We start from the raw sequence: 90,747 nt of genomic DNA, 5'->3' as shown, positions 1-90,747 counted from the left end.
CTTAGTGATCCGGTGGTTCTGTATGGAAGGGCCATCGCTCAACGGATAAAAGGTACTCCGGGGATAACAGGCTGATACCGCCCAAGAGTTCATATCGACGGCGGTGTTTGGCACCTCGATGTCGGCTCATCACATCCTGGGGCTGAAGCCGGTCCCAAGGGTATGGCTGTTCGCCATTTAAAGTGGTACGCGAGCTGGGTTTAGAACGTCGTGAGACAGTTCGGTCCCTATCTGCCGTGGACGTTTGAGATTTGAGAGGGGCTGCTCCTAGTACGAGAGGACCGGAGTGGACGAACCTCTGGTGTTCCGGTTGTCACGCCAGTGGCATTGCCGGGTAGCTATGTTCGGAAAAGATAACCGCTGAAAGCATCTAAGCGGGAAACTTGCCTCAAGATGAGATCTCACTGGGATCTTGAATCCCCTAAAGGGCCGTCGAAGACTACGACGTTGATAGGTTGGGTGTGTAAGCGCTGTGAGGCGTTGAGCTAACCAATACTAATTGCCCGTGAGGCTTGACCATATAACACCCAAGCAATTTGCTTAAGAAGCGAGTTGCGGTGTGTGAAGACGCACGAACCGAAAGTTTGCAGCACACAAACCTATTGCATACCCATTCGCTGGAACGTTGCCCAAACAACGGCTCAGCTACAGAATTTCTTGACGACCATAGAGCATTGGAACCACCTGATCCCATCCCGAACTCAGCAGTGAAACGATGCATCGCCGATGGTAGTGTGGGGTTTCCCCATGTGAGAGTAGGTCATCGTCAAGATTAAATTCCGAAACCCCAATTGCGAAAGCAGTTGGGGTTTTGTCTTTGCGCTGGCGAAAACTAGCAGAGCGGCCCGGTATCTACCGGGCCTGATCTGCTTCAGGCGGGTACCTGACCGGGCTGTAGGCGGGTGATCCACTTGCCGTGCTGCTCCGCATCCCTGAGCGCTTCAAGCTTTGCCGGCAGTTCGTTGAAGTCGAAGGGCAGCAGGGGCGAGGCCCTGAGCTGACCTTGTGCAACCTGCTGCAGCAAATAGGCACCCTGTTGCTGGTAGCGTTGCCAATCCGCCTCAACGCCGTGTACATGAAGACTGTTCAATGCCACTTCATGCAGGGAGACGGCTGTGCTGAAGGCTGGCAGCGGCGCTGTCTCCTGGCGATCCTGAATGCACACCAGGTGTCCGTTATAGCCCAGCAACTCGGCCAGGTTTGCCGCGTGCCTTGCGCTGACCGTATCGAAGATGGCCGACAGCCGACGGCTACCCAGGCGTGCTTGCAATTCGGATTGCCACTCTGGTCGGTGATAGTCGAAAACTCCAAGCACACCCTGCTCCAGCAGTTGTTCATGATGCTTGGGCGAGGCCGTGGCCCAGACCCGCATCCCCCTCTGTACCGCCATCTGTGCCAGTAACGAGCCCACGGCGCCGCCAGCACCCACCACCAGCACATCCCCCACGCCCGCCTGGGGCAGCTTGTCCAATGCTTGCAGGGCCGTCAGACCGGGGCAAGGCAAGGCCGCCGCCACAGCGTCATCCAGCTCATCAGGGAGGACAATGGCGGCCCTGGCATCGATCAGGCTGTATTCGGCGAAGCTGCCGTCAGCGCTCAACCCCTGGTGATAAGCCACCCGGGTTCCTGGTCGGATGCTCGCATCAGGGCCTGCTGTCACCACCACCCCGACACCGTCCACGCCCGGCACATGGCCGTCCCGCCAGTCGTCGTGGCCCCACTCGATCATTTTCCAATCCACCGGATTCAACGCAATCACGCTATTGGCGACCAGCAGTTGGTTGGCCGATGGTTGCGGCAGGGCTTTACGGATTGATCGCAGGCCAGGCAGGCCCGATCCCCGGGTCCAGCCCCAGGCCACGTATTCGGTTGGCATCTTCATTCTCCATCAGGTTTTCGAGACGCCCTTGCACCAGCTAGGCTGGCCAAGGGCACCTTGCAGTCTCCCCAGTGGGCAAGGCAGGAAAAACCCAATAATCGGAACAACACCCTTGATCACAGGTCAATAATGCCCCTGCGGCCAGCACCATTGATCAGCCATGGGAGAAATCCTGGCAAAGTCGGCGGCCGGTTTTTGGTATCGTGCAGCTCTTTTTTACGCACCCGATTTCACCCGCACGGATCAGCGCCGATCTCTATTTCACCGAGAAGCTGTAGCAATGCCCGAAGCGATTCCAATCAAGGACCACGAGAAAGAAACCCGCCTGGTCAACAAGCGGCTGCTGGCCTGCGCCGTGCTGGTGGCCGCCATCAGTTGCGCACTGGTCGCACGCATGTATTTCCTCCAGGTAGTGGAGTTCGATTACCACTCCACCGTTTCGCAGAACAACCGTGTACATGTGCTGCCCATCACCCCGACCCGTGGAGTGATCTATGACCGTAACGGGGTGGTCCTGGCAGACAACCGCCCCAGTTTCAACCTGACCATCACTCGCGAACGGGCCACCGACCTCAAGGGTGAACTGGATACCGTGGTCGAACTCCTGCACCTGCCGCCCGAAGACCGGACACTGTTCGACAAGGAAATGAAGCAGGCCCGCCACCCCTTCGTCCCCGTTACCTTGTTCTACCAGCTCACCGAGGAGCAGATCGCCGTATTGGCGGTTAACGAATACCGCCTGCCGGGAATGGATGTCGAAGCCCAGTTCGTCCGCCACTACCCCCTGGGGACGCATTTCGCCCATTCCATCGGTTACGTCGGGCGGATCAACGAGAAGGAGGCCAAGACCCTGGACTCCGTGGAATACCGTGGAACCCAGTCCATCGGCAAGACTGGTATCGAGAAGTTCTACGAGGCCGAGCTGCATGGCCATGTCGGTTACGAAGAGGTGGAGACCAACGCCCAGGGACGGATCATGAGGGTGCTCAAGCACACCGATCCGGTCCCTGGGAAAAGCATTGTCCTGAGCCTGGACGTGAAGCTCCAGGAAGCTGCCGAGCAGGCCCTGGGTGACCGTCGCGGCTCGGTGGTGGCCCTGGACCCCTCCACCGGCGAAGTGCTGGCCATGGTCAGCAATCCCAGCTTCGACCCCAACCTGTTCGTTACCGGCATCAGTTTCAAGGAATATGCCGCCCTGCACGACTCCATCGACCGGCCACTGTTCAACCGGGCGTTGCGCGGCCTCTATGCGCCGGGCTCGACCATCAAGCCGGAAGTGGCGATCGCCGGCCTGGATACCGGCGTGGTCACCCCCTCCAGCCGCGTCTTCGATCCGGGCTACTACCAGTTGCCGGACTACGACCACAAATACCGCAACTGGAACCGCAGCGGCGATGGCTGGGTGGACATGGACGCGGCGATCATGCGCTCCAACGACACCTACTTCTACGACCTGGCCCACAAGCTGGGCATCGATCGCCTGCACGACTACATGGCCATGTTCGGCCTCGGCGAAAAGGTCTCCCTGGACATGTTCGAGGAAGCCTCGGGGCTGATGCCGTCCCAGGCCTGGAAACGCGCCACCCGCCGCCAGGCGTGGTTCCCGGGAGAAACGCTGATCCTCGGCATTGGCCAGGGCTACATGCAGGTGACGCCGCTGCAGCTGGCCCAGGCCACGGCACTGATCGCCAACAAGGGAGTATGGAACCGGCCGCACCTGGCCAAGACCGTCGATGGCGTGGCCCCGGTGGACCCGCATCCGATGCCCAACATCCTGTTGAAGGACCCGCGCGAGTGGGACCAGGTCAACCATGGCATGCAGATGGTCATGCACGATCCTCGCGGCATTGCCCGCGCCGCTGCTGCCGGGGCCCAGTACCGGATTGCCGGCAAGAGCGGTACCGCCCAGGTGGTGGCGATCAAGCAGGGCGAGCGTTATGACCGCCTCAAGACCCGCGAGCGCAACCGCGACAATGCCCTGTTCGTCGGCTTCGCTCCGGCCGAGCATCCGCAGATCGTGATCTCGGTGATGATCGAGAACGGCGAGGCCGGTGGCCGGGTCGCCGGCCCCGTGGTGCGGCAGATCATGGACGCCTGGCTACTGGACCAGAACGGCCACCTCAAGCCGCAGTACGCCGCACCGGCCAAGGCTCCTGGCGATCCCCACGTCTGAGTCAGCGCAGCACCAGGCTGTCCGGCACCTGCTCGTGGATACTGAGCATGTGCTGGATGCTCTGGAGAAACAGCGCCTCGGCCTGGCTCATCTTCTGCTCACGGTTCCACAGCAGCTGGATATCGAAATCCACCACCCCATCCTCCGGCGGCAGCGGCCACAGCAAGCCCTGTTCGACGTCCCGGCGCACCAGGTGGATCGGCAGGCAGCCAATGCCGAAACCGGCGCAGATCAGCCGATGAATTTCCTCGAAACTGGTAGAAGAGGCGACGATCTTGCCGGTAAAGCCCTGCTGATCGCGAAACAGCGTCAGGGGTGACAGGTTGCCTCCCAGCTGGTCGCTGGTGAAGCTGACGAAGTTCTCCGTGGCCAGCTGTTGCAGGCTCAGGTTGGCCTGCCCGAACAGCCGATGGCGTGGGCCGCAGAAGTAGGCGTAGCGCTCCCGGAACAGCACACGCTGCTCCAGCCTGGGCTGCGGCAGCCGGCACAGGCCCACCCCCAGGGTCGCGGTCTTTTGCAGCAGCGAACTGATGATGTCCGGACTGCCCAGCACCTCCACCTCCAGCTCGATCTTCGGGTGCGCGGCATGGAAGTCCGCGAGGAACTCATCGTAGTGCCGGGCCTTCACCCCACTGACGGTGAGAATCCGGATCTTGCCCACCACGTCGTCCTGGCGGCTTTGTACCACGGTGCCCAGGCGCGAGATATCGCCATAGATATCGGTGGCGATGCGCAGCACCTCCTCGCCGGTCTCGGTGAGTTCGAAGCGCCGTCCGCTACGGACGATCAACAAGCAGTCGAGCTGCTCCTCGAGCCGCTTGAGGGCCTGGCTGACCGCCGACTGGGTGATGTGCAGGCGCGCGGCGGCGCGGCTCATGCTGCCTTCCTGGCCGATCACCAGGTAGGTGCGCAACAGGTTCCAGTCCAGGCGATCGTTGAGAAAACGCCGTCCGGCCCAGGAGCCGGTCACAGGATCGAGTGTCGACATGGGGCTCCTCTAAAAACGACCTGCCTCGCCTACGTTTTTAGAAGCGCCCATGGGGAGCTCTAGTAGTAGCAAGGCTAATAGTTAGGATAAGAATTCGAAAATTGACTAATCCTGGCACGGCGGCGATAAAGCCCACAAGCGCCATAGAGCGCCGCCTGACCAAGCCTTCAGCACCTGCCCATAACTACAAATACACAGGTCCTTGCATGCACAGCACCCCTCAGCCGCGACGCGCCGCGGCAGCGGCCTTCATCGGCACCACCATCGAGTTCTACGACTTCTACATCTACGCCACGGCCGCGGCCCTGGTGCTGGGACAGGTGTTCTTTCCCAGCAGCGACCCGGTGACCAGCACCCTGGCGGCGTTCGGCAGCTTTGCCGTGGGGTTCGTCGCCCGGCCGCTGGCGGGCATGGTCTTCGGCCACCTGGGTGATCGTCTCGGACGCAAGAAGATGCTCCTGGTGACCATGGCGCTGATGGGCCTGGCCACCACCGGCATCGGCCTGCTGCCCAGTTATGCCAGCGTCGGCATCTGGGCGCCCATCGGCCTGATCGTGTTGCGGTTGATCCAGGGTATTTCCGTCGGCGGCGAGTGGGGTGGGGCGGTGCTGATGGCCAGCGAACATGCTCCGGCCCGGCGCAAGACCTTCTACGCCTCCTTCGCCCAATTGGGCAGCCCGGCCGGCCTGTTGCTGGCATTGATCGCCTTTCGCCTGGTCACCAGCCTTGCCCCCGAGGACTTCCTCACCTGGGGCTGGCGCCTGCCGTTCCTGGCCAGTGGCGTGCTGATGATGGTGGGCCTGATGATCCGTAGCGGGGTGCATGAGTCGCCGGAATTCGCCAAGGCCCGGGATAACCAGGAGACAGCGCGTTACCCGGTGCTGGAGGTGATCCGCGACTGCTGGCGGCAGATCCTCCTGGCCGCGGCGGCGGTGACCATCGGTTCGGCCGGTTTCTTCTTCACCAACACTTTCATGATCACCTACGTCACCCAGTACCAGGGTATCCCCCGGGCCACCATCCTCGACTGCCTGTTCCTGGTCACCGTGATCCAGCTGCTGTCGCAACCGCTCTCGGCCCTGCTGGCCGAGCGCATCGGCGAAGGGCGCTTCCTGACCCTGGTGGCCCTGCTGTGCATGGTCACGCCGTACCCGATGTTCCTGCTGGTCGGTACCCAGAACATCCTCTTGATGACCCTCGGCATCGCCCTGGCGGTGGTGATCCTGTCGGCGCTGTATGCGGTGATCGCCGGCTACATGACCCAGGCGTTCCCGGTGCACCTGCGCTACTCAGGCATCTCCATCGCCTACCAACTCAGTTGCGCCCTGGCCGGCGGCACCACGCCGCTGCTGGGGACGCTGCTGGCCAGCAAGTTTTCCGGGCAATGGCTGCCCCTGGCGCTGTTCTTCAGCCTGCTGTCGGCGTTGTCGCTGATCGGCGTCTGCGGCTTGGCGCGCATGCGCGCCAAGCCGGTGGTCCAACCCGCTCCCCAAGAGGTGTATCCGTGAGCAAACCTGAACACATGAGTGCCGTCGAATGGCAAGCCCGTTGCGAACTGGCGGCGCTGTATCGCCTGGTGGCGCACTTTCGCATGACCGACCTGATCGACACCCACATCACCTTGCGCATCCCCGGGCCCGAGCACCACTTCCTGATCAACCGCTATGGGGTGATCTTTGACCGCATGCGTGCCAGCGACCTGGTGCGCATCGATCAGGAGGGGCGCATCGTCGATCCCCACTACAGCGGACACCGGGTCAACGCCGCGGGCTTCGTCATCCACTCGGCGATCCACATGGCCCGTCCCGACCTCAATTGCGTGATCCATACCCACACCGCCGCGGGCATGGCAGTGGCGGCCCAGCAGCAGGGCCTGCTGCCCATCAGCCAGCACGCGCTGAAGTTCTACGGCAAGCTGGCCTACCACACCTATGAAGGCATCGCCCTGTCCCTGGACGAGCGCCAGCGCCTGATCGCCGACCTGGGCCCGCACAAGGCCATGATCCTGCGCAACCACGGCCTGCTGGTGGGCGGTGCCAGCGTGGCCCACGCCTTCCACGAGATCCACTTCCTGGAGCGCGCCTGCCAGGCCCAGGTACAGGCCCTGGCCGGTGGCTCGGTGCTCAACTACCCCTCGCCACAGGTCTGTGCCCACACCGCCGAGCAGTTCGAGCGCGACGATGCCGACAACATCATCGAGCTGGCCTGGGACGCGGCCCTGACCCTGATCGAACACCAGCGCGAGTCCTACCTGTCATGAGCCCTGTGGTGCTGCTGTCCCGTGACCGACTGTTGCTGCAACAACTGCAGCAGGCCTTTGCCCGCAGTGCGCCGCAGGTGCAGGCATTACTGGCAGGCGACCCCGGGGCTGCCGAGGCACGGCTGGCGGCCTGCTGGTTCCCGCCGCCGGGCAGCCTGCGAGCCTTGCCGGCATTGCAGTTGATCCATTCGGTGGCGGCCGGCATCGATCACCTGGAACACGATCCAGGCTGCCCGCCATTGCCGGTGTGCCGGGTGGTGGACCCCGGACACCGCCAGGGCATGACCGAGTACGTGCGCTGGGCGGTGATCCACTACCACCGGGGCTTCGACCGGGTACTTGGGCAACAGGCCGGGCACTGCTGGGAGCGGCCGCTGCAAGTGCCGGCGCAGGACTTCAAGGTCGGGGTCATGGGCCTGGGTTCCCTGGGCGCAGCCATCGCCCAGGACCTCGCCGGCGCGGGCTACCAGGTGCGTGGCTGGGCCCGCAGCGCCAAGCAGTTGCCCCAGGTGCGGTGCTTTGCCGGCGCCGAGGCGCGGGATGGCTTCCTCGACGGCCTGGACCTGCTGGTCAACCTGCTGCCCCTGACGCCCGAGACCCGGGGCATCCTCGGTCATGCCACCTTCGCCCGGCTGGCGCCAGGGGCGGCGCTGGTCAATTGCGGGCGTGGCGGGCACCTGCGGATCGACGACCTGCAACAGGCCCTGGCCAGTGGCCAACTGCGCGGCGCCTTGCTGGATGTCTTCGACCAGGAGCCGCTGCCGGCGGAGCATCGGCTGTGGAGCCTGCCCGGGGTCACCGTCACCCCGCACATGGCCTCGGCCGCCTCCCACGATTGCATTGCCCGGCAAGTGGCGGAGAACCTGCGCCGCCTGGAGGCGGGCGAACCGCTGCTGAACCTGGCCGACCGCCGCCTGGGTTACTGAGCGTCCAGGCACGCCTGCAAGCGTTCGAGGAACAACGCCTCGGCGCGGCTCAGGCGCTGCTCGCGGTTCCACAGCAGGTGGATGTCGACATCGGCGATGCCCTCGTGGGGCGGTAGTCGCCACAGTAACCCGCTGTCGACATCGGCCGCCACCACATGCTCCGGCAGGCAGCCGATGCCGAACCCGGCGATCACCAGGCGGCGCACTTCTTCCAGGCTGGGGGAGGAGGCGACGATACGTCCGCTGAAGCCCTGCTGGTCGCGGAAGATGGTCAACGGCGAGAGCATGCCGCCGATCTGGTCGCTGGTGAAACTGACGAAGTTCTCCCGTTGCAGGTCGCCCTCGGCCACATCCGCGCGGCCGAACAGCGGGTGGTGCTTGCCACAGAAGAACGCATAGCGCTGGCGCAGGAACAAGCGTTGCTCCAGGCGCGGCTGCGGCCGGCGGTTGAGGCTCAGGCCCAGGGTCGCGGTCTTCTCCTGCAGGGCGCTGACGATGTCCGAGCTGCGCATCACGTCCACCTCCAGGTCGACCCGTGGGTGCTGGCGATGAAAGTCCGCCAGGAACTGGTCGAAGCGTTCGTTGCAGATGCGGCTGATGATCAGCAGCCGGACCTTGCCGATCACCTCGTCGGCGGGCTGCTCCAGCACGCTGCCGACCTGGGACACCTGGCCGTAGATCTCCCCGGCCAGGGCGAAGATCTGCTCGCCCACTTCGGTCAGGGCAAAGCGCGGGCCGCGGCGGGCGATCAACTGCCGGCCCAGTTGTTCCTCCAGGCGCTTGAGGGCCTGGCTCACCGCGGGCTGGGTCAGATGCAGGCGCGCCGCCGCACGGCTGATGCTCAGTTCCTGGCCGATCACCCGGAAGGTGCGCAGCAGGTTCCAGTCCAGGCGGTCGTTGAGCAAGCGGCGGGCATCGTGGTCGGACATGGCGAAGGCTCTGGGGCGGGCGAGGGCTTGATAATAAGCCAGGATAATAATCGAGATAACCAATAGAAAATTGACTGATTATCCCCGGCCGCGGATAAATCCACTCCACAACGGCGCCCGCAGAAGGCGCCTGCGCTGCACCGTCCTCCTGCCAGAACAACAATCAAGGGAGCCTGATCCATGTCCTCCGCCTCGCCTCAACCGCGCCGGGCCGCTGCCGCCGCGTTCATCGGCACCATGATCGAATGGTACGACTTCTACATCTACGCCACGGCCGCAGCGCTGGTATTCGGCGCCTTGTTCTTCCCCTCCAGCGACTCGCTGTTCAGCACCATGGCGGCCTTCGGCACCTTCGCCGTGGGCTTCTTCGCCCGGCCTCTGGGCGGCATCATTTTCGGCCATATCGGCGATCGCATCGGGCGCAAGAAGTCCCTGGTCATCACCTTGCTGATGATGGGCGTGGTCACGGTGTGCATCGGCCTGCTGCCGACCTACGCGCAGATCGGTGCCACGGCGCCGGTGCTGCTGATCCTGTTGCGCATCGTCCAGGGCATCGCCGTGGGGGGCGAGTGGGGCGGGGCGGTATTGATGGCCGGCGAGCATGCGCCCAAGGGCCGGCGCAACTTCTTCGCCTCTTTCGCACAACTGGGCAGCCCGGCCGGGTTGATCCTCTCGCTGCTGGCGTTCAGCGCCGTGACCCGCTTGCCCGAGGAAGCCCTGATGAGCTGGGGCTGGCGCCTGCCGTTCCTGGCCAGCGCGCTGTTGCTGGTGGTGGGCCTGGCGATTCGCCTGGGGGTCGAGGAGTCGCCGGAATTCCTCGCCAGCCGCGAGCGCGCCGCCAAGGCTGCCCGCCATGAGCAGGCGCCGGTACTGGAAGTCCTGCACAGCGCCTGGCGGCCGTTGCTGCTGTGCATCGGCGCCAACACCCTGGGGATCGCCGGGGTGTACTTCACCAACACCTTCATGATCGCCTACAGCACCCAGCAGCTGCAGATTCCCCGGTCGCTGATCCTCGAGTGCCTGTTCGTGGTGGCGATCATCCAGTTCTGCATCCAGCCCCTGGCCGCCTGGGTTGCCGAGAAGATCGGCGCCACGAGCTTCCTGTGCCTGGTGGCGATGCTGGCCATGGCCTCGCCATACCCAATGTTCGTGCTGGTGAGTTCGGCCCAGGCGCCGCTGATGATCCTCGGCATCGCCCTGGCGGTGGTGTGCATGGCGTCCTTCTATGCGGTGATCGCCGGCTACGTCAGCGGCATGTTCGAGACCCGGGTGCGCTACACCGCGATCTCCCTGGCCTATCAGGTCTGCGGCGCTGTGGCCGGTGGCCTGACACCCTTGATCGGCACCTGGCTGGCCCATCGTTTTCTCGGCCAATGGTGGCCGATGGCGCTGTTCTACAGCCTGATCGCCGCTGTATCGCTGCTGTGCGTGCTAGCCCTGGCCCGCCGGCACGCCGCTGCCCATCGCCTGGAAATGGCATCCCACGCCTGACTGTCTGGAGAACCTGAAGATGTTGAAGATCAATGGCGAACGCCTGTGGGCGAGCCTGATGGCCATGGCCGAGATCGGCGCCACCGCCCGTGGCGGTAGCTGCCGCCTGGCCTTGAGCGAAGAGGACAAGGCCGGTCGCGAACTGTTCGCCCACTGGTGCCGCGAAGCCGGGCTGAGCCTGAGCGTCGATCCCATCGGCAACCTGTTCGCCAGGCGCCCCGGAACCGACCCGCAGGCTGCGCCGGTGATGATCGGCAGCCACCTGGACACCCAGCCCGAAGGCGGCCGTTTCGACGGGGTCTACGGGGTGCTGGCGGGGCTGGAAGTGCTGCGCAGCCTGAACGACCAGGGCATTGCCACCTGCAAGCCGCTGGAGCTGGCGGTCTGGACCAACGAAGAGGGCGCGCGCTTCACCCCGGCGATGTTCGGCTCGGCGGTGTTCACCGGGGCCATGGCCTTGGAAGATGCGCTGGCGGTGCGCGACGCCGAGGGCATCAGTGTCGCCCAGGCTTTGCAGAACACCGGTTATGCCGGCCAGCGGCCCTTGGGCGGGGCGGTGGATGCCTACTTCGAAGCGCATATCGAGCAGGGACCGATCCTCGAAGACAACGCCAAGAGCATCGGTGTGGTCAGCGGTGGCCAGGCCATCCGCTGGCTCGACATCCAGGTCGAAGGCATGGCCGCCCACGCCGGAACCACGCCGATGCCATTGCGCAAGGACGCCCTGTATGGCGCGGCGCAGATGATCCTGGCGGTGGAGCGACTGGCCGCCGATTTCGCTCCCGAGGGCCTGACCACCGTGGGTGAGTTGAGCATCGCCAAATCCTCGCGCAACACCATTCCCGGCCTGCTGCAATTCACCGTCGACCTGCGCCATCACCAGGACGAGCAGATCGCCGCCATGGAGCAACAGGTCCAGCAGCGCCTGGAGGAGATCGCCCGGCAACGGGGGCTCAAGGTGCGCATCAGCCGCCACTGGGTCAGCCCGGCCACGCCGTTCGACGCCGACTGCGTGGCAGCGGTGCAGGAGGCAGTGGACGGCCTGGGCTACCCTCAGCAGTCCATCGTCAGCGGCGCCGGCCATGATGCGATCCTGCTGGCGCGTTACTGCCCGACCGCCATGGTGTTCATTCCCTGTGTCGGCGGCCTGAGCCACAACGAAGCCGAAGATGTCTTGCCCGAGGACGTGCGCCAGGGCGCCGATGTCCTGCTTAACGCCGTGCTGGCCCGTGCCGGCCGGGTCGCCTGAGGAGCCTTGCATGCGCAGTTTTTTCCACCCCGAACAATTGCTTCACCATCCCCGGAGCTATTTCTCCCGGGGCCAGATGCGCACGCCCCAGGAAGTGCCCGAGCGGGCGCGGCGCCTGGTGCAGGCGGTACACACCCTGGGTTTCGCCCTGGAGCAACCGCTGGATGCCGGCCTGCAACCCCTGCTAGCGGTGCATGGTGCGGCCTACCTGGAGTTCCTCGAACAGGCCCATCGGCGCTGGAAGGACATCCCCGAGGACTGGGGCGAGGAGGTCATGTCCAACATCTTCGTGCGTGAGCCCAATGCCCTGCGTGGTGTCCTGGCCCAGGCCGCGCGCTACCTGGCCGACGGCAGTTGCCCGGTGGGCGAGTGGACCTGGCGCTCGGCCTACTGGTCGGCCCAGAGCGCCATCGCCGGGGCCAGGGCGCTGCTCGATGGCGAACCGGCGGCCTACGCCCTGTGCCGCCCGCCGGGGCACCATGCGCGGGCCGAGGCCGCCGGTGGCTTCTGCTACCTGAACAACGCGGCCATCGCCGCCCAGGTGCTGCGGGAGCGATACAGCCGGGTCGCGGTGCTCGACACCGACATGCACCACGGCCAGGGCATCCAGGAAATCTTCTACGAGCGCAGCGACGTGCTGTATGTCTCGGTGCACGGCGACCCCACCAACTTCTACCCGGGCGTCGCCGGTTTTGCCGAGGAACGTGGCAGCGGCGCGGGCCAGGGCTACAACCTCAACCTGCCCATGGCCCACGGTGCCAGCGAAGAGGATTTCCTCGCGCGGCTGGAGCAGGCCCTGGCCGCGGTACGGGCGTTCGATGCCCAGGTGCTGGTGCTGTCCCTGGGCTTCGACATCTTCGAGCTGGACCCGCAAAGCAAGGTGGCGGTAACCCGTGCCGGCTTCGCCAGCCTGGGCCAGCGTATCCGCGGCCTGGGCCTGCCATGCCTGATCGTCCAGGAGGGTGGTTATCACCTGGAAAGCCTGGAAGACAACGCCCGGGCCTTCTTCGCCGACGCCGCTGCCTGGGCCTGCTGACCGGATCAGACGCTGGCTGTGTGTTTGCCAGGGGAGCGGCTGGACGGCACTCGCCCTCTGGCGCGAGCCTTTACCTTTCCCTGAGTGTTGGCATCTGCAACGGCCCGAGTGTCCCGCAACACCATCGCCGGTGCTGCGGGAGAGGGCTTGCCGAGGTGTCAGCTGGCGCTGCTGGAGTACACCCGCTGGCCGCCTTTCCAGGTCTCATGCACCTTGATGTCGCGGAGGCTGGTGGCTGGGACGTTTTCGTCCAGCGGGTCCTGCTCGAGGATCACGAAGTCGGCGAAGTTGCGCTCAGCCAGGGAGCCGGTCCAGGCTTCGGCATTGCACTGCCAGGCGGCATCGTAGGTGATGGCTTTCAGCGCTTGTTTACGCGTCAGGCACTCTTCGGGGTTGAGCACCGGTAACTGTTGCGGGTCCCGCACATAAGGCGTCTGTCCTGGGAGGCGCAGGCCTTCCATCTTGCGCGTTACCGCCTGCTCCATCGAGCGCAGCGGGCCCAGCGGCGTGACCGTGCAATCGCTGTGCAGGGAGATCCGCAGGTCCTTGCCCAGGGCCATCTGGCACAGGTCGAGCATGGTGTCGGCGCGATTCTCGAAGATTGCCTGCTGGAAGGCGTAGCCCCAGTAGCCGACATGCCCCACCAGGAAACTGGGCGACAGCCCCAGCTTGACCATGGTCTTGAGGCGATCTTCGCTGAGCAGCGAGCAGTGTTCGATGCGGTGGCGCTTGTTCAGGCCCACACCCTGCTCGAAGGCTTTCTGGTAGGCCTGCAGGGTGAAGTCGATGGCCCGGTCGCCATTGGCGTGGATCATCAGCGGCCAGCCCTTGGCGGCGACGGCCTGGACCAGGTCCTGGTAGGCGGCGGGGAGGTCTTGCGGATCTTGCTCGCCCTCATCGCAGAAGTTGAAGTTGCCCTTGGGGCGGGTACCGGCATTGCAGCAGTAATCGGCGGTCTGGTAACCGGTCAGCCCCTGGTTGGAGCCGTCCGAGACCAGTTTCACCGAGCCCTGGTACATGCGCTTGGCCTGTTCGCGGGTGGCCGGCTGATAGGCCGGTAGCTGGCCGATGCTCTTGGCCGTGCCGTTGCAGGCCGCGGCGTAGCCGATGCGCAGGGTCCGCGGATGGTTGAGGAAATAGGCATCCAGCAGCAGCTTGGAGATGGGGTCCATCATGGCGTCGTACAACAGGGTGATACCGCGCCGCGCGGCGGTGGCGAAGTAGTGGTCCAGGCGCTTGAAGATGTTGAGCATCTCCAGTTGCTGCTTGAGGGGAATGACCAGGATCGCCTTGAGCACATCCTCTTCCTGCACCGTGCCGTTAGTGACCGTGATCCCGGCCTTGGTGACCAGTTCGCTGGCGGCGCTGTTCAGGTAGGCGGTGTGCATCGAGGCGCTGACCAGCAGCATCGGGTGCAGCTTGTCGATGCTGTCCAGGTTGCCGACTTCTTCGTCGAAGCCGCAGCCCAGGGTGATGAGCTGGTTCTGGCCCCCGGGCACCACCTTGAACGGCATCAGCGCCGGGTCGACCATGTGCCCGAGGATCCAGGTCGAGTTGTCCTTGGGGAGCTGGGCCTGGATGGTGGTCTTCAGCCAGTTCCAGTCATAGACGGGACGCAGTCGCTGGTTCTGCCGCTCGTCGTGGTTGAAGGTTTTGCTGTCGGGGTCGGTATCCACGTCATTGACGATGGCGCCCAGGTTCAACCAGCCATCCATGGCACAGCTCTGCACGATATGGGCGTGGGGTTCCACCAGGCCGGGGAGCAGTGTCCTGCCGCCCAGGTCCTGGGTGGTGTAGGTGAGCTTCAAGTCCTGCATGCGCGCCTTGACCTCGGCCAGGGTGCCGACGGCCACCACATCGCCGGCATGGATGCCCAGGGCCTCGACCCGGTCGTCCATATTGCCCTCGCGCAGCGGATAGATGGTGCCATTGGTGAAGACGATGGATGCGCCGTCCGGCTCCTGCAGCGGGCCATGGGCTTCGCGGGGCAGCCCGGCCATGTAGCGGGCCGGGTCGAGGCTGTGCTTCAGCGCTTCCCAGACCGGGTTGTGGCATCCGCACTGGATGTAGTCGTGATCATTTCCATTTGATCCCATGATGCGTTCCTCAAGGTTCTTGGTGGTTTGAGGGGGAAAGGTTCATGAGCCAGGAGCACGGGCAGGTACGATCCGGCTCGCGCTGAGCGTAGCAGCCGTTCGCCGGGCGAGCTGGCCCATTGCCAGGAGCGGCCCGGTCCTGCGCCGGCCCGTGGCGGGGTTGGTTGGGGGGCGGATTGGCAAACGCAGGCAGCCCTCGAGGATTTCCAGGCGCGCCGCTAGATATGCAACCAGGCCAACGAACCCAGCAGCACGCTGGCCCCGGCCGTGCCATAGGCCAGGCGCGCCAGCCATTGCTTGCGGGTCAGCAGGGTGATGGCTGCCATCGAGATCGCGATCTGGATCGCCATCATCGCCTGGGCCCAGCGATGGTGCTGGTGCAAGGCGGCTTCGGACTGTTCATCCCAATCCTGGGCCTGGGCTTCCAGGGCTTCGGCCTTGAGGCGCACCGCTTCCTTTTCCTTCTGGTAGCGCTGGGCCTCGATGCCATAGTGCTTGGCATCCACTCCGGGAATATGAGTCGCCAGCTCCGCCAGGTTCTGCCGACTGGACTTGGCCTGGTAGTAGTTCCACTGGTTGGCCGCCTCGGTCTTCTTCATCGCTGCATTGTTCTTGTCCATCGCCGCCAGACTCTCGCTGGAGCCGGCCTGGTAGCTCAACAGGGCGCCAATGGTGGCCATGATCGCCGTCATCACCGCAATCTTGCTGGCGAAACCATCGCTGCGGGCATGGGCATGTTCGCTTACGTGTTCCAGGTGCTTTTCGTGGGGGCTGGGCACTTCGAATTCTTCGGTCATGGCGATCGATCAGGAAGTAGGGAGGGGGGAAGTATCAAATTGTAACTACGGTGCCGACGCCCGGTTGGTCTGGCGCAATGTTGTTCAGCCAGGCGACAGCCTGGCATTGCCGATGGTGAAAGCGTGCTGAGACGGGCAGCGGGGTGCTCGAAGGATAATGACCATTTTGCGATAACAGAAAGGAGATTCTCGTTAGACGGTCGTCAGATGCCTTCCTAAAGTAGGCCCATCGTCTCATCGAGTATCTTCCATGCCTATTTACCGGGGGCCCGCGCTGGCCCTGTGCATCTTCCTGGGCGCCTGTAGCGTCGGGCCACAGCGAGCCCCCAGTACCACCTTGAGCCTGCCTGCTGATCCATCCCCGGCGCGCGAGCCTGGGAGCGACCAATGGTGGCGCCTGTACCAGGACCCGGCATTGAATGCCGCCGTCGAGGAGGCACTTAGCCACAACCGCGACTTGCGGGCGGCGGCGGCCAACCTGTTGCAAGCCAGGGCCCTGTTGCGTGAAGCCGATACCCTGGACCAGCCGCAGACCCAGTTGTCGGCCAACGCCGGTTATGGCAGCACGGCGGACGACCAACTGGAAGCGGCCCTGGGCGACAACCGACGTATCCGCACCGGTACTCGCTACGGCATCGGCCTGGATGTGCAGTGGGAGATGGACCTGTTCGGTCGCTTGCATGGCCTGGAGCAAGCGGCCCGGGCCGATGCCGACGCCGCAAGGGCTGCCGAGGACGGCCTGCGGGTGGTGGTGGCCGCCGAGACCACCCGCGCCTGGCTGCAAGCCTGCAGCTACGGCCAGCGCCTGGATGTGGCGCGCCAGTCCCTGGCACTGGTGGAGCAGGGTCGTGACCTGACTGCCGAGCTGCATCGTTCCGGCGCCGCGCTGCCCCTGGACGTGGCCCGGGCCGAGGGGCTGGTGGGCCAGGTGCGCGCCGCCGTGCCGTCACTGGAAGCCGGGCGCCAGCGGGCCCTGGCCGAACTGGCGGTACTGTTGGGACGCCTGCCGGGTGATGTGCCGGCCCGGGCGCAAGCCTGTCGCCAGCCTCCGGCGCTGATTGCCAGCCTGCCGGGCGATGATGCCTTGGCCATGTTGCGTCGGCGGCCGGACGTGAGCCAGGCCGAACGTCGGCTGGCGGCGGCCACGGCGCGTATCGGCGTAGCCCGGGCCGAGCTCTATCCGCGTATCAGCCTGGGTGCCGGGATCGCCAGTTCGGCCCATCATCCTGACGGTTTCGACGAGCGCGACGCCTCGGTCTGGCGCCTGGGACCGTTGCTGTCCTGGAGCTTTCCCAATATCAGCGCAGTACGTGCCCGGATCGCCCAGGCCGATGCCCGTGAAAGCGCAGCGCTGGCGGAATTCGACCGCAGCATCCTGGTGGCGCTCAAGGAGCAGCGCCAGGCCCTGAGCGACTACCAGGCCGCCGGGCAGCGCCAGCAGGACCTGCAGCTGGCGGCCGAACGCAACCACGAGGCCCTGCGCCTGGCCGGCCTGGCCCGCGCCGCCGGAGCGTCCAGTGCCCTGGACTACCTCGATGCCCAGCGCACCGATGTGGCTTCCCGATCCGCGGCGGCGCGGGCCGACGGCCAACTGATCGACGCCCAGGTCCTGGTATTCAAGGCTTTCGGTGGCGGCTGGCGCAATGCCCCGCCGGTGATCCTGCCCACCGTGGACCGTGACAGCCACGCATCGTCCTTTCGCTCCTCCTCCTCTCAAGCCACTGGCGAGTCCCTGCAATGACCGATACCGCTTCTACTTCCGCTTCCCCTGTCCATGGCCTGACCCGACGCCGCCTGTTGCTGTACACCGGGCTGGTCCTGGGCCTGCTGCTGATCCTGGCCTGGAGCCTGTACTGGTGGTTCAACGGTCGTTTCCTGGTGGTGACCGACAATGCTTACCTGCGTGCCGATATCGTCACCATCGCGCCCAGGGTGGCCGGCTACCTGGCCAGCGTCGAGGTGCGTGACAACCAGCTACTCAAGGCCGGCGACCTGCTGGCCCGGATCGACGACAGCGATTACTCGGCACGGGTGGAGCAGGCCGAGGCCGTGCTGCGCGAAGCCCGTGCCGAATTGCGCACGGGGCAAGCCCGGTTGGCCAACCTGGGGGCGCGCCAGCAGCAACAGCAGAGCCTGATCGGCGAGGCCCAGGCACAAGTGAGCGCGGCCCAGGCCGAGTCGTTGCGCGCTGGCCAGGAAGGGCGCCGGCAACGGCACCTGGCCAGCCAGCAGGTCAGCAGTGTGCAGCAATTGGAAAGCGCCGATGCCCTGGCGCGCCAGGCCGACGCTGCGTTGGTCGCTGCCCGGGCCAGCCTGGCCGCGCGCCGCCAGCAAGTGGCGGTGCTCGATACCGAGCAGCAGAGTGCCCGGGCCCAGCTGGACAAGCTCGAAGCCGGCGTGGCCCGCAGCGAGGCCCAGTTGCGCCTGGCCCGTATCGACCTGGCCCGTACCGAGCTGCGCAGCCCCGTGGATGGGGTCGCCGGGCAACGCAGTCTGCGCGCAGGGCAGTATGTGGAAGTGGGGGCGCCGCTGCTGGCGGTCGTGCCCCAGGAGGCCTACGTAGTGGCCAACTACAAGGAGACCCAGGTCGACGGCATGCGCCCCGGGCAAGTCGCCCAGGTCGAGGTCGACGCCCTGGGTGGCCAACGGCTCAGCGGTCGGGTGGAGAGCTTCGCCCCGGCCTCTGGCGCGCAGTTCGCCCTGCTGCCACCGGACAACGCCACCGGCAACTTCACCAAGATCGTGCAACGCATGCCGGTGCGCATCCACCTGGACCCCGGGCAGCCGCGCCAGGCCGAGTTGCGCCCAGGCATGTCGGTGGTGGTGACCGTGGATACCCGCCATGACTAGTGCCGAGCGCTTGGCCGAGCCAGCGGCCGAGGCAGTGCCGGCGATCAGCCTGCGTACCTGGGTGGCGGTGTTGGGCAGCGTGGTTGGCTGCTTCATGGCCGGAATGAACGTGCACGTGACCAACGCCTCGCTGCCGGATGTGCGCGGCTCCCTGGGCGCTACGTTCGAGGAGGGCTCATGGATCACCACTGCCTACCTGGTGGCCGAGATCATCATCATCCCCATGACCGGCTGGCTGGTGTCGGTGTTCTCCATGCGCCGGGTGCTGATGGTCGGTACCGCCGGCTTCGTACTGTTCTCCATCGCCTGTTCCCTGGCGCCGAACATCCACAGCCTGATCCTGGCGCGGGTGCTGCAGGGAGCCTTTGGCGGCGTACTGATTCCGCTGTCGTTCCAACTGATCGTCACCGAGCTGCCGGCGGCCCGCCATCCCCTGGGCATGGCGCTGTTCGCAGTGGCCAACAACGTCGCCCAGGCGGCGGGCCCATCCCTGGGCGGCTGGCTCACGGATGCTTACTCCTGGCGCTGGATCTTCTACCTGCAAGTGCCACCGGGGTTGCTGCTGCTGGCAGCCATCGGCTGGTCGGTGCGCCCGCAGCCCATGGTCCTGGAGAAGTTGCGCCAGGGAGACTGGGGCGGCATCGCCAGCATGGCGGTGGGCCTGGCGGCCTTGCAGATCATGCTGGAGGAGGGCGGGCGCCATGATTGGCTGGCCTCGTCGTTCATCGTCAACTGCGCGGTGTTGGCCTGCGTCGGCCTGCTGGCCTTCACGGTCATCGAACTGCGTCGCCCGCAGCCACTGATCAACCTGCGGCTGCTGGCTCGCTACAACTTCGGCATCGCCAGCCTGATGCAATTCACCTTCGGTGCGGTGGTATTCGGCGTGGTGTTCCTGGTGCCCAACTACTTCGCCGAGATCCACGGCTACAACGCCCGGCAGATCGGCCTGATGATGATTCCCTACGGCCTGGTGCAGTTCGCCATGTCCTTCGCTACGCCGCACCTGATGCGCTGGACCAGCGCGCGAACGATCATCATCGCCGGCTTTGCCATTACCGGCATCGGTTGCCTGATGAACATGCACCTGAACCCCGATGCCTCGGTCAACGTCATCGTGCCGTCGCTGGTGATCCGTGGCATCGGTCAGTCGCTGGTGGTGGTGGCGCTGGGGGTGATGGCCATCCAGGGGTTGGAAAAAGACCAGGTGGGTTCGGCCTCGGGGCTGTTCTCCATGGTGCGCAACGTCGGTGGCGCCATTGGTATCGCCCTGTCCAGCCAGGTGGTGGTGGAGCGTGAGAAATTCCATGGTCAGCGCATTGGCGAGTCGGTGAGCCTGTTCGCCCAGGCCACCCAGGAGCGTCTGGTGGAGTGGGTGCGGATGCTCGCCCAGGTGCCGCTGGACTACGCCAGCGCGCTGCATTCGGCGGCGGCCGCGCCCTTGCGCCGACAGGCCCTGGAATTGATGAACCGGGTGTTGCATCGCGATGCCCTGCTCATGGCCTACAGCGATGCCTTCCTGCTGGCTGGGGCCGCGATGTTGCTGTGCGTACTGGCCGGATTGCTCCTGCGCCGGGCCTGAATGCTCAACGGTAGAACTCCGATGGCGGAGTGCCGAACTGGTGCTTGAAGGCGGCGGCGAAGGCACTCTGGCTGTCGTAGCCGTGTTGCAGGGCCACCTGCACCACGGGCATGCCCTGGGCCAGGCACTCCAGGGACATCAACAACCGCGCCTGCTGGCGCCAGCGGCCGAAGGTGATGCCGGTGTGGCGCTGGAACTGGCGGTGGAAGGTCTTGGCGCTCATGGCCAGGCGGTCGCTCCATTGCTCGGCGGTGCGGTTGTCCGCCGGATCTTCGGCCAGGGCCTGGCAGACCTGGAGCATGCGCGGTTCCTGGGGCCAGGGCAGGCTGAATGGCAACACTGGCAGCGAGCGCATTTCATCGAGTATCAGGCGCATCAGCCGGCCATCGCGGCTATCGGCCTGGTAGTGCTCATCGACCTGGGAGGCGGCCAGGATCAATTCGCGCAGCAACGGCGAGACCTCGATCACGCAGTCGTTCTCGGGTAGGTCGCTGATGGCGTCGACGTTGACGAACAGGCTGCGCATGCGCACAGCCCCGCGCATGCGCACCCGGTGCTCGACCCCGGCCTGCAGCCAGACTCCGCGGCTGGGCGGCACCACCCAGCGTCCGGATTGGGTATCGATCACCAACACGCCTTCGATGGCATAGGCCAGTTGCGAGCGGGGATGGCTGTGGGAGGGGATCACATGGCCGTTGGGATAATCCACGGCAATGCTGGTGACCGGTACCGCCAGGCTGTCGATGGACGAAACTACAAGCAGGTCGGACATGGATGCATCGCCTCCAGGCAGGACAAAGGGTGTCCATCATAAAGTGCAATGTCCATTTCGAGACAATGAAAGAGCACTTGCTGCCGTAGTCTCAGTTGCTGCCGATAATCCGCGATTTCAACGTAGGCCGCTAACAAGCGTATTGGCAGCAGAACGCCAGGCAAAAAAAAGCCCGCGATGAGCGGGCCAAATGGGATTCGTTAAGGAGTGGCTCTCAATCTAAGGCTGGTGAGGTGAAAGAGCTGTGAAAAAAAGGTCGCGTTTAAGAAAACGCGCATTGGTTTTTTCCTGAATCCCACAGATCTTTAGGAATTATCTGATGTGGCCAGTTGTGGCCTCCCACGTAACATGGCTCCCTGCTCGCCCAGCCAAAGGGGGGCTTCGGCTGAGATACCACTGCCGAAGTAATGGGCGAGCACCCTTTCTCCCCCCGACTCCTCGCTTGAATCGCCACTTCCTTTATTTCCGCCCTGCACTGCCAGTTCATCGCCTGTACGGCGTGCCTGCCAAATCGTGCAGTTCAGCGCCTGCGTTGCGGGTGCCCACCCGGCGTAACCGGACAGGCTGCTGAGGTGCGAGGTGCGAGGTGCGAGGTTGGCAGAGGGTGGGTCATTAGAGCCTGCGGTGGTGGCTGGCGCAGGCTCTGGCAGATTCCGGGCAGGTCCCTAGGCAGGCAGACCGAGCCGATGATGGATCTCCGACCACAGTTGCGGGTCGTCGAAGTCGCGGATAACCCGGTGGGCACCCGCCTCCAGCAAGGTCCGGGGGGGGTGGCTGGTGGCCAGGCCGAAGGTGGGGATACCGGCCCCGACCGCGGCTGTCAGCCCCGGGACCGAGTCTTCGAAGGCCAGGGCTGCACTGGCGCTGGCACGCAGGCATTCCAGGCCGCGAAGGTAGGGCAGGGGATCGGGCTTGGCCCGGGGTAGTTCTTCGGCCACCAGCACTTGATGCAGGCGTTGTTCAAGGCCCAGGGCCTTGAGCATGTGCTCGGCGTTGGCCCGTGGAGCGTTGGTCACCACGCAGGTAGCAATGCCGTGCTGCTCGGCGAAATCCAACAGGCGCAACAGTCCGGGCATCGGTTCCAGTTGTGCTGACAGTTGGCGAAAGCGCTGTTCCTTGCGCTCGGCAAAGGCCTCGTGCTCGTTCACGCTGCGTCCGGGGAACAGGTAGCGGCACATGTTGGCGTTGGCCTGGCCGCTGACATGGGCCATGAATTCCTCGTGGCCGAAGTCCCGGCCTTCTTCCTCCTGCAACAGTTGCTGCAGGGCCAACAGGTGCAGGGCATCGGTGTCGGCCAGGGTGCCGTCAAGGTCGAAGAGCAAAGCGTTGAGCATGGGAGACAGTTCCTGTCGGGCCCCATCCGGGCCGGTTGGCTGAATCGATCAAGCCCGCATCCTAGCAGGCTTGATCGCAGCCGTGGCCGCTCAACTAAGGGTCAACCCTCGGCCGGGCCGTCTTCGTCGGGCTGTGGGCAGTGCTCTTGTGGGTTGGTTGGCCACAGCACCTTGCCCTGGCCATCGAGCACTTGTTCGGCACCGCATTCGACCTGGGTCACCTGGAAGCTCGGGGTGCCGTCCATGCGGTACAGCGCCTTGATGGTGCGGGTCTGGTCGTCGCCGAGGCCTTCCACGGCATAACCGAAGATCGCGCCACGGGCTTCATCGATGACCAGCTCCTGCCACTTGCCGGGAATCAGGCGTTGGCCCTTCATGTCCAGCAGCGCTACGGTGGCCAGCGGCGAGGTGTCTTCGCTGGCCAGCAGGTAGTGACCGGTGCTGTCCAGGTGGATGTCCACGTATTGGCCTGGCTCCATCAGTACCTTGCCCGTGGCGTCCATCAGGCCGACGGTGGCGGTCTTGGTCGCCTCACCGAACAGGGTGACCGGCTTGGTCGGGCTGTCAGGCGTGCTGAAGGCGAACAGGTCGGGGGTAATTGCACCGATATTGGTGTAGGTCGGCTTGAACAGTTCGACACCCTTGTCCACATCGAAGATGCCGTAGGTCGCGGTGAACGCGCTTTGCAGGGTACCGATCTGGTTCAGGCCGGCCACCTGGGGGAACAGGCCGTAGGGACTGAAGCCTGCCGGTTCCGCCGAGTCGTATACCGGCTGCACTTTCCACTGGCCCTGCGGGTCGATCATGCCGATCTTGCCGCTTTCGCCATCGGCGCCCTTGGCCGTGACCAGCGCTCCTTGCTTGCCGAACACTTCGCAAGTGCTGAACTGAGCCTGGATCACCGTCTTGCCTTGCAAGTCCAGGTAGCCACAGGGGCTGTCGTATTTTTCCCTGAAGGCCACCCGGCTTTCGCCCGGCACGCCCAGCCAGTAGTACTGGGTACCGCCAACCAGCTGGGCCTGGGCATCGGCCAGGAACTTGCCCTGGTCGTTGCTGACCACCAGGTACCCGTTGGCGGCGCTGTCGATGTTGTCGAACGCGACTTTCTTTTGCTCGTGGGTCTTGAGGTTGAACGCCCACTTTTCCTCGCCGCGTTCGGCGGTCATCCACCAGCCGCGCTTGGCGAAGTCGTCGCGCACCACGCTGCTGTCATACAGCGCCTGGGTCAGTTCCTGGCCCTTGGCGTCCAGCAGGCCGCGTTTCTCGTTCAATTCATAGACGATGAAGTCGTTCTGGCCTCCGACGTACAGGTCATCGAAACGCGGCGGCTGGACTTCCTTGCCGCTCTGGTCGATGACGCCCACTTTGCCGTCCTTGCCGAAGCCGAAGTAGCCAGGGGTCAACAGACGCAGGTCATCGGTGAAATTGGCCAGCAGGATCTGCTTGCCGTCGGCACTGGCCAGGTTCCAGGTCCCGTCCTTGGCGAACAGGAAACTCTTGTCCAGGGGCAGGGTGACGACAGCCTCATAGTCGTTGTCGGCACCGACCAGCACCGAGCCGTTCTGGTCCAGCACTGCGCATTCGCCGTTGGCGCACACGGGAATCACCATGGCGGCGGGTGCCGGGGCAGGCGCGGCGGCCACGGTCTTGGGACTGGATTCTTCCTTGCATCCGGTCAGGGCCAGAGCAGACAACGAGAGGATCAGCGAGCCGAGACGGGCGCTGGCGCTTCTATCCATGAACGAAGGTTCCTTTGCAATAGGGGGGAATTGCACTGCCTGCGCAAGCGGCCAGGCAAAGCGGGGTGATTCTGCGGTGGCGACAGATAAATGCAAGATCCAATTGCAAAGAAAACCACCGGTACAGCCCACCGCGCCGTACAAGGCCCAGACGTTTTTCACGACATGGCGCGCGGGGCAACAGTCCAACGAGGCTGGAGACAGGCGTCTGCTACCGCCCCAGCACCGGGCAGCTCACATCACCTTCCTCACACTTCAGGTAGTTCTTGAAGTTCTCCACCCGGGCCTTGGTCAGTGCCGTCATGCATTGGCTATAGGCCAATGGGTAGAGGCTGCCACCTTCCACGCCCGAGGTAGCGTAGCCGCATTCGGCATCGCGAAATGCCACCCAGGCGCGCTGAGCGCTGACCAGCCGCTGCTTGCTGTGCGCCTGGTTCTTCAGGCCCTGGCTGATCTGTTGGTACAGGCTGTTCAGCTCCTTGTCCGCAGCCTTGTACTGGACGCTGGCGCACTGGTTCAGGGCGGCTTGGTCGGGAGCATCGCTGCATTCGTCGGCGTGGGCCAATGGCGCCAGCAGCAGGGGCGCAAGGGCCAGGATCAGGGTTGGGCGCATGGAGGGTCTCGCAATCGGTCAGTGGGAAGAATCGCCGTCTAGTCGCGGCCGGGTTGCCATTCGGGCCAGCTGTCCAGGCCTGCATGGGCCAGCCAGGGCACATCGTGGGAGGTCCAGATATGCATCTGCGGCATCTGCCCAGGATCATCGTCCAGGGTCGCTACCCGCAGGATCACATGGGGTTGTCCTGCACGTTCAGCTAGAAGGTGGGAACCGCAGACCGAGCAGAAGTGCCGCAGCTTGCCCGGGGACGATTGGTAGCTGCTCAGGTGTTCCTGGCCCCGCAGCCAGCGGAAGTGTTCGCGCATCACCCCGGCTGTGGAGGCAAAGGCAGCGGCGTGGGCCTTGCGGCAGGTCTGGCAATGGCAGTGGCCGATGGGCATGTCCAGGCGCTCGACCTGATATTGCACGGCCTTGCACAGGCAACTGCCGTGCAACGGCCGGGCGGGCGCTTGGCGTTGGGCCGCGGCCAGCAGGTCGTCGGCCATGGCCTGGATCTCCTGGCCCATGTGCAGCTTGGCCAGCCAGGGCCCGGGTATGCCCTGGATGCCGTAGAAGGCTCCGGCCAGTTGGCCGACGATGGCGGCGGTGGTGTCGGCATCGTCCCCCAGATTGGCCGCGGCCAGCACCGCATCGGCGTAGTTGTCGCTGTGCTGGAAGCACCACAGCGCCGCTTCCAGGGAGTCCACGCAGTAACCGTTGCCGCGAATCTCTTCGCGGCCCTTGCTCAGGTAGCTACCGCGCGCCAGGGTCGCCACCTTGGCTTGCTCGAACCGCATGTCCTCCACCACCTGCAGCTCCTGCTTGGAGGCGCCGGCCAGGGCCCTGGCGATCAGGCTGGCAAACAGCTGGCAGCATTCGATGGCTTCGGCGGCGCCATGGGTGGTGCGCGAGCTGTCGCCAGCGAACTGCCGGACCCGGGCCAGGTCAGGGTAGAAAAACAGCACCACGGGGGCCAGGCGCATCAGCGAACCGTTGCCGGCGGTATAGGGATCGCTGGAACCGGCGAAGGGCTGGCCATGTTCCTGATAGTCGGCCAGGGCCTGGCGCACGGTCATGCCGATGTCGAAGCATTCGCCGGTGGCGCTCAGATAACCCCACTGCCACCAGTTCAGGTAGCGGCCCATCTGGTCGGCGGCATCGAACCCGTTCTTGCGTAGCAGGCTTTCCCCCAGGCACAGGGCCATCGAGGTATCGTCGGTCCACTGGCCGGGCTTGAGGTTGAACGGTCCGCCACCTTGCAGGTCAGTAACGGGTGGGAAGCTTCCACGAGGCTTGAATTCGACGCTGGTACCGACGGCATCGCCGCAGGCCAGGCCCAGCAGGCTGCCGCGATAGCGGTCGAGGAGGGCGAGGGGCATAGCAGGTCCTTTGCAAAAGCGTTGGGTGGGTGACATTAGCATTTTTATCCATGGCCGCCGGGCCGGTCCGCAAGCAACTGACGGTTGCGCTCGACCCAGGGCGGTCTAGTGTTCATCACTGGAGGTGGCTTATGAATTCTTCAGATCGTATCGAACGCAAGATCCTGCTCCAGGCCAGTGCGGCGCAGGTCTGGGCCGCGCTGAGCGAGGCCGAGAGCTTCGGCCGCTGGTTCGGCGTGACACTCGCTGGCGAGCATTTCGCTCCGGGCCAGCGGACCCGTGGCGCCATCACTTACCCCGGTTACGAGCACCTGGTGCTGGAGGTGCAGGTGGAGCAGATGTTGCCCGAGGAGCTGTTCTCCTTCCGTTGGCACCCTTATGCCGTGGAGCCGGGCCACGACTACTCGAGCGAGCCCACCACCCTGGTGCGCTTCGAGCTGGACGAACACGCCGAAGGCACCTTGCTGCGGGTCAGCGAATCGGGGTTCGACGCCATTCCCGCCGAGCGCCGGCTCAAGGCCTTTCGCATGAACAGCCGCGGTTGGGACGAGCAGATGGGCAACATCGAGAACTACCTGCGCCAGCAATGATTGCCGGGCCACCAACCTTGCGCTGGTGCCCGGGCCGTTTGAAACTTGCAGCTTGTCGCTGACCGCTCGGAGCTGCTGTTGTGTTTGCAACCTACATTGAACGCTGGCGCCTGTTGGCCGATGGCGAACCCATCGTGACCCCCGGCAGTCGCCTGTTGCCGGTGCGCCTGGAGACGGGCGCACCGGCAATGCTGAAGATCGCCCTGGATGAAGACGAACAGGCCGGTAACCGGCTGATGGCCTGGTGGGGCGGTGAGGGCGCGGCGCGGGTACATGCCCAGCAAGACGTTGCGCTGCTGATGGAGCGGGCCATGGGGCCGGGTTCGCTGATGCGCATGGCCCTGGCCGGTGACCACGACGCGGTCAGCCAGATCGTCTGCGCCACCCTGGCGCGCCTGCATGCGCCACGGCCTGACCCCCGGCCACCCTTGCTGGCGCTGGACCACTGGTTCAAGGACCTGCATGAGGCGGCACGACAACAGGGCGGCCTGTTCGTCCAGAGCCTGGCCATGGCCGAGCACCTGCTCGCAACACCTCGGGATGAAGTGGTCCTGCATGGCGATGTACATCACGACAACGTATTGGATTTCGGCGAGCGTGGCTGGCTGGTAATCGACCCCAAGCGCGTGTACGGCGAGCGCACGTTCGACTTTGCCAACCTGATCTGCAACCCGGACCTGCCCAGTGCCACCGATCCCCTGCGTTTCGAGCGCCAGGTACGGGTGATCGCCTGCGCGGCCAATCTGGAACCCCGGCGGCTGGTGCAGTGGGTGCTGGCCTTCAGCGGCTTGTCCGCCGCCTGGTTTCTCCAGGACGATCATCAAGCGGGGGCCCGGCACCAGCTCAAGGTCGCGGCTTTGGCGGTTCAGGCCCTGGCGGGCTGATCTAGGGGATTGCGTAGGTGCGCTATAGCCAATTTCCTACACGCGCTGTATTTCAATGCGCCTTCTGCCTACCCAGGTACATGTTTAATATCTCTTCCCACAACTGCAGCGCAGGACGCGCTTCAGGATCACGGAAGATCGACCATTAGCACGGATGCTGCAGACAGGATGTCATGATGGTCTTGAAAGAAACCCGCTTCGGCGGGTTTTTTTTCGCCTGGGTTTTCATCGGGCCGGAGCCCGCAACGGCGAGGCTCCGGTCGGTCACCGGGTGACTTCGCTGTGCACCTTGTGCAGCGCCTGCTCCAGCAGCGGCAGGCTGATCGAACCCAGGGCCAGGCGCAGCGCCTGGGGTGTGTGGGTTGTGGTGGCGAAGGGATCTGCCGAGGTCACGGTTACCTTCTGCCGGGCCAGGGCCGCCACCACGCTGTCGGCCCGACGACCGTCCCCCAGCTTCAACCAGAGAAAGTAGGACGAAGGGTTGGCCAGGTAATCGCAACCCTGCAGCACCCGTGCTGCCAGGTGCTGGCGTTGGCGGGCGTCGTGGCGCTTCTGCTCTTCCAGGTTGTCCACCAGCCCCGATTCTATCCACAGGCAACCTAAGGTCACGGTCAGGGTCGGGGTGCTCCAGCTGGACACTCGAATCGCCCGTTCCAGGGCCGGGATCAACGCCGGGGGCGCGACGATGAAACCGATGCGCAGCCCCGAGGCGACGCTCTTGGACAAACCCGAGATGTACAAGGTGCGCTCCGGCGCCAGGGTCTGCAGTGGTGGCGGCGCCGGTTCAGCGAGAAAGGCATAGGCACCGTCCTCGATCAGCCAGAAGTCATGCTCGCGGGCCAGTTGCACCAGGCGCTGGCGCTGGGCCAGAGGCATCACCGTGCCCAGGGGGTTGTGCAGGGTGGGCATGCAGTACAGCGCGCGCACCGGCCGCCGGCGACACAGCTCTTCCAAGGCGTCGAGGTCGGTCAGGCCATCGATCTGCGGCAGGGGTTCCAGGTCCAGGCGGTGGACCAGGGCCAGGCTCTTGAGGCCCGGGTACGTCAGGGCGTCCACCGCCAGGACATCCCCGGGCCGCAGCAGCGCCAGCAGGCTGACCGCCAGCCCTTGCTGGGCGCCATTGACGATCAGCACCTGCTCGGCACCGACGCGGATCTCGCGATTGCGCAGGTGCCGGGCCGCGGTCTGGCGTTCATGCAGGCGCCCGCCCTGGGGAGCGGAATGCAGCAGGGCATCCAGGTCGCCGGAGGCGGCGATGGCCCGCAGGCCCTCACGCAGGTTCTGTTCCTGGCCGGGCAGGGCCGGGTAGTTGAAGGACAGGTCCACCTCGCAGTCCTTGGCCGGTTGCTGCTCCAGGCCCATCCCCCGGCACAGGCTGCTATCGCGTACGAAGGTCCCGCGCCCGGCCTCGCCCACCACCAGACCAATGGCTTCCAGCTCCTGGTAGACCCGCAAGGCGGTGGCCAGGGCTACCCGCTCCCTGGCCATCAGCGCCCGGACCGTGGGCAACTGGGTGCCGGGCGGCAACTGCCCGGCACGAATGCGCAGGGCGAAATCATCGACGATGGCCTTGTAGCGAGTGCGGCGCATTGCTGGACTCCCGGTGTATCTAGAACAGTTTTTTGTTTGTATCAGGAAGGGCTCCTAATCTACCGGCTTTCCCGCAGGAGCGCACAAGCATGCCGGACTGGACGAGCCTATCGATCTTCATCGGTGCCGTACTGTTGTTGCTGTTGTCACCGGGGCCGAACATGGCCTTCGTCCTCAGCCAGGGCATGGCCTATGGCTGGCGGGGAGGGGTCGCTTCGGGGCTGGGGATCGGGGTCGCGGATATCTGCCTGACCCTGCTCACCGCCACCGGCGTCACCACGCTGGTGGCCAGTTGGCCGCCGGCCCTGGACCTGATTCGTTATGCCGGGGTCGCCTACCTTTTGTGGCTGGCCTGGAAGGCCCTGGGCAGCAGGGCTGGCTTGAACCTTGCCGACACGCCCCGGGTGCCGCTGGCCACGGTGTTCGTCCGGGCCATGGGCAACAGCCTGCTCAACCCCAAGGCGCTGTTGTTCTTCATGGTCTTCTTGCCGCAGTTCGTCAGCCCCGGACAGGGCAGCATCGCCTGGCAATTGGTGGTCCTGGGCTTGGTCCTGACCCTGGTCAGCGGCGTCTTTCATACCTGCCTGGGAGTCTTTGGTGCCGCGCTGGGCCGTGGCCTGGCCGCTCGTACGGCAGGTGTTGCCAGGTTGCAGTCCTGGCTACTGGCGGCGGTGTTGCTGGCCCTGGCCTTGCGCCTGGCGCTGATGACCCAGCCGAGCTGATTTTTCCCCAATGGAGTCCGAGCATGTACATCGCCGCCTTTATCTACAAGCCCGGCCAGGCCGACGAAGAGTTCCAGCGTTTGAGCGCGATCATCGACGAAGTTGCCGCCAGCCTGCCGGGTTTCGTCGGTGCCCAGTCCTGGACCAACGCTGGCCAGGGCCTGGTCAACGCCAGCTACTACTGGGAGGACGAGGCATCGATCCAGGCTTTCGCCCGCGACCCCCGGCACCTTGCCGCCAAGCGCCAGTACCGGCGTTGGTACGCCGGTTACCAGGTGGTGATCTCCAGGGTCGAGCGGGTCTATGGCGATGGCGGCATTGACTCCTTGCTGGCCAGCGACCGCCACGGCCCGGTACGCCGCGCCTGAGGGTGCCGGATCAGCCGGCCTGCAACCTGGCGGCGGCGCGCAGGGTGATTTCCCGGCGCTTGTTCAGGGAGGCCGTGGTGGCCTGGCGGGCTTGTTGCACCAGGGGGGCGGGGGCGGTGTCCGGGCTGCCAGCGTCGAAGGGCGGGGCCGGGGCATATTCCAGATCCAGCTGCACCCGCTGCGCAGTCTGTGGGTCGAACAACTCGGCGGCCAGGGTCAGGGCGAAGTCGATGCCCGCGGTGATGCCGCCGCCGGTGAACAGGTTGCCATCGCGCACCACTCGTTCATGGACGGGAATGGCCCCCAGCAGCGCCAACAACTCGTGGTAGGCCCAGTGGGTGGTGGCCCGCTTGCCCTGTAGCAGGCCGGCGGCACCGAGCACCAGGGAACCGGTGCAGACCGAGGTCAGGTAACGCACTTGGGCGGCCTGCTGGCGGAGAAAATCCAGCACCTGTGGGTCTTCCATCAAGGCCCCGACGCCGGCCCCGCCCGGTACGCAGAGCACATCCAGCGGCGGGCAAGCGGCGAAGCCAGTGGTGGCTTGCAGCAGCATCCCGGCACTGGAGCTGATCGGCCCTGGCTCCTTCCACAGCAAATGCACTTGCGTATCCGGCAGCGCCGCCAGCACGTCATAGGGGCCAGTCAGGTCCAGTTGCTGGACGCCTGGGAACAACAGAAAACCGATCTGCACGGCCATTGCGAGCTCCTTGTATCGATGGGGTGGACGAGCTGACTCTAGCCTTCTAGGATTTGGCGCATACGCCAACCTGCCCTCGATTTACGCCAATCATGCCCAGCACCGCGAAAAACGTCTTTGTCCTGGCTTTTGCCAACGCCCAGTTGCTGGATGTCACCGGGCCCTTGCAGGTGTTCGCCTCAGCCAATGACCGGGCCCGCGAGCGGGGGCTGCCGTTGCCCTATAACCCCCGGGTGGTGGCAAGCCCCGGCGGGGCGACCCTCAGTTCGTCGGGCCTGGCGTTGTTGGCCGACCCCCTGCCGGGCCTGGAGCAGGCTTGCGATACCTTGATCGTGGCCGGTGGCGGCGGGGTCTACGCGGCTGCCCGTGACCCGCAACTGGTGGCCTGGATCGCGAGCCGGGCGGGGGCGGCACGGCGGGTGGCCTCGGTCTGTACCGGGGCTTTCCTGCTGGCGGCCAGCGGCTGGCTGGATGGCCGACGGGTGGTGACCCACTGGACTCGCTGCGAGCAACTGGCCGAGGCCTATCCGCAATTGCGGGTCGAGGCCAACCCGATCTTCATCAACGACGGCCCGGTCTGGACGTCGGCCGGGGTCACTGCCGGCATCGACCTGGCGCTGGCCCTGGTGGAGGCTGACCTGGGGCGCGAGGCAGCCCTGGAAGTGGCCCGGCAACTGGTGGTGTTCCTCAAGCGCCCGGGCGGGCAGGCGCAGTTCAGCGTGACCCTGGCGCTGCAGAACGGTGGCGGGCGTTTCGATGGGCTGCACGCCTGGATCGCCGAGAACCTCAACCGGGAACTGACGGTGCCGGTGCTGGCCGAGCAAGCGGCCATGAGCGAGCGCAGTTTCGTGCGCCACTACCGCACCGACACCGGCCAGACCCCGGCCCGGGCGATCGAGCTGATCCGGGTGGAAACCGCCCGCCGCTTGCTGGCCGACACTGGCTTGTCGATCAAGCGCATTGCCGTGCAGTGCGGTTTTGGCAGTGAGGAGACTCTGCGCCGCAGCGTGTTGCGGGCCCTGGGCGTGACGCCCCAGGCCTATCGCGAACGTTTCGCCGCCACCCAGGAATCCTCCTGAGCCACTCTCAGTCCTGGACCAGGTTCAGTTGACCGTCGACATAGTGCACTTCGCGGCCCATCCAGCTCGGATCCACCTGGGGCAGCACCGCCGAGGGCTTGCGCAGTTCCCGCAGCAGGGTCGAGCCATGGGACAGGCGCCCGCCCATGCGTGCGATCACTGCCCGCGCCTGCTGGTAGTGGGCATGCCGACCGGGGTCGAGGGTGTCCTCCAGGAGGATGTCCACCCCGAGGATGCCCTGGGCCTGGCCCGGGTAGATCATGAAGCCACTGGCCTGCTCGCTGCCTTCGCGGCCGTCCTGCCAGAAGCTGCCACCGCGACTGCGCACCTGTTCGTGGGGGGCGAACCAGTAGTCGCGATCGGCCTCGGGCAGTGCATGGTGCAGGCCCATGAAGAGGCGCATCAGGTTGTCCCGGTACCATTCGCGCACTTGCAGGTAGTAGCCGCGCATGCCCGGCAGGCCCAGGCGATGGGCCAGGGCGACGGCCGGGCTCCAGCTTGGGAACGCCTGCAATGGCAGCGGCGCGCATGCTGGGCGCGCAGTGCCGGGATCGGTTTCCCAGGGCAACCGATGGGGGCTGTGCTCCAGGTTGTCGTAGGCGGTGGGCGGGCGACCGAGCAGGGCGCCACCGCTGCTGGCCAGGGCCGTGGCGATGCACAGGTTGCCCTGGACCACGAACACGTAGAAGCGGCTGAACCAGTCCGCCAGTTCCTGGCCCGAGGCCCCGGCCTCGCGCAGTTGCGCCAGTTCCCGTTCGAAGCGCCGCAGGCCCGGTTCCAGGCTCAGCAGGTGGCTGCGGGCGATGAATTGCATGCGCAGCAGGCGTGGTAGCGAACGCAGCAGGCGCAGGGGCCGCAAGGGCAGGGCCGGGGCCGCGCCACCGACTTCGGCGGCATAACCGGAGGAGGGCAGGCCCCAATCCGCCAGGCGCGCCAGGAACAGGTCGTTGTTGATGTAGGAGGCGCCGCCGAACAGGGCGGTAAACGGCTCGTTGTTCTCCAGTACCCGGCTGTCCCAGCGGGCCATGATCGCCGGGATGCTGGCCGCTGCCCGGCGCTGGCCGTACTCGACGAAGCGGCTGGGTTGTGGTGGCAGGATCTCGGCGATGTTGGCCGCGGTCAGGTGCCGGCGCCAGCCGTAGTCGCTGATCGGGCGGTATTGCAGCAGCCACAGTTGCTGGCCATCCCAGGCCCACTCGATGTCGCCGGGGACGTAGTGGAAAACCTTCAGCACCCCTTGCAGAAAGTCCCACAAGGCCTTGGCAGACAGGCCGTGGCGGGTGGTGAAGGTGCCGCTTTCCCAAGCCTGGCCCAGGCGCGACAGCACCGCCCGCTCGGGGCTGGCCTGGCCATCGGCGAGGCTTTCCAGGTGGCCCTCGACCCATTCCAGTTCCACCGCCAGGTGGCGCACGAAGGCGATCCCCGACAGCACCGGCTGGACGAAACGCTGCACCACCACTTCCTCGACCCCGCTCCGGCGCAGTTCGCTGATGCGTTGCGCCACTTCGCTGGCGGCCACCCGCAGGTAGGTGGTGCTGAGCCCGGCGTTGGCCGAGTCGGCCTGGTCTTCGCCATAGCTGGAGGAACGCACGGCCCACAGGGCATCGGGCTGGCTGGCCAGCAGCGATGGCAGGCGCGGATCCTCGGCGCTGTCCAGGCTCAGGGCGGCCGGCACCGGCTGGCCGGCCCATTGTGCAAGATGCAGGCGCCCGCCCTTGGTGTGGGCGACGAAGCCATCGTTGGGCGCCTCGATCCAGGCGACGAACTCGGCCGGCGCATCGATCCACGGGTAGTGGCCCCAGCCCGGGCGCAGGCTGACCCGCAGGTCGGCGCGGGCCAGGATCGCGCTCCAGGCTGCGGCCTGGGCGCTGCCGAGCAGTTGGTCCTGATCACCCCAGACCAGCTCCACCGGGTCTTCGATCCATTCCAGCAGTGGCAGCGCGGTGTCGGCCCGCAATTGCTCCCACAGCGGCACGAAGGCCCGGCAGCGGGCATAACCTGCGCCCATGCGCCGGTACTGCTGGGGGCTCCAGCGCTGGCGCGAGAACTTGTGGGCGAACCAGGCCGGACGCTGGCCGAGCAAGCGGTGGATCAACAGCCGCACCGGCAGTGGCGACATCAACGCCGGCAGGCGCCGCTGCCAGAGGAAGGCCCCCACCGGCGACAGCAGCACGCTGCGGGAGAAGTGCCCGGGACGGCGCTGCAAGGCATGCAGCACCACCAGGGCGCTGATGCCCACGGCGACGATGGCGTTGCCCGGGGCGGTCAGCGCCAGCAGGGCCTCGGCGTACTGCCCCAGGTCGTCGCACGGTGGTTGTGGGTTGTCGCCGAACCCCGGCAGTTCCAGGGTTTGCACTCGATAACGGCGAAAGTGCGGTACGGCATCGTCCCACCAGTCGCTGGCGCTGCCGTTGCCCGCCAGCAAGTACAACAGGGGCTTGCTCATCGAGGCTCCTCGGTTCAGGCCAGATCGCGCAGGGCGCTGTCCAGGGTCGGGTAGCGGAAGCGGTAGCCGGCCTGCAACAGCCGCGCCGGCACCACCTTCTGGCCATCGAAGAACAGCTGGGCCATTTCCCCGGCCAGAGCCCGCACCGGCGCTGAGGGTACATGCAGCCATACCGGGCGCTTGAGCAACTGGCCGACGCTCTCGGCGAACTGCCCCTGGCTCACGGCATCCGGGGCCACCAGGTTGTAGGTGCCCTCCAGGGATTCGTCGCGCATGGCGCGGGCCATCACTTGCAGCACATCGTCGCGGTGCACCCAGCTCATGATCTGCCGGCCATCACCCATGCGTCCGCCAAAACCGAAGTAGAAGGGCATCAGCAGCGGCTTGAGGGCGCCGCCGGGGCCGAACACGATACCCAGGCGCAGCACCACCTGGCGTACGCCGAAGCGTTTGGCGGGCTCGGCCGAGGACTCCCAGCGGGCGCACAAATCCGCCATGAAGCCTTCGCCGCGCTCGGCGTCTTCATCCAGTTCCTGGCTGGCATCGCGCACCCCGTAGAAGCCGATGGCCGAGGCCTGGATCCACAGGGCCGGCTTGTGCTGGGCGTGTTGCAGCCAATTGAGCAGGCCTTCGGTGGTGCCGACCCGGCTGGCCAGCAGTTGTGCCTGGCGCTTGGCCGACCAGCGCGGCCCGGCCACCGGGGCGCCGGCCAGGTTGATGATCACGTCGAACGCTTCGCCATGGCCCAGCTTGTCCAAAGAGCGCAGGCAGCGGGCGCGACCGTCGAACAGGTAGGCGGCGCGCAAGGGGTCCCGGGCCAGCACGCTGACCGTATGGCCGGCGTCGAGCAACTGGTTGACCAGCGCTTCGCCGATGAAGCCGGTGCCGCCGGTGACCAGCACCCGCTTGCCTGCGCCGCCGGTGAACGGATTGATCGCCTGCCCCTGGCGTTGCAGGCGCAGGGCCGCCAGGCCATCGCGAATCCCCGAGGCGCTCACGCCCACGGCGAACAGGCTCAGGGCCCAGCCCTGCCAGCCCAGGTCGATAGGGGCCAGGGCGCTGGGCAAGCGCGACCATTCCAGCAGTTGCAGGCCGTACAAGGCGAAGAAGGCACCGGCGTTGATCGCCAGCACCGTGTGCATGATGCGCTCGATGGCCGGCAGCTTGCGGCTGCGGTCCTCGACCACGAAGTCCCACAGGGTCAGGCCGATCTCCAGGGCGAACAGCAGGGCGATCACCAAGGCCCAGATGCCCTGGAACGCCAGGTGGGCGATGCCCATGAACAGCACGCCGTAGAAGCACGAGCGCAGGGCATGGATGCTCAGTTCCTTGCGTGCGCTGTGGCGTTGCGGCAGGGCCACGGTGAGTTCGTGGTGGTAGAGGGTGTCCAGGGCGCCCAGCACCCCTTGGGCGAGCAGCAGGGCGACGGCCCACTGCAGGAACGGCAAGTCAGCCACGATGATGAAGTCCTTTTACGAAAGAGAGCGAGAGGTAAGGCGGTCGTGGCGGTACAGCCAGGCCAAAGGTGGCAGCAGCACCAGCAGGGCGAAGCTGTCGATCCACAGATGGGACGACATGCCCACCTGCCAGGACAGCCACATGTCCTGGGGCGCCCAGAGGACGATCCCGGCCATCAGCCAGGCCCAGGCCGCCGGCGCGCGCAGGCGATCGCCCAGGTACACCAGGGCCAGCAGGTACAGGGCGTAGCTTTGCAGGGTGGCGCCGAACAGGCCCAGCCACCAGACCTGCTGGGCCCGGGCCGGCGCCGGGGCGGCGGCGCCCCAGAAGGCTTGTTCGATAGTGGCCAGGTAGTCGTTGAACAGCGCCTGGTGGCCGGCCCAGGTCAGCAGCAGGCCGGCGAGCAAGTGGCCGGCGCCGGCGGCGTACAGCCAGAGCACCAGGCCCCGGCGCAGGCCAGGGCGTGAAGAAGAGGCGGCGGATAACATTCCATGTCCTGTGGGGGGATCGAGGTCGCGCAGTGTACCGATTTTTCCCCCGCCATGGCGTGCGCCAGTCGCGCTCTTCAAGCGTCTTGCAGCAGTTCCAACAGGGCCTCGAGGGTGGCTTGCGGCGCCTCCTGGGGCACGTTGTGGCCGACCCCGGGCAAGATCCGCCGTTCATAACCGCGGGTGAACTGCGGGCCGTCGGGGTCCGGCACCAGCGGCGCACCGACGCCATCGTCGGCGCCGCACAGGGCGATGGTCGGTACCTGGATCGGCGGCTGGGCCAGCAGCGCCTGCTCGATGGGTTCCAGCGCCGGATCGCCCGGGGCGTAGCCGAAGCGATGGCGATAGGAGTGGATCACCACCTCGACGAAATCCGGATTGTCCAAGGACGGCGCGCTCAACCCATAGAGCCCGGGCCCTTGTTGCCAGGTCGGCGACCACAGGCGCCACAGCAGCTTGCAGAACTCCTGGCGGTTGGCGCGCAGGCCGTCCACCCCGCGCTGGGTATTGAAGTAATACTGGTACCAGAGCTGCAGCTCGGTTTCCGGAGCCCGGGGCTCACAGGCCTTGGCGATGTTCTGGATGTTGTAGCCGTCGGCGCTCATCAGGCCGCGCACCCGGTGCGGCCAGAGGGCCGCGACGATGCACGCCGCGCGTCCGCCCCAGTCGTAGCCGGCCAGGGTGGCCGTGGGCAGTTGCAGGGCATCCATCAGCTCCAGCAGGTCCTGGGCCAGTGCCGCCTGTTGCCCGGAACGCATGATCCCCGGGTGGGTGAAGCGCGTCGGCCCATAGCCGCGCAGGTACGGCACGATCACTCGATAGCCGCGCTCGGCCAGGGGCGGGGCGATCTCGTCGTAGGCCCGTGGATCGTAGGGAAAACCGTGCAGCAGGATCACCGGCTCGCCACCACGCGGGCCGTGTTCCTCGTAGGCGATATGCAGGCTGGCAGTGGTGGCGTGATGCAGGGCGGCTGGGCTGGGCATGGCGACTCCGGAGTTCGGTGGCTCGCAACACCCTAGCGCAAAAATGGCTTGCAGGTGATCTACAGCGATTCGTACTGGCCCTCATCGTCCACGTAGAACACTTCGCTGAGGTACCAGCGCTGGTCACGGAAGATCAGCTGGTAGTGATAATCGGCGGCAAACCCCGTACCGGGCGTGATCGCCCGGGTTTTCACCAGCGCGCGATCACCGGTACGGCTGCTCGAGAGAACTTGCTCATAGCCCGTGCCGTGGCTGGCCGGGGAGGTGAAGGCAATCGGCTGGCCCTGGAAGCCCGGCAGGCAGAACTTGGCCAGCAACCGGGCGTACTCCTGCTGCGCCAGGTCGAGCGATTGCAGGGGCGCGTCCACCGGCTGGCGTGCGCTGGCGTTGTCGCTCCACTGCTGATAGTCGGCAATGAACTGGCGCACCAGAGCTTCGGGGGAGTCGCTGAACGAGGCGCACAGGGCGACGTTGCTGAACAGCAGGGCAAACAGGGCGACCAGTGTTTTCATCGGGGTGGTGTCACTCGTGGTGGTTTCGTGGCTCAGGCTTCATGCAGACCGTCGGCGTCGCGCCAGTAGAGCGTGGATTCGTACTGGAACGAGAGGATGAACAGCGCCTCGCTGTTCTGGGCAATGCTGTCCAGCAGTCGTCGCAGGTCATCCAGGGCGCTGTGGCCCTCGGGTTCGGGGCCCTTGATGCGCAAGTAGCAGCGCAGGCCGACGGCGAAGTCGCAGCCTTTGCGGTCTTCGGCGCGGATTTCGGGCTCCAGGTTCGAATCCTCGTTGTCAAGGCTCAGCCCTGATGGGAAGGTCGCCTGCAGGCCTCCGGACGCTGGGGCCATTTCGGCTCCCGCAAGACCCTCCAGCAGACGGCCGAGCAGCGCCGTGGTCAGGCGTTTGTCGGCTTCAAGGTGCAACTCCAGGCTCATGAGGGGGCTCCAGGGGAAAGTCGAGGGGCGGATTCTAGCGCGGTGTCGCTCGCCGCACCGGCTTCACTTGCAGGTCGGTGCTGTGGACACGCTGCTTGAAGGAGGAGCGCCATTTTTCACCTCAGGCCAAGGGCGCCGGCTGGCGCAGGCCGATGCAGTTGCCCCAGGGGTCCTGCACCTGGCAGATCCACTCGCCACCTTCGATGGCCATGGGGCCGCGATACAAGCGACCGCCCAGGGCCTCCAGGCGCTGCAGTTCACCGGATAGGTCGGCGACGCGCCAGTACACCACGCTGCCCGCCGGGCCCTGGCCGACCTTGGCGTCGCTGGGGACGATTTCCAGGGCCAGCTCGCCCAGTTGCAGGTGCCCGAAATCATCGGGCTCATGCCGCACCCGGCGGGCCTGGGGAAACGCCTGGGCGTACCAGTCAGTGGCGGCGCGCCAGTCGGCGGCGTGGATCATCACGGCGATGATCGGTGAGTCGGGCATGGGCACATCCATTGGGCCGGGGGAGGAGGGCGCCTGTGCTCACAGGCGGCGCTCAAGGTTGCCAGACCTCCTTGTCGCCGCTCAAGCGCCGGTCGAGGAAACAGGCCGCGCTGATCAGCGCCAGGTGGGTCAGGGCCTGGGGCGTATTGCCCAAGTGACGGCCGTGGGGGTCGAACTCCTCGGCGTACAGGCCCAGGGGGTTGGCATAACGCAGCAATTGCTCGAACTCCAGGTGCGCCTGCTCCAGGCGCCCGGCCCGGGCCAGGCATTCGACGTACCAGAACGAGCAGGCGGCGAACGCGCCCTCGGTACCGTCCAGGCCGTCGATCCGGCTGTCGTCGTTGCGGTAGCGATAGACCATGCCGTCGCGCACCAGGCTGTTCTCGATGGCCTCCAGGGTGGAGAGCCAGCGTGGATCACGGGCACCGACGAAGCGTACCAGCGGCATCAACAGCATCGAACCGTCCAGGGCGGTGCTGCCGATGCGCTGGACGAAGTGCCCGCGCTCTTCGTTCCAGAACTGGCTCCAGATGTCGTCGTAGATGGCCTGGCGGGCCTGGTCCCAGCGGGCGAAGGGCGCCGGCAGCGAGCGCTTGGAGGCCAGGCGGATGGCCCGGTCCACCGCCACCCAGCACATCAGCCGCGAATGCAGGAAATGATGCTGCTCGCCGCGCATCTCCCAGATTCCCACGTCCTTGTGCTGCCAGCCGGCGCACACCCGGTCCACCACCTGCACCGTGTGTTTCCAGCCCTCGTGGGAGATTCCTTCGCCGTACTTGTTCACCAGGTACACCGCATCCAGCAGCTCGCCGAAGATGTCCAGCTGCACTTGTTCGTAGGCCTGGTTGCCGATGCGCACCGGCTGTGCGCCGCCGTGGCCGGACAGGTGCGCAAGCTCCATTTCCGGCAGTTCCTGGCGCCCGTCGATGCCATACAGCACGTTGAGTTTCGTCGGCTTGCCATGGCAGTCGCTGACCCGCCCGCGCAGCCAGCGCATGTAGGCGTTGGCTTCCTCGACGTAGCCCAGGCGCATGAAGGCGTAGACGGTGAACGAAGCATCGCGGACCCAGGTGTAGCGGTAGTCCCAGTTGCGTATCCCGCCCGGGCTTTCCGGCAGGCCGAAGGTCGCCGCGGCGAGAATCGCGCCGTGGCGCCTGGAGGTCAGCAGCTTGAGCGCCAGGGCCGAGCGATTGACCATCTCGCGCCACCGCCCGCGGTAGTTGGAGCGCCCGATCCAGTCGCGCCAGAACCTCAGGGTGCGGCTCAGGTGCAGGTCGCCGGCGCCGCATTGCACCCGCGGATCGTCACTGCCGCCGAGGATGAACTCGGCGCTCTGGCCTTGTTCCAGCTCGAATTCGGCCACGGCCGCGTCCTGTTCCAACTGCAGTGGCCGGTCGCCCACCAGGCGCAGGCCGGGCTGGCCGGGGGCCTGGAAGCACACCGCGGCGCCGTCCATCCGCGCCTGGGTGCTGGCCCTGGCGTAATCCAGCCGTGGCGCGCAGTGCAGGTGCAGCCTGGCCCGGCCGCTGACCACCCGGACCCGGCGGATCAGCAGCGGCAACAGCTCGACGTCTTCATCGATGGCCAGCAGGTCGGTGACTTCCACCACCGCCTCGTTGCCCAGCCAGCGGGTCTGCAGGACGTTGCTGTCGGGCAGGTAGATCTGCTGGCGGCGGGCATTGGCCAGCGCCGGCGCCAGCTGGAAGATCCCGGCGCTGGGGCTGTCCAGCAGGGCGCAGAAGATCGTCGGGCTGTCGAATTCCGGCCAGCAGAAGAAGTCGATGCTGCCCTGGTCGTCCACCAGGGCGGCGCTGCGCATGTCGCCGATGATGCCGTGGGCGTCGATGGGACGCTGGGTCGCAGGATGCTGCTCAGCCATGGCCGCAAGACTCCGGGTTCAGGCCCATGCCACAGGCGATGAGCGGGGCGAAGGTCAGGCCAGGCGAGGACGCCCGGCTTCTGTTGAGCTGACCTGCGCAGCGCCCCGGGAGTTCACTCAGGGCTTGGTGCGTAATCCCCGCAACAGCAGTTCCAGGCCCTGCAGCGCTTGTTCCAGGCGTTGTCCGGGCGCTGTGTCGGCGGCGATCCACAGCGCGGTATCCACCAGGCTGCCATTGACCAGGCGGGCCAGGGCCTGGCTCGGCGCGGGGCTGATGATCCCGGCCTCGGCCAGGGCTTGCAGGCGCCGGCCCAGGGAGTCGATGCAGTGTTCCTGGGCCGGCAGGCGTTCGCCCAGGACGGCCCGGGCGTCCTGCAGGACGATGCGCCGGATTTCCGGCTCCTGGGCCATCTCCAGGTAGGCCCGGCAACGCCGGGTAAAACCCTCCCAGGGATCGCCGGCCTGGTCGCTGACCCGGTCCAGGCGGGCGTCCATCTCGCTGTCGATCTGCTCCACTACCGCGGCCAGCAGGCCTTGCTTGTCACCGAAGTGGTGATACAAGGCACCTCGGGTCAACCCGGCTTCAGCGGTCAGGTCGTCCATGGAAGTCTTGGCGTAGCCCAGGCGGGCAAAGGCCAGGCGGGCGCTGGCAATCAGCTTGGCGCGGGTGGCCTCGATCATTTCGGCGCGCGGGCGGCTGCTCATGAAAACAATTCTCCAACACATGATGGATTGACATACGCGGCGTATGTTTTCATGCTTTTTAACATACGCGGCGTATGTGTAGCTACTGCAAAGCCGCCCTGAGGACCCATAAGGAGTCGTTGTACATGGCAAACCCCTACCGCGAGTTGTTCAAGGCCCCCGGCAGCCGGGCGTTCGTGCTGGCCGGGATGATCGCGCGCATGCCGATCTCCATGACCGGCATCGGCCTGATCACCATGCTGGCGCAGTTGCACGGCGGCTACGCCCTGGCCGGTTCGGTGGCGGCCACCTTCGCCCTGGCCACGGCATTCTGTGCGCCCCAGGTCTCGCGCCTGGTGGACCGCTTCGGCCAGGGCCGGGTTTTGCCTGTGGCGGCCGGGCTGGGTGGCGGCGCCTTGCTGGCGCTGTTGCTGTGCACCCGCTTGCAGGCCCCGCACTGGACCTTGTTCCTCTTTGCCGCCCTCGCCGGTTGCATGCCCAGCATGTCGGCCATGGTCCGGGCCCGCTGGACCGAACTGTACCGAGGGCAGCCGCAGTTGCAGACCGCCTACGCCCTGGAGTCGGTGCTGGACGAGGTGTGCTTCATCGTCGGCCCGCCGATCTCGGTCGGCCTCAGCGTCGGCCTGTTTCCCGAGGCCGGACCGCTGGTGGCGCTGCTGATGCTGGCGCTGGGGGTAGGGCTGTTCGTGGTGCAGAAATCCACCGAGCCGCCGGTCCATCCCCATGACGAAGAGCATTCGGGGTCGATCATCCGTTCCGGGCAGATCCGCATGTTGCTGTTGCTGATGACGGCCATGGGCACCATTGTCGGCGTGGTGGACGTGGTCAGCGTTGCGTTTGCCCAGCAACAGGGGCAACCGGCGGCGGCGAGCATCGTGCTGTCGATGTACGCCACCGGTTCGTGCCTGGCGGGTATCGCCTTCGGGGCCTTGAAACTGTCCACGCCATTGCCCCGCTTGTTCATGTACAGCGGCATCGCCACGGCCGTCACCACCTTGCCGTTGTTGCTGGCCGGCAACGTCCTCGGCCTGTCGCTGGCGGTGTTCGTCGCCGGGCTGTTCTTCTCCCCGACCCTGATCGTGGCCATGGCCCTGGTGGAGCGTATCGTGCCGCCGGCCAAGCTCACCGAGGGTTTGACCTGGCTGGTCACCGGCCTGGGTATTGGCGTGGCCTTGGGGGCGGCGGGTTCCGGCGCCCTGGTGGATCACTTCGGTGCCCGCAGCGGTTTCTGGCTGGCCCTGGCCGGTGGAGGGGTGGTGTTGGGCGCGGCGCTGCAAAGCTATCGGCGTTTGCGTTGAGGGCAATCGGGACTAATTTGTCTCGGGCGTATCGCGTTTTGCTTGTGCAGCCCCTGGAAAAAGGTCCCGAGCCACCGAGGTGAATCACCCCCGGTTTGGGCTGGCCCAATCGGTTTTCAGGGGCGTGCCGAGCGATCATTTGTCGAGGGATAACCGTGACCCAGTTGAACCTGCTGTGCCTGCCGTATTCCGGAGCCAGTGCCATGGTCTATAGCCGCTGGCGGCGCAAATTGCCGGAGTGGCTGCACCTGTCGCCGGTAGAGCTACCCGGGCGTGGCGCCCGCTTCGCCGAACCCTTTCACACCGACATGCGTGAGCTGGCCGGGCAATTGGCCCTGGAAATCCGGGACACTTTGCGTGCGCCCTATGCCTTGTTCGGCCACAGCCTGGGGGCCTTGCTGGCCTGTGAACTGGCCCATGCCCTGCGGGCCCTGGGTTGCCCGGAACCGGTGGCGCTGTTCGCTTCGGGAACCGCAGCACCGACCTTGCGCACCGAATACGACCGAGGTTTTGCCGAACCCAAGACCGATGCGCAACTGATCGAGCAATTGCGCACCCTCAACGGCACCAGTGAGGAAGTGCTGGCCAACCGGGAGTTGATGAACCTGACGTTACCGATCCTGCGGGCCGACTTCCTGTTGTGCGGGCGCTTCCGTCCACTGCAACGCCCGCTGCTCAATTGCCCGGTGCACGTGCTGGGCGGCAGGGCCGATCGCGCCACCACCGAACAGTTGATCGGCTGGAGCAAGGAGACCCATGGCGGGTTCTCGGTGGACATGCTCGCCGGTGGGCATTTCTTCATCCATGAACATGAGGCCAGGGTGCTGAGCCTGATCAAGGGGCACCTTGAGGTGCATCGGCGCCGCCACCAGCCACAAGTCGCCATGTCCCTGTAGCCGCTAAGGGCTACAGGCGGTTCAAGCGTCGCAGGGCGTGGCCCTGCGACGCGGATCAACCCAGCGAAGTGCCCATGCGCCAATAACCCATCAGGGTCAGGTTGCGCCGCTCCTGGCCGCGCTCGTTGATCAGATGGCGGCGGATCTTCATCACCGTGGCCGATTCGCCGGCGACCCAGGCATAGAACTGGTTGTCCGCTGGCGCTGCGGTTTCCCAAGGACGTTCCTGTTCGTCGCGCCCGGCATTCTTGACCGGTCGTCTTCCAGCGCTGGGTGGTGGCAGCTCGGCCAGCTCCCGAGCGGCATGGATCAAGGGTTCGCCATGCTGGGCGTCGAGCAGGTCGCGAGGCAGCCAGTTCAACCGGGTTAGCGGGTGGCAGCCCAGCTCGATGCAGTCATGTTCGTGGGGTACCTCGATGAACACCTGCACATCCGGGTAGTCCGGGTATTGCTTGAGTTCTTCGAGAATCCCGGCAATGGCAGGCAGGGCGGTTTCGTCACCCATCAGCAAAACCTTGCGGATGCCGCTCGGTGGAATCCATTCATAGCCGCCGGGGTCGCCACTGAAGGCCTTGTTCGGCACCACCATTTGCAAGCGGTCGCCTGGCCGGGCACAAGTGGCCCAGCTCGAAGCCGGCCCATTGATCCCATGCAGCACGAAGTCCACATCCAGCTCCGCCGGTTGCAGGCGCAGCGCTCGGATGGTGTAGGTGCGCATCGGTGGTTGCTGCTCGCTCGGCAGCTTGCGCCGCACGGCATGCCAGTCGCCCTCCACCGGCAATTGCGGGGGGCTACCGTCGGCCGCGGGAAACAGCAGCTTGATGCGCTGGTCCGGGGCCAGGGTGCGGGCCTGGGCGATGTCATCGCCGCTGAATACCAGGCGCACCAGGGAGGGGCTGAGGGCAATGCGCTGCTTGAGTTCGACGTTGATCACCCGGTAGCCCTTGGGTTTTGGTCGGTCGATACCGGTCAGTTTGCGCAAGCCTTGGGCGAGGATGTCGGTCAGCGATTGGGCGGAAGACATGAGCATTACCTGCTGCTGGAAGGATTGAAGAAGAAACGAAGGATTACTGGGTGGATTTACCGCCGCCGCTGACCCTCCAGTGGCCTGTAGAGGCATGCGCATTGGTCGTTTGGGCGGTGCGCGGAGTTAATTTTTCCGGGGCTTCATCCGTTCCGTAGGGATGACTGGGCTAGTGCCCGATACCCAACAAGTAAGTACGGATGACTCCCGATGAATGCAGAAGACTCCTTGAAGCTCGCCCGCAGATTCATTGAACTGCCGCTGGAAAAGCGTCGGCTGTTCTTGAAGGCGCTGGACAAGGAAGGTGTCGATTTCTCTCTGCTGCCTATTCCTGCGGAGGTCGCTGTACCTGGCCGCCAGGCGCTGTCCTATGCGCAGCAGCGCATGTGGTTCCTTTGGCAGCTCGATCCGCAGAGTGCCGCCTACAACCTGCCGAACGCTGTCCGCCTGCGAGGGCCTTTAGATCGCGGGCTGCTGGCCCGGGCCTTCGATTGGTTGCTGGACCGCCACGAGAGTCTGCGCACGGTGTTTCGTCTGGAAGAAGACGAGCCTCGGCAAGTCATCCTGGAGGCCCGGGTGGCTATCGACCACCAGGATCTGTGTGGGCTCGCTCCCGAGCAGCGCGAGGCTGAAGTACAGCTGCGGGCCGATGCCGAGGCTCGCCGGCCTTTCGATCTGCAGCAAGGGCCGTTGCTACGGGTTTGTGTGTTGGAGTTGGGCGCGCAGGAGCATGTCATGCTCCTGACCTTGCACCACATCGTTGCTGATGGTTGGTCGATGGGGGTGCTGATCGAGGAATTCCTGCGTGCCTACGATGCTTTGGTCGAGGGTGAATCCCTTGATGTCCAGGCCTTGCCGATCCAGTACCGCGACTATGCCTTGTGGCAGCGCAGCTGGCTGGAGGCGGGAGAGCAGGAGCGGCAGTTGGAGTACTGGCGGGCGAAGCTTGGGGACGAGCATCCGGTTCTGCAACTGCCGACCGATCATCCGCGCCAGGCCCATTCCAGCCGTCAGGGGCGCCGTCTGGACCTCGACCTGGACCCTTCCCTGGCCCAGCAGTTGGGGGGCTTGGCCCGCAAGCAGGGAGTGACGCTGTTTGCCGTATTGTTGGCTGGGTTCAAGCTGCTGCTGTCTCGATACAGCGGTCAGCAGGATATCCGTGTCGGTGTGCCGATCGCCAACCGCACGCGCCAGGAAGCCGAAGGCTTGATCGGCTTTTTCGTCAATACCCAGGTGTTGCGTACGGAGTTGAGCCCGCAGGTGACGGTCGAGCAATTGCTGGCCGATATCCGCGAGACCACCCTGGGTGCGCAGGCTCATCAGGAGTTGCCTTTCGAACGCCTGGTGGAGGCGTTGCAGCTGGAGCGCAGCCTGAGCCACAGCCCCTTGTTCCAAGTGCTTTACAACCATCAGCCGCAAGTTACCGAACTGGCCGCCTTGCGCAGTCGTTCGGGGCTGGAGGTACAGGCACTGCCACGCAACGAGCGAACCGTACAATTCGACCTGACGCTGGATACCTTCGAGCGTGGTGGTCGCCTGCAAGCGGCTTTTACCTACGACTGCCAGCTCTTCGAGCAGTCGACCATCGAGCGCATGGCGGGGCATTGGCAGAACCTGCTGTGGGCGATGGTGCGCGAGCCGCACTCGGCGATTGCCGAGCTGACGCTACTCGATGCCGGCCAGGTCCGCGAAACCCTGGATCGGGGCGCCGGAATGGTCCAGTCATTCAGCGCCGATTCGGTGCTCGACCTGTTCAGTGAGCAGGTTCGTTTGCAGCCCGATGCGCCGGCCCTGGTATTCGGTGAGCGCGTATTGACCTACCGCGAGCTGGAACAGCAAGCCGATCGACTGGCCGTGGCTCTCCTGGCGCGTGGAGTGGGGCCGGAGGTGCCGGTGGGCATCGCCGTGGAGCGCTCGCTGGAAATGGTGGTCGGTTTGCTGGCGGTACTCAAGGCCGGTGGTGCCTATGTGCCGCTGGACCCGCAATATCCCGAACAACGCCTGGGCCATATGCTCGAGGACAGTGGCGTGCGTCTGTTGTTGAGCGAGTCCCGGGTCCAGGATCGTTTGCCCGTGGCGAGCCAGGTCGGTGTCCTGTTGCTGGACCGCCCGGATAACTGGGCCCCGATTGTCGGCCATTCGGCCACGCTACCGCGGGTCGAGGCGGCGAACCTGGCGTACTCGATCTACACCTCAGGTTCCACTGGCACGGCCAAGGGGGTCAGCATTTCCCATGGAGCCCTGGCCAACTACGTGCAGGCGATCATCCAGCGCCTGCCCCTGGGGGCTGCGCGCAATATGGCGGTGGTCTCGACCATTGCCGCCGACCTGGGGCATACCACGTTGTTCGGCGCCCTGTGCTCCGGTAGTTGCCTGCATATCATCGATCTGGATACCGGCTTGGATGCCGAGGCCTTTTCGGCCTATCTGCATGTGCAGCAGATCGACGTGTTGAAGATCGTCCCTTCGCATCTGCTGGCGCTGATGGGGTGCGAGCAGCCGGCGCGTTCCTTGCCAAGGCAGTGCCTGGTACTGGGAGGGGAGGCTTGCCCCACCGGGCTGGTAGCGAGAATCAAGGCATTGGCACCAGAATGCGCGGTGTTCAACCACTACGGCCCGACGGAAACCACGGTGGGCGCCCTGACCATGGCCGCTGACGTGGTGGATGATGCGCGGGCTGTGGTGCCCCTGGGATTGCCCCTGGCCAACGTGCGTGCCCATGTACTGGATGCATCGTTACAACCGGTGGCCGCTGGCACTCCTGCCGAGCTCTACGTGGGCGGAGCTGGGCTGGCGCGTGGCTATCATCGCCGGGCGGCATTGACTGCCGAGCGCTTTGTCCCTGACCCCTTCAGCGATGGCCAACGCCTGTACCGGACCGGGGATCTGGCGCGTTACCTGGACGATGGCATGCTCGATTACCTGGGGCGAATCGACCATCAGGTGAAGATTCGTGGTTACCGTATCGAGCTGGGTGAGATCACCTCTGCCCTCAAGCAACTGCCCGGGGTCGAGGATGCGGTGGCGCAGGTGGTGCGGCCGGCCGATGAGCCGCAAGTGGCGGCCTATGTCGTACTGGCCGGGGGGCTGGTGGCGGAGGAGGCCTGGCAGGAGATTCGCCGGCAACTGGCCACAACGTTGCCGGACTACATGGTGCCCATGCATTTCGTGGCGCTGGAGCACATGCCACTGACTCCGAACGGTAAGCTGGATATGCGGGCACTGCCTGCGTTGCAACAGCAGGTATCGGTCGAGGTCCATGTGGCGCCGGTCAGCGAACTGCAACAGCGGATTGCGTCGATCTGGCAAGAGGTACTCAAGGTCGAGCGCGTAGGCCTGGGTGACAACTTCTTTGCCCTGGGCGGCCATTCATTGCTGGCGACCCAGATTATCTCTCGCGTGCGGCGGCTGTTGTCGGCTGATGTGCCCTTGCGCGTGCTGTTCGAGACGGCGCGCCTGGACGAGTTCGTCGAGCAGGTGCAGAACTGTGCCGCCGCTAGCCTGCCGACCATCGAGGCCGTGCAGCGTGGGGTGCCGCTGCCGGTGTCCCATGCCCAGCAGCGGCAGTGGTTGTTCTGGCAGATGCACCCGCACAGCACTGCTTATCACACACCGATCATCGTGCGGCTCCAGGGGGTATTGGACCCGGAGGCACTGCGGCAGACCTTCCAGGTCCTGGTACAGCGCCATGAAGCCTTCCGCACCACTTTTACCCAGAACCAGGACTCCCTGTGCCAGGTCGTACACCCTCAGGGCGAGATTGCCCTGGCTTGGGAGAGTCTTGCCCCGGGCCTGTCCCACGAGGCGATCCGGGCTCGCGCCCTGGCAGAGACCCAGGAGTTGTTCGATCTGGAGCGCGGGCCGCTGTGTCGGGCCCGCGTCCTGCAGATTGCGGAGCAGGACTGCCTGTTGGTGGTGACGCTGCACCACATCATTTCCGATGGTGCATCCATGAGTGTGCTGGCGCGGGAATTCGTTGCGCTCTACCGCGGCTTCGTCCAGGGACATGTTGCGCAGTTCGATGAGTTGAGCGTGCAGTACGCCGACTATGCCAGCTGGCATCGGGCCTGGCTCGAGCAAGGAGAGCAGCAGCGCCAGCTGGACTACTGGCGCGAGCAACTGGGGTTGGAGCACCCGGTGCTGGAGCTGCCGGTGGATCACCCGCGCCAGGCGCTGGTCAGCCATCGGCAGGAGCGTTTGGGGTTGCGTTTGCCGGTGGATCTGGAGCAAGGGCTGCGCCGCTTGGCGCAGGCCCACGACATGACGCTGTTCCAGCTGTTCCTCGGGTCCTTCGCGCTCTTGCTCCATCGCTACTCGGATCAACCGGATATCCGCATCGGGGTTCCGGTGAGCAATCGACGCCACCAGGAAATGGAAGGCGTGATGGGTTTCTTCGTCAACACCCTGGTCATGCGCGTCGACCTGGCGCCGAGCCTCGTCGTAGGGCAGTTGCTGCGCCAGGTGAAGGCGACCGCGTTGGCCGCCCAGGCCCACCAGGACCTGCCATTCGATCGCCTGGTGGATGCCCTCAAGCCGCAGCGTGCGCTGGACCAGAACCCGCTGTTCCAGGTGATGTACAACCATTTGAGCATCGCCGGAGAAAGTACCGATGGCACCAGCCTGCCAGGGCTTGTGGCGCAAGAAATGGTCCTTCAGGGCGGCACGGCGCAATTCGACCTGACCCTGGAGACCCTGGAGACTGACGCGGGGATCAATGCATCGTTCATCTACGCCGGCGAGCTGTTTGAGGTTTCGACTATCGAGCGTCTTGCCGATCATTGGCGAAACCTGCTGCAGGGCATGCTCGAGCCGCAGCAAGCGATCGGCGAGCTGCTGATGCTGAACCAGGACGAGCAGCGGCGCATTCGCCAGGAGTGGGACCACACCGATGTGGTCTACCCGACTCACCGCTTTGTCCATCAACTGTTCGCCGATCAGGCGGCCAAGGCCCCGGACGCGCCGGCAGTGTTCTTCGCCGAGCAGCGCCTGAGCTATCGCGAGCTGGATACGCAAGCCAACCAACTGGCGCACAAGCTGATCGAGCTGGGAGTGGGCCCGGAGGTACGGGTGGCCATTGCCATGCCGCGCTGCGCGGAGATCATGGTGGCCTTCCTGGCGGTGCTCAAGGCCGGCGGTGTCTATGTGCCGCTGGATATCGAATACCCCCAGGACCGCCTGCGCTACATGATGCAGGACAGCGGCGCGTGGCTGCTGCTGACCCAGGATCACCTGCTGGAGCGCTTGCCGATCCCGGACGGTTTGCCGACCCTCAGCGTCGAAGGCGCGGCGGATTTTGCGGCCTATCCTGCGACCAGCCCGGAGGTGGATCTGGCCGAGGAAAACCTGGCCTATGTGATCTACACCTCCGGCTCCACCGGCTTGCCCAAGGGCGTGGCGGTGTCCCATGGCCCGCTGGCCATGCACAGCCTGGCCACCGGCGAGCGTTATGAAATGAGCCCGGCGGACTGCGAGCTGCATTTCATGTCCTTCGCCTTCGACGGCTCCCACGAAGGCTGGATGCACCCGCTGATCTACGGCGCCAGCGTGCTGATCCGCGACGATAGTGTGTGGTCGCCGGAATTCACCTACGAACAGATGCATCGCTACGGTGTCACCGTCGGTGTGTTCCCGCCGGTGTACCTGCAACAACTGGCGGTACACGCCGAGCGCGACGGCAACCCACCGGCGGTGCGGGTCTACTGCTTCGGCGGCGATGCCGTGCCCCAGGCCAGTTACGACTTGGCCTGGCGAGTGCTGCGTCCGAAGTACATCTTCAACGGCTACGGCCCGACCGAGACGGTGGTTACGCCGTTGATCTGGAAGGCTAAGGCGGGGGACCCGTGCGATGCAGCTTATGCGCCGATCGGCAACATCGTTGGCAACCGCAGCGCCTACGTGGCCGATGCCAACCTCAACCTGTTGCCGGTGGGCGTGGCGGGCGAGCTGTACCTGGGTGGGCTGGGCGTAGCCCGGGGTTACCTGGATCGTCCGGGGCTGACGGCGGAACGCTTTATCCCTGACCCCTACAGCACCACCGGTGCCCGGTTGTACCGCAGCGGTGACCTGACGCGCTACCGTACCGACGGCCTGGTGGAGTACGTGGGGCGTGTCGACCACCAGGTCAAGGTGCGGGGCTTCCGTATCGAGCTGGGCGAGATCGAAGCGCGCCTGCTGGAGCAGGACCCGGTGCTGGAAGTGGCGGTGATCGCCCAGCCAGGGCCGAGCGGCCAGCAACTGGTGGGCTATATCGTGCCGGTGGACGCCGAGGTGGCATCGAGCAACGAGCGCCAGGCGCAGTTGCGCGAGAGCATCAAGGCCCGCCTGCGGGAAAGCCTGCCGGACTACATGGTACCGACCTACCTGCTGTTCCTCGAAGCACTGCCGCTGACACCGAACGGCAAGCTGGACCGCAAGTCGCTGCCGAAAGTCGATGCGCAGCTGATGCAGCAGACCTACGTGGCGCCGCAAAACGAGCTGGAACAACAGATCGCCGCGATCTGGGCCGATGTGCTGAAGCTTGAGCAGGTGGGCGTCACCGATAACTTCTTCGAGCTGGGCGGTGACTCGATCATCTCGATCCAGGTGGTCAGCCGGGCGCGGCAAGCCGGTATCCGCTTCACCCCCAAGGACCTGTTCCAGCACCAGACGGTGCAGGGGCTGGCCACGGTGGCGGAGCAGGGCGAGGGCGGTTTGCAGATCGACCAGGGCCCGGTGCGCGGGCAGATGCCGCTGCTGCCGATCCAGCAGTGGTTCTTCGAGACACCGGTGCCGGAACGGCATCACTGGAACCAGTCGGTGCTGCTCAAGCCATTGAAGACCCTGAGCGCCAAGGCATTGGAGCAGGGCTTGCATGCCTTGCTCGAACATCACGACGGCCTGCGGCTGAATTTTGTTGAGAAAACCCCAGCCTGGGTCGCAACTTATACGCCGCTGGGGCAAGTGACCTCGGCGCCGTTGGCAGCGATGCAAACCGATGCGTTGTTGTGGCTGGCGGACAATGTCACCGAAGGTTCGCTGCCATCCTTGTGCGATGCGGCGCAACGCAGCCTCGAGCTGCAACAGGGGCCTTTGCTGCGTGCAGTGCTCTTCACTCTACAAGACGGCTCCCAGCGCTTGTTGCTGGCTATCCATCACCTGGTGGTGGATGGAGTGTCCTGGCGAGTGCTGCTGGAGGATCTGCAGCAAGCCTTGGCGCAGCAAGCTGCCGGGCAAGCCATCAAGCTGCCGGCCAAGACCAGTTCTTTCCAGTCTTGGGCTGGGCAATTGCAGGCCTATGCCGGCAGCGCGGCGTTGCAGCAGGAGCTGGGTTACTGGCAGGCGCAGCTACAAGGCGTAGAGTCGGACTTGCCCTGTGATCGGGCCACCGGCCAGACAGTGCTCCAGGATGCACTGAGCGTCAGCACCGAGCTGGACCAGATTCATACCCAGCGTTTGTTGCAAGATGCCCCAGCGGCTTACCGCACCCAGATCAATGACCTGCTGCTCACCGCACTGGCCCGGGTCATCACCCGCTGGACTGGCCAGGACAGCGCCCTGGTGCAGTTGGAAGGCCACGGCCGTGAGGAGCTGTTCAACAGTATCGATCTGAGCCGCACCGTGGGTTGGTTCACCAGCGTGTTCCCGGTGAAGCTGACGCCGCAGCCGGCCCTGGCCGACTCGATCAAGTTCATCAAGGAGCAACTGCGCGCGGTACCGAACAAGGGCCTAGGTTTTGGCGTCTTGCGTTACCTGGGGGATGAGGCCGCACAACAGACCCTGGCTGCGCTGGCGGTGCCGCGCATCACCTTCAACTACCTGGGTCAGTTCGACGGCAGCTTCGACGAGCCGGATGCCTGGTTTGCCCCGAGCGCTGAAGCCAAGGGTCGCGATCAGGACGCCCAGGCTCCACTAGGCAACTGGTTGAGCATCAACGGCCAGGTCTATGGCGGCCAATTGAAACTGGGCTGGACTTTCAGCCAGGCCATGTTCGATAGCACGACCATCCAGTGCCTGGCGGATGACTACGCCCGAGAGCTCAAGGCGCTGATCGAGCATTGCAGCCAGCCCGAGCACCGCGGTGTAACCCCTTCGGACTTCCCGTTGGCGGGCCTGAACCAGCAGCAACTGGACCAACTGCCATTGGCGCTGGCAGAGGTCGAAGACCTCTATCCACTGTCGCCGATGCAGCAGGGCATGCTGTTCCACACCCTCTACGAGCAGGGCGCGGGCGATTACATCAACCAACTGCGGCTGGACGTGGATGGGCTGGAGCCTGAGCGTTTCCGCCAGGCTTGGCAGGCGGCCATCGACAGCCATGACATCCTGCGCAGCGGTTTCCTCTGGCAGGGCGAATTGCCCGCGCCGATCCAGGTAGTGAGCAAGCGCGCCCACCTGGACTTTGTCGAGCATGACTGGCGGGCAACCGAGTTCGCGCCAGCAGCCCTGGATGGCTTGGCCGAGGAAGAGCGCCTGCGTGGCTTCGACTTGCTGGCCGCGCCGCTGCTACGCCTGACCTTGGTGCGTACCGGTGAGAAACGCCACCACCTTATCTATACCAACCACCACATCCTGATGGATGGCTGGAGCAACTCGCGATTGCTGGGTGAAGTGCTGCAACGCTATGCAGGACAGTTCGCCAGCCAGGTGCCCGGGCGCTATCGCGACTACATCGCCTGGCTGCAACGTCAGGATGCAACGCTCAGCGAGCATTTCTGGAAGCAGCAACTGGCGACCCTGGATGAACCAACCCGGTTGGCCCAGGCCATTAGCCGTAGCGATCAGGCTCCGACTGGCCAAGGCTACGCCGCCTATCAGCAGCACCTGGACCTGCAACAGACCCAGCGCTTGAGCGAGTTCGCTCGACAGCAGAAGGTCACGGTCAACACATTGGTGCAAGCGGCCTGGTTGCTGCTGTTGCAGCGCTATACCGGACAGGACACGGTGGTGTTCGGTGCCACGGTGTCTGGCCGCCCGGCGGAACTCAAGGGCGTGGAGCAGCAGATCGGCCTGTTCATCAATACCTTGCCGGTGGTGGCCGCGCCACGTCCGGACATGCCGGTCGGCGATTGGCTGCAATTGGTGCAGGAGCGCAACCTGGCCCTGCGCGACTTCGAGCACACACCGTTGTACGAAGTACAGCGCTGGGCCGGTCTGGGAGGCGAGGCTCTGTTCGACAACATCCTGGTGTTCGAGAACTACCCGGTATCCGAGGCCCTTGCGCAAGGCGCTCCGGCGCAATTGAGCTTTGGCGTAGCTGCCAACCATGAGCAGACCAACTATCCCCTGACGCTGTCGGTCTACCTGGGGCAGACCTTGGCGTTCGACTACAGCTATGCCCTGGAGCATTTCGGCCAGGCGAATATCCAGCAATTGGCGGCTTATCTGCAGCAGTTGCTGATGGTCATGGTGGAACAGCCGCAATGCAGCATTGGCGAACTGTCTTTGATCGGCGCCACCGAACGTGGCTTGATCGAGCAGCAGCGTAGTCGTATCCCGGCGCGACATCTGTCGCCGCTCTGCGTCCAGCAGTTGGTCGAGGTCCAGGCCGAGCAGACTCCGGATGCGCTGGCACTGCTATGCGCCGGTCAGCAACTGGGTTACGGCCAGCTCAACCAGAGGGCCAATCAGTTGGCCCACAAGCTGATCGAACTGGGCATCGGTCCGGATGTCCGGGTTGGTATCGCGGTGGAGCGTGGCTTGGAGATGATCGTCGGCCTGCTGGCGGTGCTCAAGGCGGGCGGCGCCTATGTACCCCTGGACCCTGAATATCCCCAGGATCGCCTGCACTACATGATGCAGGACAGCGGGATCCAGCTACTACTGACCCAGTCGCCGTTGCTGGAGCGCCTGCGCGGGGCCGTAGAAATACCCCATCTGTGCCTGGACTCGTATCAGCAGGGCTTTGAAGGCTATTCCCTGGAAAATCCATCGCCACGGGCGCAAGCCGACAATCTGGCCTATGTGATGTACACCTCGGGTTCCACTGGCCGGCCCAAGGGCGTGGGTATCAGTCATAGCGCCTTGAGCCAGCATGCCCAGGTTTCTCGTGATTACTTCAACATGAGTGCAGCAGATCGTGGCCTGCAGTTCTCGACCTTCAACTTCGACGCCTTTGTCGAACAGCTGTATCCGGCACTGATCTGCGGCGCCTCGGTAGTGATTCGCGGCAAGGAGCTGTGGGACAGCGAAACCTTCTACCGCGAGTTGATCGAGCAGGGTATCAGCATCGTCGACTTGAGCACCGCCTACTGGTTCATGTTGGGCAAGGATTTTGCTGCTGGTGAACCCCGTGACTTCGGGCGCCTGCGCCAGCTCAACCTGGGTGGCGAAGCGATGGCGGCCGAAGGTGTGGCGGCCTGGAAGAAGGCCGGCTTGAAGCACGCCTGCCTGCTCAACACCTATGGGCCCACCGAGGCCACGGTGAGTGTTACCACCCATGACTGCAGTCGCTACCTGCAGGACGGTGAAGCCCTGCCAAGCCAGATCCCTCTGGGCAAGGGCTTGCCGGGTCGCTCCATCTACCTGCTGGACAACAGTGGCAACCTGACCCTCAGCGGTGCCACCGGCGAGCTGATGATTGGCGGTGAGCTGCTGGCTCGTGGTTACCACGATCGTCCGGGGTTGACGGCGGAGCGCTTCATTCCTGACCCGTTCAGCACCGATGGTGGGCGCCTGTACCGTTCCGGCGACCTGGCCCGCTATGACGCCGATGGCGTGGTGGAGTACGCCGGGCGCATCGACCATCAGGTGAAGATCCGCGGTTTCCGTATCGAGATGGGCGAGATCGAAGCGCGGTTGTTGGAACAGATGCAGGTGCGCGAAGCAGTGGTCCTGGCCCAGGAGGCGGCTGGTGGGCCACAACTGGTGGCTTACTTGGTGGCGGCCGCCGGCGTCGCAGCGGATAGCCAGGAAGACCAGGCGCAGTTGCGCGAGCAGCTGAGAGAGGCGCTCAAAGAGGTGTTGCCGGACTACATGTTGCCGGCCCACTTGCTGTTCCTCGAGGCCTTGCCGTTGAGCCCCAACGGCAAGCTGGACCGCAAGGCCCTGCCACAGGCAGATGCCAGCTTTTGGCAGCAGGCCTACATAGCCCCAGAGAGCGAGCTGGAACAACAGGTCGCGGCGATCTGGGCCCAAGTGCTCGAGGTCGAGCAGGTGGGTATGAACGATAACTTCTTTGAACTAGGTGGACATTCCTTGTTGGTAACTTCGATGGTCTCTCGAGTCCAGCTCAAGCTTGGACGTCAGGTCAGCGTGCAGATGGCGTTTGAATTTCCAACCCTGGGGCTGTTCGTCAACCAGTTGCAACAGGCTGCTGGTCAGGTGCAAAGCGCCGACCTGAGTGCGCTGGAGCTGTTACTTGACGAAATGGAGGCTGTGTAATGGACAACACCACCGCGTTGAAAATCGTCAAGGGCTTCATCCTCTTGCCCTTGGAGAAGCGCCAGGTCTACCTGCAGAAAATGCTCGAACAGGGCATCTCCCCGGCCAACCTGCCGATTCCCGAGGTACGGCTGAGCCAGGAGCGCATACCGCTTTCCTATGCCCAGCAACGCCAGTGGTTCCTCTGGCAACTGGCGCCGCAGAGCACTGCCTATCACATTCCCAAGGCTCTGCGACTGCGTGGAAAATTGAATGTCGAGGTCCTGCAGCGCAGCTTCGACAGCCTGATCGCCCGGCATGAAAGCCTGCGTACGCATTTTGTCGAGGATGAAGATGCGGCAGCACAGGTGGTCGCCCCCGAGGCGTCCCTGGAGTTGGTGCGCCAGTCGCTGCCGGCACAGTCGAGCGAGCTGCAGATCAACACGGCCGTGCAGGACTTCGTCCAGGTCCAGACCCGGCAGTTGTTCGACCTGCTGGCGGGGCCGCTGCTCAGGGTCGGCTTGTTGCAAGTGGCCGAGGATGACCATGTGCTGGTCATGACCCAACACCATATCGTTTCCGATGGTTGGTCGATGCAGGTCATGGTGGAGGAGCTGATCGCACTCTATATCGGTTACTGCCAAGGGCAGCCGGCGCCGTTGCCGGCGCTGCCGATCCAGTATGCCGACTACACCATTTGGCAGCGCCACTGGATGGAGGCCGGTGAAAAGGAGCGACAACTGGCCTACTGGACTGCGCAACTGGGTGGCGAGCAACCCTTGCTCGAGCTGCCTCTGGATCGCCCGCGCCCCGCGGTGCAAAGCCATAGGGGCGGGCGCCTGGAGCTGATTTTGGAGCAGCCGTTGAGTGCAGCCCTGAGCAGCCTGGCCCAGCGGGAAGGGGTGACCCTGTTCATGCTGTTGCTGGCTTCTTTCCAGACTCTGCTACACCGCTACAGCGGCCAGGCCGATATCCGCGTCGGTGTGCCCATTGCTAACCGCAACCGGGTCGAAACCGAGCGCCTGATCGGCTTCTTCGTCAACACCCAGGTGCTCAAGGCCGAGATCGACGGACAGATGTCCTTCAGCCAGTTGCTGCAGCAGGTGCGCCAGACCGCCCTGGCGGCGCAGGCGCACCAGGACCTGCCTTTCGAGCAATTGGTGGAGGCCTTGCAGCCGGAGCGCAGCCTGAGCCACAACCCGCTGTTTCAGGTGATGTTCAATCATCAGGTGGAAGCGGCGGGCACAGGTAAACCCCTAAACCTGCCGGGCCTGAGCATCGAGGCCCTGGATTCCCAGGGGCAGTCGGCGCAGTTCGACCTGACCCTGGACACCGTGGAAACCCAGGGCCGGATCGCCGCGTCCCTGGTCTATGCCTGCGATGTGTTCGACGCCGCCACCGTCGAGCGCCTGGCCACCCATTGGCGTCAGTTGTTGCAAGGCGTGGTCCGCCAGCCGCAGCAGCGCATCGGCCTGTTGCCCTTGCTCGAGGCCGATGAGCAGGCGCAGATCCTTGGCCAGTGGAACCCGCAGCAGCAGGCATTCTCTTCCCGGGCCTGTGTCCATCAGCTTATCGAGGCCCAGGCCGCCAGGGCGCCTCAGGCCATGGCTCTGACCTTCGGCGGACAGAGCCTGGACTACCAGCAGCTCAACGAGCGGGCCAACCGCCTGGCGCACAAGCTCATTGAACAGGGCGTGGGGCCCAATGTCCTGGTGGGGCTGGCGGTGGAGCGCAGCCTGGAGATGGTCATCGGCTTGCTGGCGATTCTCAAGGCTGGCGGTGCCTATGTGCCGCTGGACCCGGCTTATCCCCAGGATCGTCTGCAGCACATGATGCATGACAGCGCCATTGCGCTGCTGCTCACCCAGGAACACCTGCAGCAGGGTTTGCCGGCGTTTGCCGGCCGCACCTGGTTGCTGGAGCAGCCACTGGACGGCTATCGGACCGACAACCCCGAAGTTGGGGTAACACCCGAGGACTTGGCCTATGTGATCTATACCTCCGGCTCCACCGGCAAGCCCAAGGGCACCTTGCAACCGCACCACAACGTCCTGCGTCTGTTCGCGGCTACCCAGGCGTGGTTCCAGTTCGGCTCCGAGGATGTCTGGAGCCTGTTCCACTCCTATGCGTTCGATTTCTCGGTCTGGGAGATCTTCGGTGCCTTGCTGTACGGCGGGCGGTTGCTGATCGTGCCTCAAGAGGTGGCGCGTTCGGCCCAGGACTTCTACCCGTTGCTTTGCGCCGAGGGCGTGACCGTACTCAACCAGACGCCGTCGGCGTTCCGTCAATTGATGCACGTGGCCTGTAACGCCGAGCCGGAGCATCGGTTGCGCTACATCGTGTTCGGTGGCGAGGCCCTGGAGGTCAATACCCTGCACCCCTGGTTCCAGCGTTTCGGCGATCAGCGTCCTCAGCTGGTGAACATGTACGGCATCACCGAAACCACGGTGCATGTGACCTACCGTCCATTGTCCCGGGCGGACCTGAGCCTGGCGGGAGCAAGCCCAATCGGCGAGCTGATTCCCGACATGTCCTGGTATTTGCTGGACGGCAACCTGCAACCGGTGCCCAAGGGCTGCGTCGGTGAGTTGTATATCGGGCGTGCCGGGTTGGCTTGGGGCTACCTGAATCGCGGTGACTTGAGCGCAGCGCGGTTTGTCCCGGACCCGTTTGGTGAGGTTGGTGGACGGCTCTACCGTACCGGCGATCTGGCACGCTACCAGGCAGACGGTTCGATCGGCTACATCGGTCGTATCGACCATCAAGTGAAAATCCGCGGTTTCCGCATCGAGTTGGGGGAGATCGAAGCGCGGCTGCTGGAATTGCCTAGGGTACGCGAGGCGGTGGTGCTGGCCCCGGAGGGGCCGGACGGTCCGCAGTTGGTGGCCTATGTGGTGCCCGCTGGCCTGGATTGGAACAGCCAGGATCTGGTCTCGGAGCAACTGCCGCTGCGGGACGATATCAAGGCCGGGCTGCGCGAGCATCTGCCGGGTTACATGGTTCCGGCTCATGTGCTGTTCCTCCAGGCGTTGCCTCTGACTGCCAACGGCAAGCTCAATCGCAATGCTTTGCCGCCCATTGATGGCAGCCTGTTGCAGCAGGCTCATGTGGCCCCGCGCAGCGAGCGCGAACGACAAGTGGCCGGAATCTGGGCCCAGGTACTGAAACTGGAACAGGTTGGCTTGAGCGATAACTTCTTCGAGCTCGGCGGCCATTCGCTGCTGGCCACCCAGGTGATGTCGCGCATCCGCCAGGAACTGGGGATCGAAGCGCCGCTCAAGCTGCTGTTCGAAGGTGAGTCGCTGGAAGATTTCGTCCGCCTGCTGGGGCCGGAAACCACCCAGCAACTCCAGCCGATTTCCCTGGTAGATCGGCAACAGCCGCTGGCGGTGTCCTATGCCCAGGAACGCCAGTGGTTCCTCTGGCAGCTGGATTCTGACAGCAGCGCCTATCACATCCCCATGGCCCTGCGCCTGCGTGGCGATCTGGATAGCCAGGCCCTACAAAGCAGTTTCGATGCCTTGATCGCCCGCCATGAAAGCTTGCGCACGCACTTTGTCGAGAGCGCCCAGGGCCTGACACAGGTGATCGCGGCCCAGGCCCGCTTGCCCATCAGCCAGCAGGACTTGTCCCTGCTAGTGGAGGCCGGCAACACCGATGACTTGATCAAGCAGGTCATCGACACCCAGGTACGTCAGCCGTTCGACCTGCGCCAGGGACCGTTGCTGCGGGCCACCCTGGTGCGCCTGGCAGCGGACGAGCATGTACTGGTGCTGGTCCAGCACCACATCGTTTCCGATGGCTGGTCGATGCAGTTGATGGTGGAGGAACTGATCAAGCTCTATGGCGCCCATAGCCAGGGGCAGCAGGCCGAGTTGCCGGCGCTGGCGGTGCAGTACGCGGACTACGCGGCCTGGCAACGGCAATGGATGGAGGCCGGTGAGCGCGAGCGGCAGCTCGATTACTGGTTGCAGCAACTGGAAGGCGGCGCCCAGGTGCTGGACCTGCCCCTGGATCATCCGCGGCCGTTGCAGCAAAGCCACAAGGGCGCGCGCCATGGCATCAGCCTGGACGGCGCCTTGCCGGGAGCCCTGAAACTGCTGGCCCAGCGCGAAGGGGTCACGCTGTTCATGCTGTTGCTGGCCTCGTTCCAGGTACTGCTGCATCGCTACAGTGGCCAGGCGGACATCCGCGTCGGGGTGCCGACTGCCAACCGCAACCGGGTCGAGACCGAGCGTCTGATCGGCTTCTTCGTCAATACTCAGGTGCTCAAGGCCGAGGTCGACGGGCAACTGAGCTTTAGCGACTTTCTGCGTCAGGTCAAAGGCTGCGCCCTGGATGCCCAGGAGCACCAGGACCTGCCCTTCGAGCAGTTGGTGGAGGCCCTCAAACCGGAGCGTAGCCTGAGTTACAGCCCATTGTTCCAGGTGATGTTCAACCATCAGGCCGCTGTCCGTCAGGATGACCAGGGCTTGGTGATTCCCGGCTTGCAAGTGCAGATGCTCAGTGGCGAGGAGAGCAGTACCCAGTTCGATCTGACGTTGGATACCTTCGAGTCCGACGATGGCCTCTGGGCTTCCATGACCTATGCCACCGACCTGTTCGAGGCGTCCACCATCGAGCGTCTGGCCCAGTCCTGGCTGCAGTTGTTGCAAGGCATTGTCCAGCAGCCGCACCAGCGCCTGGGAGACTTACCGCTGTTGGGTGCTGCCGAGCAGAACAGACTGCTGCACGAGTGGGCCCCGGTCGCCGGTGAGTTCCCTAGCGATGGCTGCGTGCAGCAACTGGTCGAGGCCCGGGTGCAGGCTGCCCCGGAGGCAGAGGCCCTGTGGTTCGCCGGCCAGTGTCTGAGTTATCGGGAGCTTAATGCCCGGGCCAACCGCCTGGCGCACAAGTTGATCGAACTCGGTGTCGGGCCTGAAGTACGTGTTGGCGTGGCCTTGCAGCGCACCCCTGAAATGGTCGTGGCGCTGTTGGCGGTGCTCAAGGCCGGTGGCGCCTATGTGCCCCTGGACCCGGACTATCCACAGGATCGCCTGGAGCACATGCTGCGCGACAGTCAGGCGCAGATCCTGCTGACCGAAAGCGCATTGCTGTCGCTGCTGCCGTCCGTGGAGTCCTTGCAGACCCTGCAAGTGGATGCCCAGCCGGGCTGGCTGGACGGCTACTCGATAGACAATCCGACGCCGCGAGGTACGCCAGACAATCTGGCCTATGTGATCTACACCTCCGGTTCCACCGGCCTGCCCAAGGGCGTGGCGATTGCCCACCGCAACGTGCTGGCGCTGATCGACTGGTCGCAACGTGTGTACAGCAGCGAAGACCTGCAAGGGGTGCTGGCCTCGACTTCGATCTGCTTCGACCTGTCGGTGTGGGAGCTGTTCGTGACCCTGTCCAGCGGCGGCTCCATCGTCCTGGCCCGCAACGCCCTGGAGCTGCCGGAGCTGGTGGATCGTGATCGGGTGCGCTTGATCAACACCGTGCCCTCGGCGATTGCCGCGCTGCAGCGCAGCGGGCAGATTCCGCCTAGCGTACGGATCATCAACCTGGCGGGTGAGCCGCTGAAACAGGCCCTGGTGGACAGCCTCTACCAACAGGCGGGGCTGGTGCATGTCTACGACCTGTATGGCCCTTCGGAAGACACCACCTACTCGACCTACACCCGGCGCGAGGCGGGAGGGCAGGCGAATATCGGCCGGGCCATCAGCAATACCCAGAGCTACATCCTCAGCCCGGACCTGCAACCGATGCCGGTGGGCAGTGCCGGTGAGCTGTACCTGGCTGGTGCCGGGGTGACTCGCGGTTATCTGGCACGCCCAGGGCTGACCGCCGAGAAGTTCGTGCCCAATCCGTTCTCCAGCGACGGTGGCCGGGTGTACCGCACCGGCGACCTGACCCGTTACCGCGCCGATGGGGTGATCGAGTACATCGGCCGTATCGACCATCAGGTGAAGATTCGCGGCTTCCGTATCGAACTGGGGGAAATCGAAGCGCGGCTGGTGCAGCAGACGGCGGTGCGCGAAGCCTTTGTCCTGGCCCATGACGGTGAGAACGGCCAGCAACTGGTGGCTTATATCGTGCCGAGCGATGCCGCAATGGCGGTGGCAGGGGAAGTCCAGGCGGCCCTGCGCGAAAGTATCAAGACTGCGCTGAAGGAACACGTGCCGGACTACATGGTGCCGGCGTACCTGCTGTTCCTGGAGGCGCTGCCCCTGACCCCGAATGGCAAACTCGACCGCAAGGCCCTGCCCAAGGTCGACGCCCAGCAGATGCAGCAGGTCTATGTGGCGCCGCAGAGCGAACTGGAGCAGCAGATTGCGGCGATCTGGGCCGATGTGCTGAAGCTGGATCGGGTGGGCATGACCGACAACTTCTTCGAGCTGGGCGGCCATTCCCTGCTGGTGGCCCAGGTGGTGACCCGGGTCAAGCAGCAGTTCGGCGTGGATATTCCCATCAAGTCGCTGTTCGGTGCGGAGAGCCTCGCGGCCTTTGTCGAGAAGGTTCAGGCCCTGCGGCAGACAACTTCTTCGCTGCAGGACGAATTAGCTAAATCTTTGGAGGCTCTCAAACGTTTATCTCCCGATGATCTTGAAAAAATAATTTCTTAGGAGAGGTAGTACATGCAAGCTTTAATCGACTCGGTAGGCACGCTTTCTGCCAAAGAAAGAAAAGCCCTGGCGATTTTGCTTAAAGAAAAGGGCATCAACCTCTTTGGTATCGCTCCTATCTGCAGTCGTGGCGCCGATGAGGCGCCGGTTCTCTCCTATACCCAGGAAAGCCAATGGTTTCTCTGGCAATTGGAGCCCGATAGCACCGCCTACCACATCACCACGGCGTTGCGCTTGACGGGGCAACTGGACCTTGAAGCCTTGCATCATGCATTCGATAGTTTGATTGCCCGGCATGAAACCCTGCGTACTACTTTTTCCGAAGAAGATGGCATTGCAGTACAAGTGGTCCATCCGCCTGCGCCGTTGGCTATCGAGATCATCGAATTGCACGCCGGCGGCCTTTCTTACGAGGCTCAGGTCCATGCACTGACCGATAGCAAGAGCCAGCCGCCCTTCGATCTGCGTAATGGCCCGCTGTTGCGGGCCAGATTGCTACGGGTAGCGGCAGACGAACATGTGCTGGTCTTGACCCAGCACCACATCGTTTCCGATGGTTGGTCGATGGGGGTGATGGTTGACGAACTGATCCAGCTCTATGCCGGTTACCGCCAAGGACGTACGGTCAGCCTGCCGGACCTGCCGATCCAATACGCCGACTATGCCAACTGGCAGCGCCAGTGGATGGATGCCGGCGAGCGTGAGCGGCAGTTGGGTTACTGGCTGGAACAACTGGCCGGAGAGCAGCCGCTGCTGATGCTACCGCTGGATCATCCTCGTCCGGCGATCCAGAGCTATCGCGGAGCGTTGCTCGATATCCCGTTGCCGGAAGATCTGCGGGTCGCTCTCAAGCAACTGGCGCAACGTGAGGGGGCGACCCTGTTCATGTTGTTGCTGGCTTCGTTCCAGGTCCTGCTGCACCGCTACAGCGGCCAAGCGGACATCCGCGTCGGCGTGCCAACCGCCAACCGCAATCGGGTCGAGACCGAGCGCCTGATCGGCTTCTTCGTCAATACCCAGGTACTCAAGGCCGAGATCGATGGGCAATTGGGTTTCAGAGATTTCCTGCAACAGGTCAAGCAGACCGCGCTGATGGCCCAGTCCCACCAGGACTTGCCTTTCGAGCAGTTGGTGGAAGCCTTGCGTCCCGAGCGCAGCCTGAGCCATAGCCCGCTGTTCCAGGCGATGTTCAACCACCAGACCGCGGTCAAGAAGGGCGGGCAGAGCCAGCGCCTGGACGACCTCAGCATCGAGACCCTGAGTTGGCAGGGGCGCGCCGCGCAGTTCGACCTGACCCTGGATACCTTCGAAGCCGAGGACGGCCTGTGGGCCTCGCTGACTTACGCCACCGACCTGTTCGAGGCATCCACCATCGAGCGTCTGGCCCAGTCCTGGCTGCAGTTGCTGCAGGGCATTGTCCAGCAACCCGGGCAGCGCCTGGGGGACTTGCCGCTGCTGGGGGCTGCCGAGCAGAACCGGCTGCTGCACGAGTGGAGCCCGGCCACCGGCGAGTTTGTCGGCGAGCACTCTGTACACCAGTGGGTGCAAGCCCAGGTCCAGAAAACTCCCGACGCCGAAGCCCTGCTATTTGCCGGCCAGTGCCTGAGCTACCGGGAACTCAATGCCCGGGCCAACCGTCTGGCGCACAAGCTGATCGAGCTGGGCGTGGGGCCTGAAGTGCGGGTCGGCGTGGCCTTGCAGCGCACCCCTGAAATGGTCGTGGCGCTGCTGGCGGTGCTCAAGGCCGGTGGCGCCTATGTGCCCCTGGACCCGGACTATCCACAGGATCGCCTGGAGCACATGCTGCGCGACAGTCAGGCGCAGATCCTGCTGACCGAAAGCGCATTGCTGTCGCTGCTGCCGTCCGTGGAGTCCTTGCAGACCCTGCAAGTGGATGCCCAGCCGGGCTGGCTGGACGGCTACTCGATAGATAATCCGGCGCCGCGAGGTACGCCAGACAATCTGGCCTACGTGATCTACACCTCCGGTTCCACCGGCCTGCCCAAGGGCGTGGCGATTGCCCATCGCAACGTGCTGGCGCTGATCGACTGGTCGCAACGTGTGTACAGCAGCGAAGACCTGCAAGGGGTGCTGGCCTCGACTTCGATCTGCTTCGACCTGTCGGTGTGGGAGCTGTTCGTGACCCTGTCCAGCGGCGGCTCCATCGTCCTGGCCCGCAACGCCCTGGAGCTGCCGGAGCTGGTGGATCGTGATCGGGTGCGCTTGATCAACACCGTGCCCTCGGCGATTGCCGCGCTGCAGCGCAGCGGGCAGATTCCGCCTAGCGTACGGATCATCAACCTGGCGGGTGAGCCGCTGAAACAGGCCCTGGTGGATAGCCTCTACCAACAGGCGGGGCTGGTGCATGTCTACGACCTGTATGGCCCTTCGGAAGACACCACCTACTCGACCTACACCCGGCGCGAGGCGGGAGGGCAGGCGAATATCGGCCGGGCCATCAGCAATACCCAGAGCTACATCCTCAGCCCGGACCTGCAACCGATGCCGGTGGGCAGTGCCGGTGAGCTGTACCTGGCTGGTGCCGGGGTGACTCGCGGTTATCTGGCACGCCCAGGGCTGACCGCCGAGAAGTTCGTGCCCAATCCGTTCTCCAGCGACGGTGGCCGGGTGTACCGCACCGGCGACCTGACCCGTTACCGCGCCGATGGGGTGATCGAGTACATCGGCCGTATCGACCATCAGGTGAAGATTCGCGGCTTCCGTATCGAACTGGGGGAAATCGAAGCGCGGCTGGTGCAGCAGGCAGCGGTGCGCGAGGCTTTTGTCCTGGCCCATGACGGTGAGAACGGCCAGCAACTGGTGGCTTATATCGTGCCGAGCGATGCCGCTATGGCGGTGGCAGGGGAAGCCCAGGCTGCCCTGCGCGAAAGCATCAAGACTGCGCTGAAGGAACACGTGCCGGACTACATGGTGCCGGCGTACCTGCTGTTCCTGGAGGCGCTGCCCCTGACCCCGAATGGCAAACTCGATCGCAAGGCCCTGCCCAAGGTCGACGCCCAGCAGATGCAGCAAGTCTATGTGGCGCCGCAGAGCGAGCTGGAGCAGCAGATCGCGGCGATCTGGGCCGATGTGCTGAAGCTTGAACAGGTGGGTGCGACCGACAACTTCTTCGAACTGGGCGGTGATTCGATCATCTCGATCCAGGTGGTCAGCCGCGCGCGGCAGGCCGGTATCCGCTTCACCCCGCGGGATCTGTTCCAGTACCAGACGATACAGGGGCTGGCGGCGGTGGCCGAGCAGGGCGAAGGCGGGGTGCAGATCGACCAGGGCCCGGTGCGTGGCGCGACTGCGCTGCTGCCGGTGCAGCAGTGGTTCTTCGAGCAGCCCATGAGCGAACGTCATCACTGGAACCAGTCAGTGCTGCTCAAACCGGTCCAGCCGCTGTGTGCCGAAGTGGTAGAGAGCGCCTTGCAGGCGCTGCGGGTGCAGCATGACGCCTTGCGGTTGCAGTTCCGCCAGGAGGCTGATGGCTGGTCGGCGCGTTTTGCCGATGCCAGCCAGCGGCCGGAGCTGCTCTGGCAGGTTGCGGTGGATAGCGCCCAGGCCATGGAGCAGCCGGCGATCGAGGCGCAGCGCAGCCTGAACCTGCAGGACGGGCCGCTGCTGCGGGCCGTGTTGTTCAGCCTGGCGGACGGCAGCCAGCGTCTGTTGCTGGTGATCCACCACCTGGTGGTGGACGGCGTGTCCTGGCGGATCCTGCTGGAGGATCTGCAACTGGCCCACACTCAACTCAGCGCCGGCCAGACCCTGGCGTTGCCGGCCAAGACCAGCTCGACCCAGGCCTGGGCCGAGCAGATGCAGGCCTATGCCCAAGGTGCGGCGCTACAGGAAGAACTCAAGTACTGGCAGGCCCAGTTGCAGGGCGTCGAGTCGAACCTGCCGCAGGATCGCCCGGTGACCGAGTTGCAGAACCAGCACGCCAGCAACCTGAGCTCGCGCCTGGACAAAGCTCATACCCAGCGCCTGCTGCAGGACGCCCCGGCGGCCTACCGCACCCAGATCAACGATTTGCTGCTCACCGCTCTGGCCCGGGTCATCACCCGCTGGACTGGAGAAGCCAGTGCCCTGGTGCAACTGGAAGGCCACGGCCGCGAAGACCTGTTCGACAGCATCGACCTGACCCGCACCGTGGGCTGGTTCACCAGCATGTTCCCGGTGAAACTCACGCCCCAGGCGTCCCTGGCCGATTCGATCAAGTTCATCAAGGAACAACTGCGGGCGGTGCCGAACAAGGGCATCGGCTTTGGTGCCTTGCGCTACCTGGGCGATGCGCAAGCGCAGCAGACCCTGGCAGCCTTGGCCGTGCCGCGTATCACCTTCAACTACCTGGGCCAGTTCGACGGCAGTTTCGACGAGCAGGATTCCCTGTTCAAACCCAGCGGTGAAGCCAAGGGCGACGACCAGAGCCCACTGGCCCCGCTGAGCAACTGGCTGAGCCTGGATGGCCAGGTCTATGGCGGCGAGTTGAGCCTGAACTGGACCTTCAGCCAGCAGATGTTCGATACCGCCACCGTGCAGCGGCTGGCCGACGACTATGCCGAGGAGCTCAAGGCGCTGGTGGCGCATTGCTGCGCACCGCAGCAGGCGGGCGCGACCCCGTCGGACTTCCCACTGGCGGGCCTGAACCAGCAGCAACTGGATCGCCTGCCGGTGGCGATGGCCTCGGTCGAAGACCTCTACCCCCTGTCGCCGATGCAGCAGGGCATGCTGTTTCATACCCTCTACGAACAGGCAGCGGGCGACTACATCAATCAACTGCGGGTCGACGTGGACGGCCTCGATCCGCTGCGCTTCCAGCAGGCCTGGCAGGCGGCCATCGATCGGCATGACATCCTGCGCACCGGCTTTATCTGGCAGGGCGAGGTGTCGACGCCGCTGCAAGTGGTGCACAAGCACATTGCCCTGGATTGCACCCTGCATGACTGGCGCGGCCAGCCACAGCAGCAGGAGGCCCTGGACACCCTGGCCACCGCCGAGCGCCAGCGTGGCTTCGAGCTGGATGCGGTGCCCTTGTTGCGCCTGACCCTGGTGCGTATCGACGAGCAGCGCTACCACCTGATCTACACCAACCATCACATCCTGATGGACGGCTGGAGCAACTCGCAGCTGCTCGGTGAGGTGCTGCAGCGCTATGCCGGTCAACTGCCGAGCCACGCGCCGGGCCGTTACCGGGACTATATCGCCTGGCTGCAACGCCAGGATGCCCAGGCCTGTGAAAACTTCTGGAAAGAACAGCTGCAGACGCTGGATGAACCGACCCGCCTGACCCAGGCGCTGTCCCGGGTCGCGGACATTCCGGCCGGCACCGGCCACGGCAAGCATCATCGTGAGCTGGACCTGGCACAGACGGCACGGCTTGGCGAATTTGCCCGGCAGCAGAAGGTCACGGTCAATACCCTGGTGCAGGCGGCGTGGCTGCTATTGCTGCAACGTTGCACCGGGCAGGAAAGCGTGGTGTTCGGCGCCACGGTGGCGGGGCGCCCCGCTGAGCTCAAGGGCATCGAGCAGCAGGTAGGCCTGTTCATCAACACCTTGCCGGTGGTGGCCACGCCACGCCCGGACATGACCGTGAGCCAATGGTTGCAGGCGGTGCAGAGCCGCAACCTGGCGCTGCGTGACTATGAATACACGCCGCTGTACGAAGTGCAGCGCTGGGCCGGGCTGGGCGGGGACGCGCTGTTCGACAACATCCTGGTGTTCGAGAACTACCCGGTGTCAGAGGCCCTGGAAAAAGGCGCTCCGGCGCAACTGCGCTTTGGCGCGGTGGGCAACCACGAGCAGACCAACTACCCACTGACGGTTGCGGTCAACCTGGGGGCGAGCCTGTCGTTCGAGTTCATTTATGCCCGTGAATCCTTCTCTGAACCTTCGATGGTGCAGTTGGGCGGGCACTTGCAGGGGCTGTTGCTGAGCCTGATGGAGCATGCGCAAACCGGCCTGGGTGAGTTGCCATTGCTGACTCGGGACGAGCAGCGGCGCATTCGCCAGGAGTGGGACCACACCGATGTGGTCTACCCGACTCACCGCTTTGTCCATCAACTGTTCGCCGATCAGGCGGCCAAGGCCCCGGATGCGCCAGCGGTGTTCTTCGCCGAGCAGCGCCTGAGCTATCGCGAGCTGGATACGCAAGCCAACCAACTGGCGCACAAGCTGATCGAGCTGGGAGTGGGCCCGGAGGTGCGGGTGGCCATCGCCATGCCGCGCTGCGCGGAGATCATGGTGGCCTTCCTGGCGGTGCTCAAGGCCGGCGGGGTCTATGTGCCGCTGGATATCGAATACCCCCAGGATCGCCTGCGCTACATGATGCAGGACAGCGGCGCGTGGCTGCTGCTGACCCAGGATCACCTGCTGGAGCGCTTGCCGATCCCGGACGGTTTGCCGACCCTCAGCGTCGAAGGCGCGGCGGATTTTGCGGCCTATCCTGCGACCAGCCCGGAGGTGGATCTGGCCGAGGAAAACCTGGCCTATGTGATCTACACCTCCGGCTCCACCGGCTTGCCCAAGGGCGTGGCGGTGTCCCATGGCCCGCTGGCCATGCACAGCCTGGCCACCGGCGAGCGTTATGAAATGAGCCCGGCGGACTGCGAGCTGCATTTCATGTCCTTCGCCTTCGACGGCTCCCACGAAGGCTGGATGCACCCGCTGATCTACGGCGCCAGCGTGCTGATCCGCGACGATAGTGTGTGGTCGCCGGAATTCACCTACGAACAGATGCATCGCTACGGTGTCACCGTCGGTGTGTTCCCGCCGGTGTACCTGCAACAACTGGCGGTACACGCCGAGCGCGACGGCAACCCACCGGCGGTGCGGGTCTACTGCTTCGGCGGCGATGCCGTGCCCCAGGCCAGTTACGACTTGGCCTGGCGAGTGCTGCGTCCGAAGTACATCTTCAACGGCTACGGCCCGACCGAGACGGTGGTTACGCCGTTGATCTGGAAGGCTAAGGCGGGGGACCCGTGCGATGCAGCTTATGCGCCGATCGGCAACATCGTTGGCAACCGCAGCGCCTACGTGGCCGATGCCAACCTCAACCTGTTGCCGGTGGGCGTGGCGGGCGAGCTGTACCTGGGTGGCCTGGGCGTAGCCCGGGGTTACCTGGATCGTCCGGGGCTGACGGCGGAACGCTTTATCCCTGACCCCTACAGCACCACCGGTGCCCGGTTGTACCGCAGCGGTGACCTGACGCGCTACCGTACCGACGGCCTGGTGGAGTACGTGGGGCGTGTCGACCACCAGGTCAAGGTGCGGGGCTTCCGTATCGAACTGGGCGAGATCGAAGCGCGCCTGCTGGAGCAGGACCCGGTGCTGGAAGTGGCGGTGATCGCCCAGCCAGGGCCGAGCGGCCAGCAACTGGTGGGCTATATCGTGCCAGTGGACGCCGAGGTGGCATCGAGCAACGAGCGCCAGGCGCAGTTGCGCGAGAGCATCAAGGCCCGCCTGCGGGAAAGCCTGCCGGACTACATGGTGCCGACCTACCTGCTGTTCCTCGAAGCACTGCCGCTGACACCGAACGGCAAGCTGGACCGCAAGTCGCTGCCGAAAGTCGATGCGCAGCTGATGCAGCAGACCTACGTGGCGCCGCAAAACGAGCTGGAACAACAGATCGCCGCGATCTGGGCCGATGTGCTGAAGCTTGAGCAGGTGGGCGTCACCGACAACTTCTTCGAGCTGGGTGGCGACTCGATCATCTCGATCCAGGTGGTCAGCCGTGCCCGCCAGGCGGGAATCCGCTTCACCCCCAAGGACCTGTTCCAGCACCAGACGGTGCAGGGGCTGGCCACGGTGGCGGAGCAGGGCGAGGGCGGTTTGCAGATCGACCAGGGCCCGGTGCGTGGGCAGATGCCGCTGCTGCCGATCCAGCAATGGTTCTTCGAGACACCGGTGCCGGAACGGCATCACTGGAACCAGTCGGTGCTGCTCAAACCGCTACAGGCGCTGCAAGCCCAGACCCTGGAAAGCGCCTTGCAGGCCCTGACGGTGCAGCACGATGCTCTGCGCCTGCGCTTTACCGAACATCAGGGCACGTGGAGCGCAGCCTTTGCCGATGCCGATGAGCCGGTGCAACTGCTGTGGCAGGCCAATGTCGCCGACGCCCAGGCGTTGCAACAGTTTGCCGAGCAGGCCCAGCGCAGTCTCAACCTGCAGGAGGGGCCGCTGCTGCGGGCCGTGCTGTTCACCCTGGCCGACCAGAGCCAGCGCCTGTTGCTGATCGTTCATCACCTGGTGGTGGATGGGGTGTCCTGGCGAATTCTCCTGGAGGATCTGCAAGCCCTGTTGGGCAATCAGGTGCTGCCGGCCAAGTCCAGCTCGACCCAGGCCTGGGCCGGGCAGTTGCAGGCCTATGCCAGCAGCGCGGCGTTGCAGCAAGAGCTGGGTTACTGGCAGGCGCAGTTGCAGGGTGTCGAATCGAACCTGCCCTGCGACCACGGCCACGACGGGTTGCAGAACCAGCACGCGACCAGTGTCGAAACCCGGCTGAACAAGGGTGATACCCAGCGCCTGTTGCAGGACGCGCCGGCGGCCTATCGCACCCAGATCAACGATCTGCTGCTCACCGCCCTGGCCCGGGTCATCACCCGCTGGACCGGCCAGGACAGCGCCCTGGTGCAGTTGGAAGGCCATGGCCGTGAGGAGCTGTTCGACAGTATCGACCTGAGCCGCACCGTGGGTTGGTTCACCAGCGTGTTCCCGGTGAAGCTGACGCCGCAGCCGGCCCTGGCCGACTCGATCAAGTTCATCAAGGAGCAACTTCGAGCCGTGCCCAACAAGGGCATCGGCTTCGGTGCCCTGCGTTACCTGGGGGATGCCGGTGCGCAGAAGGCCTTGGCGTCCTTGGCCGTACCGCGCATTACCTTCAACTACCTGGGGCAGTTCGACGGCAGTTTCGATGACCAGCAGGCATGGTTTGCCCCGGCCAATGAGGCCAAGGGCGACGACCAAAGCCTGCTCGCACCCCTGGGCAACTGGCTGACCCTCAATGGTCAGGTCTATGGCGGTGAGCTGAGCCTGGGCTGGAACTTCAGCCGGGCGATGTTCGATAGCGCCACCATCCAGCACCTGGCGGATGACTACACCCGGGAGCTCAAGGCGCTGATCGAGCACTGCAGCCAGCCCGAGCACCGTGGCGCCACGCCATCGGACTTCCCTCTGGCCGGCCTGAGCCAGCAACAGCTGGACCGCTTGCCGCTGGCCCTGGCCAAGGTCGAGGACCTTTATCCGCTGTCGCCGATGCAGCAAGGCATGCTGTTCCATACTCTTTATCAAGAGGAGGGTGGCGATTACATCAACCAGCTACGAGTGGACGTGGACGGACTCGATCCCCAGCGCTTTTGCCAGGCCTGGCAGGCAACCATCGAGCGCCATGACATCCTGCGTAGCGGTTTCCTCTGGCAGGGCGAACTGCCGGCGCCGATCCAGGTGGTGTACAAGCAGGTCAGCCTGGAGTGTGCCGAGCACGACTGGCGCTCGACACAGCAGACCCCGCAAGCCCTGGACGCCCTGGCTGCGGCCGAGCGTCAACGGGGTTTCGATCTGGCCGCTGCGCCCCTGCTGCGCCTGGCCCTGGTGCGCACTGGCGAGCAGCGCTACCACCTGATCTACACCAACCACCACATCCTGATGGACGGCTGGAGCAACTCGCAGTTGCTCGGTGAAGTACTGCAACGCTATGCCGGTCAATTGCCGCAGCACCTGACCGGGCGCTACCGCGACTACATCGCCTGGCTGCAACGCCAGGACGCAACCCTCAGTGAACATTTCTGGAAACAGCAACTGCTGGGGTTGGATGAGCCGACCCGTCTGGCCCAGGCCTTTGCTGGCGGTGCACGCGCACCGCTGGAGGAGGGCCATGGCAGCCATGGCTGTACCCTCGACGAGGCCCAGACCCGCAGCCTGGGCGAGTTTGCCCGCCAGCAGAAGGTCACGGTCAACACTCTGGTGCAGGCCGCCTGGCTGTTATTGCTGCAACGCTGCACCGGACAGGACACGGTGGTGTTCGGCGCCACCGTGTCTGGCCGGCCGGCAGAACTCAAGGGTGTGGAGCAGCAGATCGGGCTGTTCATCAACACCTTGCCGGTGGTGGCCGCGCCGCGTCCGCAGTTGTCAGTCAGCGACTGGTTGCAGGCTGTTCAGGAGCGCAATCTGGCCCTGCGCGATTTCGAACACACGCCGCTGTATGACGTGCAACGCTGGGCCGGCCTTGGGGGCGAGGCGCTGTTCGACAACATCCTGGTGTTCGAGAACTACCCGGTGTCCGAAGCCCTGGAGAAAGGCTCGCCGGCACAGCTGCAATTTGGCGCGGTAGGCAATCATGAGCAGACCAACTACCCGCTGACGTTGTCGGTGTTCGTCGCTGAACGCTTGTCGTTCGACTACAGCTATTCGTACCAGCACTTCAGTGGCGCAGTGATCCGGCAACTGGCCGAGGGCCTGCAGCATCTGCTGTTGGCCATGATCGGTAACCCCGGACAGTGCCTGGGAGATCTTTCGCTGCTCAGCGACGGGCAACGGGCGGCGGTTGAGCAAGAGTCCCGCCGGGCGGCCGGCCAAGTGGGCCGGGACCTGAATATCCACCAGTTGATCGAAGCCCAGGCCGCGCGCACTCCGGATGCCGTGGCGCTGCTGTGCGCCGGTGAGCAACTGAGCTATGGCCAGTTCAACCAGCGGGCCAATCAGTTGGCCCATAAGCTGATCGAGCAGGGCGTGGGCCCGGATGTGCGGGTGGGTATCGCCGTGGAGCGCGGGCTGGACATGATTGTCGGCCTGCTGGCGGTGCTCAAGGCGGGCGGCGCCTACGTGCCGCTGGACCCCGAGTACCCCCAGGAGCGCCTGCACTACATGATGCAGGACAGTGGCATCCAGTTGCTGCTGACCCAGTCGCCGCTGCTGGAGCGTTTGCAGGATGGCCTCGCGGTGCCGTACCTGTGCCTGGACCAGGCTCCCGTCTGGCTGGCCGGTATGGCGCAGGGCAACCCGCCTGAGCGCAGCAGCGCGCAAAACCTGGCCTACGTGATGTACACCTCCGGTTCCACCGGCCGGCCCAAGGGCGTGGGGATTACCCACAATGCCTTGAGCCAGCACGCACGGGCCACCGCCAACTATTTCAACATGACGGCTGCGGACCGTGGCTTGCAGTTCTCCACCTTCAACTTCGATGCCTTTGTCGAGCAGCTGTACCCGGCGCTGATCCGTGGTGCTTCGGTGGTGATTCGCGGCAAGGAGCTGTGGGACAGCGAGACCTTCTACCGCGAGCTGATCGAGCAAGGCATCAGCATCGTTGACTTGAGCACTGCCTACTGGTTCATGCTGGGCAAGGACTTCGCCGCCAAGGGGCCGCGGGACTTTGGTCGCCTGCGTCAGCTCAACCTGGGGGGCGAGGCCATGCCGGCGGAAGGCGTGGCGGCGTGGAAACAGGCCGGCCTGGATCAGGTCTGCCTGCTCAACACCTACGGGCCTACCGAAGCCACCGTGAGTGCCACGGCCCATGACTGCGGTGCCTACCTGAAGGGGACCGAGCCGCTGCCGGCGGTGATTCCACTGGGCAAGGCCCTGCCGGGCCGTTCCATCTACCTGCTGGACAACAGCGGCAACCTGCCGCTCAACGGTGTGATTGGCGAGCTGATGATTGGTGGCGACCTGCTGGCCCGGGGTTACCACGACCGCCCAGGCCTGACCGCCGAGCGTTTCATTCCCGATCCGTTCAGCAGCGATGGCGGTCGTCTGTACCGCACCGGCGACCTGGCCCGTTATGACGCCGAAGGCGTGATCGACTACGCCGGGCGCATCGACCACCAGGTGAAGATCCGCGGTTTCCGCATCGAGATGGGCGAGATCGAAGCGCGGCTGCTGGAGCTGGCTCAAGTACGCGAGGCAATTGTGTTGGCCCAGGACGGTGCGAGCGGGCCGCAACTGGTGGCTTACGTCGTGCCAGCCGCGCAGGTGGCGGCCGATACGCCCGAGGCCCAGGCGCAATTGCGCGAGCAATTGAAGGGGGCCCTCAAGGAGGTGCTGCCGGATTACATGCTGCCGGCGCACCTGTTGTTCCTCGAAATGCTGCCATTGAGCCCCAATGGCAAGCTGGACCGCAAGGCCCTGCCCAAGGCCGATGCCAGCCTGTTGCAGCACGCCTACATCGCTCCACAGAGCGAGCTGCAACAGCAGGTCGCCGCCCTCTGGAGCCAGGTGCTGGGCGTCGATCAGGTGGGCCTGGACGACAACTTCTTCGAGCTGGGTGGGCATTCCTTGGATGCCTTGCGCCTGATCGGCGCCATCAACCAGGCACTGGCTGTGCAACTGAGCATCAATGCGCTGTTCACTGCGCCGACCGTGGGGCAACTGGCTGGCCTGATCGCAGCCGGTCATCCCGACAGTGCGCAGAATGTCATCGCCCTGGGCGGTTCTGGCCAGCCGCTGTTCTGCTTCCACCCGGCGGGGGGCAGCGTGTATGGCTACCTGCCGTTGGCGGCGCAGTTGCGCGACCGTTGCGCGGTGTATGGCGTGCTGCACCAGGCCTACCTGCAAACCGACTGGAGCGAGGTTTCATGGCAGGCCATGATCGAGCGCTATGTCGCCAACATCCGCCAGGTGCAGCCGACAGGTCCTTACTACCTGGCAGGCTGGTCCCTGGGCGGCTCCATTGCCATGGACGTGGCCAGCGAACTGGAGGCGGCGGGAGATACGGTGCGTTTCCTCGGCCTGCTCGACCCGACACCGCCTCAGGGCGCCGGGGACGATCAGGTCCAGACGCAGGAGATGCCAGTCACTGTGACGGCCGAGTCCGAGTGGCAGGCGATCATCGACAAGCTCTGCCAGCAGTTCCCGGGCAGTGCGGGGATGATCGAAAGCCGCTTGAGGCGCGAAGCCGAGCTCGACTGGCAGAGCATCCATGGCTGGGTAGCCGGCAATATCCCCCTGGCTCCCGGCGAGCTGGATCGGGTGGTGGGGCTGTTCAAGGCCGAGTTCGATGCTTCGTTGGTCAGTAGCGTATTCAATGACTTGAGCAGCTTGTCCGCAGCTTATGTTTATCGTCCATTGCAGGTTGTGCCACAACTGTGGTGGTCCCGTGATTATCAGGATAAGCAGATTGTGCGAATGGAGCGGGCCATGGGAAGTGAAGTGCTTGGCAGAGAGGTCCTGGATTCGTTCAGGACGTTGGCCCGCCATGAGGAAATGGTCGCTGATCTTCGCTTGCTGGAGAGCTTCGAGGAGCGGCTGTTGAGCTGCTTGAACTGAGCCACCGACAAAGGCCTGGATCGGCAACGATCCAGGCCTTTGTCGTTTCTGGAGTATGGCACCGGCTGCAGGTGGAGTAGGTCGCACACCTTCTCTTTCATTCAGGCACTGGAGTGGTTTGGATGCTGAGCCGATAGCCATTCATCCCGCGTGCAGTCGGCTACTTGCAACCTCCGGCAACGAAGGCGCTAGCGCGTTGTATTGAGCGCTTGTCCCGGGAATCGAAAACAGGGAGATAGATCGCTAAGGAGCAGAGGCCGCAGACCGTTCGAGGACGGTATCAGGCTGATGCCGTTGGTGCGGTGCCATGGGGACCGCCCTGGTCGAGGGCGGTCTCTGGCGAGGTTGGAGGGATCAGAGGGACCAGCGGACGGTGACCATGGCGTTGCGCGGATCGCCGTACAGGTTGTTGCCATAATCAGTGTTGCTACCGATGGTCTGGTAGTAGCGCTTGTCGAAGATGTTGTTCAGGTTCAGGCGAACGTCCAGGTTTTCCGTGGCTTTGTAGCTGGCCATAAGGTCGACCAGGGTGTAGGCCTTCTGTTCTATGCGGTAGTCGTATGGTGGTGGGCCATCTTCACTGTTGGTGCCCTTGTTGTAGATAGTGTTCTGGCTATACATGCCACCACCAATGGTCCAGCGATTGAGGTCGCCTGGAAGCTGGTAGGTGGTGAATACTTTGAAAATGTGCCGAGGGATATCGGTACTGAACAGACGTCCCTCCTTGTTCTTGTCGCTATCCTTGGTGTACTTGGCGGCAGCATAGGTATAGCCGGCGCCCAACTCCCAGCCAGGTATCAGCGAACCGTTGATTTCCAGGTCGATGCCTTCGCTGCGTACTTCACCTGCTGCCTCATAGCATGTGGTTCCCCGCGGAGTACATTGATTGGAGTTCAGCTGTTTGGCGCGATTTTGCTGATCGATACGGAAAATCGCCGCGCTGGCATTCAGGCTGCCATCAAAGTATTCGCCCTTGATGCCGATCTCGTAGTTCTTGCCCTCGATAGGCTTGATTGCGCTGTTGGACGCATCGAGCTCGGTCTGCGGCTTGAAAATATCGGTGTAGCTGACGTAGACCGAATGGTGCTGGTCCAGGTCATAGATGGCGCCTGCATAGCGGGTCAGATTACGCGTCACTTTATTGGGGCGGCTGGAAGAGTAGGGTTTGCCGTTCCAGGCGGTGTAGACGTCATAGTCGTACCAGTCCAGTCGGCCGCCGAGAATCAGTTTCAGGTCGTCGGTAATGCTCAGGCGAGTAGTGACATAGGCCGCTTCTTCGTCGCTGGTACGGCGTTGTACCCAGGGAGTGGCGCTCATGTCTGGCTTGGTAATGCCGCTGGGGTTGTAGATGTTGGTATGGGTCGCAAGGTCGATGGGGTTGCCCTTGCCCTTGAACGATAGATCACGCCTGCTGGCACCGACCACCAACTCGTGGGTACGCCCGAACAGCGAGAAGGGACCGGTGACATAACCGTCATAGCTGTTCTGCTGGTCTTCGTATTCGTAACGCCCGATGTTCTGGCCGAATTCGTCGTAGTTGGTACCCATACGCAGCGGAATGGAACCGTGCATCTTCAGGTCCGACCAGCTCTTGCTGGCGGCCAGAAGCATTTTCCAGCTATTGGCGAAGCGGTATTCCAGTCGGGTGAACGCGGTGGTGTTGTCCTGGTCCCAATATTCCCAGTCGCTGCCCAGGTAGCTGGAGCGTTTAAGATGTAGGTCGCTGCCGTCACGTCCAACGGGCAGGCCAGCCCAGGCGCTGTTGTTGTTAGCGTTCTGGTTGGAGGCGCCGAAGGTGAAGGTGGTATTTTCATTCAGGTCCGCCTCGGTGATGGCATAGAACACCGAACGCTCGGAGCTGACGAAGTCCTGGAAGCTGTCCTTGGTCTGATAGGCGGTCACCACGCGACCGCGCAAGGTGCCGCTTTCGTTGAGCGCGTTGGAAGCATCGAACTCAGTACGATAGTTGTCCCAGCTGCCGGCGCTACCGGTGATGGTGACCCGTGGTGTGGCGGTTGGACGTTTACGCACCATGTTGATCGCCGCAGACGGGTTACCCGAACCTTGCATCATGCCAGTGGCGCCACGCACTACCTCTACTCGATCGAAGATTGCCATGTCCGGAGCGGAGTTCATGTCTCGGCTCAGGTAGTGGCTCAAGTCGTTGGGCAGGCCGTCGGTCATCAGGTTTTCGACGGCGAAACCGCGGGAATAGAAGGTCGAGCGTTGCGGGCCTGCCTTGGTCACCGCAATGCCGGGGGTAGCCCTGAGTACGTCTTCCAGGGACTTCATGTTCTGGTCATCCATGCGCTGGCGGGTGATGACCGTGACCGACTGCGGGGTTTCCCGGGCCGATAGCGCGAGTTTGCTGGCGGTCTGCATCTGACCCGTGGTGTAGGAGCCAGTGTCTTCGGTAGTGACTCCCAGGCTCTGGCCACTGATGGTGCTGGTTCCCAGCTCCAGCGAGCCGACGGTGGCACGATTGAGAATGGTGATCGAGTTGCCCTTGAGGGTGTAGGCCACCCCCGTGCCATTGAGCATGGCCGCGATGGCCCGCTCCGGCGAATAGCTGCCGCTGAGGGCGTTGCTGCGCTTGCCCTCCACATCGTCGGGACTGTAGAGCACTTGCATGTTGGCCTGGCGTCCGAATTCTTGCAGGGCAGAAGCCATGGATTGCGAGGCAATGCTGAATTGGATTTCCTGGGCCTGAACCTGCGCCATCAAGGGCAAGGTCAAGGCCAGACCCAAGGTGCGGGAAGCCATTTTTGGCGAGAACGCTTGGCAAAGTAGCGCTTTCGTCAAAGGAGACAAACGATGTTGTGCGGGCATGCTCATATGCTCTTGTAGATCCGGCAGATGTAATGGTTGCTAATGCTAGTGATTCTCAATTCCTGTAATAGGACGCACCACTTGCCATAAACCGGAAACAATCACGCCGGTTGCAGTTCAGTCAGGACTCGTCCGGCCTTCATGCGCACCAACTGGTCGGCAATGTCGAAGTAGCGATCGTCGTGGCTGATCACGATGATGGTCTTGCCCAGGCGCTTGAGATCGGGCAGCAGCTCGGTATAGAAAATCCGCCGGAAGGCCGGGTCCTGGTCGGCGGCCCATTCGTCGAACACCAGCACCGGGCGCTCTTCCAGCCAGGCATTGACCAGGGCCAGGCGCTTGCGCTGGCCGGTGGACAGGTCGGTGGTGGTGAAGGCGCCATCCTTGACGCTGACCTTGTGGGCGATTTCCAGGCGGTTCAGGTACTGGGTGGCGACATCCAGCGACTTGCCGGCGTTGCCCTGGACCAGGTCGTCGAACAGGTAGTAGTCGGCAAATACCGTGGTGAACAGTTGTCGGTAGTCGTCCCGGGCCTGGTCGGTCACGGTTTCACCGTTGAGGCGGATCTCCCCGGATTGGGGCTGGTACAGGCCCAGCAACAGCTTGATCAGGGTGGTCTTGCCGCAACCGTTCTCGCCGACGATGAACACGATGTCGCCCTGCTTGATGCTCAGGTTGATCGGTCCCAGGTGGAACGGTTCGCTGCCCTCGACCGCTGGAGGGCTGTAGCGCACCTCGCGCAGTTCCAGGCTGTGCACTACCGCTTGCGGCGCTTCGCTGTCGTCCATCAGCAGGTGCGGTTCGGGGGAGGAGAAACGCTCGGACAACTCGCTGATGCGGGCGAACGCAATCTTTGCCTTGCCGACGATAGGCAGGTAACCGACCACATGTTCAAGTGGCCCCTTCATGTACAGCAGCACCAGTACGAAGCCGGTGATGACTGCGGGGTCCGGGTTCGGGTAGTAGGCCTGCATGGCCAGGGCCAGGCCGATGACGACGAAGAACAGCATCGAACCGAAGCTCTTGGCCAGGATGTAGATGTTCACCGAGCGCACCTGGATATCGCTGATGCGATCTGCGGTTTCCTGGATGCGATGGGTGTTCATGCGGAAACGCCGTGGTCGGTGGATGCGCAGTTCCTTGGCGCCCGAAGCAATGGCGTTGTAATACCGCTGCAACTCGTCCTCGTGGTCCCGGGCCTCATCAAAACCCTTGATGCCCTTGCCACCCGCCACCAGTTGCACGCTGGTGCCGATGATGATGGCCACCACCATCATCAGGAACATCGGTACCGACAGGTAGGCCAGGTAGCCCAGGCAGCCCAAAGTGACCGTGGCGGCAATGGCCAGGGGGGTGAAGGCAAAGGAAAAGTCACTGATGGTGTCGACGTCGTGGGTCAGTACCGGGATCAGGCGGTGGGAGCGGTAGCGCTCGATCTGGGTAATGGGCGCCGAGAGCACTTTCTCTCCCAGGTCCTTGCGCAGGGCGGCGATGATCCGCTGGCCCACGTAGTTGGTGCCGACATCCGAGACGATCGAGCTGACCAGGGCCAATGCGCAGAGTGCGGCGAAGGTCAGGACCACGCCCTGGGTCATGCCACCGGCCGAATGCAGGGCGTTGTTGATGGTGGCCAGCAGCAGGGTGATAGCCAGGCCACCGGCCATGCCCAGGGCAACGGAAACCAGCACTATGCTGCGAAAGGGCCTGAGCAATGCGAGCAGGCCTTTGAAGGCGCCGCGCTTGGGGTCGGTCATAAGTACTTCCCAGAGAGTGGATAGAGGGTCGGGGCACACGGACCCTTACCCCTGAACAAACGAAGCGTCGCGGCGACTATTTAGCTTTGCCGGCCACCGCCGGGCGCAGGCGTCCCGGATAAATTGCCCGCAGCCTGGTTCGTTCTTGTTCTGTGGGCGCACGTGTATCGACGCAGTGCCTGATCCATTGAGCGAGAGCGAACGAATGACGAAGAAGAATCTGGTGTATGTCTGGTCCCTGCGAAACGCCGCGGCCGACAAGGCGGGGCAGCCGGTGGCCTACAAGGACCACGAGCGCTACATGAAATCGGTGCTGGAGTCCCTGGTGGAGGCGTTGAACCAGACGCCCCTGGGCGAGGCCTACAACCTGGTGGGCGTGGTCTACGACGATGACGAGCAGTCGCCACGGGACCAGAAGCTGGTAAGCGACTATGGCTTCGCCTACCAGCCGGGGCGCCAGTGGCTGTATCCGGCGGACCTCGCCGTGCAGGGGCGCTTGGTCAACGACCTGCTGCTGAGCGTGCCGTCCACCTATCGCCGCCATCCGCGCGGTAGCGCCGAGCACATTGCCGGCAAGCAGGACTTCGAGCGTCGCCTGTACGACACCCTGGTGGAGCTCAAGGCCGATATCGTGGTGCTGGATGGCTTGCTGGTGATCCTCGACGAGCTGGTGCGCCCGGGTGCGCCGTTCGCCCGGCGGATCATGAACATCCACCCGGGCATTACCCGCATCGAGTCGCCCTATGAGCGCCGCGGTGCCTACGCCACCTGGAATGCCTTGTATGGCGCCCGGGGCGAGAAGGTGGTGGATTGGGCGACCCGGGAGACCGTACCGACCGAGCCGCTGTACCTGACCGGGGCTTCCTTCCACTACGTGGACAATGGTATCGACTCCGGAGAGGTCTTCCACGACGTGCTCAATACCGAGATTTCCCCTGAAGACACCATCCTCGAATTGCGCTGGAACAACTTCAACAACAGCCTGTTCCCGGCCTTGCACGAGGGGCTGGCGTTGTTGGCCAAGCAGCTTGAGCCGCAACAGGTTGCCCAACCCCTGGCCTAGGTCTGAGGCTGACGGTGGTCAAGCGCTGTATCGCGCTTGACCACCGTCGAGCGAGCTTGTCACGGGTGGCTGGCCCCTGGTTGTTCAAGTTCGCGCACCACCCGGAAACTTAGCCAATCGCCACGGACTTCGCGCTTGCGACTGTTGCGATTGCCCGAGCGTGAAAATACCGGTGCTTCACCCCAATCATTGCCGCGGATCTGGGCGTCAAGGCAAACGCCTCCCGATGCCTCCATCCAGGCGCTGCCATCGGTGGGAGCTCCGACATAGTCCGGATGCCAGCAGTCGGCCACCCACTCATAGACGTTACCGTGCATGTCGTACATGCCGAAGGCATTGGGTGGGTAGCTGCCCACTGGGGCGCTATAGCTGTACCCGTCCTTGGGGCCATAGGTATTGGCATGCTTGGTGATTTGGTACTGGCCTTCCTCATCGAATGGGAAAGGGAAGGAGCCGGTGCTGCCCGCCCGTGCGGCATATTCACGTTCGGCTTCGCTGACCATTCGATAATGCTTGCCGGTTTTCTTCGATAGCCATTGGGCATAGGCCTGGACGTCGGAATAGTCTACGCATACGGCGGGCTGGCGCGGTCCTTGTGCGTAGCTTGGTTTGCTGGCCTTGCACAGGCGGCCGGGGCGGTCATCACCATCCTTGACCACGGCCCCCGCTTCGCGGATATAGGCATCCAACTCGGCGGCGGTTACGTGGAAGCGACTCATGGCGAAGGCTTTCTTGAAGGTCACGGTATGTTGTGGGCCTTCATCGGGTTCGCGGCCGACTTCGTCTTCGGGGGTGCCCATGACAAAACTGCCGGCGGGCAGCACTACCATTTCCGGACAGTTCTTGCAGTCTTTGAACACGCTGCCGGGCTTGGGTGGTTCCACTGCTTGTGCGTTGAGGCTGATCAGGCAACCAATCAGCGCGGCCAGGGAGGAGTAGGCGACGGGTTTCATCAATCAATAACCTTCAATGTAAGAAAAAGACAGGGTCAGGAGGTCTTGCCGCGCAAGCGCTTACCTAGCAGGTCTATGGTGCGGTCGATGTCTTCCTCGCTGTTGAGTAGTCCGGGGGCCATGCGAACCACCGGCCCTGCATCGCGGTACACGGCGTCGACCAGGACGCGGTTCTTGATCAGCCAGGCGGCAGTGGCATCGGTGTCCAGGTTCTTGCCGCGGAAGAAGGTGAAGCCGGCCGAATGCTCTGGGCTCAGTGGGGTCACCAGTTCTATGCCGGGATACTCCAGCAGTCGCTGCTTGAGATAACTGTTGAGCTCATGGATGCGTGATTGGATATTGGCCTTGCCTAGTTGCATGTGCAGTTCAAAGGCTTGATCCACGGCCCAGCGGTGCTCGAAGCTGTGATAGCCGCCGGGGGTCATGATGGTGGCGAAATCCTTGTTCTCGGAAAACGTCGCCGTAATCGGGGTCAGGTGCTCGAGTTTTTCCGAGCGGGCGCAGAAGATCCCGGTGCCCCGGGGGCCGAACATCCATTTGTGGGTGCCAGCAACGAAGAAGTCGCAATTGAGGTCGGCGAAGCTGATGTCTTCCACGCCGAGCCCGTGTACACCGTCGACGCAGTACAGGATCCGTTCGTGTTCGTTACGGTTGCGGTTGTGACGCTCCACCAGTTGGCCGATCTCGCCTATGGGCAGTTTGACGCCGCTGCCCGATTGCACCCAGGTCATGCCCAGTACGCGAGTGTTGGGGCGAATATTGCGCTCGATGTTCCCCAGTACTTCATCGGTGGACATGTGGTGGGGAGACTTGAACAGCTCGATCGTACGCACCTGGGTACCTTCGCGCTGGGTCCGGTACTTGAGCACATTCCGGGTCGAGTAGTGCTCATGCACTGTCGTCAGTATCTCCTGTCCAGGACGCACGTGGATGCCGCCATACAGCATGGCCAGGCCCTCGGTGGTGCTGCCGGTCAGGGCTATCTGGGTGGGTTTGATCTGCAGGTAACGACCCACACTTTCGCGTACCTGGGCTTCGCGCTGCCAGGTGTACTCAGTGTCGTAGTCCATCGCCAGCGCAGGGTTGCGGTCCAGCACCGCGCGGTATTTCTCGATGGCCTCGCGTACGGGCCTGGGGTGTGAGGTGATCAGGAAGTTGGAGAGATGGATATAGTCAGGGTCAAGATCGAATAGTTGGCGCAGCTGGTTCCATGTCGAAGTGCTGGTTGCTGGCGGACGGGCCGCCTGTGTGGAGGCTAACGCTAGGTTGCCCAGAGGCATGGCTGCGGCCAGCAGGCCTGCTTGCTTGAGGAAGGTCCGGCGATTGGTCACGGGAATTCTCATGGTCATGGTTCAACCGGCGGTGCCAGGTTGTATGGAGGTCTTGACGGGCTTGGCCAGCTTCTGCACTTGTTCCCAGACGCGCAGGTAGTTCTCACCCCAGAGCTTGGCGATCTCGATGTCCGTGTAGCCGCGTTGAATCAGCTCTGCGGTGACGTTGCGGTTGTCCGCCACGCTCATCCAGCCGTTGACGCCGCCACCTTCGTTGAAGTCGGAGCTGATGCCCACGTGATCGATTCCGACCTTTTTCACCGTGTAGTCGATGGCATCGACATAGTCCTTGAGGTTCGCTTTGGGTTCTTCGTCGAGGATGCCGTACAGCGAACTGGCATATTCACCAAAGCGTTGTTCCGGCCAGATAGTGATGACAGCGTCTCCTGGCATCAGGGCGTTTTCCAGTCCTTGCAGTGGGCCCAGATCGAAGCGCTGGCGCAGTGCGTTCAGCTTGTCCAGGGTCGGCTGGCTGAGTGGGCGCAGGTAGGTGGAGAACCCCACTACCTGAATGACGCCTCCTGTAGCCTTGATGACTTGCAGTTCCTTGTCGCTGAGATTGCGTGGGATATCCACTAACGACCTGGGGGCGGAGTGCGAGGCCACTATCGGAGCTCGGGTCAGGGCTGCAACATCCTCCAGGGCCTTGCTGGACATTTGCGAAACGTCGATTACTACTCCCAGGTCATTGAGCCGCTCCACAGCCTGCTTGCCGATGGGCGAGAGACCTCCGAGCGCGTCCCGGGTGTCATTGAAAAATGGCAAGGGGCGCGAAGAGTCAGCCCAGTCGTTGTTGCCGACATAGCTGAAGCCGAACAGGCGCATGCCGCGGGCGGCCCACTTGTCCAGCTCGTCGAGATCGTTCCCCATGGCATAGGCGTTGAGCAGGCTGATCACGACAGCCAGTTTGCCTTCGGAGGCGATGCGGCGCAGGTCAGCGGGGGTGTAGGCAATGGCGGCCTGGTTGGGGAAGTCGCGCACCATGCCCTGGATGATCCGGTAACGGGTCTCGCGCTGGTGACGAGCTTCTTCGATGAAGCCAGTAGTGGGATGGTGGGGGGCGTTGGGGCCGTTCCACATCTCCGGCCAGGCGAGGATGCTTAGGGCGGCTCCGGACATCCTGCCGCGTCCGGCCTTTACCAGGTCGAACTGACGATGAGTGTCCTTGTCCGCTTCGCTGCCCTCGGTGCCGAAGTCCAGCGGTACGGTGATATGGCTGTCGAAAGAGATGATGCGTTCTTGCAGGTCGTTGGCGTGCTTGACGATTTCATTGGGGTAGGACACGCGATCCTTCCAGTAGTAATGCCAGGCCGTTCCGGCCCCAACCCCGAGGGCGGCGACGATCAGTATCAGCAGGCTCAGGTAGAGGGTTTTCTTTCCAGATATTTTGCTCATTGCTATCCCAGTCGCAGGCGGGCTGATGACGGGGTCGGGCGTGAGGAGGCTGCGCTTACAGGCCCGACCTTTTTGTGCACATCTATCCGCGATAAACGAGCTGGTGGGTGGCAAATTTAGCCATCCGGATTCGGCGCGCCGGTAAATTTCCCTGCAAATCCAACGTTCTAGCTAGATGCGTGACGCGCCACTGGATAAAGGTAGAGCGATGAGGTTTTCGAGACGAGGATTTTTGACCGGTCTGGCGGTGACGGGGGCGGCTATCCCCGTGGCGATCTATACCCAGAAGGAACTGCTGCGTCAGGATGTTCGCCGTAAGGAAGAGCAGGAAATCACCCCAGGTGAAGCCAAGCTGGAGGTGGCCCAGGATCCAGGGATACGCCTTGCCGATCACTTGCGAGGTATCTGGGATATTGAGTTCCTGGACGCCGATGGCCCTCACGCCCTGCCTCGCCGTGGTTGTGAGCTGTTGCTCGATGCTGGGCCTGCCGGGCGTGGCCTGCGGGGCTTCCTGGGACGTCCTGAAAGTCTGCGTGATGATAAGGGAGAGGCGTTCCTGGTCTTGGGTGACCTGGCCTCGGTGGACGCTGCGAAGCTGCGTTGGCGGCTGTATCCCGATGGACAGATTGCCGGTTCTCCCTCTCATGAGTGCCGGGTAGTGCTCGATGAAGTCTGGGCGAGTTGGGGTAATGCTGGCGCTGGTACCTTGAGCGGTAGTGTGCAGTCCTTGCAGCTTGCTCCCTTGGCTCCCGTACCGGCCGGGCGTTTCGTCGCTCGCAAGCGGCCTTTCCCCGCGGCACGAGAGCAGGCTGGCCTGAGTCCCGCCTTGTTGGCATGGTTGGTCTCTGCACAGCACCGATTGTTTCATCAGCTCTGGCACGCCTCTCGTGATCGCTGGCATACCTTGCCCAAGGAAAAGCGCAACAGCCTGCGCGGGCTTGGTTGGCAGCCGGGGCCGGTGAAGCATGAGCGCGGCGCTCGCGGGCGGCGCAAGCATCGCAATGCCTCAGGTATCGATTTTCTGTTCATGCATCGGCACATGTTGTTGCATGCACGCTCGCTACAACCTGACTTGGTGTCGTGGCGCCAGATACCGCAGCCATCAGCTCGCCTTGAGCAGGATCGACAGGCTTTCATTCGTTACTACGAGAACCGTGATGGCTGCTCGGTGCCCCCTGCCTGGGTATCCGAGGATGATGAAGAGTTCACCCAGTGGCTGCATGGTCTCAAGAGTGATGCGGCCTTCTATGGCAACTTCCAGGTTTGGGAGTCGCAGTACCAGGATCCGGAATATCTGAGTCGCATGAGCTTGGGCGAATTTGGTTCCGAGATCGAGCTGGGCATGCATGACTGGCTGCATATGCGCTGGGCGGATGTTGCTCGTGATCCTTCCAATGGTATGCCGGTGATGGAGGCGCGCATGTCCTCGGACTTCGCCGGGCGCTGGTACCTGGCGCCGAATGATTTCCTTGGTGACCCGTTTTCGTCCCACGTCCATCCGGTGTTCTGGAAGTTTCATGGTTGGATCGATGACCGGATCGACGACTGGTTTCGTGCCCACGAACGCTATCACCCGGGTGAAGTACTACGGCGTGAGGTCAATGGCGTGCCTTGGTTCGCGCCGGGGCGTTGGGTGGAGGTAGACGATCCGTGGTTGGGGGCCTCGACCCATGGCTGTGGGCCGCTGGGTAATGCCCCTGGGGAAATGTCGCTGGAGATGGACCAGGAGGTCATGAAGCTGGCGTTGCGGATTGCCCTGAGTCGCGATGAAGAGGTACCGGAGCTGCTCAAGCGCGCCCCGCGGCGGCCCTGGTATGCGCAGCACCTGAAGCTCTGAGGTGCTGGCAGGCAGAGGGGTCAGTTGGCAAGGGCTGTGTCGGCCAGGAAGCTGAACAGTCCTGGGTACCTGGTCTGTTGCCATTGTTCCAGGCCGTGGTCGAAAAACAGCACCTGCTCCAGGCATTGGCCGTTTTCTATCCCGAAGCCGTAGAAGTCGCCGCAGCCATTGTCTGAAAACAGCAAATGGCTGCTGCCGGCGCTGTTGTTTCTACCCAGGTTGAAATCGCTGGCCTGGTCCAGCGAGTACACGATTCCCAAGGCAAAGTAACCGCCGCCACATACCTTGAGGAAATGCCGGTATTGAGCAGGGAGGCGCAGCGCCATGGACTTTTCAAATTCGATGATTGCAGCTTCGGTGGCGAGGCTGTCCGAGGGCAGTTCGAACCAGATGGGGTTGGCCTTGCGCTGGTGGTCCAGCAGTTGCTTGAAGTCGTCGAAATCCATTGGTCGGTCCGTCGATGTGTCGGGTATTCAGTCGTCAGCCAGGAGCTTGGCGACGCCGTGGTGGTGCAGGTGGGTGTTCAGCGATGCGATCGCCTGCGGGCTGGGCTTGGCGAGGGTCACGGCCTGGTGGATGTCGTTCAGCACGAGTGCGGGGTCCCGCTGGGTCAGCTGCGCAACGACTTGCGCCAGGTTGCGATCTGAAAAGTGCTCATACAGGACGGCCAGCAGGGCGTGGTAGTCGGAGGGCGCGACACCGTCCGGGAAGGCTTCTTTCAGCGCTGATACGGCTTCTGCCAATGGCTCGTCCAGCTCGGTTCTGAGGGGCATCGGGTGCTCTTCCTGGGATGGGTGGCGAACCGTCGATTCTAGGCGAACAACCGACCGGTTGTCCTGGTGGCTGGCGATGCACAAGGCTTCGCCAGCCGCCCAGCGACTTGCTCCGCAGGACCTAGCGCGTGGCTGGTGTGGATGCCTGCCAACCGCCTCCCAGTGCCTTGTACAGCGCGACGCTCGATTGCAATCGCGACAGGCGCAGTTGCACGTTCTGGTCCTGTGCAGCGTAGAGGGTGCGCTGGGTGTCCAGGACCGACAGCAGGTCTGCGGCCCCGGCCTGGTAGCGACTCTGGGCGATATCGAACGCCCGTTGCGCCTGTTCCAGCTCCTCGCTCTGCCATTGCCGTTGCTGGTCCAGGCCACGAATGCCGTTGAGGGCTTTTTCCACATCGGCGAAGCCGTTGATGATCGCCCCGCGATAGGTCTCCAGCAGCTCTTCCTGGCGCGCCGTGGCCCGGTCGCGCTCCGCGCTCAGGCGCCCGGCGTTGAAGATCGGTGCCACCAGGCCGGAAGCCAGGTTGTAGAAGGGGTTGCGCAGGACGTCGTCGAATTTGTTGGCGCTCGAGCCCAGCCTTGCCGTCAGGGTCACGGTGGGCAGCATGGCGGCCCGGGCCACACTGACATCGGCCTGGGCTGCCGCGAGCCGGACTTCGGCGCTGGCGATATCCGGGCGGCGGGCCAGCAACTCACTGGGCACCCCGGCATCGATGTCCGGCCAGGTCAGCTCGGCGAAAGGTTGTGCGTTCAGGGCCAGGCTCTGCACTGGCCGGCCGAGTAGGGTGGCGAGGGTGATCAGGGCTTCTTCGGCCTGCTGCTGCACCAGCGGTACCTGGCGTTGCTGGGCTGCCACCAGGCTCTTTTGCTGGGCCAGTTCCAGGGCCGTGGCCGAGCCTGAGTCGTAGCGGGTCTGGACCAGGCGCAGGACGCGCTGGGCGTTGGCCAGGTTGAGCTCGGCGATCCGGGTCTGTTCCCGTAGCGCAAGTAGCTGGGCGTAGTTGTTGGCCACGCCGCTGAGCAGGGTCAGCTCTACCGTTGCCCGGTCGAATTCGCTGGCCTGGGCGCCGAGCACGGCGCTATCGCGGGCCGCGCGCCTGCCACCCCAGAAATCGACTTCATAAGTGGCGCTCAGCCCGGCGTCGAACGTATTCACGGTCCTGTCGCTGCTGGTGCTGCTTTGCTGGTTGCTGCCTTTGCCACCCATGCGCTTTTGCCGGCTGGCATTGACGCTGCCTTCGACCGAGGGCAGGAGCGGCGCGCCGGCCACGATGGCGCTGGCCTGGGCCTGGCGCACTCGGGCCATCGCCGCTGCCAGGTCATGGCTGCCGGTTCGCGCTTCGGCGATCAGGCGGTCCAGTTCCGGGCTGCCAAAACGGGCCCACCAGCGAGGGTCTTGCTGTTGGCCTTCGCGATGGGAGGGGGCCTGCCAGGCCTTTGGTGCTTGCAGGCCGCTATCCGGGTGTGGGGTGGAGCTGCTGCAGGCCGCCAGCAAGACGCTGGCGGCTATCAGGGTCAGGGTGGTCTTCATCGATCGATCATTCACTGGTAAGGGCCGTGACCGGGTCGAGCCGGGCAGCTTTGCGGGCCGGCATGAAGCCGAAGACGACGCCGGTGACCAGGGCGCAGGCGAAGGCGCCGAGTACCGCGGCCAGGGAAAATGCTACCGCCACTTCGCTGAGAATCAGCACGCCGCCGATGATCAGGGCCACGCCGATGCCGGTCAGTCCGCCGACCACCGAGAGCATCACCGCCTCGGTGAGGAACTGGCGCAGGATGTCCCGCTGGCGGGCACCGGTGGCCATGCGAATGCCGATCTCGCGGGTGCGCTCGCGCACGGTCATGAGCATGATGTTCATCACGCCGATACCGCCGACCAGCAGGGAGATGGCGGCGATGGCGCCGAGCATCAGCGACAGGGTGTTCTGGGTCCGGGCCTCGGCCTGGATCATCGCGGCGTTGTTGGTCAGTTCGTAGTCGCGTTTGCCGTGGTGCAGGCGCAGCATGAGCTCATCAATTTCACGCTCGGTTTCCTTGACCCGACTTGCATCGGCCGCGGCGATTGCCACGTATTGCGGATCGCGGCTATCGAACAGGCGAATGCTGGCCGCGGAATAGGGCACAGCGATACGGTCGTCGCTATCGCTGTCGCCGGAACTCGCACCTTTTTCCGCCAATACGCCAACCACTTGGAAGGGCACGTTTTCGATCAGGATGTACTGGCCAATGGGGTTGGCCACATCCTTGAGCAGTTTTTCCCGGACCTTGTGGCCGATGACCGCCACGGCCGCGGCAGAGCGTTCGTCGGCTTCGCTGAAATAGCTGCCTTGGACGACGGGCCAATTGAAGATCGCCGGGAAGTTGGTGTCGTTGCCACCCACGTAGCTCATGTAGTCGGCATTGCCGAAGCGTACCCCGGCTTTTGCGCCATTGACCGCCATGATGCGCTTTACCTGTGGTAGGGCGGCCAAGGCCGCGACGTCATCCAGGGTCACGATGCCCTCTGGGGTTCGGGGGTTGGGCGAATAGCCGCTCAGGTAGATGATGTTGGAGCCAAAGGCCCCCATCTGCGCCATTACCTGGCGCTTGCTGCCTTCGCCCACCGCCAGCATCACCACCACCGACGCCACGCCGATGATGATCCCCAGCAGGGTCAGGGCGGTGCGGAAGCGGTTGAGCCACATCACTCGCCAGGCTGCCTGCACCGCTTCCACCAGCTCGCCTTTCCAGGCTCCAGTAGGTTCGCTGCCATCGGCCAGGCGCTGGCGCAGGTCCACGGCCTGCAGGGCGCCGGCGTTGGCGCTGGCTTGCACGCTAGGGTCGGTATCGGCGGTGTCGCTGATGATCTCGCCGTCGCGGATCTCGATGATGCGCTTGGCCCGGGCAGCCACTTCGCGGTCGTGGGTGATGAGGATCACCACGTGGCCCTGGCTGGCCAGTTCGTCCAGCAGGGCCATGACCTCGGCGCCGCTGTGGCTGTCCAGGGCGCCGGTGGGTTCGTCGGCGAGGATGATGT

At 64.3% G+C, this 90,747-nt stretch carries 53 protein-coding genes, 2 rRNA genes and 1 pseudogene (2 of these 56 only partly in view); 24 read left to right on the top strand and 32 right to left on the bottom strand.

Annotated elements, in window-relative coordinates:
• Both C4K39_RS29960 and rrf read left to right on the top strand, forming a co-directional pair.
• A 23S ribosomal RNA gene (locus C4K39_RS29960) occupies positions 1-520 on the top strand (it extends 2,372 nt beyond the left edge of the window).
• 136 nt (positions 521-656) lie between these two features.
• A 5S ribosomal RNA gene (gene rrf / locus C4K39_RS29955) occupies positions 657-772 on the top strand.
• A gap of 99 nt (positions 773-871) precedes the next feature.
• On the opposite strand, the gene C4K39_RS29950 is transcribed toward rrf, so the two are convergent.
• A complete protein-coding gene (locus C4K39_RS29950) occupies positions 872-1,876 on the bottom strand; it encodes an alcohol dehydrogenase catalytic domain-containing protein (RefSeq protein WP_124348178.1) in 1,005 nt (334 codons plus the stop codon).
• Between the two features lie 283 nt (positions 1,877-2,159).
• Between C4K39_RS29950 and mrdA the strand changes: the two genes are divergently transcribed.
• Positions 2,160-4,052: a penicillin-binding protein 2 gene (gene mrdA / locus C4K39_RS29945; protein WP_124348177.1), complete on the top strand. Its 1,893-nt coding sequence runs from the start codon at positions 2,160-2,162 to the stop codon at positions 4,050-4,052.
• Between the two features lies 1 nt (position 4,053).
• Here mrdA and C4K39_RS29940 read toward each other — a convergent pair whose 3' ends face one another.
• On the bottom strand, positions 4,054-5,040 hold the full coding sequence (locus C4K39_RS29940; RefSeq protein ID WP_085600592.1) for a LysR family transcriptional regulator: 987 nt from the start codon (positions 5,038-5,040) through the stop codon (positions 4,054-4,056).
• Between the two features lie 206 nt (positions 5,041-5,246).
• Here C4K39_RS29940 and C4K39_RS29935 point away from each other — a divergent pair, with 206 nt between their 5' ends.
• The 3 genes from C4K39_RS29935 to C4K39_RS29925 are packed head-to-tail and all read left to right on the top strand — an operon-like array spanning position 5,247 to position 8,226.
• Positions 5,247-6,548, top strand: coding sequence for an MFS transporter (locus C4K39_RS29935; RefSeq protein WP_124348176.1), 1,302 nt, complete (start codon positions 5,247-5,249; stop codon positions 6,546-6,548).
• Positions 6,545-7,300, top strand: a complete 756-nt coding sequence (locus tag C4K39_RS29930; protein ID WP_124348175.1) for a class II aldolase/adducin family protein — start codon at positions 6,545-6,547, stop codon at positions 7,298-7,300. Before C4K39_RS29935 ends, C4K39_RS29930 begins: the two co-directional genes overlap by 4 nt.
• Positions 7,297-8,226, top strand: a complete 930-nt coding sequence (locus tag C4K39_RS29925; RefSeq protein ID WP_124348174.1) for a 2-hydroxyacid dehydrogenase — start codon at positions 7,297-7,299, stop codon at positions 8,224-8,226. The genes C4K39_RS29930 and C4K39_RS29925 overlap by 4 nt, the downstream gene beginning before the upstream one ends.
• Here the strand turns inward: C4K39_RS29925 and C4K39_RS29920 are convergent.
• Positions 8,220-9,155, bottom strand: a complete 936-nt coding sequence (locus C4K39_RS29920) for a LysR family transcriptional regulator (protein WP_053138823.1) — start codon at positions 9,153-9,155, stop codon at positions 8,220-8,222. The genes C4K39_RS29925 and C4K39_RS29920 overlap by 7 nt on opposite strands.
• 180 nt (positions 9,156-9,335) lie before the next feature.
• Between C4K39_RS29920 and C4K39_RS29915 the strand changes: the two genes are divergently transcribed.
• The 3 genes from C4K39_RS29915 to C4K39_RS29905 are packed head-to-tail and all read left to right on the top strand — an operon-like array spanning position 9,336 to position 12,931.
• Positions 9,336-10,646, top strand: a complete 1,311-nt coding sequence (locus tag C4K39_RS29915) for an MFS transporter (protein ID WP_124348173.1) — start codon at positions 9,336-9,338, stop codon at positions 10,644-10,646.
• Between the two features lie 19 nt (positions 10,647-10,665).
• Positions 10,666-11,895 carry a Zn-dependent hydrolase gene (locus tag C4K39_RS29910; protein ID WP_124348172.1) on the top strand — a complete coding sequence of 410 codons (1,230 nt, stop codon included), beginning with the start codon at positions 10,666-10,668 and terminating at the stop codon, positions 11,893-11,895.
• 10 nt (positions 11,896-11,905) lie between these two features.
• On the top strand, positions 11,906-12,931 hold the full coding sequence (locus C4K39_RS29905) for a histone deacetylase family protein (RefSeq protein WP_124348171.1): 1,026 nt from the start codon (positions 11,906-11,908) through the stop codon (positions 12,929-12,931).
• A 158-nt stretch (positions 12,932-13,089) separates the two neighbouring features.
• On the opposite strand, the gene C4K39_RS29900 is transcribed toward C4K39_RS29905, so the two are convergent.
• Positions 13,090-15,027: an amidohydrolase gene (locus C4K39_RS29900; protein ID WP_124348170.1), complete on the bottom strand. Its 1,938-nt coding sequence runs from the start codon at positions 15,025-15,027 to the stop codon at positions 13,090-13,092.
• Between the two features lie 218 nt (positions 15,028-15,245).
• Entirely contained in the window at positions 15,246-15,824 is a 579-nt protein-coding gene (locus tag C4K39_RS29895) for a DUF4337 domain-containing protein (protein WP_068582697.1), read from the bottom strand.
• 250 nt (positions 15,825-16,074) lie between these two features.
• On the opposite strand from C4K39_RS29895, the gene C4K39_RS29890 reads away from it, so the two are divergent.
• Genes C4K39_RS29890 through C4K39_RS29880 form a run of 3 tightly spaced genes read left to right on the top strand, consistent with a single transcriptional unit; the run spans position 16,075 to position 20,253 of the window.
• Positions 16,075-17,565, top strand: coding sequence for an efflux transporter outer membrane subunit (locus C4K39_RS29890; RefSeq protein ID WP_124348169.1), 1,491 nt, complete (start codon positions 16,075-16,077; stop codon positions 17,563-17,565).
• A complete protein-coding gene (locus C4K39_RS29885) occupies positions 17,562-18,674 on the top strand; it encodes an HlyD family secretion protein (protein WP_124348168.1) in 1,113 nt (370 codons plus the stop codon). The genes C4K39_RS29890 and C4K39_RS29885 overlap by 4 nt, the downstream gene beginning before the upstream one ends.
• Complete coding sequence (locus C4K39_RS29880) at positions 18,667-20,253, top strand: DHA2 family efflux MFS transporter permease subunit (RefSeq protein WP_068582688.1); 1,587 nt, start codon at positions 18,667-18,669, stop codon at positions 20,251-20,253. Before C4K39_RS29885 ends, C4K39_RS29880 begins: the two co-directional genes overlap by 8 nt.
• A gap of 4 nt (positions 20,254-20,257) precedes the next feature.
• On the opposite strand, the gene C4K39_RS29875 is transcribed toward C4K39_RS29880, so the two are convergent.
• The 6 genes and pseudogenes from C4K39_RS29875 to C4K39_RS29855 form a co-directional block, all read right to left on the bottom strand.
• Positions 20,258-21,025: an AraC family transcriptional regulator gene (locus C4K39_RS29875; protein ID WP_124348167.1), complete on the bottom strand. Its 768-nt coding sequence runs from the start codon at positions 21,023-21,025 to the stop codon at positions 20,258-20,260.
• A gap of 665 nt (positions 21,026-21,690) precedes the next feature.
• Positions 21,691-22,359, bottom strand: a complete 669-nt coding sequence (locus C4K39_RS29870; protein WP_124348166.1) for an HAD family hydrolase — start codon at positions 22,357-22,359, stop codon at positions 21,691-21,693.
• Positions 22,360-22,460: 101 nt separating this feature from the next.
• Positions 22,461-24,098 (bottom strand): WG repeat-containing protein, encoded by a 1,638-nt coding sequence (locus C4K39_RS29865; RefSeq protein WP_068582676.1) that lies wholly within the window; start codon positions 24,096-24,098, stop codon positions 22,461-22,463.
• Positions 24,099-24,309: 211 nt separating this feature from the next.
• The gene (locus C4K39_RS29860) at positions 24,310-24,711 is read right to left on the bottom strand and encodes a lysozyme inhibitor LprI family protein (RefSeq protein ID WP_068582674.1); all 402 of its coding nucleotides are present in this window, start codon (positions 24,709-24,711) and stop codon (positions 24,310-24,312) included.
• A 38-nt stretch (positions 24,712-24,749) separates the two neighbouring features.
• Positions 24,750-25,199 carry a GFA family protein gene (locus C4K39_RS31920; protein WP_346780112.1) on the bottom strand — a complete coding sequence of 150 codons (450 nt, stop codon included), beginning with the start codon at positions 25,197-25,199 and terminating at the stop codon, positions 24,750-24,752.
• Positions 25,176-26,072 (bottom strand): annotated as a pseudogene (locus tag C4K39_RS29855) (ADP-ribosylglycohydrolase family protein); the annotation flags it as partial. The gene C4K39_RS31920 and the pseudogene C4K39_RS29855, both read right to left, overlap by 24 nt.
• A gap of 131 nt (positions 26,073-26,203) precedes the next feature.
• On the opposite strand from C4K39_RS29855, the gene C4K39_RS29850 reads away from it, so the two are divergent.
• On the top strand, positions 26,204-26,662 hold the full coding sequence (locus tag C4K39_RS29850; protein ID WP_068582651.1) for an SRPBCC family protein: 459 nt from the start codon (positions 26,204-26,206) through the stop codon (positions 26,660-26,662).
• An 80-nt stretch (positions 26,663-26,742) separates the two neighbouring features.
• Entirely contained in the window at positions 26,743-27,546 is an 804-nt protein-coding gene (locus C4K39_RS29845; protein ID WP_083236061.1) for an aminoglycoside phosphotransferase family protein, read from the top strand.
• A gap of 264 nt (positions 27,547-27,810) precedes the next feature.
• On the opposite strand, the gene C4K39_RS29840 is transcribed toward C4K39_RS29845, so the two are convergent.
• A complete protein-coding gene (locus tag C4K39_RS29840) occupies positions 27,811-29,136 on the bottom strand; it encodes an aminotransferase-like domain-containing protein (RefSeq protein WP_124348164.1) in 1,326 nt (441 codons plus the stop codon).
• Positions 29,137-29,225: 89 nt separating this feature from the next.
• Between C4K39_RS29840 and C4K39_RS29835 the strand changes: the two genes are divergently transcribed.
• A complete protein-coding gene (locus C4K39_RS29835) occupies positions 29,226-29,858 on the top strand; it encodes a LysE family translocator (RefSeq protein WP_124348163.1) in 633 nt (210 codons plus the stop codon).
• A gap of 23 nt (positions 29,859-29,881) precedes the next feature.
• A complete protein-coding gene (locus tag C4K39_RS29830) occupies positions 29,882-30,226 on the top strand; it encodes an antibiotic biosynthesis monooxygenase family protein (RefSeq protein WP_124348162.1) in 345 nt (114 codons plus the stop codon).
• Positions 30,227-30,236: 10 nt separating this feature from the next.
• Here the strand turns inward: C4K39_RS29830 and inhA are convergent, their stop codons facing one another.
• Positions 30,237-30,923, bottom strand: a complete 687-nt coding sequence (inhA, locus tag C4K39_RS29825; protein WP_124348161.1) for an isonitrile hydratase — start codon at positions 30,921-30,923, stop codon at positions 30,237-30,239.
• Positions 30,924-31,015: 92 nt separating this feature from the next.
• Here inhA and C4K39_RS29820 point away from each other — a divergent pair, with 92 nt between their 5' ends.
• Positions 31,016-32,002 (top strand): GlxA family transcriptional regulator, encoded by a 987-nt coding sequence (locus C4K39_RS29820; protein WP_124348160.1) that lies wholly within the window; start codon positions 31,016-31,018, stop codon positions 32,000-32,002.
• Positions 32,003-32,009: 7 nt separating this feature from the next.
• Here the strand turns inward: C4K39_RS29820 and C4K39_RS29815 are convergent, their stop codons facing one another.
• From C4K39_RS29815 to C4K39_RS29775, 9 genes are all read right to left on the bottom strand, one after another.
• The gene (locus C4K39_RS29815; protein ID WP_124348159.1) at positions 32,010-34,448 is read right to left on the bottom strand and encodes a PEP/pyruvate-binding domain-containing protein; all 2,439 of its coding nucleotides are present in this window, start codon (positions 34,446-34,448) and stop codon (positions 32,010-32,012) included.
• A 14-nt stretch (positions 34,449-34,462) separates the two neighbouring features.
• Complete coding sequence (locus C4K39_RS29810; RefSeq protein WP_124348158.1) at positions 34,463-35,905, bottom strand: TIGR01777 family oxidoreductase; 1,443 nt, start codon at positions 35,903-35,905, stop codon at positions 34,463-34,465.
• Between the two features lie 15 nt (positions 35,906-35,920).
• Positions 35,921-36,394 (bottom strand): hypothetical protein, encoded by a 474-nt coding sequence (locus tag C4K39_RS29805; protein WP_022639847.1) that lies wholly within the window; start codon positions 36,392-36,394, stop codon positions 35,921-35,923.
• A 77-nt stretch (positions 36,395-36,471) separates the two neighbouring features.
• Positions 36,472-37,377, bottom strand: coding sequence for an alpha/beta fold hydrolase (locus tag C4K39_RS29800; RefSeq protein ID WP_124348157.1), 906 nt, complete (start codon positions 37,375-37,377; stop codon positions 36,472-36,474).
• A gap of 59 nt (positions 37,378-37,436) precedes the next feature.
• Entirely contained in the window at positions 37,437-37,889 is a 453-nt protein-coding gene (locus C4K39_RS29795) for a hypothetical protein (RefSeq protein WP_053138859.1), read from the bottom strand.
• Positions 37,890-37,921: 32 nt separating this feature from the next.
• On the bottom strand, positions 37,922-38,308 hold the full coding sequence (locus tag C4K39_RS29790) for a hypothetical protein (RefSeq protein ID WP_068582625.1): 387 nt from the start codon (positions 38,306-38,308) through the stop codon (positions 37,922-37,924).
• Between the two features lie 121 nt (positions 38,309-38,429).
• A complete protein-coding gene (locus C4K39_RS29785) occupies positions 38,430-38,798 on the bottom strand; it encodes a VOC family protein (RefSeq protein WP_124348156.1) in 369 nt (122 codons plus the stop codon).
• A 52-nt stretch (positions 38,799-38,850) separates the two neighbouring features.
• Complete coding sequence (locus tag C4K39_RS29780; RefSeq protein WP_124348155.1) at positions 38,851-40,677, bottom strand: glycoside hydrolase family 15 protein; 1,827 nt, start codon at positions 40,675-40,677, stop codon at positions 38,851-38,853.
• Positions 40,678-40,794: 117 nt separating this feature from the next.
• Positions 40,795-41,382, bottom strand: coding sequence for a TetR/AcrR family transcriptional regulator (locus tag C4K39_RS29775; protein WP_124348154.1), 588 nt, complete (start codon positions 41,380-41,382; stop codon positions 40,795-40,797).
• 125 nt (positions 41,383-41,507) lie between these two features.
• On the opposite strand from C4K39_RS29775, the gene C4K39_RS29770 reads away from it, so the two are divergent.
• Together C4K39_RS29770 and C4K39_RS29765 are read left to right on the top strand one after the other, a co-directional pair.
• Positions 41,508-42,680 (top strand): MFS transporter, encoded by a 1,173-nt coding sequence (locus tag C4K39_RS29770; RefSeq protein ID WP_124348153.1) that lies wholly within the window; start codon positions 41,508-41,510, stop codon positions 42,678-42,680.
• Positions 42,681-42,835: 155 nt separating this feature from the next.
• Positions 42,836-43,576 carry a thioesterase II family protein gene (locus tag C4K39_RS29765; protein ID WP_068582609.1) on the top strand — a complete coding sequence of 247 codons (741 nt, stop codon included), beginning with the start codon at positions 42,836-42,838 and terminating at the stop codon, positions 43,574-43,576.
• A gap of 55 nt (positions 43,577-43,631) precedes the next feature.
• Here C4K39_RS29765 and C4K39_RS29760 read toward each other — a convergent pair whose 3' ends face one another.
• Positions 43,632-44,600, bottom strand: coding sequence for a siderophore-interacting protein (locus tag C4K39_RS29760; protein ID WP_124348152.1), 969 nt, complete (start codon positions 44,598-44,600; stop codon positions 43,632-43,634).
• 210 nt (positions 44,601-44,810) lie between these two features.
• On the opposite strand from C4K39_RS29760, the gene C4K39_RS29755 reads away from it, so the two are divergent.
• Genes C4K39_RS29755 through C4K39_RS29745 form a run of 3 tightly spaced genes read left to right on the top strand, consistent with a single transcriptional unit; the run spans position 44,811 to position 75,796 of the window.
• Positions 44,811-55,958 carry a non-ribosomal peptide synthetase gene (locus tag C4K39_RS29755; protein ID WP_124348151.1) on the top strand — a complete coding sequence of 3,716 codons (11,148 nt, stop codon included), beginning with the start codon at positions 44,811-44,813 and terminating at the stop codon, positions 55,956-55,958.
• Positions 55,958-62,545, top strand: a complete 6,588-nt coding sequence (locus tag C4K39_RS29750) for a non-ribosomal peptide synthetase (RefSeq protein ID WP_124348150.1) — start codon at positions 55,958-55,960, stop codon at positions 62,543-62,545. Before C4K39_RS29755 ends, C4K39_RS29750 begins: the two co-directional genes overlap by 1 nt.
• A 12-nt stretch (positions 62,546-62,557) precedes the next feature.
• Positions 62,558-75,796, top strand: coding sequence for a non-ribosomal peptide synthase/polyketide synthase (locus tag C4K39_RS29745; RefSeq protein ID WP_124348149.1), 13,239 nt, complete (start codon positions 62,558-62,560; stop codon positions 75,794-75,796).
• Between the two features lie 354 nt (positions 75,797-76,150).
• Here the strand turns inward: C4K39_RS29745 and C4K39_RS29740 are convergent, their stop codons facing one another.
• Both C4K39_RS29740 and C4K39_RS29735 read right to left on the bottom strand, forming a co-directional pair.
• Positions 76,151-78,631: a TonB-dependent siderophore receptor gene (locus tag C4K39_RS29740; RefSeq protein WP_124348148.1), complete on the bottom strand. Its 2,481-nt coding sequence runs from the start codon at positions 78,629-78,631 to the stop codon at positions 76,151-76,153.
• A gap of 95 nt (positions 78,632-78,726) precedes the next feature.
• Complete coding sequence (locus C4K39_RS29735) at positions 78,727-80,379, bottom strand: cyclic peptide export ABC transporter (RefSeq protein ID WP_124348147.1); 1,653 nt, start codon at positions 80,377-80,379, stop codon at positions 78,727-78,729.
• A gap of 205 nt (positions 80,380-80,584) precedes the next feature.
• Here C4K39_RS29735 and C4K39_RS29730 point away from each other — a divergent pair, with 205 nt between their 5' ends.
• The gene (locus C4K39_RS29730; protein WP_124348146.1) at positions 80,585-81,442 is read left to right on the top strand and encodes a formyl transferase; all 858 of its coding nucleotides are present in this window, start codon (positions 80,585-80,587) and stop codon (positions 81,440-81,442) included.
• Positions 81,443-81,501: 59 nt separating this feature from the next.
• On the opposite strand, the gene pvdO is transcribed toward C4K39_RS29730, so the two are convergent.
• Genes pvdO through pvdM form a run of 3 tightly spaced genes read right to left on the bottom strand, consistent with a single transcriptional unit; the run spans position 81,502 to position 85,121 of the window.
• Positions 81,502-82,395: a dihydropyoverdine dehydrogenase gene (gene pvdO, locus C4K39_RS29725; protein ID WP_124348145.1), complete on the bottom strand. Its 894-nt coding sequence runs from the start codon at positions 82,393-82,395 to the stop codon at positions 81,502-81,504.
• 35 nt (positions 82,396-82,430) lie between these two features.
• Positions 82,431-83,726 (bottom strand): pyoverdine-tailoring periplasmic protein PvdN, encoded by a 1,296-nt coding sequence (gene pvdN, locus C4K39_RS29720; RefSeq protein ID WP_124348433.1) that lies wholly within the window; start codon positions 83,724-83,726, stop codon positions 82,431-82,433.
• A gap of 21 nt (positions 83,727-83,747) precedes the next feature.
• Positions 83,748-85,121 carry a pyoverdine-tailoring dipeptidase-like protein PvdM gene (gene pvdM / locus C4K39_RS29715; protein ID WP_124348144.1) on the bottom strand — a complete coding sequence of 458 codons (1,374 nt, stop codon included), beginning with the start codon at positions 85,119-85,121 and terminating at the stop codon, positions 83,748-83,750.
• A gap of 208 nt (positions 85,122-85,329) precedes the next feature.
• Here pvdM and pvdP point away from each other — a divergent pair, with 208 nt between their 5' ends.
• Entirely contained in the window at positions 85,330-86,958 is a 1,629-nt protein-coding gene (gene pvdP / locus C4K39_RS29710) for a pyoverdine maturation tyrosinase PvdP (RefSeq protein ID WP_124348143.1), read from the top strand.
• Between the two features lie 20 nt (positions 86,959-86,978).
• Here pvdP and C4K39_RS29705 read toward each other — a convergent pair whose 3' ends face one another.
• From C4K39_RS29705 to C4K39_RS29690, 4 genes are all read right to left on the bottom strand, one after another.
• Positions 86,979-87,404 (bottom strand): SMI1/KNR4 family protein, encoded by a 426-nt coding sequence (locus tag C4K39_RS29705; RefSeq protein WP_124348142.1) that lies wholly within the window; start codon positions 87,402-87,404, stop codon positions 86,979-86,981.
• Positions 87,405-87,431: 27 nt separating this feature from the next.
• Positions 87,432-87,731 (bottom strand): DUF3349 domain-containing protein, encoded by a 300-nt coding sequence (locus tag C4K39_RS29700; RefSeq protein ID WP_124348141.1) that lies wholly within the window; start codon positions 87,729-87,731, stop codon positions 87,432-87,434.
• A gap of 121 nt (positions 87,732-87,852) precedes the next feature.
• Complete coding sequence (locus C4K39_RS29695) at positions 87,853-89,262, bottom strand: efflux transporter outer membrane subunit (RefSeq protein ID WP_124348140.1); 1,410 nt, start codon at positions 89,260-89,262, stop codon at positions 87,853-87,855.
• A 7-nt stretch (positions 89,263-89,269) separates the two neighbouring features.
• A protein-coding gene (locus C4K39_RS29690) for a MacB family efflux pump subunit (protein WP_124348139.1) crosses the window boundary here: on the bottom strand, positions 89,270-90,747 show its 3' portion. 496 nt of this gene lie beyond the right edge of the window; the window shows 1,478 of its 1,974 coding nt (coding positions 497-1,974); its start codon lies beyond the right edge, outside the window; its stop codon occupies positions 89,270-89,272.

This window comes from Pseudomonas sessilinigenes (genome assembly GCF_003850565.1).
GTDB lineage: Bacteria > Pseudomonadota > Gammaproteobacteria > Pseudomonadales > Pseudomonadaceae > Aquipseudomonas > Aquipseudomonas sessilinigenes.
Note: the sequence above shows the minus strand (reverse complement) of the source record. Positions and strands in the feature narration are given on the sequence as shown.

Coding starts and splice junctions, on each gene's coding strand:
- C4K39_RS29865 (WP_068582676.1), bottom strand. CDS start 24,098: ATGGATAGAAGCGCCAGCGCCCGTCTCGGCTCGCTGATCCTCTCGTTG.
- pvdO (WP_124348145.1), bottom strand. CDS start 82,395: ATGAAACCCGTCGCCTACTCCTCCCTGGCCGCGCTGATTGGTTGCCTG.
- C4K39_RS29795 (WP_053138859.1), bottom strand. CDS start 37,889: ATGAAAACACTGGTCGCCCTGTTTGCCCTGCTGTTCAGCAACGTCGCC.
- C4K39_RS29830 (WP_124348162.1), top strand. CDS start 29,882: ATGTACATCGCCGCCTTTATCTACAAGCCCGGCCAGGCCGACGAAGAG.
- C4K39_RS29875 (WP_124348167.1), bottom strand. CDS start 21,025: ATGTCCGACCTGCTTGTAGTTTCGTCCATCGACAGCCTGGCGGTACCG.
- C4K39_RS29755 (WP_124348151.1), top strand. CDS start 44,811: ATGAATGCAGAAGACTCCTTGAAGCTCGCCCGCAGATTCATTGAACTG.
- C4K39_RS29790 (WP_068582625.1), bottom strand. CDS start 38,308: ATGAGCCTGGAGTTGCACCTTGAAGCCGACAAACGCCTGACCACGGCG.
- C4K39_RS29750 (WP_124348150.1), top strand. CDS start 55,958: ATGGACAACACCACCGCGTTGAAAATCGTCAAGGGCTTCATCCTCTTG.
- C4K39_RS29730 (WP_124348146.1), top strand. CDS start 80,585: ATGACGAAGAAGAATCTGGTGTATGTCTGGTCCCTGCGAAACGCCGCG.
- C4K39_RS29770 (WP_124348153.1), top strand. CDS start 41,508: ATGGCAAACCCCTACCGCGAGTTGTTCAAGGCCCCCGGCAGCCGGGCG.
- C4K39_RS29695 (WP_124348140.1), bottom strand. CDS start 89,262: ATGAAGACCACCCTGACCCTGATAGCCGCCAGCGTCTTGCTGGCGGCC.
- C4K39_RS29850 (WP_068582651.1), top strand. CDS start 26,204: ATGAATTCTTCAGATCGTATCGAACGCAAGATCCTGCTCCAGGCCAGT.
- C4K39_RS29785 (WP_124348156.1), bottom strand. CDS start 38,798: ATGCCCGACTCACCGATCATCGCCGTGATGATCCACGCCGCCGACTGG.
- C4K39_RS29900 (WP_124348170.1), bottom strand. CDS start 15,027: ATGGGATCAAATGGAAATGATCACGACTACATCCAGTGCGGATGCCAC.
- pvdP (WP_124348143.1), top strand. CDS start 85,330: ATGAGGTTTTCGAGACGAGGATTTTTGACCGGTCTGGCGGTGACGGGG.
- C4K39_RS29890 (WP_124348169.1), top strand. CDS start 16,075: ATGCCTATTTACCGGGGGCCCGCGCTGGCCCTGTGCATCTTCCTGGGC.
- C4K39_RS29910 (WP_124348172.1), top strand. CDS start 10,666: ATGTTGAAGATCAATGGCGAACGCCTGTGGGCGAGCCTGATGGCCATG.
- C4K39_RS29880 (WP_068582688.1), top strand. CDS start 18,667: ATGACTAGTGCCGAGCGCTTGGCCGAGCCAGCGGCCGAGGCAGTGCCG.
- C4K39_RS29775 (WP_124348154.1), bottom strand. CDS start 41,382: ATGAGCAGCCGCCCGCGCGCCGAAATGATCGAGGCCACCCGCGCCAAG.
- C4K39_RS29745 (WP_124348149.1), top strand. CDS start 62,558: ATGCAAGCTTTAATCGACTCGGTAGGCACGCTTTCTGCCAAAGAAAGA.
- C4K39_RS29870 (WP_124348166.1), bottom strand. CDS start 22,359: ATGCTCAACGCTTTGCTCTTCGACCTTGACGGCACCCTGGCCGACACC.
- C4K39_RS29780 (WP_124348155.1), bottom strand. CDS start 40,677: ATGGCTGAGCAGCATCCTGCGACCCAGCGTCCCATCGACGCCCACGGC.
- C4K39_RS29885 (WP_124348168.1), top strand. CDS start 17,562: ATGACCGATACCGCTTCTACTTCCGCTTCCCCTGTCCATGGCCTGACC.
- C4K39_RS29920 (WP_053138823.1), bottom strand. CDS start 9,155: ATGTCCGACCACGATGCCCGCCGCTTGCTCAACGACCGCCTGGACTGG.
- C4K39_RS29895 (WP_068582697.1), bottom strand. CDS start 15,824: ATGACCGAAGAATTCGAAGTGCCCAGCCCCCACGAAAAGCACCTGGAA.
- C4K39_RS29805 (WP_022639847.1), bottom strand. CDS start 36,394: ATGTTATCCGCCGCCTCTTCTTCACGCCCTGGCCTGCGCCGGGGCCTG.
- C4K39_RS29925 (WP_124348174.1), top strand. CDS start 7,297: ATGAGCCCTGTGGTGCTGCTGTCCCGTGACCGACTGTTGCTGCAACAA.
- C4K39_RS29820 (WP_124348160.1), top strand. CDS start 31,016: ATGCCCAGCACCGCGAAAAACGTCTTTGTCCTGGCTTTTGCCAACGCC.
- C4K39_RS29800 (WP_124348157.1), bottom strand. CDS start 37,377: ATGCCCAGCCCAGCCGCCCTGCATCACGCCACCACTGCCAGCCTGCAT.
- C4K39_RS31920 (WP_346780112.1), bottom strand. CDS start 25,199: ATGGCCGACGACCTGCTGGCCGCGGCCCAACGCCAAGCGCCCGCCCGG.
- C4K39_RS29950 (WP_124348178.1), bottom strand. CDS start 1,876: ATGCCAACCGAATACGTGGCCTGGGGCTGGACCCGGGGATCGGGCCTG.
- pvdM (WP_124348144.1), bottom strand. CDS start 85,121: ATGAGCAAAATATCTGGAAAGAAAACCCTCTACCTGAGCCTGCTGATA.
- C4K39_RS29935 (WP_124348176.1), top strand. CDS start 5,247: ATGCACAGCACCCCTCAGCCGCGACGCGCCGCGGCAGCGGCCTTCATC.
- C4K39_RS29735 (WP_124348147.1), bottom strand. CDS start 80,379: ATGACCGACCCCAAGCGCGGCGCCTTCAAAGGCCTGCTCGCATTGCTC.
- inhA (WP_124348161.1), bottom strand. CDS start 30,923: ATGGCCGTGCAGATCGGTTTTCTGTTGTTCCCAGGCGTCCAGCAACTG.
- C4K39_RS29840 (WP_124348164.1), bottom strand. CDS start 29,136: ATGCGCCGCACTCGCTACAAGGCCATCGTCGATGATTTCGCCCTGCGC.
- C4K39_RS29740 (WP_124348148.1), bottom strand. CDS start 78,631: ATGAGCATGCCCGCACAACATCGTTTGTCTCCTTTGACGAAAGCGCTA.
- C4K39_RS29905 (WP_124348171.1), top strand. CDS start 11,906: ATGCGCAGTTTTTTCCACCCCGAACAATTGCTTCACCATCCCCGGAGC.
- C4K39_RS29700 (WP_124348141.1), bottom strand. CDS start 87,731: ATGCCCCTCAGAACCGAGCTGGACGAGCCATTGGCAGAAGCCGTATCA.
- C4K39_RS29705 (WP_124348142.1), bottom strand. CDS start 87,404: ATGGATTTCGACGACTTCAAGCAACTGCTGGACCACCAGCGCAAGGCC.
- C4K39_RS29760 (WP_124348152.1), bottom strand. CDS start 44,600: ATGTCTTCCGCCCAATCGCTGACCGACATCCTCGCCCAAGGCTTGCGC.
- C4K39_RS29835 (WP_124348163.1), top strand. CDS start 29,226: ATGCCGGACTGGACGAGCCTATCGATCTTCATCGGTGCCGTACTGTTG.
- mrdA (WP_124348177.1), top strand. CDS start 2,160: ATGCCCGAAGCGATTCCAATCAAGGACCACGAGAAAGAAACCCGCCTG.
- C4K39_RS29815 (WP_124348159.1), bottom strand. CDS start 34,448: ATGAGCAAGCCCCTGTTGTACTTGCTGGCGGGCAACGGCAGCGCCAGC.
- C4K39_RS29940 (WP_085600592.1), bottom strand. CDS start 5,040: ATGTCGACACTCGATCCTGTGACCGGCTCCTGGGCCGGACGGCGTTTT.
- C4K39_RS29860 (WP_068582674.1), bottom strand. CDS start 24,711: ATGCGCCCAACCCTGATCCTGGCCCTTGCGCCCCTGCTGCTGGCGCCA.
- C4K39_RS29915 (WP_124348173.1), top strand. CDS start 9,336: ATGTCCTCCGCCTCGCCTCAACCGCGCCGGGCCGCTGCCGCCGCGTTC.